At 51.0% G+C, this 102,747-nt stretch carries 93 protein-coding genes, 7 tRNA genes and 2 pseudogenes; 67 read left to right on the top strand and 35 right to left on the bottom strand.

The window, feature by feature from the left end; translation table 11 throughout:
• Positions 1-50: 50 nt before the first annotated feature.
• The 4 genes from WBL83_RS14630 to WBL83_RS14615 form a co-directional block, all read right to left on the bottom strand.
• Positions 51-126 (bottom strand) — tRNA-Lys (locus WBL83_RS14630).
• 3 nt (positions 127-129) lie between these two features.
• A tRNA-Val gene (locus WBL83_RS14625) sits at positions 130-205 on the bottom strand.
• 33 nt (positions 206-238) lie between these two features.
• Positions 239-314 (bottom strand) — tRNA-Val (locus tag WBL83_RS14620).
• A 61-nt stretch (positions 315-375) separates the two neighbouring features.
• A tRNA-Val gene (locus WBL83_RS14615) sits at positions 376-451 on the bottom strand.
• A 259-nt stretch (positions 452-710) separates the two neighbouring features.
• Between WBL83_RS14615 and gltX the strand changes: the two genes are divergently transcribed.
• Positions 711-2,126, top strand: coding sequence for a glutamate--tRNA ligase (gene gltX / locus WBL83_RS14610; RefSeq protein WP_424589827.1), 1,416 nt, complete (start codon positions 711-713; stop codon positions 2,124-2,126).
• Between the two features lie 62 nt (positions 2,127-2,188).
• Here the strand turns inward: gltX and WBL83_RS14605 are convergent, their stop codons facing one another.
• Positions 2,189-2,542, bottom strand: a complete 354-nt coding sequence (locus WBL83_RS14605; RefSeq protein ID WP_424589826.1) for a YfeC-like transcriptional regulator — start codon at positions 2,540-2,542, stop codon at positions 2,189-2,191.
• Between the two features lie 222 nt (positions 2,543-2,764).
• Between WBL83_RS14605 and WBL83_RS14600 the strand changes: the two genes are divergently transcribed.
• From WBL83_RS14600 to WBL83_RS14585, 4 genes are all read left to right on the top strand, one after another.
• Positions 2,765-2,840: transfer RNA gene (locus tag WBL83_RS14600), tRNA-Ala, on the top strand.
• A 46-nt stretch (positions 2,841-2,886) separates the two neighbouring features.
• Positions 2,887-2,962, top strand: a tRNA-Ala gene (locus tag WBL83_RS14595).
• Positions 2,963-3,258: 296 nt separating this feature from the next.
• Positions 3,259-5,451, top strand: coding sequence for an EAL domain-containing protein (locus WBL83_RS14590; protein ID WP_424589825.1), 2,193 nt, complete (start codon positions 3,259-3,261; stop codon positions 5,449-5,451).
• A 41-nt stretch (positions 5,452-5,492) separates the two neighbouring features.
• Complete coding sequence (locus WBL83_RS14585) at positions 5,493-7,133, top strand: diguanylate cyclase (protein WP_424589824.1); 1,641 nt, start codon at positions 5,493-5,495, stop codon at positions 7,131-7,133.
• Positions 7,134-7,177: 44 nt separating this feature from the next.
• On the opposite strand, the gene WBL83_RS14580 is transcribed toward WBL83_RS14585, so the two are convergent.
• Positions 7,178-8,365, bottom strand: coding sequence for a NupC/NupG family nucleoside CNT transporter (locus tag WBL83_RS14580; protein WP_424589823.1), 1,188 nt, complete (start codon positions 8,363-8,365; stop codon positions 7,178-7,180).
• 278 nt (positions 8,366-8,643) lie between these two features.
• On the opposite strand from WBL83_RS14580, the gene WBL83_RS14575 reads away from it, so the two are divergent.
• Together WBL83_RS14575 and WBL83_RS14570 are read left to right on the top strand one after the other, a co-directional pair.
• Positions 8,644-8,739: a hypothetical protein gene (locus WBL83_RS14575; RefSeq protein ID WP_424589822.1), complete on the top strand. Its 96-nt coding sequence runs from the start codon at positions 8,644-8,646 to the stop codon at positions 8,737-8,739.
• The gene (locus WBL83_RS14570; RefSeq protein WP_424589821.1) at positions 8,714-9,952 is read left to right on the top strand and encodes an Nramp family divalent metal transporter; all 1,239 of its coding nucleotides are present in this window, start codon (positions 8,714-8,716) and stop codon (positions 9,950-9,952) included. Before WBL83_RS14575 ends, WBL83_RS14570 begins: the two co-directional genes overlap by 26 nt.
• 5 nt (positions 9,953-9,957) lie before the next feature.
• Here the strand turns inward: WBL83_RS14570 and WBL83_RS14565 are convergent, their stop codons facing one another.
• From WBL83_RS14565 to mgrA, 8 genes are all read right to left on the bottom strand, one after another.
• Complete coding sequence (locus WBL83_RS14565; RefSeq protein ID WP_424589820.1) at positions 9,958-10,689, bottom strand: fimbria/pilus periplasmic chaperone; 732 nt, start codon at positions 10,687-10,689, stop codon at positions 9,958-9,960.
• An 11-nt stretch (positions 10,690-10,700) separates the two neighbouring features.
• Complete coding sequence (locus tag WBL83_RS14560; protein ID WP_424589831.1) at positions 10,701-11,429, bottom strand: CfaE/CblD family pilus tip adhesin; 729 nt, start codon at positions 11,427-11,429, stop codon at positions 10,701-10,703.
• A gap of 32 nt (positions 11,430-11,461) precedes the next feature.
• Positions 11,462-11,800, bottom strand: a complete 339-nt coding sequence (locus tag WBL83_RS14555) for a hypothetical protein (RefSeq protein ID WP_424589819.1) — start codon at positions 11,798-11,800, stop codon at positions 11,462-11,464.
• A gap of 1 nt (position 11,801) precedes the next feature.
• The gene (locus WBL83_RS14550) at positions 11,802-14,501 is read right to left on the bottom strand and encodes a TcfC E-set like domain-containing protein (RefSeq protein ID WP_424589818.1); all 2,700 of its coding nucleotides are present in this window, start codon (positions 14,499-14,501) and stop codon (positions 11,802-11,804) included.
• 81 nt (positions 14,502-14,582) lie between these two features.
• Complete coding sequence (locus WBL83_RS14545; RefSeq protein ID WP_424589817.1) at positions 14,583-15,077, bottom strand: CS1 type fimbrial major subunit; 495 nt, start codon at positions 15,075-15,077, stop codon at positions 14,583-14,585.
• 94 nt (positions 15,078-15,171) lie between these two features.
• Positions 15,172-15,915 (bottom strand): pilus assembly protein PapD, encoded by a 744-nt coding sequence (locus WBL83_RS14540; RefSeq protein ID WP_424589816.1) that lies wholly within the window; start codon positions 15,913-15,915, stop codon positions 15,172-15,174.
• 408 nt (positions 15,916-16,323) lie between these two features.
• A complete protein-coding gene (locus tag WBL83_RS14535; protein WP_424589815.1) occupies positions 16,324-16,674 on the bottom strand; it encodes a DUF2502 domain-containing protein in 351 nt (116 codons plus the stop codon).
• Positions 16,675-16,826: 152 nt separating this feature from the next.
• Complete coding sequence (gene mgrA, locus WBL83_RS14530) at positions 16,827-17,816, bottom strand: L-glyceraldehyde 3-phosphate reductase (protein ID WP_424589814.1); 990 nt, start codon at positions 17,814-17,816, stop codon at positions 16,827-16,829.
• A 182-nt stretch (positions 17,817-17,998) separates the two neighbouring features.
• Here mgrA and WBL83_RS14525 point away from each other — a divergent pair, with 182 nt between their 5' ends.
• The gene (locus WBL83_RS14525) at positions 17,999-19,651 is read left to right on the top strand and encodes an alpha-keto acid decarboxylase family protein (RefSeq protein WP_424589813.1); all 1,653 of its coding nucleotides are present in this window, start codon (positions 17,999-18,001) and stop codon (positions 19,649-19,651) included.
• Between the two features lie 125 nt (positions 19,652-19,776).
• Here WBL83_RS14525 and WBL83_RS14520 read toward each other — a convergent pair whose 3' ends face one another.
• Positions 19,777-21,012, bottom strand: coding sequence for an ion channel protein (locus WBL83_RS14520; protein ID WP_424589812.1), 1,236 nt, complete (start codon positions 21,010-21,012; stop codon positions 19,777-19,779).
• Positions 21,013-21,232: 220 nt separating this feature from the next.
• On the opposite strand from WBL83_RS14520, the gene glk reads away from it, so the two are divergent.
• The gene (gene glk, locus WBL83_RS14515; protein ID WP_424589811.1) at positions 21,233-22,198 is read left to right on the top strand and encodes a glucokinase; all 966 of its coding nucleotides are present in this window, start codon (positions 21,233-21,235) and stop codon (positions 22,196-22,198) included.
• Between the two features lie 78 nt (positions 22,199-22,276).
• Here the strand turns inward: glk and WBL83_RS14510 are convergent, their stop codons facing one another.
• The 3 genes from WBL83_RS14510 to WBL83_RS14500 form a co-directional block, all read right to left on the bottom strand.
• On the bottom strand, positions 22,277-23,008 hold the full coding sequence (locus tag WBL83_RS14510; RefSeq protein WP_424589810.1) for a LytR/AlgR family response regulator transcription factor: 732 nt from the start codon (positions 23,006-23,008) through the stop codon (positions 22,277-22,279).
• Positions 23,005-24,711, bottom strand: a complete 1,707-nt coding sequence (locus WBL83_RS14505) for a LytS/YhcK type 5TM receptor domain-containing protein (protein WP_424589809.1) — start codon at positions 24,709-24,711, stop codon at positions 23,005-23,007. The genes WBL83_RS14510 and WBL83_RS14505 overlap by 4 nt, the downstream gene beginning before the upstream one ends.
• Positions 24,712-25,133: 422 nt before the next feature.
• Complete coding sequence (locus tag WBL83_RS14500; RefSeq protein ID WP_424589808.1) at positions 25,134-26,375, bottom strand: DUF1479 domain-containing protein; 1,242 nt, start codon at positions 26,373-26,375, stop codon at positions 25,134-25,136.
• A gap of 297 nt (positions 26,376-26,672) precedes the next feature.
• Between WBL83_RS14500 and alaC the strand changes: the two genes are divergently transcribed.
• Complete coding sequence (alaC, locus tag WBL83_RS14495; RefSeq protein WP_424589807.1) at positions 26,673-27,911, top strand: alanine transaminase; 1,239 nt, start codon at positions 26,673-26,675, stop codon at positions 27,909-27,911.
• 42 nt (positions 27,912-27,953) lie between these two features.
• Here the strand turns inward: alaC and ypdK are convergent, their stop codons facing one another.
• Together ypdK and WBL83_RS14485 are read right to left on the bottom strand one after the other, a co-directional pair.
• Positions 27,954-28,028, bottom strand: coding sequence for a membrane protein YpdK (gene ypdK / locus WBL83_RS14490; RefSeq protein ID WP_124024336.1), 75 nt, complete (start codon positions 28,026-28,028; stop codon positions 27,954-27,956).
• 288 nt (positions 28,029-28,316) lie between these two features.
• On the bottom strand, positions 28,317-28,520 hold the full coding sequence (locus WBL83_RS14485; RefSeq protein WP_424589806.1) for a hypothetical protein: 204 nt from the start codon (positions 28,518-28,520) through the stop codon (positions 28,317-28,319).
• A 315-nt stretch (positions 28,521-28,835) separates the two neighbouring features.
• Between WBL83_RS14485 and WBL83_RS14480 the strand changes: the two genes are divergently transcribed.
• The 3 genes from WBL83_RS14480 (at position 28,836) to WBL83_RS14470 (ending at position 31,463) form a co-directional block, all read left to right on the top strand.
• Positions 28,836-30,335 carry an MDR family MFS transporter gene (locus WBL83_RS14480; protein WP_424589805.1) on the top strand — a complete coding sequence of 500 codons (1,500 nt, stop codon included), beginning with the start codon at positions 28,836-28,838 and terminating at the stop codon, positions 30,333-30,335.
• A 156-nt stretch (positions 30,336-30,491) separates the two neighbouring features.
• A complete protein-coding gene (locus tag WBL83_RS14475) occupies positions 30,492-30,998 on the top strand; it encodes a hypothetical protein (protein WP_424589804.1) in 507 nt (168 codons plus the stop codon).
• Positions 30,999-31,010: 12 nt separating this feature from the next.
• On the top strand, positions 31,011-31,463 hold the full coding sequence (locus tag WBL83_RS14470; protein WP_424589803.1) for a DUF421 domain-containing protein: 453 nt from the start codon (positions 31,011-31,013) through the stop codon (positions 31,461-31,463).
• A gap of 204 nt (positions 31,464-31,667) precedes the next feature.
• Here the strand turns inward: WBL83_RS14470 and WBL83_RS14465 are convergent, their stop codons facing one another.
• Both WBL83_RS14465 and WBL83_RS14460 read right to left on the bottom strand, forming a co-directional pair.
• Positions 31,668-32,561 carry a LysR family transcriptional regulator gene (locus tag WBL83_RS14465; RefSeq protein ID WP_424589802.1) on the bottom strand — a complete coding sequence of 298 codons (894 nt, stop codon included), beginning with the start codon at positions 32,559-32,561 and terminating at the stop codon, positions 31,668-31,670.
• A gap of 23 nt (positions 32,562-32,584) precedes the next feature.
• Positions 32,585-33,457 carry a MipA/OmpV family protein gene (locus WBL83_RS14460; protein ID WP_424589801.1) on the bottom strand — a complete coding sequence of 291 codons (873 nt, stop codon included), beginning with the start codon at positions 33,455-33,457 and terminating at the stop codon, positions 32,585-32,587.
• A 250-nt stretch (positions 33,458-33,707) separates the two neighbouring features.
• On the opposite strand from WBL83_RS14460, the gene nlpA reads away from it, so the two are divergent.
• Entirely contained in the window at positions 33,708-34,526 is an 819-nt protein-coding gene (nlpA, locus tag WBL83_RS14455) for a lipoprotein NlpA (protein ID WP_424589800.1), read from the top strand.
• Positions 34,527-34,601: 75 nt separating this feature from the next.
• On the opposite strand, the gene hpaX is transcribed toward nlpA, so the two are convergent.
• Positions 34,602-35,990 carry a 4-hydroxyphenylacetate permease gene (gene hpaX, locus WBL83_RS14450; RefSeq protein ID WP_424589799.1) on the bottom strand — a complete coding sequence of 463 codons (1,389 nt, stop codon included), beginning with the start codon at positions 35,988-35,990 and terminating at the stop codon, positions 34,602-34,604.
• Positions 35,991-36,289: 299 nt separating this feature from the next.
• Between hpaX and WBL83_RS14445 the strand changes: the two genes are divergently transcribed.
• The 13 genes from WBL83_RS14445 to catA all read left to right on the top strand — a co-directional run bounded on the left by WBL83_RS14445 (position 36,290) and on the right by catA (position 47,842).
• Positions 36,290-36,763, top strand: coding sequence for a MarR family winged helix-turn-helix transcriptional regulator (locus WBL83_RS14445; RefSeq protein WP_424589798.1), 474 nt, complete (start codon positions 36,290-36,292; stop codon positions 36,761-36,763).
• A 331-nt stretch (positions 36,764-37,094) separates the two neighbouring features.
• Positions 37,095-38,210, top strand: coding sequence for an amidase (locus WBL83_RS14440; RefSeq protein ID WP_424589830.1), 1,116 nt, complete (start codon positions 37,095-37,097; stop codon positions 38,208-38,210).
• A gap of 58 nt (positions 38,211-38,268) precedes the next feature.
• Positions 38,269-39,396: an acyl-CoA dehydrogenase family protein gene (locus WBL83_RS14435; RefSeq protein WP_424589797.1), complete on the top strand. Its 1,128-nt coding sequence runs from the start codon at positions 38,269-38,271 to the stop codon at positions 39,394-39,396.
• Positions 39,397-39,416: 20 nt separating this feature from the next.
• Entirely contained in the window at positions 39,417-39,776 is a 360-nt protein-coding gene (locus WBL83_RS14430) for an IacB protein (RefSeq protein ID WP_424589796.1), read from the top strand.
• An 8-nt stretch (positions 39,777-39,784) separates the two neighbouring features.
• Positions 39,785-40,300, top strand: coding sequence for a nuclear transport factor 2 family protein (locus WBL83_RS14425; RefSeq protein WP_424589795.1), 516 nt, complete (start codon positions 39,785-39,787; stop codon positions 40,298-40,300).
• Positions 40,301-40,328: 28 nt separating this feature from the next.
• Positions 40,329-41,639: an aromatic ring-hydroxylating oxygenase subunit alpha gene (locus tag WBL83_RS14420; RefSeq protein ID WP_424589794.1), complete on the top strand. Its 1,311-nt coding sequence runs from the start codon at positions 40,329-40,331 to the stop codon at positions 41,637-41,639.
• Complete coding sequence (locus tag WBL83_RS14415) at positions 41,640-42,122, top strand: aromatic-ring-hydroxylating dioxygenase subunit beta (protein ID WP_424589793.1); 483 nt, start codon at positions 41,640-41,642, stop codon at positions 42,120-42,122.
• A gap of 10 nt (positions 42,123-42,132) precedes the next feature.
• Positions 42,133-42,873, top strand: a complete 741-nt coding sequence (locus WBL83_RS14410; RefSeq protein ID WP_424589792.1) for an SDR family NAD(P)-dependent oxidoreductase — start codon at positions 42,133-42,135, stop codon at positions 42,871-42,873.
• A 9-nt stretch (positions 42,874-42,882) separates the two neighbouring features.
• On the top strand, positions 42,883-43,815 hold the full coding sequence (locus WBL83_RS14405; protein ID WP_424589791.1) for a PDR/VanB family oxidoreductase: 933 nt from the start codon (positions 42,883-42,885) through the stop codon (positions 43,813-43,815).
• Between the two features lie 10 nt (positions 43,816-43,825).
• Positions 43,826-44,320 (top strand): flavin reductase, encoded by a 495-nt coding sequence (locus WBL83_RS14400; protein ID WP_424589790.1) that lies wholly within the window; start codon positions 43,826-43,828, stop codon positions 44,318-44,320.
• A 44-nt stretch (positions 44,321-44,364) separates the two neighbouring features.
• Positions 44,365-45,714 carry an MFS transporter gene (locus WBL83_RS14395; RefSeq protein ID WP_424589789.1) on the top strand — a complete coding sequence of 450 codons (1,350 nt, stop codon included), beginning with the start codon at positions 44,365-44,367 and terminating at the stop codon, positions 45,712-45,714.
• Positions 45,698-46,813, top strand: coding sequence for a muconate/chloromuconate family cycloisomerase (locus tag WBL83_RS14390; RefSeq protein WP_424589788.1), 1,116 nt, complete (start codon positions 45,698-45,700; stop codon positions 46,811-46,813). Before WBL83_RS14395 ends, WBL83_RS14390 begins: the two co-directional genes overlap by 17 nt.
• Before the next feature lie 102 nt (positions 46,814-46,915).
• On the top strand, positions 46,916-47,842 hold the full coding sequence (gene catA / locus WBL83_RS14385) for a catechol 1,2-dioxygenase (RefSeq protein ID WP_424589787.1): 927 nt from the start codon (positions 46,916-46,918) through the stop codon (positions 47,840-47,842).
• 104 nt (positions 47,843-47,946) lie between these two features.
• Here catA and WBL83_RS14380 read toward each other — a convergent pair whose 3' ends face one another.
• The gene (locus WBL83_RS14380) at positions 47,947-48,486 is read right to left on the bottom strand and encodes a DUF2058 domain-containing protein (RefSeq protein ID WP_424589786.1); all 540 of its coding nucleotides are present in this window, start codon (positions 48,484-48,486) and stop codon (positions 47,947-47,949) included.
• Between the two features lie 275 nt (positions 48,487-48,761).
• Here WBL83_RS14380 and WBL83_RS14375 point away from each other — a divergent pair, with 275 nt between their 5' ends.
• Entirely contained in the window at positions 48,762-49,007 is a 246-nt protein-coding gene (locus WBL83_RS14375) for a hypothetical protein (RefSeq protein ID WP_424589829.1), read from the top strand.
• Between the two features lie 66 nt (positions 49,008-49,073).
• Here WBL83_RS14375 and WBL83_RS14370 read toward each other — a convergent pair whose 3' ends face one another.
• Positions 49,074-49,958, bottom strand: coding sequence for a LysR family transcriptional regulator (locus WBL83_RS14370; RefSeq protein ID WP_424589785.1), 885 nt, complete (start codon positions 49,956-49,958; stop codon positions 49,074-49,076).
• Between the two features lie 168 nt (positions 49,959-50,126).
• Between WBL83_RS14370 and WBL83_RS14365 the strand changes: the two genes are divergently transcribed.
• From WBL83_RS14365 to WBL83_RS14325, 9 genes are all read left to right on the top strand, one after another.
• Positions 50,127-51,500: an MFS transporter gene (locus WBL83_RS14365; protein WP_424589784.1), complete on the top strand. Its 1,374-nt coding sequence runs from the start codon at positions 50,127-50,129 to the stop codon at positions 51,498-51,500.
• Positions 51,497-51,952 carry a type II 3-dehydroquinate dehydratase gene (locus WBL83_RS14360; protein WP_424589783.1) on the top strand — a complete coding sequence of 152 codons (456 nt, stop codon included), beginning with the start codon at positions 51,497-51,499 and terminating at the stop codon, positions 51,950-51,952. Before WBL83_RS14365 ends, WBL83_RS14360 begins: the two co-directional genes overlap by 4 nt.
• Before the next feature lie 836 nt (positions 51,953-52,788).
• Positions 52,789-53,997: a PD-(D/E)XK nuclease family protein gene (locus WBL83_RS14355; RefSeq protein ID WP_424589782.1), complete on the top strand. Its 1,209-nt coding sequence runs from the start codon at positions 52,789-52,791 to the stop codon at positions 53,995-53,997.
• Between the two features lie 100 nt (positions 53,998-54,097).
• Entirely contained in the window at positions 54,098-56,539 is a 2,442-nt protein-coding gene (hsdR, locus tag WBL83_RS14350; protein ID WP_424589781.1) for an EcoAI/FtnUII family type I restriction enzme subunit R, read from the top strand.
• A 71-nt stretch (positions 56,540-56,610) separates the two neighbouring features.
• The gene (locus WBL83_RS14345; protein WP_424589780.1) at positions 56,611-58,083 is read left to right on the top strand and encodes an N-6 DNA methylase; all 1,473 of its coding nucleotides are present in this window, start codon (positions 56,611-56,613) and stop codon (positions 58,081-58,083) included.
• Positions 58,083-59,843 carry a restriction endonuclease subunit S gene (locus WBL83_RS14340; RefSeq protein WP_424589779.1) on the top strand — a complete coding sequence of 587 codons (1,761 nt, stop codon included), beginning with the start codon at positions 58,083-58,085 and terminating at the stop codon, positions 59,841-59,843. Before WBL83_RS14345 ends, WBL83_RS14340 begins: the two co-directional genes overlap by 1 nt.
• A 10-nt stretch (positions 59,844-59,853) precedes the next feature.
• Positions 59,854-60,963 (top strand): nuclease, encoded by a 1,110-nt coding sequence (locus tag WBL83_RS14335; RefSeq protein ID WP_424589778.1) that lies wholly within the window; start codon positions 59,854-59,856, stop codon positions 60,961-60,963.
• An 11-nt stretch (positions 60,964-60,974) separates the two neighbouring features.
• Positions 60,975-61,937 (top strand): hypothetical protein, encoded by a 963-nt coding sequence (locus WBL83_RS14330; protein WP_424589777.1) that lies wholly within the window; start codon positions 60,975-60,977, stop codon positions 61,935-61,937.
• Between the two features lie 111 nt (positions 61,938-62,048).
• Complete coding sequence (locus tag WBL83_RS14325) at positions 62,049-62,504, top strand: hypothetical protein (RefSeq protein WP_424589776.1); 456 nt, start codon at positions 62,049-62,051, stop codon at positions 62,502-62,504.
• 403 nt (positions 62,505-62,907) lie between these two features.
• Here the strand turns inward: WBL83_RS14325 and WBL83_RS14320 are convergent, their stop codons facing one another.
• From WBL83_RS14320 to WBL83_RS14295, 6 genes are all read right to left on the bottom strand, one after another.
• Entirely contained in the window at positions 62,908-65,655 is a 2,748-nt protein-coding gene (locus WBL83_RS14320) for a DUF927 domain-containing protein (RefSeq protein WP_424589775.1), read from the bottom strand.
• 117 nt (positions 65,656-65,772) lie between these two features.
• A complete protein-coding gene (locus WBL83_RS14315; protein ID WP_094948409.1) occupies positions 65,773-65,973 on the bottom strand; it encodes a helix-turn-helix transcriptional regulator in 201 nt (66 codons plus the stop codon).
• A 108-nt stretch (positions 65,974-66,081) separates the two neighbouring features.
• A complete protein-coding gene (locus tag WBL83_RS14310; protein WP_154159327.1) occupies positions 66,082-66,951 on the bottom strand; it encodes a hypothetical protein in 870 nt (289 codons plus the stop codon).
• Positions 66,952-67,042: 91 nt separating this feature from the next.
• Positions 67,043-68,320, bottom strand: a complete 1,278-nt coding sequence (locus WBL83_RS14305) for a tyrosine-type recombinase/integrase (protein WP_424589774.1) — start codon at positions 68,318-68,320, stop codon at positions 67,043-67,045.
• Between the two features lie 185 nt (positions 68,321-68,505).
• Positions 68,506-68,580: transfer RNA gene (locus WBL83_RS14300), tRNA-Arg, on the bottom strand.
• A gap of 105 nt (positions 68,581-68,685) precedes the next feature.
• Positions 68,686-69,651 carry a formate/nitrite transporter family protein gene (locus WBL83_RS14295; protein WP_424589773.1) on the bottom strand — a complete coding sequence of 322 codons (966 nt, stop codon included), beginning with the start codon at positions 69,649-69,651 and terminating at the stop codon, positions 68,686-68,688.
• Positions 69,652-69,857: 206 nt separating this feature from the next.
• Between WBL83_RS14295 and ccmA the strand changes: the two genes are divergently transcribed.
• The 10 genes and pseudogenes from ccmA to mlaA all read left to right on the top strand — a co-directional run bounded on the left by ccmA (position 69,858) and on the right by mlaA (position 76,981).
• Positions 69,858-70,466: a cytochrome c biogenesis heme-transporting ATPase CcmA gene (ccmA, locus tag WBL83_RS14290; protein WP_424589772.1), complete on the top strand. Its 609-nt coding sequence runs from the start codon at positions 69,858-69,860 to the stop codon at positions 70,464-70,466.
• The gene (gene ccmB, locus WBL83_RS14285) at positions 70,463-71,122 is read left to right on the top strand and encodes a heme exporter protein CcmB (RefSeq protein WP_424589771.1); all 660 of its coding nucleotides are present in this window, start codon (positions 70,463-70,465) and stop codon (positions 71,120-71,122) included. The genes ccmA and ccmB overlap by 4 nt, the downstream gene beginning before the upstream one ends.
• A gap of 82 nt (positions 71,123-71,204) precedes the next feature.
• Positions 71,205-71,942 (top strand): heme ABC transporter permease, encoded by a 738-nt coding sequence (locus WBL83_RS14280; protein ID WP_424589770.1) that lies wholly within the window; start codon positions 71,205-71,207, stop codon positions 71,940-71,942.
• Positions 71,939-72,151, top strand: coding sequence for a heme exporter protein CcmD (gene ccmD / locus WBL83_RS14275; protein WP_424589769.1), 213 nt, complete (start codon positions 71,939-71,941; stop codon positions 72,149-72,151). Before WBL83_RS14280 ends, ccmD begins: the two co-directional genes overlap by 4 nt.
• Entirely contained in the window at positions 72,148-72,627 is a 480-nt protein-coding gene (gene ccmE, locus WBL83_RS14270; RefSeq protein ID WP_424589768.1) for a cytochrome c maturation protein CcmE, read from the top strand. Before ccmD ends, ccmE begins: the two co-directional genes overlap by 4 nt.
• Positions 72,624-74,576, top strand: coding sequence for a heme lyase CcmF/NrfE family subunit (locus WBL83_RS14265; protein ID WP_424589767.1), 1,953 nt, complete (start codon positions 72,624-72,626; stop codon positions 74,574-74,576). The genes ccmE and WBL83_RS14265 overlap by 4 nt, the downstream gene beginning before the upstream one ends.
• Entirely contained in the window at positions 74,573-75,130 is a 558-nt protein-coding gene (gene dsbE / locus WBL83_RS14260; RefSeq protein ID WP_424589766.1) for a thiol:disulfide interchange protein DsbE, read from the top strand. Before WBL83_RS14265 ends, dsbE begins: the two co-directional genes overlap by 4 nt.
• Positions 75,127-75,520: pseudogene (locus WBL83_RS14255) on the top strand (cytochrome c-type biogenesis protein); the annotation flags it as partial. The gene dsbE and the pseudogene WBL83_RS14255, both read left to right, overlap by 4 nt.
• A 119-nt stretch (positions 75,521-75,639) precedes the next feature.
• Positions 75,640-76,209 (top strand): annotated as a pseudogene (locus WBL83_RS14250) (tetratricopeptide repeat protein); the annotation flags it as partial.
• A gap of 13 nt (positions 76,210-76,222) precedes the next feature.
• Positions 76,223-76,981, top strand: coding sequence for a phospholipid-binding lipoprotein MlaA (gene mlaA / locus WBL83_RS14245; protein WP_424589765.1), 759 nt, complete (start codon positions 76,223-76,225; stop codon positions 76,979-76,981).
• A gap of 68 nt (positions 76,982-77,049) precedes the next feature.
• On the opposite strand, the gene fadL is transcribed toward mlaA, so the two are convergent.
• The gene (gene fadL, locus WBL83_RS14240; protein ID WP_424589764.1) at positions 77,050-78,372 is read right to left on the bottom strand and encodes a long-chain fatty acid transporter FadL; all 1,323 of its coding nucleotides are present in this window, start codon (positions 78,370-78,372) and stop codon (positions 77,050-77,052) included.
• A gap of 374 nt (positions 78,373-78,746) precedes the next feature.
• On the opposite strand from fadL, the gene WBL83_RS14235 reads away from it, so the two are divergent.
• The 4 genes from WBL83_RS14235 (at position 78,747) to sixA (ending at position 83,458) form a co-directional block, all read left to right on the top strand.
• Positions 78,747-79,031: a YfcZ/YiiS family protein gene (locus WBL83_RS14235; RefSeq protein WP_424589763.1), complete on the top strand. Its 285-nt coding sequence runs from the start codon at positions 78,747-78,749 to the stop codon at positions 79,029-79,031.
• Between the two features lie 282 nt (positions 79,032-79,313).
• Positions 79,314-80,624 (top strand): acetyl-CoA C-acyltransferase FadI, encoded by a 1,311-nt coding sequence (gene fadI, locus WBL83_RS14230; RefSeq protein WP_424589762.1) that lies wholly within the window; start codon positions 79,314-79,316, stop codon positions 80,622-80,624.
• Positions 80,624-82,744: a fatty acid oxidation complex subunit alpha FadJ gene (fadJ, locus tag WBL83_RS14225; RefSeq protein ID WP_424589761.1), complete on the top strand. Its 2,121-nt coding sequence runs from the start codon at positions 80,624-80,626 to the stop codon at positions 82,742-82,744. Before fadI ends, fadJ begins: the two co-directional genes overlap by 1 nt.
• A gap of 225 nt (positions 82,745-82,969) precedes the next feature.
• Positions 82,970-83,458 (top strand): phosphohistidine phosphatase SixA, encoded by a 489-nt coding sequence (sixA, locus tag WBL83_RS14220; protein ID WP_424589760.1) that lies wholly within the window; start codon positions 82,970-82,972, stop codon positions 83,456-83,458.
• A gap of 116 nt (positions 83,459-83,574) precedes the next feature.
• Here sixA and smrB read toward each other — a convergent pair whose 3' ends face one another.
• Positions 83,575-84,126: an endonuclease SmrB gene (gene smrB, locus WBL83_RS14215; protein ID WP_183270051.1), complete on the bottom strand. Its 552-nt coding sequence runs from the start codon at positions 84,124-84,126 to the stop codon at positions 83,575-83,577.
• A gap of 171 nt (positions 84,127-84,297) precedes the next feature.
• Between smrB and prmB the strand changes: the two genes are divergently transcribed.
• The 6 genes from prmB (at position 84,298) to WBL83_RS14185 (ending at position 88,907) form a co-directional block, all read left to right on the top strand.
• A complete protein-coding gene (prmB, locus tag WBL83_RS14210; RefSeq protein WP_424589759.1) occupies positions 84,298-85,230 on the top strand; it encodes a 50S ribosomal protein L3 N(5)-glutamine methyltransferase in 933 nt (310 codons plus the stop codon).
• Between the two features lie 79 nt (positions 85,231-85,309).
• Positions 85,310-86,395, top strand: coding sequence for a chorismate synthase (gene aroC, locus WBL83_RS14205; protein ID WP_424589758.1), 1,086 nt, complete (start codon positions 85,310-85,312; stop codon positions 86,393-86,395).
• Positions 86,396-86,399: 4 nt separating this feature from the next.
• Positions 86,400-87,224 (top strand): penicillin-insensitive murein endopeptidase, encoded by an 825-nt coding sequence (gene mepA / locus WBL83_RS14200; protein ID WP_424589757.1) that lies wholly within the window; start codon positions 86,400-86,402, stop codon positions 87,222-87,224.
• 11 nt (positions 87,225-87,235) lie between these two features.
• Positions 87,236-88,033 carry a sulfite exporter TauE/SafE family protein gene (locus WBL83_RS14195; protein WP_424589756.1) on the top strand — a complete coding sequence of 266 codons (798 nt, stop codon included), beginning with the start codon at positions 87,236-87,238 and terminating at the stop codon, positions 88,031-88,033.
• A gap of 16 nt (positions 88,034-88,049) precedes the next feature.
• Entirely contained in the window at positions 88,050-88,604 is a 555-nt protein-coding gene (locus WBL83_RS14190) for an elongation factor P hydroxylase (RefSeq protein WP_424589828.1), read from the top strand.
• 27 nt (positions 88,605-88,631) lie between these two features.
• On the top strand, positions 88,632-88,907 hold the full coding sequence (locus WBL83_RS14185; protein WP_424589755.1) for a YfcL family protein: 276 nt from the start codon (positions 88,632-88,634) through the stop codon (positions 88,905-88,907).
• A 246-nt stretch (positions 88,908-89,153) separates the two neighbouring features.
• Here the strand turns inward: WBL83_RS14185 and mnmC are convergent, their stop codons facing one another.
• Positions 89,154-91,154 carry a bifunctional tRNA (5-methylaminomethyl-2-thiouridine)(34)-methyltransferase MnmD/FAD-dependent 5-carboxymethylaminomethyl-2-thiouridine(34) oxidoreductase MnmC gene (gene mnmC / locus WBL83_RS14180; RefSeq protein WP_424589754.1) on the bottom strand — a complete coding sequence of 667 codons (2,001 nt, stop codon included), beginning with the start codon at positions 91,152-91,154 and terminating at the stop codon, positions 89,154-89,156.
• 157 nt (positions 91,155-91,311) lie between these two features.
• Here mnmC and fabB point away from each other — a divergent pair, with 157 nt between their 5' ends.
• Positions 91,312-92,529, top strand: a complete 1,218-nt coding sequence (gene fabB / locus WBL83_RS14175) for a beta-ketoacyl-ACP synthase I (RefSeq protein WP_424589753.1) — start codon at positions 91,312-91,314, stop codon at positions 92,527-92,529.
• Positions 92,530-92,876: 347 nt separating this feature from the next.
• Complete coding sequence (locus WBL83_RS14170) at positions 92,877-94,058, top strand: MFS transporter (RefSeq protein WP_424589752.1); 1,182 nt, start codon at positions 92,877-92,879, stop codon at positions 94,056-94,058.
• Positions 94,059-94,089: 31 nt separating this feature from the next.
• Here WBL83_RS14170 and flk read toward each other — a convergent pair whose 3' ends face one another.
• Positions 94,090-95,094: a flagella biosynthesis regulator Flk gene (flk, locus tag WBL83_RS14165; protein ID WP_424589751.1), complete on the bottom strand. Its 1,005-nt coding sequence runs from the start codon at positions 95,092-95,094 to the stop codon at positions 94,090-94,092.
• Positions 95,095-95,197: 103 nt separating this feature from the next.
• Here flk and pdxB point away from each other — a divergent pair, with 103 nt between their 5' ends.
• The 8 genes from pdxB (at position 95,198) to cvpA (ending at position 102,725) form a co-directional block, all read left to right on the top strand.
• A complete protein-coding gene (gene pdxB, locus WBL83_RS14160) occupies positions 95,198-96,334 on the top strand; it encodes a 4-phosphoerythronate dehydrogenase PdxB (protein ID WP_424589750.1) in 1,137 nt (378 codons plus the stop codon).
• A gap of 71 nt (positions 96,335-96,405) precedes the next feature.
• Positions 96,406-97,419, top strand: coding sequence for an aspartate-semialdehyde dehydrogenase (locus tag WBL83_RS14155; RefSeq protein WP_424589749.1), 1,014 nt, complete (start codon positions 96,406-96,408; stop codon positions 97,417-97,419).
• Positions 97,419-98,252, top strand: coding sequence for a tRNA pseudouridine(38-40) synthase TruA (gene truA / locus WBL83_RS14150; RefSeq protein ID WP_424589748.1), 834 nt, complete (start codon positions 97,419-97,421; stop codon positions 98,250-98,252). Before WBL83_RS14155 ends, truA begins: the two co-directional genes overlap by 1 nt.
• A gap of 24 nt (positions 98,253-98,276) precedes the next feature.
• Positions 98,277-98,936: a DedA family protein gene (locus WBL83_RS14145; protein ID WP_424589747.1), complete on the top strand. Its 660-nt coding sequence runs from the start codon at positions 98,277-98,279 to the stop codon at positions 98,934-98,936.
• A gap of 138 nt (positions 98,937-99,074) precedes the next feature.
• Positions 99,075-99,995, top strand: a complete 921-nt coding sequence (gene accD, locus WBL83_RS14140; RefSeq protein WP_424589746.1) for an acetyl-CoA carboxylase, carboxyltransferase subunit beta — start codon at positions 99,075-99,077, stop codon at positions 99,993-99,995.
• Between the two features lie 68 nt (positions 99,996-100,063).
• The gene (folC, locus tag WBL83_RS14135; protein ID WP_424589745.1) at positions 100,064-101,332 is read left to right on the top strand and encodes a bifunctional tetrahydrofolate synthase/dihydrofolate synthase; all 1,269 of its coding nucleotides are present in this window, start codon (positions 100,064-100,066) and stop codon (positions 101,330-101,332) included.
• The gene (dedD, locus tag WBL83_RS14130) at positions 101,322-102,050 is read left to right on the top strand and encodes a cell division protein DedD (RefSeq protein ID WP_424589744.1); all 729 of its coding nucleotides are present in this window, start codon (positions 101,322-101,324) and stop codon (positions 102,048-102,050) included. The genes folC and dedD overlap by 11 nt, the downstream gene beginning before the upstream one ends.
• Before the next feature lie 189 nt (positions 102,051-102,239).
• A complete protein-coding gene (cvpA, locus tag WBL83_RS14125) occupies positions 102,240-102,725 on the top strand; it encodes a colicin V production protein (RefSeq protein ID WP_424589743.1) in 486 nt (161 codons plus the stop codon).
• Positions 102,726-102,747: the final 22 nt, after the last annotated feature.

Here is a 102,747-nt window from a genome sequence, read left to right as displayed (position 1 = left end):
TCAGTGTTGCAGAAACGAAAAAAGCGCCAAAAGGCGCTTTTTTCTGAATTTGGTGGGGCGTGCAGGATTCGAACCTGCGACCAATTGATTAAAAGTCAACTGCTCTACCAACTGAGCTAACGCCCCGAATGGTGGGTGATGACGGGCTCGAACCGCCGACCCCCTCCGTGTAAAGGAGGTGCTCTACCAACTGAGCTAATCACCCAAACTTCGGTACTGCTATTGTAAGAGTAGATAATGGTGGGTGATGACGGGCTCGAACCGCCGACCCCCTCCGTGTAAAGGAGGTGCTCTACCAACTGAGCTAATCACCCAAATCTTATCTCTTACTGTACTTCTCAATAACGACACACTGCGGAATCACTCACTAATGAATGGTGGGTGATGACGGGCTCGAACCGCCGACCCCCTCCGTGTAAAGGAGGTGCTCTACCAACTGAGCTAATCACCCCGCTGTGTGGAGTCGCATTATAGGGAGAGTTGAAAATGAGTCAACGCCTTTTCTAAAGATTTTGTCCGTTCGTCGTAAAAATAAACAATGCGATCGCGAAATATCCGTTGGTGATTGATTTGCCACCAGAATATGAGGATTGCTGACAACTAAAGGTATCTACATTGAGGAATCAGCACACAGTGGTAGAATGTTGCCCACTCTTTATTCCCTGGCATTTGCCGGTTCCCCGGTACTTTTGCGTAAATAAGGCCGTTTAATGAAAATCAAAACTCGCTTCGCGCCAAGCCCAACTGGTTATTTGCACGTTGGTGGTGCTCGTACTGCTCTTTATTCATGGCTCTTTGCTCGTAACCACGACGGCGAGTTTGTGCTGCGTATAGAAGACACTGATCTTGAGCGTTCAACTCCAGAAGCTATCGAAGCTATTATGGATGGCATGAATTGGTTAAGCCTTGAGTGGGACGAAGGTCCGTACTACCAGACCAAACGCTTTGATCGCTACAACGCGGTTATTGATGAAATGCTAGAAGCAGGTACAGCCTATAAATGCTACTGCTCTAAAGAACGCCTTGAAGCACTGCGTGAAGAACAAATGGCGAACGGTGACAAGCCACGTTATGACGGTCGCTGCCGTCACGGCCATGAACACCACGCTGCAGATGAACCTTGTGTGGTGCGTTTTGCTAACCCGCAAGAAGGTTCTGTTATTTTCGACGACCAGATCCGTGGTCCAATCGAATTTAGCAACCAGGAACTCGACGATCTGATCATTCGCCGTACCGATGGTTCCCCAACTTATAACTTCTGTGTCGTTGTCGATGACTGGGATATGGAAATCACCCACGTTGTTCGTGGCGAAGACCACATTAACAACACGCCTCGTCAGATCAACATCCTGAAAGCGTTGAATGCGCCAGTGCCGGTTTACGCGCACGTTTCGATGATCAATGGCGATGACGGTAAAAAACTGTCCAAACGTCACGGCGCGGTAAGCGTAATGCAGTATCGCGATGACGGTTATCTGCCAGAAGCGCTGCTGAACTACCTGGTACGTTTGGGCTGGTCACACGGCGATCAAGAGATCTTCACCCGTGAAGAGATGATCAAGCTTTTCACCCTGGATTCCGTCAGCAAATCTGCCAGCGCATTCAATACTGAAAAGCTGCAGTGGCTGAACCACCATTACATCAATCATCTGGCTCCTGAATATGTTGCCACGCATCTGCAATGGCACATCGAGCAGCAAAACATTGATACCCGTAATGGACCACAACTGGCTGAACTGGTGAAACTGCTTGGCGATCGTTGCAAAACTCTGAAAGAGATGGCGGAAACTTGCCGCTACTTCTATGAAGACTTCAGTGAGTTTGATGCCGATGCTGCGAAGAAACACCTGCGTCCTGTTGCGCGTCAACCACTCGAAGTGGTTCGCGACAAACTGGCAGCATTAACTGACTGGACGGCGGAAAACGTACATAACGCTATTCAGGCAACCGCTGATGAACTGGAAGTGGGTATGGGCAAAGTCGGTATGCCACTGCGCGTAGCGGTAACTGGGGCAGGGCAGTCACCGGGTCTGGATGTCACCGTTCACGCAATTGGTAAACAACGTTCTATTGCGCGTATCAACCAGGCGCTGGAATTTATTGCTCAGCGCGAAGCGCAACAGTAACGAACAGGTTATAAAGCGAAGTTGCAAAAAAGCCGGCTTATGCCGGCTTTTTAATAGTCGTTTTACTCATCACGAATGCCTAAACGTTTTAAAACTCCCGCAATACCTTCTCGCAGAAGCATTGCAGACATCTTTTCTTGCTCGGCAATCGACATCTGCTTCATCGCATTAAGCAGCAGGCCTTCCAAAGATGTGTCATTAACGTGGTAGCTGCTGTGTTTCTCAGAAACACGCCGGGCACTGTTAATAAAATCACGAACCCGTTCGTCCACATGAATCAGGCGCGCTTTACCACCCTGAACACCCGGTTTTTGCGTGGTGAGCCAACTTTCTTTGCGTACCCATTTGTTGATTGTTTGGCGACTATAACCGGTAATTATCGCCAGCTCTTCTGGGGTCATACGTTCCTTGAGCACAGTTTTTTCCTTAAATCCAAAAGGGTTATTAGTGATTCATCTTAGAGGATCATTTTACTGGAAACTGTGACAAGATTAACTAGAGCATGATCAGATGCAACTCGCTTTGGCCGCATTGTTTGCTTTTTCGACGATTAATCGCAGAACAAGAATTTGCCGTTGACACTGTTGAATGGGTTTCATATGATGCCGCCCGTCGATACGACACGGATTTCACGGTATGGGGCTATAGCTCAGCTGGGAGAGCGCTTGCATGGCATGCAAGAGGTCAGCGGTTCGATCCCGCTTAGCTCCACCAAATCTTAACCAGCAAGATTTGAACCGTTTAAACCAAACCCATTCGTGGGGCTATAGCTCAGCTGGGAGAGCGCTTGCATGGCATGCAAGAGGTCAGCGGTTCGATCCCGCTTAGCTCCACCAAAATTTAAAACCCTCGCCTGATGGCGGGGGTTTTTTCTTTTTAACAACCGAATATCCTCAATCACCCAAAATAATAACCCTATTGCGTTATCTACTCATATCTATTAACAATAAATTGAATGCGATTTATTCTCGATATGAATATATCAAACTGTTTCTCTTTGTAGGAATCTATAAAAATTTAACAATATTAAATGGATGAAATATTGTGCAAACTTGATTTGCGCAATAAATAAACGTATTATTCATCACCGAAAAACACTGCTCATCCGTAGCGGAATAATGGCTCCAGGCTTATGACTTTCCAAAAACTGTTAAAAAAATCTGTCACTGCCCTGGTTTTAAGCCTCCTGTTTATACCTCTTTCTCGTTACATTTCACCGGCTACCATTATTGAAGGTAAACAGATTTATCTCGCTTACCTGCCGATAAGTTTCATGATTGCCATGGTATTTATCTATGGCCGCGTGGCTGTTATTCCGCTAATAATAGCGTCAACCGTGACCTATTCATTCTGTCTGAATATATCCTGGCTTTCATTAATAATATTTGTCTTTTGCCTGATATTCACTATAACCGTCTGTAGCATGGTAGCCCGTTATTATCTTGGGACTCGTTGGCGCTTTGGGTTGGTTGATAAAGGCATCGGTGTCAGGATGTTTTGGTTGGGGTTTGCGGTACCCTTTATTATTAAATTACTGATGTATATCTCCGGGCATCATATTCATTTTCCTGCCCGGGTTGCGGCCTATTTTGGTGATAATTCGCTGATTTTCATGGTAGTGGATTTTCAAAGCCTGGTGGCCGCTTCGCTTATTTTCACCCCGTTGTTCTATTACCCGTTAAGGATGCTCCTGAACCCGAATTATGCTCGGGCATTCTGGCTTCGTTGTGTGATGCGTGACTTTGTGGGTCCACGTCGTTATTACACTTATGGCTGGGTATTTTGTCTGGTAACGATGCTGTGGGTGCTGTGCTCCACCTGGTGGTTGCTGGAGGTTTCAGGCTATCTGGTGCCCGTCATCTTCCTGCTCTTTACACTTGGGATCCGTCATTTTGGCCCACGGTTAATGGGGTTGATGTGGGCGATTTCTGCATGGTTACTGCTGACCTATAACGACGGTTTTCTTTACGGCGTAAATAACGAATTTGCTCTCTCCTTTATCCTCTCGGTATTTATCACTTTTAACGTCTGTATGGTGTATATGACGACGGTGTTAAAGAAAAACGACTGGATGAAGCGCATTTATCATTCCCAGGCGCTGACCGATCCCTTAACTCAGTTACCGAATATCCGTGCGCTGGAACATCATGTGCAATGTTATCCTAAAGGAACCTTGTGTTGCCTGCGGATGGCTAATCTGGAGTTCTTAAGCCGCCATTACGGCATAATGATGCGTATTCAGTGCAAGCGTATTATCACAAGCCAACTGAAACCTTTCTTGCAGCCAGGCGAAGAGGTATTTCAATTACCCGGTAGTGAGTTATTAATATTCTTACATGGCCAGGATACGGCAGCCCGCCTGGGTCATATGGTCGATATACTCAATAGCAAGCAAATAAAATGGCATAACACTATGCTAGAAATTGAGTACAGTGCGTCTTACAGCGTTATCGATAATGACCTCGTTGAATTACATCGTACCTTAGGTCAATTAAGTTACCTCTCTGAACAGGCGTGCGCTACGCGACGTGTGCTGAGTCTGGACACCCGAATTGAAGATGTTTCTGACCAGACAACAGAGCGAGTTTTACTCCTGCAAAAAATTAAACGCGCGCTGAATGAAGAACAATCCTTCGTGCTCTATGCTCAACCCATTGTCGATGCGCAAGGAAAGGGCTATCACGAAATATTAAGTCGCATAGTATTAGATGGCGAATTAATTACCCCGGATATATTTATTCCCGTTATCACTGAATTTAACCTCAGCACTCGCTTCGACATGCTGATCATGAAGAAACTGGTGATATTCCTGCAGCAGCATCCTGAGGATGGACAGCAGTCACGCTTCTCCGTCAATCTCATGCCATTGACGCTCATGCAAAAAGATATCGCGCAGAAAATTGTTTCCTTGTTTACTGAATATCAGGTGCCTACCCGCAGTGTGATTATTGAAGTGACTGAGGAACAGGCATTTTCAGAATCAGAAATCTCAATGCAGAACATCACATTACTGCGTGAAAGTGGCTTTAAAATTGCGATTGATGATTTTGGTACCGGCTATGCGAACTACGAAAGGCTCAAACGGCTTCAGGCGGACATTATTAAGATTGATGGCTGTTTCATCAAAGACATCTTCTCGGACTCGCTTGACCCTCTGATTGTAAAATCTATCTGTGATATGGCCCATGCGAAGCAATTGAGCGTCGTTGCTGAGTTTGTCGAAACGGAAGAGCAGCGGACACTTCTACATGAACTGGGCGTACAGTTCTTGCAAGGTTATCTGATTGGCAAACCCGAGCCTCTTAATACAGTCCATACTTTTTAGGGTAGCAGTATGTTGCGAGCATATGAAAACAGGACTTTATTGTGAGTACTTCAAGAGCGAGTCGATTTCGTTTGCCGTTGAGCAACACGCTGCGTGTTATTCACCTGTGCTTCATTTTTGTTTTTGCCCTCACCGCAGTCCTGTTCTGGCAGCAAGGGCAGCTATTTAGTCAGGGTTATCGCACCAGCCAGCTAAGTCATCTTGAAAGCGTGATTGCGCGCATTGAAAGCCGGGCGCAGTACAAGATTGATAACCTTCGCTATTTAAAAAGAATATTTATTGAAGCCATGGATGATCCGATCTTCCCCGGCAGCCCGGTTACGCCATGGGAAGTGAATGAAAATTCGATTCAAAAGCCGCTGTGGATAGGCGAGTTGCCCTTGCCCGATAGTGTCACTGAGGATGACGAATTACCGGATCAGGAGTCACTGGAGGTGCGCCAGCAACTCAATGGGTTGCGTAAAATCCAGGGGCTTTTCCCGCTGGCAACCGGATCCCATGAACTGTTTGCCGATTTGTATTACATCTCTCGCGAAGGCGAATTTATTGCCTCTTTGTCCAAAGAGGTGAACTCGCTGCTGATCAATAGCTATAACCCGCACGAAAAGCTGGGCAGTTTTGTGCTGGCGTCCCCGCTGTTAAATCCCAAACGAACGGCTTTCTGGACGCGACAAAATATTGCTAACAGCGATGAGACGCTGATCAACGCCTCTATTCCTGTCGACTTTGGGGGGGAATGGATTGGCTTGCTGGGTATTGCATTTGATAGCCAGTCAGTTCAGAAATTCCTCTCATCTTCGTTACCGGAAGACACCCAAAGCGCCTACCGACTGTATGACGCGCAGTTAAAACCTCTGACAAAATCTGTGGGTGCGGAAAATAACGTTCAATTAAGCGTGAAGCAGAAAGAAACCATTCTCAAAATGTTGGCGGATAATCCTCGTGGTAGCTTCCGTTCCGGATTGGTCTATGTCACGTTTGGCCAGCTGAGAGGGACTCACTCGGTGCTGGTGAGTACCCAGACCGTGAGCCAGGGGCTGCATGAAGATTTTGGGCGATTCAGTCTACTTCTCGTCACGATGTTTTTGATTTTCTCGCTTTCCCTGTTAGGCGCCTACCGCATTATTTGCCGACTGGTGCGTAATATGGGCAATTTACAGCGTGAAATGCAGCATCATGCGCTTCACGACGATTTGACGGGCGTGCTGAACAGGCGAGGCTTCTTCGACAAAACATCTCAGCTAAGCCCATCGTATGTGGACTACACGCTCGTGCTGTTGGATCTCGACCACTTCAAAAAGGTCAACGACGTCTACGGGCACCAGGTGGGTGACAACGTGCTGATCCACGCCACCCGACAGATCCAGCGTGCCATCCGTAAGCAAGATATTCTCGGACGCATAGGCGGCGAGGAGTTTTGTATTTATCTGCCTGACTCTGATCTTAACGCGGGGGTAAGTGTTGCGACACGCATCAAATGGGAGCTTGAATCATCCACGCTCATTCTTGAAGACGGGTCGCAATTACCTGTCACCGCATCGCTGGGCGTGGCGTCATACAGCGAGCATCCTGAATACATGCTTGAGCAAATCCAGTCTCTTGCGGATATGCGGATGTACCGGGCGAAAGCGCGTGGCAGAAACCAGGTGTGTTGGCGGGATGATGAGACCGTTCAGGCATAAAAAAACCGAGGCAAAAGCCTCGGTTTTTGTTTGTCACGCGAGTATTACAAGAACAGGCCTGCAATAGAAGCAGACAAAATGCTCACAAGCGTAGCGCCGTAAACCAGTTTCAGGCCGAAGCGAGAAACCACGTTACCTTGCTCTTCGTTCAGGCCTTTAATCGCACCAGCGATAATCCCGATAGAAGAGAAGTTGGCAAACGACACCAGGAACACAGACAGGATACCTTCCGCTCGTGGGGAAAGCGTACCCGCCAGTTTTTGCAGATCCAGCATCGCAACGAATTCGTTCGATACCAGTTTGGTTGCCATGATACTGCCCACTTGCAAGGCTTCATGAGACGGAACACCCATAATCCAGGCAATCGGATAGAAGATGTAACCCAGAATGCCCTGGAAGGAGATACCGAAGATGGCTGCAAACAGTGCGTTCAGTGCGGCGATCAGGGCGATAAAGCCAATCAGCATCGCTGCAACGATAATCGCAACTTTAAAACCTGCCAGAATATATTCACCGAGCATTTCGAAGAAGCTTTGCCCTTCGTGAAGGTTAGACATCTGGATATTTTCTTCGCTCTCATCAACGCGGTATGGGTTGATAAGAGACAGTACGATAAAGGTACTGAACATGTTCAACACCAGCGCGGCAACCACATATTTTGGCTCGAGCATGGTCATGTAAGCACCGACAATCGACATGGACACAGTAGACATGGCCGTAGCGGACATGGTGTACATGCGGTTGCGCGACATCTTGCCGAGAATATCCTTATAAGCGATAAAGTTTTCTGACTGTCCCAAAATCAGCGAGCTTACGGCGTTAAAGGATTCCAGTTTACCCATACCATTCACTTTAGACAGAAGGGTACCGATAAAGCGGATAACGATCGGCAGAACACGGATGTGCTGCAAAATACCAATCAGAGCAGAGATAAAGACGATTGGGCAGAGAACTTTCAGGAAGAAGAAGGCGAGTCCTTCGTCATTCATCTTACCGAATACAAAGTTTGTCCCTTCATTAGCGAATGACAGGAGTTTCTCAAACATTTCTGAGAAACCTCTTACAAAGCCCAGACCCACTTCTGAGTTCAGGAAGAACCAGGCGAGCAAGAGTTCAATCACTAAGAGTTGAACGATAAAGCGAATACGGATCTGCTTACGATTGCTACTCAGCAACAACGCGAGTAACGCAACCACGGCAAGCGCTAAAACAAAATGCAGAACGCGGGACATATTTGCTCCAAATATTATGAGGCAGGTTTAATTTCGTTGCACATTCTATGAAACAAGCAATAAGAAAACGAGAGCAATCGCACACTATAGTGATGACATGTGACGAAACTCAAAATTAGTGATCAACCATACATTTCTGCTATGTTAAGTAAAGAAGGTAAAAGTTGCGTCAATGCACATATCTGAATGATAGTTGTTGTCGCAAATGTAGTTTGTGTACGGGCGTCAATATCCCTCATCGTTTCCAGCTATCAAAGAAATCAGTTTATCTCTTTTAAATGAATTTGATAATCATTCTCACTTTTGCTAGCTTGAAACATAGCAAAGGCTATATCTCAGAGGCAGATGATGACAAACAGTCGCGTCGAAAATAGTGGTACTCGCACAGCGCGAAGGTTACGCCTGGCGTTAATGGGTCCGGCATTTATCGCTGCCATCGGTTATATCGATCCTGGCAACTTCGCAACCAACATCCAGGCAGGCGCAAGCTTTGGCTATAAATTGCTATGGGTGGTGGTCTGGGCGAACTTCATGGCGATGCTGATTCAAATCCTGTCGGCCAAACTTGGCATCGCGACCGGTAAAAACCTTGCCGAACAGATTCGTGACCATTATCCGCGCCCGGTCGTCTGGCTTTACTGGATACAAGCCGAAATCATTGCCATGGCTACCGACCTCGCCGAGTTCATTGGGGCGGCGATTGGTTTCAAACTGATACTTGGCGTTTCTTTATTACAGGGCGCGGTGCTAACGGGGATCGCGACCTTCCTGATTTTGATGCTGCAACGCCGTGGCCAGAAACCCCTTGAGAAAGTGATTGGCGGATTGCTGCTGTTTGTCGCAGCAGCCTATATCGTCGAGCTGATCTTCTCCCGGCCGAATCTGGTGGAGCTGGGGAAAGGGATGTTGATTCCTGACTTGCCAACCAGCGAAGCGGTATTCCTGGCCGCTGGCGTGCTCGGTGCAACCATTATGCCGCACGTTATCTATCTGCACTCATCGCTGACCCAGCATATGCATGATGGAAATCGGGCTGAACGGTATTCCGCGACGAAATGGGACGTGGCGATTGCGATGACTATTGCCGGGTTCGTAAACCTCGCGATGATGGCAACCGCCGCCGCCGCGTTTCACTTTACAGGCCACACTGGGGTTGCCGACCTCGACGAAGCATACCTGACGCTGCAACCCTTACTCAGCCATTCGGCGGCCACTATCTTTGGTTTAAGCCTCGTGGCGGCGGGATTGTCGTCCACAGTGGTGGGGACGTTAGCCGGGCAGGTGGTGATGCAGGGCTTCGTGCGCTTCTATATTCCGTTATGGGTTCGCCGCTCCGTGACCATGGCACCTTCATTTATCGTGATTCTGATGGGGCTTGATCCAACACGGATTCTGGTTATGAGCCAGGTATTGCTCAGCTTCGGGATAGCGCTGGCACTGGTTCCGCTACTGATTTTCACCAGCAATGACAAACTGATGGGCGAGCTCGTCAATACACGTCTGGTTAAAATGACCGGGTGGGTGATTGTCGCCATCGTGGTGGCACTGAATTTGTGGCTGTTGATTGGCACAGTTCTGGGGCTGTAGTTTTTTTACAGCCCGGAGCCTTCAACCGTCACCGTCTTACGGGAAATGGGGTCGATGTACTCCAGTTTGATATTTTGCAACGACGAGCCTTTGATATCTGCCGCGCTAATATCCAGTTTTTCATTGGCATACAGGTTTTTATTGATATTGGTCCACTGGCAATGATTGTTATCGCTACAGTCACCGACACGCGTGATAACAGCGTGAATATTGCCCTCGTTGTAAACGGTCTGTGCTGAAGAGTCTATTTTGAGTTTTACCTGCGGGTGCTCTGGCGGCACATTGACCACCACCCCCCAACTCATTTCAATGCCGACCGCGGTGCTGACATCATCATCGCCCGCCGGTACGGTGAGATCCGGTGTTGAGCCAGGCACAGAATTCAGCCACACCCGGTAAGAAACTTCCTGTGGCAGCGGTTTGATATTCACAATACGCAACGGCTGAATGGCTCCTGCGGGGAGGGCAAAGCGCGCCGGCGTCACCACCAGGCTGTCGATACTTCCCATCTTCACTTTCACTTCTGTTTCTTGCGGCGTGGCGGGATGCTCAACACGCCGGACTTCCGCCACCATATAGCGAGTTTCCGTGCTTTTGGAGATCACCTGCACCACGCCGCTGCCTTGCTGATTCAGCATTACGCGCATCGGGAACACCGTCACGTTTGCCTGTGCCGGAATGAGGCTGTTCAGGCAAAGCAGTAACAAGGTGCTCAGGGTTACATTTGTTGTCTTCATTGACCTAATCCTCACATCTGAGTCGTCAAAAAGAGCTTCAGACTGCCGGTATAATTCCCAGCTTGCTTACTGGAAATAGCAAACTCAGGAGTGGTAAAGCGTAGCCGGGAAGGGACACAAACGACTGGTTGTGGGATCCCCGGTAGATATACCGCTCTCAGTGGTACCTGCTGAATATTACGGATGACGTAATCCTGCATATTGGCCATCGTGCTGTACGCTTGCGTTGTGGGGTCGAGGATTTCAAGACGGTAGTCAATGCGATGACTGTTGTTCGACTGACCGCTGTTATAAACAGAAAACATTTCTGGCTCACGGTCCGCAAGACCGAAGGTCTGGTCCTTTGCATTGAGCGTAAATGTACTACTGTTGGCGTTATAACCATCATAAAGGCACATATCCAGCGTCGCCGTTCCGCTCAGCATAGTCTGGTTGCCGGTTGTGCCAGGCAGCGGGCGCAGGTTTAAATCCACATGAGGGGTGGCGGTGCCAAATGCGGGCAGGTAGATTTGCTGATTGTTATTGTCTGAGACGTTCAGGGTGATATGTGCGTTCCAGTTAGCCAGGAATTTAGAAGGATCCCATTGCCTTAAATTGACTTTTAATTCAGCCTGCCAGACTCCACCGACCGGGAACTTACTTAACTCATTTTGGGAGATATAAAATGTCGCTTTTGTTTCGTTTGGATTATCACCGAAATAGGCGGCGGAATAAACGTGTAATGGACCATAGCCGCCAATTTTATGGGAGCCTGTGACGTTAATCGTCGTGGTTAACCCACTTCTTTTTCTTTAAATGTTAACGGGATAGATGTTTCTCCCCAACTGGACCATACCCCGTTCGTGTTGCATTGCCCGTTTTGCGGATTTGTGGATGAAAGGCAAACCCAAATATTTCGGCCCCATAAAGGTGGATTTTCGGTGTCGTAGCCTCCTGATTCATCTTTCCAGATACTCACCTGGGATGGGACGGCGCTTTTATCGAACTCGGCGTTAATGGTGGTATCCCGTCCAGCAGGTGCCACGCTGTCTGCCTTCACCTTCGGACAGACCAAAAGCAACAGCAGGCTCATTGCCAGGCAGATAAAGAAAGTACGAACAAAGTTCTGCATATTAATCTCGTGTAGTAGACAGAGCCAGGTCTTGTGCCGGAGCCTGAATGCGCAATTTTTCGGGAAGCTGCGCAGGGGTAATTGGCGTGCAGTGCGTTTCCCCCACGAAGCGCACGACATCGCGCTTCGACTCCAGCTTCACCGGGCACTGATACAGCCCGCTCTCACTCTGTAGATAAAGATCTTTGGGCTGAGAAGTCAGTTCAGCGCTAAAGCCGCCATCCTCTGAGGAAATAAATGAACGGCTGTTCAGCAAGTGAGCTCCGGTCATCGGTTTACCGCTATCGGAAAGTAGCGTGCCAATATAAGTGTAGTGAGATTCCATTTTAACCTCGCGAACTTTCATTTTTCCGGGCAGCAGGAACACGGACTGGTTGCCTGCACCACTGGTGATGCTGGCCATACTGCTGCGTCCGGCGTCACTGTTTTCAATCACTGAGACGTTTCCTGGTTCAAAACCGGACACAGGGAAGAGCGCTTTGCTTCCCTGGCTCATAGCGGCTGAACCCCCGCCATCAACGGCGACATTGACCAGGGCATTATTATCGGCATCGTTGTCTTCACCCTGTTTCACTTCCACCGCCACGGCCGCACCCGGTGCACTTGTACCTGAAGGCCCCCAGAAGAAGCCCGAGCGTGACGCCGCCATCGATGAACTATAGCTGCCACTTAATGCAGCCTGATGGGTCTGTTGGGTACGATCATAGCTGTCAGACAGCGTCACTGAAGCATCGCCATACTGCCCGTTAAGACGGCCGTGAACATCGGCATTCATATTGGTACTGTTGTTTCCGCCGACGCTAACGCCGAGCTGACGATCGTTGTTGGCTCCCCACTCCCAGTCCTGGCTGGCGCTGTAGTTAAAATCAGCGGAACCTTGTTGACTGCCTTCATAATCCGTACTCACGGAAGTATGGCTGGAACGTCCATTTTCATTGGCCGGGGTGCTCCGTGTGAGCGTAAACCCGGCGTAAATACCGTTATCATTATTGCCTGCGTCATCACCGGTACGGCGATAGCCACCCAGACGGGTGCTAAGGTTTAAGCCGCTCCAGCTAAACGTGCGGTTGAGCGTCAGTTGTACGGTACGGGAGGACGAATTGGCCTGGGTCGCGTTCGCCATATTGTCTTCAAACGATCGTGAGGAGTCATAATTATCGTTGGTCAGGCTGGTGTTGGTATTTTTTGTATAGCCCAGCGAAACAGACCATTTCTTAATCGGTACCGCCAGGGTTGCATTCAGTGTTTCATAGCAGCCAATATCGGCATAATCAGTGCGACTCCCGTCGGTCTGGCATTCATTACCGTAAGCCGCATTATGGTAAACGCTGAGTGAAAAACCGTCGTTATAGCTCAGTTGCTCGGCATCACCATGCGTTCCGTCACTGCCGGTCAGCATGTTGGCCTGAACATCCAACACACCATCTAATAGTTTGTTATCAAAACCGTGCGTCCATTCAACACCCCCTTCTTCAAAGTGCTGATCGTCGATTTTGGCAACGCCCGCAGTCAGAGTGGTTGAACTGCCAAGCGGCAGCCTGAAACCTGCCTGCATCGCCGTGGCTGACTGCATTGTCTGATGAGTGTCAGAAGACGGGATATCATCGGCGACCCTTCCGCCCTGAACAAACCATTGCATATGCCCGTCACCGATCCCGCCTGTTTTGGTAAACGGCTGAACTTCGGTGCGAACCAAATTGTTATCTTCATAAATTTTGAGCGTGATGCCATAGCTGCCCGACGGGAAATTGCCAGTATCCAGCGTATTAGAGCCACTGTTCAGGTAAAAGGTGCCCAGCAGTTGATTACCACGGTAGGCGTCTACGCGTGATTTTCGCGACAGCAGGACCACTATCGGTGAGCCTTTGCTGGCCTCTTCTTTGTTGAGATAGCTCAATGAGCTCCCGGCACGAATACCGTCAATGGCACCGAGCGGCAGCATAGAAAAACTAATATTCCCACCTAGATTGCTGGAGAGATCTCGCGAGTCCATGCGTCCGGCCTGTACATAGTGGCGCTGGCCTAAACTCTGGCGGTAATAGAGATCGTCAATATTGACGCTTTGCTCACTGGTGTCATCTTCACGGTAAGCATTCAGCGACCAGTCAAAGCCGACATACCCGTTGGTTAGCACGCCCAGCGCACCCGCGCCCTGTAAAGAGAGGCTGCTGTAATCTTGTTGCGCGATAATATTCAGGTTTTGCTGGTGGATAAACGCATTTTCGCTCTGGCGTGTAGGGGTATAATACAGGGCGTGTTTATCGCCTTCGGGCAATAGTTTTTTATCCACGAACACGCTGATTTTTGAATCATTCTCGTCGTAAATAATCGCCAGTTTATCGGTGTCAATATAGCCGCAACCCGCCGCATTATTGTTACTGCTACAGGCCAGATTCCCGTTACGGGGTAGGGGGTGAGAAATTTCTTCGACCAGTTGTTGATATTGCTGGCTCTCTTTTTTAATGGGTAAATTCAGTGCGTTTAAAACGTCCATAGGTTTCAAAAACTGGACGGTATCAAGCGTGACTTTTACTTCAAATAATCCGGCTGACTGGCCGAGTAAATTAACATCGATCCACAGATTTTGCCCGTTCACCAGCTCTTCAAAACCGGCAGGTACGGTAGAATCGGCAAACGCCATCGTGCCAAAAAGGGCGAGATGAATGCCCAGACAGCATGCGAATGCTTTCCATAAATTCATATCGGACACCTTTTTAGAAAAAAAACCTGCCACCCTGCTGATGCAGGGCGCAGGTTTCGTCGGGAGTAATTAAGCGAAAACTTATTCAGTGTCCTGCGCGAGGATCAATGAAACCATGCCGGTGTAGTTACCAGAGTTCAGTGGTGATGTAGTAGCGGGTAAAATTTCCAGTGGCAGGGTAACAGACCCCTGATTCACTTCACCGGTAGGGAACAGTTCTGAAGCCGCTAAAGTAACTGGAGCGGGAGTAATGGCTTGTGATCCCAGTTTCACTGCCAATGTTTGTGAACCGGTACCGGTGGTATTGGTCAGAACAGGTGTGGATGCGAGGCTGGCTTTAATATCTTTGCCTGCATCGTTTGACCAAATCTTGGTATCCAGCGTCGTCGGAGACAGGCCTACGCCCGGGGTATACTGCATATCCACACTAGTGGGTAACGGCTGGCCGTCTGACAATGTCATATCCAGAGTTGAATCCACGGTGGCATTAACCGTAATATCTTTCTCAACAGCAAAAGCATTCACAGCAACACCAAAAGCGATAGCAGCAATAACAGATTTCGTAACAGCGTTCATAATTAATATCCTATAGATAAAGTTTACTTGCACGATCAATATGCGGGAGGGTTTAAAACGAATGTGATAAATAAAATTACCGGTGGTTTTTTATTTAGGACACTATGAATTCCTTTTCTGCCGAACTCTTATCTACCCAGTTACGGTATTCCACTTTAATAACTCCGTGCGATCCCGTTGGGATAGAAGAAGGTAAGGTGAAAGATTGTTGTGGATAGATTTTTTTAGTGATCGGTGTCCATTTACATCCGGCATCATTATTTTGATCCGGACATAATCCTATGCGGGATAATTCAATATGGATGGTCCCGGTATTATTGATACGCCTTTGCTGCGCATCAAATGTGAAGTTTATTTCTGGTTTCAGAGGTGGCACGAAGACCAGTGCACCCCAGCTAATATTCACCCCCACTTTGTTATTCACACTGGTGGTGTCGGGTGCCTGTTCGTTATCCAGACTGGAAATCGGGCTGAAATAGACGCGGTAGACTTGCTCCATTACCGGTGTCTGCATATTAACGAGTCGCGTGATTCGTGTTGTGCCGGCGGCTAATGCAAATTTTTCCGGGGTAATAACCAAATTTTTGCTATCCCCCTGAGCGACATCTATCTCTTTCTCTTGTTTTGTTCCAGGATTATCAATTTTCTTAATGGTTGCTTTGATATATTCAGTTTGTTTAGAACTCGATATTGTTTTAATTTGCCCGCTGCCTTGTGGGTTCATTTTTACCGACATTGGGTAAACGGTGATACTGGCAAATGCGGAACAGGCAAATAAAGTGCTGCTAACAGCAAGGATAATATGCTTAGCAATAATTTTTTTTCTCATGCGGGTCATCGAATAATTCTCTTTAATAGATTTAAGTCATTCCTTGCCAGCCAGATAAATAATGTTGTCCGTTTCAATGAGAAGAATCATACATATGATAATCGGATATGAATAGGTGGTAATCATAACCATGGCAGATGTATTAGACTGTTTTTTGCTGTGTTTAACGCATAATTAACAATTGAATTATTTTCTGAATGAATGAATTATAAGGTTTTTTATTCATGAATAATGCTGATGTATATTAATTGTTAATTGATATTTTATATAATAAGAATGCCTTAATAATATATTCCATATATTTGCATCGCAGTTAATAAAGCCAATACATAACCCGGTAGTCCCTGTTTTTAAGTAAAAAAAACCGCCTGCTGATGCCAGCAGACGGCTTTATGAAATCTCAAATCTGACCTTCAATTAATGACGGTGACCACCGCCGTGACCATGACCGCCGCGACCCGGGCCGCGATGATCGTCACGATCGTTCCAGCCCGCACGGTAGCCTTTTTCAAAGCTGCTACGGCCACGGTCTTTATACCAGCCACGGTGATAGCCGTTGTCATGACGGCGCCAGCGGTTTTCGCGCCATTCATAGTGATTATGCCAGTAATCGCGGTCGCGCCAACCGCCACCATCCCAGTAATTACCGCGGTAATCCTGATCGCCAATTTGAAGCTTCACAGACGGCAGCAGGGTGATTTCGCCCGCATTCGCCACTAGTGGCGCAGCGGCCAGTAATGCAATTGCAAGAATCAGTGACCTGAACATACTCTCTCCTAATACACGGTAACCGCCAGGCGGCTTGTTAGTGCAATATTAAGATGTGGTAAAGAAGTGTTTCTTCGGCACAACTCCTAAATCTCAGGAAAGAGCACTTTTTGCTAATTTTGTTCATTAACAGAACAGGTCAGTGTTAGCGGTTACACTAAGATTTCTTCGATCTCTGCAAGCTCGGCGGCGCTGAAATGACGATTCGCTAACATGCCGACGGCATCATCAATCTGGGCTGTCTTACTTGCGCCAATCAATACTGATGTAACCCGATCACCACGCAGTACCCATGCCAGTGCCATCTGGGAAAGCTTCTGCCCACGACGTTGCGCTATTGCATTCAATTTACGCACTTTTTCCAGCTTTTCTGCGGTGAGTTGGTCAGCATTAAGGAATTTGCTACCGCTGGCTGCGCGGGAATCAGCAGGGATACCGTCGAGATAACGGTCAGTCAACTGGCCGCCCGCCAGCGGTGAAAACGCGATACTACCAACGCCTTTTTCTTGCAGCACGTCCAGTAAACCGCCTTCAACCCAACGCTCAAACATGGAATAACGCGGCTGGTGGATAAGGCATGGCGTACCCAAATCATTCAGAATATCAATGGCTTTAGCCGCCAGTTCTGCCGGATAATTTGAAATGCCGACATATAACGCTTTGCCCTGGCGCACAACGGTATCTAGCGCACGCATGGTTTCTTCAAGCGGGGTTTCCGGGTCTGGACGGTGATGATAAAAGATATCGACATACTCAAGCCCCATGCGTTTCAGGCTCTGATCAAGGCTTGAAATCAGATACTTACGAGAACCCCAGTCACCGTAAGGCCCATCCCACATGGTGTATCCCGCTTTTGACGAAATAATCAGTTCATCACGATATGGAAGGAAATCTTCACGCAGGATGCGGCCAAAGTTTTCTTCAGCCGAACCTGGAGGCGGCCCGTAGTTATTCGCCAAATCCAGATGGGTAATACCGCAATCAAAAGCACGGTGTAATAACTGGCGACTGTTGGCCAGAAGCGTGGCGTCACCAAAGTTATGCCACAGACCCAGCGAAATCGCCGGGAGTTTTAAACCGCTGCGTCCACAACGACGATATTCCATTGATTCATAACGTGCAGAATTTGCCTGATAGACCATGTTGGTTCCTTCGTCAGTAAAAATACCCAAGTTAGTGTATACGTTTTCACAAAGTATCTGGCTATCAGACTACACCCCAGTTAAGTGTAAATCCCTCTTTCCACTACCTTAATCTCGCGCTTCCTCGACAGCGATCACATATGCCCAATACTCACACTAAGCCCTCTGAGAAGGAATGCGTCATGACTTACCGTGTAGCGGACTATATTCTGGACCGATTCACTGAAGCCGGGATCAACCATCTATTTGGTGTCCCAGGTGACTACAACTTACAGTTTCTTGATAGCGTGATTGAAAACCCGACGCTCGCCTGGGTCGGATGTGCTAACGAACTCAACGCCGCTTACGCCGCCGATGGCTATGCACGGTGTAACGGTGCGGCCGCACTGCTAACCACCTTTGGCGTTGGCGAGTTAAGCGCGATTAATGGCATCGCCGGAAGTTATGCCGAATATCTACCGGTTATTCATATCGTGGGGGCTCCGTGTCTTGGGGCGCAACGGCGCGGTGAACTGCTCCATCACACACTGGGCGACGGGGATTTTGGCCATTTCGCAAGAATGGCGCAGGAGGTGACGGTGGCTCAGGCTTCGCTCACCGCAGAAAATGCCTGTTATGAAATCGACCGCGTGTTACAGCAGGCGCTCACTCAGCGCCGACCGGGCTATTTACTCCTCCCCAGCGATGTCTCTCAGGCTCCCGCTACTCGTCCGACTCAACCTCTTTTCGCCGCTCCATTAGCTTGCGCCCCGGTATTACTGGCTGAATTCCGCGCCTGTGCTCAGGAGCGTTTGGCGGAAAGCCGCAGCGTTGCGTTACTGGCTGATTTTCTGGCGCTGCGTTTTGGGCAACAAAAAGCGCTGCAACAATGGATGGATGACACGCCGATGCCTCATGCCACATTGTTGATGGGTAAAGGCTTATTCGATGAAGGCCAGCAGGGATTTGTCGGCACGTACAGCGCCTCCGCCAGTGATGAAATGGTGAAACAGGCGATTGAACAAGCCGGGCTGGTTATTTGCGTCGGGGTTAAATTTACCGACACGCTGACCGCTGGATTTACTCAGCATTTCACCTTACAACAGACAATCGACATCCAGCCTAATGCCACGCGCATTGGCGATCGCTGGTTTAGCGGGATTGCGATGGCGCAAGCGGTTGAGGTACTGCATCAACTGTGTAAACACCAGGTTTCCGGTTGGCCTGTTCCGCAACAAAAACCACCGGCGTTGCCTGCCGCGACCAGTGGAAAACTGGACCAGCATGCGTTCTGGCATTCGATACAAAACTTCCTGCAAGCCGGTGACATCGTTCTTGCCGACCAGGGAACCGCCGCATTTGGTGCCGCAACCCTGACCTTACCGGCGGGGGTGACGTTTATCGCCCAGCCGCTGTGGGGCTCCATTGGTTTTACGCTACCCGCCGCGTTTGGTGCGCAAACCGCCTGTCCAAACCGACGTGTGGTGTTGCTGGTCGGGGATGGTTCGGCACAACTCACCATTCAGGAAATCGGTTCGATGATGCGTGACCAGCAGCGTCCGGTGATTTTCTTGCTCAATAACGACGGTTACACCGTTGAGCGGGCGATTCATGGTGCGGAGCAGCGCTATAACGACATTGCAGCGTGGAACTGGACGCAAATCCCGCAGGCGATGAATGTTCACAATCCGGCGCAGTGCTGGCGGGTGACAGAAACGGTGCAGCTGGAAGAGGTGATGCAGAAGGTGGCAAAAGCAGAACGACTGTCGCTTGTGGAAGTCGTTCTGCCGAAACAGGATATCCCTGAATTGTTGCAGGCCATCACGGCATCGCTGGCTAAACGCAATGCCGGTTAGGTGGTGAATTAATGGTGGATGACGCTGCGCTTATCCCCCCTACAACACCCATCCGACAAAACTACAACACCCACTCCGTAGGTCGGATAAGCGCAGCGTCATCCGACAAAACTGGCAATGTAAGATTAAACTTTAGGTTTATCTGCCATCATCACCGGTTTACCAGCCAGCAGCAGCCATGCGGGTAACATCACGATACAGAGCAATGGCAGCAATTTGAGATCCGGCACCACCGCCATCGCCATAAACAGGCTGAGCCAGCCGTCACGGGTAACAACCAACACCAGGCCAAGGATGGCGCAAGACAGCGTAATTGCCGCCGGAACCGCTTCGACATGCTGATGAAGCATCATCCCCAACGCCACACCGACAAACACCACCGGGAATATCCGTCCGCCACGGAAGCCACAGGCGGAGGCAATCACCAGTGCGGCCAGTTTGACTATCGCAAACATCAGTAACGTCGCCACGGAATAATGCTGTGCGACCGCCAGTTGACGCATTTCATCCAGCCCTTTGAACAGCGTGACTTCACCGCCAATCAGCCCTAATACGCCTAACAGAAAACCGCCCGTGCCAAGAATCAACACCGGATGCTTGAGTTGATGAATCATGCGATGCGCACGCGGCAGGCACCAGACGGCAACCATCCCCAGGGCAATGGCGATCGTCGCCACCACGGCACCACTAAACACATCTACCAGACGGAATTGCGAATATTCTAACGTGGGAAATGAGAAATCAGGCTGGAAGAACAAATCGGTAGTCATCGCTCCGGCCGCTGCGGCCATCAGTGGGGCGAAAAGCTTGTCCCACAAAGGTACATCGTTGCTGCCGTTCAGCATTTGCGAAAACACCAGCGCCGCTGCGACCGGCGTTCCAAATAGCGCGCCGATGGTGCCAGCTGCGGCGAGGATCGTCCAGTCGAGTGCCGCGACCTTAGGCAATAAGCGTGCACCAATCGCCACTGCCAGCGCAATATTCACCGACATAATAGGATGTTCCGGCCCAAGGCTGACTCCGCCCGCAAGACCCAGCACCAGAGCAACAATCAATCCGGGCAGCACCGTCACCGGCACAGGGGAGCCAATCAATGGTTCGGTCGCCGGATCGGGGCCGGCATGTCCTGGCATATAACGCACCACCAGCCCTACCGCGATACCAGTGAAGGTCAGCATCAAAAGAATCCACATCGGAGAATTCATATTGAGATCGAAATGTGCGGGGAGGGTGATCCAAAGATATTTCTGCAAAACGGCGGCGACTTTCATCACCACAATCAATAACAGACTGGAACACACCCCAATAACTAACGCTGGGATTGAAAGAACCAACATGGTCCTGGCTCGCGGATGGAGCATAAATTTTCCTTACTCTAAATTTTTGTAGCGCAAATCGCCGCGGCAAACAGTCTGCCTGAATTGTTTTAAGCGTCTGTGCAATAAGGGCTGAAACGCTCAAGCTAATCTGTGACGAACATCTATAATCCCAAGGCACTTATCATCTGGTCGTTGTTGTTTAGGCTAGCTAATTTTACAGTGATGCCAGATCTTATTTTGACTTTAGCGGAGCAGTGAAAGAATGACAAAATTTGCTTTGGTGGGAGATGTCGGCGGCACCAATGCGCGTCTGGCACTGTGCAACGTAGAAAATGGTGACATCACCCAGGCAAAAACCTATTCAGGCCTCGATTTCCCGAGCCTGGAAGCGGTCGTGGTGCATTATCTTAAAGAGCACAATGTCAACGTGACTGATGGTTGTATCGCCATTGCATGCCCGATTACCGGTGACTGGGTGGCGATGACCAACCACACCTGGGCCTTCTCCACCGCCGAAATGAAAAAGAATCTCGGCTTTGACCATCTGGAAATCATCAACGACTTTACCGCCGTTTCGATGGCGATTCCGATGATCAAAGAAGAACATCTGATTAAGTTTGGCGGCGGCGAGCCGGTTGAAGGCAAACCGGTTGCGGTTTACGGTGCTGGCACCGGCCTTGGAGTGGCGCACCTGGTTCACGTGGATAAACGTTGGGTCAGTCTGCCGGGTGAAGGCGGACACGTGGATTTTGCCCCCAACAGCGAAGAAGAGGGGATTATCCTCGAAGAGCTGCGTACGGAAATCGGCCACGTTTCTGCAGAGCGCGTGCTCTCAGGCCCAGGTTTAGTGAATTTGTATCGCGCGATTGTTAAATCAGACGGGCGTGAGCCAGAAAACTACAAGCCGAAAGACATAACCGAAAAGGCTGTGGAAGACACTTGCACCGATTGTCGTCGTGCATTGTCACTGTTCTGCGTCATCCTCGGACGTTTTGGTGGCAACCTCGCGTTGAACCTCGGAACGTTTGGCGGTGTGTATATTGCGGGCGGCATCGTGCCACGTTTCCTTGAGTTCTTTAAATCCTCCGGTTTCCGCGGCGGCTTTGAAGATAAAGGGCGCTTTAAAGAGTACGTGCACAATATTCCGGTGTACCTGATTGTTCATGACCAACCCGGTTTGCTGGGCGCGGGGGCGCATTTGCGTCAAACATTGGGGCAGGTTCTGTAAAATACCCTTCCTACTTCGAGCAGCATCGCACCCTGGCCGCCGCGATGCTGCTCGAATTATTTTGGGTCTCGACGGGTGCTACAGGCGCATCAACGCCCGAAACTCTTTCACTTTGCTGCGACTCACCGGCACCTGAAAATCCAAATCCCGCAGACGCAAAATATAAGTATTGTTAAACCACGGCTCTATCTCGCGGATTTTACTCAGGTTAACGCAATACGAGCGATGGCAACGGAAAAAATGGCTTTCCGGCAGGCGGTTGCAAAACTCAGTGATATTCATCGACATCACATACGCTTCACGCCGGGTATAAACAAAAGTCATCTTCTCATGCGCTTCGGCGTAATAAATATCGTTAATGTCCGTAACGATAATCCGCTCATCCTTAACCAGATTGATGGTCAACGCTTCACGCCCGACGGTATTGGCCGCTGCGGGGCCGTGTTGTTGCTGGTACGCCGCTTCCAGTTTTTGCAGCATCCCAATAATGCGTGACTCTTGATACGGCTTCAGAATGTAGTCGAACGCTTCTAGCTCAAACGCTTCTACCGCATGCTCTTTCCATGCGGTGATAAATACAATAAACGGCTTATGAGCAAACTTGCTGATGTTTTGCGCCAGTAAAACACCGTCTAACGAAGGAATGTTGATATCAAGAAAAATGGCATCAACTTCATGATGTTGCAGATAACGCAGCACATCCATACCGTCGTCAAAGGTGCCAACCACTTCCATCTGGCTGTGCTCTTTGATAAGCCAGTTAAGCTCCTGCTGTGCCAGGACTTCATCTTCCACGATGAGAACTTTCATGCATTTCCTCCTTGTTGCGACAGTAATGGTGGAACGGAACTGGCTGCGTGAGGCACGTAAAACGCAATCTCAGTGCCTGGCTCAAGGCGACGGATAATCAAACCTTCTCCGTAAAGTAACTTTACCCGGTGATGCACATTCAGCAGGCCAATTTTATTGCCTGGCATTTCGTTAGCTTCCACACGTTCAATGACCTGCGGATCAATACCATTGCCAGTGTCCCTCACGGCAATACGCACGCGGTTACCGCTCTCTTCAACGCTGATGGTGACCACGCCTTTGCCTTTACATGGCTGGATCCCGTGAACAATCGCATTCTCCACCAGCGGCTGAATCAGCAGACTGGGGATCAGGCAATTCACTTCTTCATCAATGTTATAAATCACCGTCAGTTTGTCGCCAAAACGCGCCTGCTCAATGGCGATGTAATCCTTAATCTGATACAGCTCTTTTCTGATATCTATCTGCTCATCGTCTTTCAATTCAATGTTATAGCGAAGATAGCGGGACAAGTTATAAATCAGCTGGCGAGCGGTATCGGGATTCATTCGAATAGAGGAAGAAATCGCATTCAGCGCATTGAACAGAAAATGCGGGTTTATCTTGCTTTGTAAGGCGCGTAACTCGGCTTTATTGGCCATCTCACGCAACTGTTCCGCACGGGAAACTTCCAGTTGGGTCGAGATAATTTGCGACAGCCCGACGGCCATTTCCTGCAACGTCGAGGTTATCTGGTGAGCGTGACGGTAATAGATTTTCAGCGTGCCGGTGACGACACCTTTTTCCCACAGCGGGATAATAATCAGCGAGTGAATTTCCGGGGTGCGATAGGCTTCATCATTATTTCTGATGATTATCTTCCCTTCACGCAGCGAAAGCTGGGTTCGGGGGCTAATCCCCACATCGTTCTGCTTATAGTTATTTTCCCCAACGCCCACATAAGCCAGCACTTTATCGATATCGGTAATCGCCACCGCATCGGCGTTAATATCATTGCGAATAATGTCGCAAACCTGGCGCAGTGATTCGCTGTTCACATTACGGAACAGCGGCAGGGTTTTGTTGGCGATATCCAGCGCCAGTTTAGCCTGACGTGCAGCGCTCGCCTCTTTTTCACCTTCCACGCTGCGAACCAGCACAACGATCAGACCGAGTGAAACCGTACCGAGGATCATCGGGATACCGATTTTCGACACGATATCTATGCCCATCTCAACGGAAGGAGCCCACAGCACCACCAGAATCATGGTCATGGTTTCACACAACATGGCGCCAAAAATCCCGACACGCCAGTGCTGCTCTTTGGGGACTTTGCGGTTTATGAGGCCGGAGATAATCCCCGCGACGATACTGGTTATCAGGCAAGGAACGGCGGTAATGCCATCAATATCAATTAAATAGCGGTGAAGCCCGGCAATAACCCCGGTAATGATCCCCACCCATGGGCCAAACAAAATACCGCCTGCCATCACGGCGATAATGCGCACATTCACCAGCGAGCCTTCAACATGCACGCCAGACCAGGTGCTGAATAAAGCAAACATCGAGAAAATAGCGGTGACCGCTAATAGCTCTTTGGGCGTATGGGCGTTTTTATGCAGTAGTTCGCGGAACAGACGGATGCGGATCAAGAAGAACAGGCAAATAAGCATTAGCGCCGCCCGATCAAATACCGCCAGCAGCATGTCAAAAATTTCGTGCACGGGTGACTCGTGTGACAAAGAATGGAAGGGTAATGATAAGGAAATATCTGAGTGGTTACCAGAAACGTGGTTTTTGGGCTTAGGTCGCCCTCATCCCTGCCTTCTCCCCCAGGAGAAGGAGAAAACCGCACAATCCCCTCTCCCTGGGGAGAGGGAGAAAACCGCACAATCCCTTCTCCCTGGGGAGAAGGAGAAAACCGCACAATCCCTTGTCCCTGGGGAGAAGGAGAAAACCGCATAATCCCCTTTTCCTGGGGAGAAGGAGAAAACCGTACAATCCCTTCTCCCTGGGGAGAAGGAGACAACCGCACAATCCCCTCTCCCTGGGGAGAAGGAGAAAACCGTACAATCCCTTCTCCCTGAGGAGAAGGAGAAAACCGCACAATCCCCTCTCCCTGGGGAGAGGGTCAGGGTGAGGGGGGTTACTTCCCGCCCAACTGTTCGCGACCCGCCGGAGTTAAATCGTCCGGTGTTGCGCGCCCTGAGAAATCGGTCTCGAAATCATCGGCAGCAAAATCAGGCGGTGATTTCCCTTCAACAAAGGATGACCACTGGCGCTCAAGATAGGCGGCGTTTTTCTCACACCATGGTGCAGCGGCGATATACATCACGTTGCTGTCGAACTCACCCTGATGTTCATTTTCAACCGCATGAATCACGTCGCAGTGCCAGAAAACGGTATCGCCAGCTTCCATATTCGGAATTGAGGAAATCCCAGTTAATAAAAGGGGATGCCACTGTTCGTTAATGGAAAGTGCCCGCCCAGGTTTTGCTTCGCACAGCGACTCTTCCGGCACGTCGTCCTGTAAGGCACGCAGTAAAATATAGGCCATCGCGTTTGCCACCGGCAGCAAGGTCAACGTGCCGCCATGCTTACGCTGAGGGCTAAGCGCCGTCCAGCCCTGGAAAGTGCGGAACATGGAGCAAACTGCCGGGGACGGGAATTCTCGTACTTCTGTACGACCTTCCGCGGCAAACGGGTTGTACTGTTGCCACTCACCGGAAAACACATGACGGTAAACATGGCGGAAATTCTCATCCAGCCAGCGTTCCACTGAGCCACCATCCACATGCGGAGACAGGCCTAAAGAGTTAGAACGAGGCGGGCGGCGACGAGTCCGGTCGGCATAACTCACCACGCGATCCGGGTCGAAATGCTGCTTACCGTTGCTCTCGGTTTCCCATAAATTATTCAGGAAAACCTGCACCGCTTTCATGCGTGCATGTTGGCGAGCCTCAACCTGCGGCTTCGACCAGTAAATTCCATAAATTTGCGGCTTACTTGCGGCAAGTGTGCCGAAGTAGTTATCTTCTGCCGCGTTCTTCAGTTTTTCGACGAAGTTATTACGCTCCAGATAATTCCCGACTTCTTCATTCCACGCTTCAGCCTGATTCTGCGGGAACACCCCTTTGACGGTGCAGCAACCGCGCTGGCGGATCAGCGCCTTTTGTTGCTCGCTGACACGATGATTCACAATGTCATCGGCGTTTATTTGTGGCACCGGGTTTTCACCACGATCCATTTCAGCGCGAATCTCTGCAATCTGGCGCTGCATGTCGCCTTCGAGTTGTTCGAATACGGCTTTGTAGTCCGGTAATTCCTGGCGAAGTTTTTGTTTTATCTCACGGATAGCACGCGGTAAGTCGTCAATTTGTAGGGTCATGGTAGGGCTCCACGTCATCTAAAGTTATCCGTCATCCTTCGAGCCGCAGGGGTGTTGGTTGCAACTCGAATGCTAACGGATATGTGTATTAATGTTGCGACATGGTTAATATAGTACGGGTGCGTCAAATAAAACAGGGATTAGCTTCAAATGAAACACCCCCTTTTATAACGCCGTAAAAATATTTCGCTATCCCTCTCGACAGATCAATTTTATTCGGGCTATTTTCTAAGCAAGCCACATCATGTGGCAGCGTCGCTCGGACGGTCCGGGCGCTCACGTTAATCTGAGGAATTTATGGCTGACTCCAGTCCAAAACGTCGTTTTTCGCGTATCGATCGTCTCCCGCCGTATGTGTTTAATATCACCGCTGAACTGAAAATGGCGGCCCGTCGCCGTGGCGAAGATATTATCGATTTCAGTATGGGCAACCCTGATGGCCCGACTCCACCGCACATCGTCGAAAAACTCTGCACGGTCGCCCAGCGCGAAGACACGCACGGTTACTCCACCTCGCGCGGTATTCCGCGTTTACGTCGCGCTATTTCTCGATGGTACAAAGACCGCTACGACGTTGAAATTGACCCGGAAAGCGAAGCGATTGTTACCATTGGCTCGAAAGAGGGCCTGGCGCACCTGATGCTGGCAACACTTGATCACGGCGACACGGTGCTGGTGCCAAATCCAAGTTATCCGATTCATATTTACGGTGCGGTGATTGCCGGGGCGCAAGTGCGTTCAGTGCCGCTGGTGGAAGGGGTGGATTTCTTTGCCGAGCTGGAACGTGCGATTCGCGAAAGCTATCCAAAACCGAAAATGATGATCCTCGGCTTCCCATCGAACCCTACAGCGCAGTGCGTAGAACTGGAATTTTTCGAGCGCGTGGTGGCACTGGCCAAACGTTACGATGTGCTGGTGGTGCATGATTTGGCCTACGCCGATATCGTTTATGACGGCTGGAAAGCCCCGTCCATAATGGAAGTCCCGGGCGCGCGTGATGTCGCCGTTGAATTCTTTACCCTGTCCAAAAGTTACAACATGGCGGGATGGCGTATCGGGTTTATGGTGGGCAACAAAGAGTTAGTAAGCGCGCTGGCGAGAATCAAAAGCTACCACGACTACGGCACCTTTACACCGCTGCAAGTCGCGGCAATTGCGGCACTCGAGGGTGATCAACAGTGTGTTCGTGATATTGCTGAACAGTATAAACGCCGCCGTGATGTGTTAGTCAAAGGCTTGCATGAAGCGGGCTGGATGGTGGAATGCCCGAAAGCGTCGATGTATGTGTGGGCGAAAATCCCTGAGCAATACGCGGCTATGGGGTCACTGGAGTTCGCCAAGAAACTGCTTCAGGATGCGAAAGTCTGTGTTTCGCCAGGTGTGGGCTTCGGTGATTATGGCGATACCCATATGCGCTTTGCCTTAATTGAAAACCGTGACCGTATTCGCCAGGCGGTTCGGGGTATTAAAGCGATGTTCCGCGCTGACGGTTTATTACCGGGTAATCAGAAAACCTCTTCCGATAGCGGTGAATAAAACGAAAACAGGAGCCAAATGGCTCCTGTTTCATAATTCTGTTTACTCGACCATCATGAAAAACGTACCGACCCAGACCAACAAAATGAACGACAACCCCATCATGAAATATTTCACGTTACATTGCTCCGCGCGTTCGTCCGCGCAATTTGCTAAATAGTTGCCGAAACGGTGATTCAGCGGCGCTAATGTACTCTTCCTGCACGGCGGAATACAAGAGGCGGAAAAAGGTAGTCACAATCATTTTTCAAACTTTACAATTCCAGGCTCAGTTAAAGAATAAACCGTTTGAATTGAAAAGAATTTTTGTATGGACGACGTGTCTGTTGCGAAGATGAAAAGGGGTTGTGGTTCGGGACGTTTATTGCGTAAAAACAGGCCCGGACGAGCCTGTTAACGTGGAGATTATTTGGTGGCGTTGGTGGCGTTTTCCATCGCCTGCTTCATCGCGGCGTTATTGATTGAGTTCTGACGATTCTGCTCGGCAAGATAACAAGTATCTTTGCTTATTCCTTGTGCCTGGCATTCTGCCTGACGCTGTGCCGCAGTACTGCAACCCGCCAGTGTGACAACCATACCCGCTACCATCATTAACATTATTTTTTTCATTGCTGTTTAACCTAAAATGTTGAAGAAATCGCCGAAGCGAAACGCCGTTTCTGGCGCGGGCATAATCCATTATTTTTGATGTGGGTAAATTAGGAAAATGCTTAATCATTGATGCGGTAAATGTATTAATTTCAGCAAATCGCTCGCTAAACGGCTGGAGAATGGCCAGTGCAGAGATGCGGCAAGGGGCGAATACACGATTTCGGATTTATTACTCCCTTTTTCAGGGGGCGTTTTGTGCGTCATCCATTGACCGCACAAAACTATTCACCCTACATTAATTACCATATTAATTAATTCGAGCTGATCGGTTCTATGACTACCACAGATTCGTCCCAGACAGGAACACAACACCAGGCGACCTCGATTCGCTTGCTGTTCTCCGCGCTGATGTTGGTCATGCTGCTTGCCGCGCTCGACCAGACTATTGTCTCCACCGCCTTGCCGACCATCGTCAGTGAGCTGGGTGGCCTGGAAAAACTCTCCTGGGTCGTCACCGCCTATCTGCTTTCTTCAACCATCGTGGTGCCGCTGTACGGTAAATTTGGTGATTTGCTGGGGCGAAAAATTGTCCTGCAAACCGCTATCGTGGTGTTCCTGCTCGGCTCGGCATTATGCGGTGTTGCGCAGAATATGACGCAGCTGATTCTGATGCGTGCTTTGCAAGGGTTGGGCGGCGGCGGTCTGATGGTGGTCACCATGGCGGCGGTGGGGGATGTTATCCCGCCTGCGGATCGCGGCAAATATCAGGGCTTGTTTGGCGGCGTCTTTGGCCTTGCCACCGTAATTGGCCCGTTGATTGGCGGTTTTTTAGTTGAGCATTTCTCGTGGCGCTGGATTTTCTATATCAACCTGCCGCTCGGGGTTTTCGCGCTGCTGGTGATTGGTGCGGTGCTTAAACCGCAAACGGCGCGTATCCGCCACCAAATCGACTTTCTCGGCGCGGGTTATCTCGCCGCATCGCTAACCTGCTTAATTCTGTTTACCAGCCAGGGCGGCACCGTGATGGCGTGGTCAGACCCGCAGCTGTGGTGTATTTTTGCCTTCTTTGTGGTGACGCTTGGCGGCTTTATCTATGAAGAGCGACTGGCGTTTGAGCCTGTCATTCCGCTGGGCTTGTTCCGGGACCGCACCTTCTTATTGAGCTGCCTGATAGGTTTTATTATCGGCATGTCGTTGTTTGGGTCGATGACCTTCTTGCCGCTGTATTTGCAGGTCGTGAAGTCATCTACGCCAACCGAAGCGGGCATCCAGCTACTGCCGTTGATGGGCGGGCTGATGCTGACCTCGATTATCAGTGGCCGCATCATCAGCAAAATAGGGCGCTATCGCATCTTCCCGATACTCGGCACCTTTGTGACGTTTATCGCCATGCTGTTGCTTGGCACACTCAAAATCGACTCACCTATTCACACGTTGTATCTCTACATCGCGTTGTTAGGCTTTGGCCTCGGTATGGTGATGCAGGTTTTGGTGCTGGCAGTGCAAAATAGCGTGGAGCAAAAACTGATAGGCGTGGCGACTTCCAGCGCCACACTGTTCCGCCAGATTGGTGGCTCGATAGGCGTGGCGGCATTTGGCGCGATCTTCACTAATGTGCTGCAAAGTAAACTCACCGAACTGATCCCGCCAGGCACTGAGTTGCCGCGTCAACTGGGGGCGAAAGCGGTGCATGAACTTCCGGTAGCGCTGCAAAATGATTATCTGCAAGCGTTTGGTTCGGCATTACATTCGGTGTATCTGATTTCTGCGGGAGTGGTGGTGTTCGCATTTTTACTGTCTTTGCTGATGAAGGATGTGCCGCTACGAAAATAATACCCTTCATACTCGAATTATTTTGGCTATACCGCACGATAAAGAACCGAGACTGCACTGTGGCGGGCGTTGCGGCTGTTGACTAGACTTGAAAACAGCCACTTAGCGTTATCACTCGTTGAGTGGCGACACTCTCCTCACTGGCTGAAAGAAAAAATGAAAACAACGCCCGCCGATAAATCTTCACCTGTGGTCGAAAAACCGTTCTGGCTGAACTTTGAGTTCCAGCTCAGACGTGTCGGTTTTATTGTGCTGCTGCTGATTGTGGTGGCGGCTCTGGTCGGGCTATTTTCACGTGGCTATCTCAGCGAAGCGACCCGCACCACCGACGACCGTTCTCTCACTCTCCATTACGAAAAATTCAATCGCCTGATGAGCGATATGGACATGAAAATAATCTCGGTTCTGCCTGAAGGGAAACGGAACCGTATTGTTCTTGGCGGTGATTTTATGGAAGGGTTTCGCATTGATACCTTGCAGCCGCAGCCGGATAAAATGTACAGCCTGAATGGGGAGGTGATTCTCGAATATCCCCCGTCCGCGGCAGGGGAGAAGCAAACATTATGGTTAAGTCTCACGCCGATGAAATTTGGGTCGATTAACAGCACGATTGCGATTGATAACGGCCCGCAAATCACTTTCCAACAATTCATTTATCCCTAAGGTGACCCGACAATGGATATGGTTTTAAGGGCGCTCGCCATTTACTTGATTTTGATGGTGGTGTTCAAAATTGCTGGCCGCCGAACTCTGTTGCAGATGACCTCATTTGATTTGATCTTGCTATTAATTATTAGCGAGGCGACTCAACAGGCGCTATTAGGTAATGACTTCTCTGTTACCGGAGCCATGCTGACCATCGTCACGTTGATTGTGGTGGATATGCTGTTTGGTTTGATTAAAAAATATTTCCCCGGTGCCGATGATTTTCTTGATAACACGCCGGTGATTTTGGTCGAAAACGGCTACCTGTTTCAGGACAAAATGAAAAAGGTCGATGTGTCCTGCGATGATATTTTGCTTACCGCCCGTATTGATCACGGGATCACTAAGCTTGCTGAAATCAAATTCGCCATTCTTGAGCGCAACGGGCATATCTCGATTATCCCGGAATCGAAGTCTTCCTAATATTCACCGCATTCATAATGGCTATTCAATGTTGAAATTGCCCATCAGGTGAGTCAGTTCCTGAAACAGAAAACCTGCAATAATCAGGATGATTTGCACAAAATCACTGAGGCACTGGAAACGGTGAAAATCGTCGGGTGGATGACGCAAAGGGTTTGTAGGGTGGATAAGCGAAGCGTCATCCACCATTTTGAAGCGAATTTTTTACTCTGAATAACGCAACGCATCAATCAGCAACGCGAACGCGGGAGGATGCTGCTTTCTGCTTGGGTAATAAAGGTAGTAGCCTGGGAAAGTCGGGCACCAGTCTGCAAGAACCTGCACCAGTTTCCCGGATTTCAACTCGTCCTGAACCATATCATCAGGGACGCAAGCCAGTCCAAATCCACACAGAACCGCATCAATCCTTTCGGAAAGCAGATTGAAAGTCAGCTGCCCTTCGACGCGAACGCGTAGTGGCTTACCCTTTTTTTCAAACTCCCAGTGATACAACCCGCCAGCGGTGGGCAAACGCATATTAATACAACGATGGTTCTGTAATTCATGGGGCGTTTGCGGGATACCGTACGACTGCAAATATTCCGGTGAACCGATAACCAGCATGCGCATATCCGGCCCGATCCTCACCGCTACCATATCTTTATCAACACTTTCACCGAGGCGAATACCAGCATCGAAGCGGCCCTCGACAATGTTAACAAAGCCATTATCGACCACCAGCTCGACATTAATGTCCGGATACTGCTTAAGAAATGGTTTGAGCCTGGGCCACAGCAGTTTACGTGACGAATGTTCCCCAGCAGAAAGCCTGATATTGCCTGACGCGCCGCTATTTAATTGCAGAATGCTTTCCAGTTCGCTCTCAAGTTCCGCGAGGCGAGGCTCGAGGCTTGCGATAATCCTCTCACCGGTTTCAGTTGGCGCCACACTGCGGGTGGTGCGGGTCAGCAGCCGGACGTTTAACCGTTCTTCCAGGGCTTTCACCGCGTGACTTAATGCGGATTGTGACACGCCCAGTTTGCCCGCAGCTTTGGTGAAACTCCGCTCCCTGGCAACGACGAGGAAGATTTGGAGTTCATTGAAGTTTTCTTTAAGCAAAGCGGTTCCTTGAGCGAGTGATGCTACCAAATATAGCCAACGGCAATAAGTCCATACAGCTCCCCGCTGTGCTGAACGATAGGGCTGTCTGCGATATCTTTGTCATAAAATTCGTAGTTGGCGGCAAACATCCCCACCCATTTTGAATTAAAACGATAAGTAGAAATGACTGCGGCCATCGGTGAGAAGGTGGTTCCGGTATCCCATTGCGGACGATTCGCTGTGGCTTCGCTTTGCGAAACGCCACCGAAGTAATAGTTCGCCATTTTATCGCTGCGAATCATTAATCCCATGCCTGGCATCACCAGCAGCGGCCCTTTAATGATCGGGAAATCAGCCCACAACAGTAATTCCTGACCATTGCTGCGACCGGTCACATCCGAACTAAAGCGCGCCGTCAGCAGCGCATAAGGAGTAATCAGCGTGCCGCCAGCACCCGCTTCAAACTGCGATTTGCGTTTGTGCATCCCATCGAAGGCATCTTCATCATCAGGATCAAGGTTACCAAAGCGATATCGGCCGTACGCGTAGGCCGCGAAGGTATCGTCAACGTGAAAGTAATAACGAGCGCGATCGCCGAGATACATAAACTGATCGCCAAAATAGAGCCCACCGGGGACGACATACGTTTCATCTTTTTGCGCTTCATAGCGGGCGGTGCCGTGAATTACCGTGCCGCCTAACACCAGGCCTTTAGGGATGGGGCTTGCGTCGTTATCCTCAGAGAACAACTGCAAGGAGCCGAGATCGACATCGGCATGCGCGGATGCACTGAGCAACATAAGCGAGCAAAGTGCGGAGGCAAAATAGCGGTAAAGTCTCATCAGATATCCCAAAATAGGTGAGCGCGTCGGGTCGTATTTTTCTTGCCACAATGTCCGTCCCGTTCTCATCATTGCTGATGAATTCATTGAGTTAATGACGGTTCTTCTTCCTGGCGAGCTACTTGCATAGTTTAGCTTAACGGCTAAAGACATAACGAAATTATTTATACTGGAATCAATGCACTGGAGTCGGTTCAAAAAGTGGGGTGCTTCGTTATATTGTTTTGTTCTTGTTGATAGCTTTTTGGTTTTTAAACCCGCCACAACCCTGCTGCTATAGTCATTTGATTCGCCCTGAGGCGTTATTTAACAAGGACAAAAAGTGAAGCTGACGATACCTCATATACGGACTGGGGCCGTGTTATTGCTGGCGGGATTATTGCTGGCAGGTTGCGACCAAAAAAACAGTGATGCGAAACATATCAAAGTTGGCGTGATTAACGGTGCCGAACAGGATGTGGCTGAAGTCGCGAAAAAGGTCGCCAAAGAGAAATATGGTCTGGATGTTGAGCTGGTGGGATTCAGCGGTTCATTACTGCCAAACGATGCCACCAACCACGGGGAGCTGGATGCGAACGTCTTCCAGCATCGGCCTTTCCTGGAGCAGGACAACAAAGCGCACAACTACCATCTGGTGACTGTGGGCAATACTTTTGTCTTCCCGATGGCCGGATATTCAAAAAAAATCAAAAACGTTTCTGAGCTTAAAGATGGCGCGACCATCGCCATTCCAAACGATCCAACCAATCTGGGCCGTGCGCTTTTGCTGCTGCAAAAAGAGAAACTCATTACCCTGAAAGAGGGGACAGGGCTGCTACCAACGTCTCTGGATATTACGAATAACCCACGCCATCTGAAGATTATGGAGCTGGAAGGGGCGCAATTACCGCGCGTGCTGGACGACCAGAAAGTTGATGTGGCAATCATCAGCACCACCTATATTCAGCAAACTGGCTTATCGCCGGTGCATGACAGCGTGTTTATCGAAGATAAAAACTCGCCATATGTGAATATTCTGGTGTCGCGTGAAGACAATAAAGACGCGGAAAATGTGAAAGAGTTTTTACAATCCTATCAGTCGCCTGAAGTGGCGAAAGCCGCTGAAAAAATCTTTAACGGCGGTGCGGTTGCGGGCTGGTAAAGACTTTCCTGAATCGACAAAAAGCCCGGTACTGCTTGAGGCAGACCGGGCTTTTTTATTGCCTGATTTAAGCGATTAAATACTGTTTCTCTGCGCCATTTTTTTCATTGGAATCAATGAAATGATGAAAGCACCCAACACCAGGAAACCTGCCACCATATAGATCCCGGCATTGAAATTACCGGTGACATCTTTCATCCAGCCCATTAACAGTGGCCCCAATGCCGCACCTGTCATGCCGGTGGCGTTGATCACTGCAATCCCCAACGCGCGGGCTTGCAGAGAGATGGATTGGTCAGGCGTGGTCCAGAAAATCACCATCGCGGCAAAAGCACCCGCTGAGGCCATCACGATCCCACTAAATTGCAGCATCGGGTTGCTGCTTGAGGCCGTTAAAATCCAGCCTGCGGCGGCAAACAGATACGGCAACAGGGTGTGAATTTTACGTTCATTAAAGCGGTCGGAACGCTTACTCCACCAAATCATCCCGACAATGGTACAAATTTGCGGGATGGCACTGAGCAAGCCGATGGTGATGTTATTACTTTCCTGATTAAAACTGCGCAGGATAAGTGGCGTCCAGACGCTCAATGCACTTAAGGTGTTAGTCAGGCAGAAATAGGCCACCGTATAAAGCATTATGACCGGCGTAAATAACTCCCGCAGCATGCTGCGATTCGACGTCGGGCCGAGGTTTGCACTCTGTTGCGACTTCTGATTATTCAGTCTGTCCGCTTCCATCATCTCGTTGAGACAGGCTTTATCGTCGGCGGTCAGCCATTTGGCTTTTGCCGGTGAATCATCCAGCCAGAACCACACCACCAGCCCTAATAACACTGACGGGAAGCCTTCGAGCAGGAACAGCCATTGCCAACCTTTAAGACTGAGCAGGCCATCCATATTGAGAATATAACCGGAAGCGAGTGAACCTAATGCCATCGTGACGGGCATGGCAATCATAAATAACGCATTTGCCCGAGCGCGATATTGCGTGGGGAACCAGTAAGTTAAATAGAGCAATAAACCCGGTAAGAATCCGGCTTCCGCAATCCCTACCAGCATACGCAAAACGTAAAGACTTCCAGGGCCGGTGGCAAACATCGTCGCGGTAGACGCAATCCCCCAGACCACCATCAAAACGGCAATCCAGCGCCGGGCGCCGACAATACTCAGCATGATGTTACTTGGCACACCGCAGATAACATACATCACATAAAACAACGTGGTCGCAAGGCCAAACATGGTGCTGGTCAGCCCCAGATCTTTGCCCATGGTTAAACCGGCAAAGCCAATATTAATGCGGTCCAGATACGAAAAAACAAACAGCACAAACAAGAAGATGATCAACCGACGAAACAGCTTTTTGATCACCGCCTGTTGCCGGGGATCGAGCGCGACTTCGTTTGACGATGGCGGGGCCAAAACCTCGGAGCGAGCCTGTTCCAGAGAAGAGTTTTCGTTCATTAAGAACTCCACGTTATCTTTATTAGTATGATGTTTTCGGTGTTGTCATGGATGGAGTGCTGCCGATCCCAGACAACGCAAACACGTGCGCTAACGTATAGGAAAGAGGAGGAATGGATGTCAATGCAGTGTTTGATAAATGATACGTAATTGTTGGCCGTGTGGCATTTTTGAATCATTAAGTGTGCGGTAATCGCCCAAAAACCGGGATCTCTCCATGGCAGTACCCGAAGCGCTATAGCGGCCAGGGTTTAGCAGGTATAATCGCTAAATCTAAGACTTTTTCGGTAAGGAACTTCATGAATAGCCTCAAAAAAACACCGGATGATCAGCCTGCGGATACCGCTTTTCATCGTGAAGAGTTCCCGTTTTACTGGATAGTCAACGTCTACGCCCGCTATACCCAAATCATGGAAATCACGCTAAAAAAGGCGCAGCTGGACGTGTCCGGGTTCCGCGTTTTAATGGTTACACATCAGTATGGCAAGGCCAGCATTTCGCAAATCTCCGAATACGCGATGGTAAAAATGCCTACCGTGACCAAGATTGTTGGCCGTCTGCGTGATGAAGGTCTGGTCAGCACCGCCAGCAGCGAACAAGATGCCCGGGTAACCGAAGTGATGTTGACCGCCGTTGGGCAGGAAAAAGTAGAAGAAGCTTACCGTCTGGCAGGCAAAGTTTTTGAGAAAGGTTTTAAGGGAATGAGCGTCTCGCAGGTGGAAAAAATGAACCTGTCGCTGGGAAAAGTTCTCGATAACCTTAACGAACTCTGAACGATTCAACCGAATGACAAATTTGTGACCGCGTTAAACCTTTCATCTAACACGCTGTAAAATAAAGCCTTTTTATCCATTTGTCGTCCTGATCTCTCAAGACGACTTTTTGGGCTTTTGCCGTTTTTTTCCTTATCAATTCATCAGCATAAATTAAAATCCATTTGTTAATTTCGGTTAACGACGTGTTAACTGCTCGTAAAATTTACGTGAAATATTACTTGAATTTTCATCTAAATATTCCATGATTGACTTATCTTCACTCAGAACAAAAAAGCAGCAATGACTGCTTGAGTAATGTGATTCACATTATCTGATTAAGGTGTTAATGATGAAGTCTATTTGTGAGAGCAATGGTTACGTTGAGCAGTTTGTCCTCGGTGAGGGTGAACTCCGCTTTGCAGTAAAAGACACGCTGGATATTGCCGGTTACCGCACTCAGGCTGGGTGTCCGGCGCTCGCGGCAGCCCCGATTGCCCGGCATCATGCAAGCGTTGTTGAGACGTTACTCGACAAGCGTTGCGTGCTGACCGGCAAAACCACACTGCATGAATTAGCATTCGGCGTGACGGGGATTAACACCTGGAGTGGAACGCCGGTGAATCCGCGCTTCCCGACGCTTATCCCTGGCGGCTCATCAAGCGGATCCGCAGCGGTAGTGGCATCGGGTGAGGTCGATTTTTCTCTGGGCACCGATACCGGCGGCTCGGTACGTATGCCTGCCGCCTGCTGCGGGATCCTCGGATTGAAACCAGGTTACGGGGTTATCAGCCGTAAAGGGGTTTTACCGGCGCAAAGCTCGCTGGATTGCGTAGGCATTTTCGCCCGTCACGCCACCGTGCTGCGCCAGGTGGCTACACATCTTTCGATTCCCGTTGGCGAGCCAGTCAGCGCCTTGCCGGAAGTGACCTTTGTCGCGGCGGCGCTGCCGCAAATCGACGCACTCATCCTCAAACAACTGGAGCAACGGGGCGTTCGCCCACGTCATTCCACACTGCCCATGCTTGCCGAGGCGCACCGCGCGGGTCTGACTATCATCAGCCACGAAAACTGGCAGGCATTTAACTCATTGCTAAACAGTGACGAGGTTTCGCCCGATGTGGCGAGCCGCATCCGCGCGGGCAAGGATGTCAGTCCTGCCGCACTTGCTGATGCCGAACGCATTCGAAGCCAGTTCACCGCCCAAGTGGATGCGTTACTCGAACATTCCCCTTTACTGGCGCTGGCAACCTTGCCGGAGCTCCCACCCACGCTACAAGAAGCCGCCGATCCGCTCAGTGTGGTCAACCTGACTCGCCTGGTGCGGCCTTTCAACCTCAGTGGGCACCCGGCGCTGACGCTGCCTGTAGGTGAGTTGCAGGGTCGCCCGGTTGCCTTGCAACTGGTGGCGGGCAAAGGGCGCGAAGGCTTGTTGATTCAGGCCGCCGAGTGGTTACAGCTTTTGTAGGGTGGAAAAGCGTTAGCAACCTCCACCCATTGCACCCCCCTTACTTTGGGAGTTCGCCATGTCTGTCGTAAACGTCCGTGAAGAGCTTGTTCCGCTACTGAGTGAAGTGACGACACGTAGCGCCGATTTTGAGCATCAACGCCATATCTCTGAAGACATCATTGCTCGTTTTAAGCAGGTGGGCGTTTACCGCGCGCTGGTGCCGAAAATCTACGGTGGCGACGAATGTTCGCCCGCCCAGTTTTGCGAACTCATTGAGCAGATTGCGACAGCAGATGGCTCGGCGGGATGGGTGGCAAGTTTTGGCATGAGCCCGTTTTATCTCGGCGCGTTGCCGCCTGACACACTGAAAGAGTTATACCGCGACGGGCCTGATGTGGTGTTTGCCGGTGGTATTTATCCGACGCACAAAGCGATGCAGGCCGACGGCGGTTATCGCGTCAGCGGACGCTGGAGTTTTGCCAGCGGCAGCATGGGGGCATCGGTATTTGGCGTGGGTATCCAGCCTGACGAAGAAAAAGCCTTGCCGCGGATGGCGGTCTTGCCACGCGAATATGTGCAGATCGATCCGGTGTGGAACACGGTGGGGCTTGCGGGCACCGGCAGCCACGACCTTGTGGTCAGCGATGCGTTTGTCCCGCAGGAGTGGACCTTTATTCGCGGTGGCGCACTGAATCTGGAAGGGGCGTTGTATCGCTATCCGGTGCTGTCTCTGGCCACGCAAGTGCTGTCAGTGGTGGCACTCGGTGTGGCGCGGGCGGCACTCAATGAAATCTATCTTATCGCGCACCGCCAGCAGTCGGTGACTGGCGCGCCAAAACTTGCCGAAAGACCGCAGGCACAGATGCAAATTGCCCGTTGCGAAGCGGATCTGCGCTCGGCACGCGCCTGGTTCTACGAGGCGATTGACGAGGTCTGGCAGTGTCTGTTGGCGGGCGATGCGCCGAATCAGGAACAGATTAACGCCTTGCGCCTGTCTTCCACACACGTTACTCGCGTGGCGGCAGAAGTGGCCCGCCAGGCGCTGGCGCTCAATGGCATGGGCGGCGTCACGATGACCAGCCCGTTACAGCGTTACGTGCGCGACACCATGGTGATTACCCAACATGCCTTTATGGGCGACCTCTCATACATCAACGCCGGTACGGTCTTTTTCGGTGGCAAACCGCTACCGGGTTACCTGTGATTTTTTAAAAGGAGCAACAGATGAGCCAGACAAACAAATTACGCGTGCTGTTTTGCATCGGGGTAAATCAGAACTTTTTCGATGCCAGCCCAGTTGAAGCCAAACAGGTGTGGGGCGCTTTTGGCGTGATGATGAAAGGGGTTGATGAGACCCCTGGTATTCGGGTTATCGGCAACATGGATGACGACCAGTTGATGGTCGGCCCGTCCACTACCGCGCCATGGACGACTTACATCCTGGCAGATGCGGACGCGCTGGAAAACGTTGCGGCGGTGTGCAACTTGTTCCGCACCACGCCTGTGGGCGACAGCGGCAGCAAATTGTGGAAGTACTGCAAAATCGAAGCGCGTGTTGGGCGCGAGCTGATTATTCAGGGCTAACGGAGTCGATGATGAATCCACAGGACGCGCTGCGTTTGCAGCAACTCGAAGACCAGCAAGCGGCACGGGTTTGCATCAGCAACTACATGTGGCTGTGCGACAGGCTCGATAGCGCCGCAACGGTTCAGGCCATCGGTGAGCTGTTTACGGCGGATGCTTGCTGGGAGGGTGTCGGCGAACCTTACGCCGCGCGACTGGGGAGATATCTGGGACGCGAGGCGATTGTGGCGATGATGGCAGGCTATGTGCGCACCCCAACGCATTTCGCCATGAACGCCCATTTTCTTTGCTCTGAAGCTCTCAGCCAGCAGGGCGACGGCAAGCTCACTGGCCGCTGGCTGATGCTGCAAACCTCTGCGTTTACTGCCGGAGGGGCGCATCTCAACGCGGCGGAAATTAACGTGGAATTTTGCCGCGAAGCAAGCGGTATGCGTATCCACCATTTCACCACCCGCAACCTGTTCAGCCGGCCAGTCGACCACTGGCATGCAGCGGATGAACTCCCGGTGCCGGATAAAAAATAGACAGCCGAATACGTGCAGGAGATTGGACATGCAGTGTGACAACATCATCAACATAAAAAACATTGATACCACGGCGCCAGCAGTGCCTGACCGTGCGGAAATTGCGGCCCTGGTTCAGCACGACCGGGTGCATACCTCGCTGTATAACTCCGACGAACTCTTCCAGCTCGAGCTGGATCGTATCTTCTCTAAAACCTGGGTTTGGGTGGCGCATGCCAGCGAAATCCCGGAAACCGGCAGTTTTAAAACCACAGAGATCGGCACTCAGCCGGTGATCGTGGTGCGTGACCGCAAAGGCACGGTGCACACCTTACTGAACCGTTGTCGTCACCGCGCAGCCACCGTATGTGAGCATCGCACCGGGAAAACCAACAGCTTTGTTTGCCCGTATCACGGTTGGGGTTACGCGCTGGACGGCAGTTTACGCGGCGTGCCGCACCCGGAAAGCTATGCCGACCAACTGGAAAAGGGCGAGCTAGGGCTGGTGTCGCTGCGTACGGAACAGTACGCCGGAATGATTTTTGCCACCTTCAATGACCAGGTTGAACCGCTGGAAGATTTCCTCGGCCCCGCCAAAAAGTGGATGGATCTGTTTATGAAACAGGGCGCGGGCTTCCCGATTAAAACCGGGCCTGCCCATCGTTTCCGCTTCCCGGGCAACTGGAAAATCCAGCTGGAAAATACCACTGACGGCTATCACTTCCCGGTGGTGCATCGCTCATTCCTCAGCTCTGTCGATAAGCAGACGGAAGAGATGCTCAATTTCGTTGATGGCAGCGGCTACGTCGAAGATTTGGGTCATGGCCACAGCGTGATGGTGATGATCCCGGAGCTTGTGGATCTCGATGCCAATCTGGATGCGCCGATCCCCGAGCGTTTTAGCGATCTCGCCGATGCGCTGCGCCAGGATCACGACGAACAGCAGGTACGCCGCATTGTGCGTGCGGTCGGCGGTTCCGGCTTTAACCTCAATATCTTCCCGAACATTGCCTGCTCGATGGCCTTTTTCCGCGTCCTGCAGCCAATTTCTGTCAATGAAACTGAAATTCATCACGCGGTGATCATGATGGATGGCGGCCCGGAAATTGCCAACCAGGCAAGATTGCGTCTGCATGAACACTTCCAGGGGCCGATGGGCTTTGGCACGCCGGACGACTCCGAAGCCTGGGAGCGTGTACAGCGTGGCGCGACCTCGGGTAATGACCTGTGGATCATGCTCAATCGCGGGCTGGCAGGGGAATATCGTACCGATGAGGGTTTGCGCAGCGATGTCAGTGCTGAAACCGGCATGCGCGCGGCTTACCAGATGTGGAAAAAACTGATGACGGAGGCGGAATAAATGACCACGCCAGATTCTGTACTGATTGCAGCAATGTCTCTGATTAACCTGGAAGGCGATCTCCTCGACCAGGGCGAATTTAACGCCTGGCTGGAGTTATGGCAGCGCGACGGGCTGTATGTGGTACCCATCGATCCACAGGAAACCGATTTCAAAAACACCCTGAACTACGCCTGCGACGATCATGAAATGCGAGCCCGCCGCGTGAAACGCCTGTATAGCGGCGAGTCTATCTCTACGACGCCACGCGCCAGAACGCTGCGCACACTCTCGCGTTTTCGCCTGCTCGAATCTCAGGACGACCTGATTGTGGTGCGCGGGGCGCAATCGCTTTGGGAACACCGCAAAGGCCACAGCCGCCACTACGCCGCAGATATCACCTGGCACCTGAAACCGCAAGGCAACACGTTGCTTATCAAACAAAAAGTGATCCGCCTGATCAACAGCGATGATGTGCTGCACAGCATCGGTTACATCCTCTGAGGAGTCAGCTATGACACAAACCGTATTAGTCACCGGTGCTGCGGCTGGCCTTGGCAATGTCATCGCCAGATACCTTCTGGAGCAAGGTTTCCAGCTGGTGCTGTCGGACGTGAGCCGCGAACGCGCACAACAGGCGGCCGACAGCCTTGATAACGGCCAGGGCAAAGTGCTCGCGGTAGGGCTGGATATTCGCCAGCCGCAGGATTTTGCACACGCACTCTCGGCAGCAGTTGAACGCTTCGGAAGCCTGGAAGTGCTGGTTAATAACGCCGCGCTGACGCTGGCAACGCCGGTGATGGACATCACCGTCGAGGAGTTTGACCGGGTAATTTCCACTAATTTGCGCGGCACATTTGTCGGTTGCCAGACGCTGGGACGCTACTTCGCTAAGCAGGGTTACGGTCGCATCATCAACCTCGCGTCACTGGCCGGGCAAAATGGCGGCACCGCATCCGGTGCGCATTACGCGGCATCGAAAGGCGGCATTTTGACGCTGACCAAAATCTTTGCCCGCGAGTTGAGTCAATCCGGCGTCACCGTCAATGCGATTGCCCCAGGACCGATGGATTTGCCTTCGGTCCACGCCATCGTACCGGAAGAAAAAATGGCTGGGCTACTGCAGATGATCCCAGTGGGCAAGCTAGGTGAGGCTGAGTTTGTCGCTCAGGCCGTGGCGTTGTTGGCGTCTGAACAGGCATCGTTTGTCACCGGAGCAACCTGGGACATCAACGGTGGTCTGTTTATGCGTTAAGGAGTTCCTATGCTGACTTTGCAAATTATCCGCCGCGAGTTGCAGGGCGAAGTGACGCTACTGACGCTTGCCCATGCTGATGGCATCGAGCTTCCTGCGTTTAGCGCCGGTGCGCATATTGACCTGCATCTGACCGAAGATCTGGTGCGCCCGTACTCGCTGTGCGGCGACCCGCAGGACAAGCACCACTACCAGTTGGGCATTCTTAAAGACAGCCGTTCTCAGGGCGGATCGCTGGCGGCGCATGCCTTGCGCGAAGGTGACAACGTGCAGGTCAGTGCGCCACGCAATCTATTTGCGCTGGACACTCGCGGCGCTCACAGCTTGTTGATTGGCGGCGGGATTGGCATCACGCCGATGCTGGCGATGGCCGCCGAACTGCATGCCGCGGGGCGCTCGTTTTCCCTGCATTACTCGAGCCGTTCACGCTCGGGGGCGGCGTTTGTCGCGCAGCTGGAAAATGCGCCGTACGCCGAACGCGTCCAGCTCCATTTTAGTGATGAGCAGCGTTTAAACCTCGCGTCGGTGCTCAGCGATGTGCCACCGAACACCCATGTTTACGTCTGTGGCCCGACCCGCTTAATGGATGCGGTCACCGATCTGGCGACAAGCCTGAACTACTCGCCGGAACAGATTCATCAGGAGTGTTTTAGCGCCGACGTCCAGATTCAAGGCCACGCGTTTGAAGTGGTGGCAGCCACCAGTGGTATCACCGTTCAGGTGCTTGAAAATCAAAGCATCGTCGAGGCGTTGGCGCTGGCGGGGCTGAAAGTGTGCGTCTCCTGTAAACAGGGGATTTGCGGTAGTTGCCTGACGGATGTGCTGGAAGGCGAGCCGGATCATCGCGACAGCTATCTGACCGATGAAGAGAAAGCCGATGGCGATCAAATCCTGTTGTGCTGTTCCCGCGCGAAAGGCGCCCGTTTGATTATCGATTTGTAAGGAGTATCTCATGACACTGCAAAATGAATTTCGTAATGCGATGGCGCAACTGGGCAGCGCGGTCTCTGTGATCACCACCGATGGCCCGGCGGGAAAGTTTGGCTTTACCGCGTCCGCCGTGTGCAGCGTGACCGATCAGCCGCCAACACTGCTGGTGTGTATGAACCGTCACTCGTTTGCAAATGACCACTTCAAACAGAACGGCACCTTATGCGTCAACGTACTCTCCAGTGAACATCAGGATTTGTCGGGGGTTTTCGCCAATGCCAGCCTGCGTTCAGAACAACGCTTTCTGCATGACAACTGGCAGGTGATGTCCAGTGGCGCGCCCGTTCTCAGCTCATCGGTCGCAAGCTTCGATTGCATCATTGATACCTGCCACGAAGTCGGGAGCCATACGGTGTTTTATTGCCAGGTGCAGGCGATTCGTGTCAGCGAACAGCCTCGCGGCCTGGTCTATTTCAATCGTCGTTACCACCGGATTGGCGACGATGTTGAAGTGTAGCCACCCACGGCTTAGCGCGTCTTTTATCCAGGAGGTAACGCTTTATGAGTGATATCGCAGAAGAGAGTGGCCCGCACGATCCTCAGCAAATGCGCAAGCTAGTGCTGGCGTCGGTGCTCGGTAACGCACTGGAATGGTACGACTTTTTCCTCTACGGGACGGCAGCCGCGCTGGTATTTGGCCCGCTGTTCTTCCCGGTTGGCGGCGATCCTTTACAAGGCACGCTGTTAGCCTTTTCAGGCTTTGCGGTCGGTTTTCTTGCTCGTCCGTTAGGCGGAATTGTGTTTGGGCATCTGGGTGACCGATACAGCCGCAAGATGACGCTGGTCATGACGCTGTCATTAATGGGTGCCACCACCTTTGTGATTGGCCTGCTGCCGGTTTATTCCCAGATTGGCATTTGGGCACCGATATCGTTAATCACACTGCGCTTTTTACAGGGCGTGGCATCAGGCGGTGAGTGGGGCGGTGGCGTGTTGATGTTAAGTGAAAACGCACCCACTTCACGCCGTGGCTTCTTCACCGCATGGAGCCAGATGGGCGTTTCCGGTGGCTTTGTGTTATCGGCGTTTGCGTTTTATCTGGTGCAGAAACTGCCGGAATCATCTTTTATGAGCTGGGGCTGGCGTGTGCCGTTCCTGCTCAGTTTACTGATATTTCTGGTCGGGGTTTATATCCGTAAAAACATCCGCGAAAGCCAGGTATTTCAACAGGCAAAACCGCAAGACCAACACGAAAAACTGCCGTTGCTGATTCTGATGAAAGAGCATCCGAAAGCGCTGTTGCAGGCTATCGCTCTGCGTTTGCCAGAGAACGGCGCGTCCTACATCTTTTTCACCTTCTCGGTGGTGTACGCCAGACACATCGGCATCAGCACCGGCGACATCATCAGCGCGGTGACTCTCGCCATGGTGGTGGAGCTTTTCTCGATTCTGTTCTGGGGCGCGTTGTCTGACCGCATCGGCCTGAAACCGGTGTATTACATCGGCGTGATTGGCCTGATGGTGATGGCATTTCCGTTCTTCTGGCTGCTCTCGACCGGTGACTATTACTGGATAATGGTCGCGATGATCCTCGGTTTACCGGTGTGCCATGGGGCGATGATCGGCACGCAGCCGTGCATCATGAGTGACCTTTTCCCGGTGCGAGTACGTTACTCAGGCCTGGCGCTGGGGCACGAAGTGGGCTCGATATTCTCAGGTGGATTAGGACCGATGCTGGCGGTGGCGCTGTTGATGCAATTTGATGCTTACTGGCCGGTTTCATTATTGCTGATGGGCTACGCGCTGCTGGCGTTGATTGCGCTGTGGAGCTTGCCGTCACGAAAATCATCTTCAAGCCAGGCTGTGATGCCGGGTTTAGCCAACGGAGTCGTTAATGAATCTCGCCATTGAATCCATCACATGCTGGCTGGTGGATATTCCCACTATTCGCCCACACAAACTTTCCATGGCCACCATGGGATGCCAGACACTGACCATCATCCGCATTACCTGCGCGCAGGGCGTTATCGGATGGGGTGAGGCGACCACCATCGGCGGTCTGAGTTACGGGGCGGAAAGCCCGGAGGCGATTAAATCCGCCATTGAATGTTATCTGGCGCCGTTGTTGTGCGGCAAAACCTTTAACGGCGTTGCGGCACTCGCGGAAACCATGAACGCCAGCGTGAAGGGAAACACCTTTGCAAAATCGGCGCTGGAAACCGCGTTTCTTGATGCGCAGGGGAAAGTGCTCGGATTGCCGGTCAGTGCCTTGCTGGGCGGCGCGTTAAGCGAGAGTCTGCCGGTACTGTGGACACTGGCGAGTGGCGATACCGAAAGAGATATCGAAGAGGGAAAACGCCTGCTCGAACAAGGGCGACACAATACCTTCAAACTCAAGATTGGCGCACGTCCGCTGGAGGTAGATATTCGCCACGCGCTGGCCATCAAATCCGCTCTTGGCCGGGATGTCAGTATCCGTGTTGACGTCAATCAAGCCTGGGATTTGAGCCGCGCAATCAAAGGTATGGCGCAGCTTCAAGAAGGCGGCATCGATCTGATTGAACAGCCGACCCCAATGTGGGACAGGCAGGCGTTAATCACCCTGAGCCAGCGATTTTCCGTGCCAGTCCTCGCCGATGAATCTGTGGCGACCAGTCACGATGGTTATGCCCTGGCGAGTGGCGGATTCACCGGTGCGTTTGCACTGAAAATTGCCAAAGCAGGCGGGCCTGCGCAAGCACTGAAACTGGCGCACGTGGCGCAGGCGGCAGGAATTGGGCTGTATGGCGGCACGATGCTGGAAGGAACTCTGGGCAGCGTCGCCTCATTGCACGCCTGGTCGACCGTCAAAATGCAGTGGGGAACCGAAATGTTCGGTCCTTTATTGCTTAAGGACGACATTGTGGTGAACCCGCTGGAATTTAGTCACGGGCAGGTCAAATTACCGCAAGGGCCAGGGCTGGGAATAGAAATTGACGAAGAGAAATTAAGTTTTTACGCCAGAAAATAAAAAGGTAATAAGCGGTTTTTGTAGTGTGGATCCGCGTCGCGATATCCACCCATGACGTCTGTATTTAATAAATATAACTTACCCTACAGTGAGGAATGTACAATGACAGTTAATCCGGCAAAAACATCTGAATTAGAAAAATTACTTGCGGTGAGCAGTGGACTGGTTTCTGCTCAGGGCAATGAACGTTTTAAAGCAATTATGCATCAATTGCTCGGCGATCTTTGCCAGACAATTAAGACATTCGATATTACCGATGAAGAGTTCTGGCTGGCGGTGAATTATCTGAATGAATTAGGTGAACGTAAAGAGTCGGCATTATTAGCCGCGGGTTTAGGCCTTGAGCATTATCTGGATATGCGTGCCGATGAAAAAGAGGCCGCTGCTGGTAATGAAGTGGGTACTCCGCGCACCATCGAAGGCCCGCTGTATGTGGCGAATGCGCCATTAAGTCAGAGCTATGCGCGTATGGACGACGGCACTGAGCAAGCTGAAATCATGTGGTTACACGGCCAGGTAACGGACGCCAACGGCAAGCCCGTTTCGAATGCGATTGTCGATATCTGGCATGCGAACACGCTGGGTGGATATTCCTTCTTTGACCAGTCGCAAAGCCAGTATAACTTGCGCCGCCGCATTCAGACTGACGCGGAAGGTCGCTATGCGGTGCGCAGTATCGTGCCCTGCGGTTACGGTTGCCCGCCAGATGGTCCAACGCAAAAACTGCTCACCGAACTCGGTCGCCATGGTAATCGCCCGGCGCATATCCACTTCTTTGTCTCAGCACCGGGTTATAAGCATCTGACCACGCAGATCAACCTCAATGGCGATGCCTATTTATGGGATGACTTTGCTTTTGCCACCCGGGAGGAGTTGATTGCCGATCCGCTTAAAATTACTGATGCCCGTATTGCGGAGCAGCGTAAAATTAACCAGCCGCATACCGAAGTGAATTTCGATTTCACGCTGGTGGCGGCGAGCGATAATAATGAAGAGACGAAAATTAAACGACTGCGTGTCATGGAATAAGCATTTTCATTAATCATGAATATCGGGGTGACGTTAATCTGTTGCCCCGAAAAGGTATGGCCGGAATATTCCGGCTACACCACACATCACTTGTGATAATTTAATTACCACATCAAATCATCAGGAACCACAAAGTCAGCATACGGATCTTCTTCGTCCTGCGCTTCCTGACTCAGTGCACTGTTCAATACAATATAGCTCGCATCACGCTGTGCAATTTTATCTGCCACACTGGCAGGGATAATAGCGTATTCGCCTTCCGGATTATTATCACTAACCAGACGCGCAATAGCGAGACGGCCATTGGTTAATTGAGTTTGAGTGGTTTTATCCACATAGACTTTTTTAATTAAATTATTGTCTGTGAAGTTATAACCAATATCACCTTTTGAAATAACTATTCTGTTCATTTCAATAAGTTGCTTTATCTGCGCTTTAAATTCTTTAGATAAAGCGGCTTGCTTTTGTTGCTCGCTTAACTGCTTATCGCGTTCAATTTGCGCTTTTTTATTTTCTTCTACCGCTTCTCTTGCCTCACGCGCCTGCACGCGGGATTTCTTAGCGGTTCTTTGTACTTTTGCGACTTTTTTACTGCTGACTAAGCCAGCTTTAAGCATCTGCTCTTGCAATGTGAGTTTTGTCATCTTCGTGTCTAAAACCAATGAAAAATGTTGAGGGGATTATACCTTTAATTTTCGAGGCTGTGCCACGTTGCAGCAAAGGGACTCGCATCCAGCTGATAACCATCGCTATCTAAATCTAATGCGGGTTTGCTATGGGATTGATGACCCATCAGCAAATGGTTATAGAAAAAATCGAATAATCACTTATGTGAAAATCACCCAAATGCATTATTTTTCGTGACCGTGATCACACTTACGATGCCATGTTCCTTGTGAACACAACGTGACACAACCAGATAAGGTGGTCAGAAATGAAATACTATTTTGCTACTTTGTTGTTATCTGTACTTGCCGCACCTTGTTATTCACAAACTGTGGAGACCGAGAGTAATCTACCTGGCCCTAAAAGGACCAACACAACGGAGTACCAGTTACAACACGCCCAGTCATTCGGACCGGGAGTATTGGAGCTTGATACTGAGTGTTACAGCCTACCTAAACCGGAGCATCAGCCAGGCGTAAATTGCGTCCCTGATTATTAAATTCGGTCTTCCCCCAGTCATCTCATGGCTGGGGTTTAGTTCCTGTTTTTTTTCATCTCAGAAACCTTATCCCCAACCGTGGGCTTCATTGATAAAGTGCAGCACTGCGCTTGAACGCTCATCAATCCTTGAAATCAACAACAGCTCACTCACCATTTCTGGTTGATCCAGCGGCACAATCCTAATCCCAGGCATAGTTAAGTGGGTGATGGTTTCTGGCACGATGCTCAGTCCGATACCAGCTGCGACCAGGCCGGGAATACTCATCAGCGACGGGACGTGCATGATGTTCTCTGGGTGCAACTGGTTTTGTCGGCACGCCTGAAGGGTGTGTGAGGTCAAACCGATGCCCGCACCGTCTTGCAAAAACACGAATTTCTCATGGCGCAGCGTCGACAGGTCACCGGTAAAACTATCCGCCAGTTCGTGGTTATCCGGGATCAGCAACACCAGCCTGGATTTGCTGAATTGATGAGTGCGCAGACGGTCAGGCAGGTGATCTTTAAACACCCTGGCAAAGGCCAGGTCGAGTTTGTGGTCGAGCAACATTTCGAACTGCGCGCTGATTCCCGCATCCACCAGCGAGACTTTGACGTCGGGGAAGGTGCTGAAGTAGTGCCGCAGTAATTGCGGCAGGTTGGCCTCGAATAACGCCGAGTGATAGCCGATGTTTATCTCGCCCACCTCTCCACGCCGGGCACGCCGTGCCGCCGCCACCGCAAGCTTACCGGACTCGATGGATTGCCGCGCATGGGGCAAAAACGCCTCGCCCGCCGCAGTCAACACCACTCCCCGGTTTTCCCGCCGAAACAGCGCCAGCCCTAGCTCAGATTCAAGAGTACGCATCAACTGACTCAGTGCGGGTTGCGCAATGCCCAGCTGTTCGGCCGCCCGGCTGAAATGCTGCAAATCTGCGGCGACAACGAAGGCTTTCAAATGACGTAGTTCCATAATCCTCAGTGATAAGTTGAGCTTATCTATTTATCGTAATTTTGATAATTATTCTGCAGAGGGGATGCGCTAATGTCTACTGACTTCGACGTTTCCTGCGTGCACCTGTGCCGGAGCGGAGTGGTATGGATATCCTGCAACCATAATAATTAAAGGACCACTACCTCAATGAATACAACAACTCACGCGAGTCATGACCTACGCATGCCCCGCAAAGCGGTCACCGCCGCGACCATTGGTACTGCCCTGGAATGGTTTGACTTCACGCTGTATGGCGCGGTGTCAGCAACCATTCTGCCAAAATTGTTTTTCCCGGCGATGGAACCGACCGCCGGTTTGCTCGCCTCGCTTGCTACCTTCGGTGTGGGTCTGGCCGCTCGCCCCGTGGGCGCAATCACCTGTGGTTATCTCGGTGACAAATTGGGTCGTCGCAACCTGATGTTGGCAACCGTGACACTGATGGGTCTGGCGTCGGTACTGATGGGCTTGTTACCGACCTATGCTCAGGTCGGTATTTGGGCACCCATATTGCTGGTTATCCTGCGAATTATTCAAGGCTTCGCGCTGGGCGGTGAGTCCACCGGCGCACAACTGATGGCGCTGGAGCACGCCTCTCCAGACCGACGCGGGCGTTATTCCGGCTTGCTCGGCCTGTGTTCACCACTCAGTCAGATACTGGCTAATGGCGTGTTGATGGGGCTGGCCGCGACCCTCTCAACCGCGCAATTCGAAAGCTTCGGCTGGCGCATTCCCTTCGTCATGAGTTTCGTACTGGTGGTGGTCGCCATCTTTATCCGGCTTAAAGTCGACGAAACCCCTGCCTTTGTCGCCCTGAAAAAGACGCCGATCAAGCAGGAAAAAAGCCCGCTCAAGACCGCGGTAGGCAGCCACTACAAAACCATCCTGCGCCTGATGTTCTTCTTCTGCTCGCCAGCAGCACTGTTCTATCTGATTGTGATTTTCTCTCTCAGCTACCTGACCAAACACCTCGGCTTTAGCCAGTCGACAGGCTTTATGTCACTGATGGTGGCAAACATGTGCGCGATTTTTGGTGCGCTGGCCGGAGGGTATTTATCCGATCGTTGGGGGCGCAAAAAAGCCCTGGCATTTGGTTCGTGCATGACCCTGCTGATCCTGTTCGTCTACTTCCCGATCCTCAACACTTTAAACGTTGCGGCGATCATGGCCGTCATGGGGTTGTTCCTCGGCTTCACTCAGTTTCAGAGCGGCATCCAGCCTGTGGCCTTCGCCGAAGCGTTCCCAACCCAGGTGCGTTATTCGGGTTCCGCACTGGCTTATACCGGCGCAAACCTGGTGATCGGTGGGCCGATGCCGATGATCGCCGTGTGGCTGATGAGCCAGTCGAACAACTCGCCATGGCCTCTGGTGACGCTGTGCGCTGCTATCAACCTGATCTCGCTTGCCATGATCCTTATTGGCCCAGAAACCCGTGGCATCGACCTGAATACCGTCGCAGCACCTGATCCGCAAGCTAATGCTGCTTCAGCTCTCTTTTCAAATAACACAATAGGACGACCATGAACCGCACCGTCTTCATCCTTAACGGCCCAAACCTGAACCTGTTGGGCCGTCGTGAGCCGCACATTTACGGACACACTACGCTCGAGCAGATACGTCAACGCAGCGAACGGCTGGCCGGGGAACTTGACCTGGTATGCGATTTTCGCCAGACCAACCACGAGGGCGTGATGGTCGACTGGATTCAGGAGGCATTCGAGCAGGGCGCCGCGGTAATCATCAACCCGGCCGGCTTCTCGTTTCATTCGATTCCGGTGCTCGATGCCCTAAAGATGCTCGACACGCCGCTGATTGAGCTGCATCTGTCGAACATCCATGCGCGGGATGAACTGCATCGACACTCAATCATGTCTGGCGTGGTCAATGCCGTGATTTGTGGTATGGGAGCCGACGGTTATTCATTGGCAATTCGCGCCGTTGATGATTTGCTTCGCAGCCAGGCGGCTAACAACTGATCCTTTTTCGACGGTTGCTTGCATGGCGGTCCACAGGTGTATAAGCGGCAGCGTTATGCGCCATTAGCTCCGGTCATTGCAGGTGAAAGTGTCGGAAGACGCTACGCTTTTCCGACCTACAAAATGGACTCGTAGGGTGGATAAGCGGCAGCGTCATCCACCATTAGCACCATATTGTCGGAAGACGCTACGCTTTTCCGACCTGGAAAAATGGACTCGTAGGGTGGATAAGCGTCAGCGTCATCCACCATTAGCTCCAGTCATTGCAGGTGAAAGTGTCGGAAGACGCTACGCTTTTCCGACCTGGAAAAAATGGACTCGTAGGGTGGATAAGCGACGGCGTCATCCACCATTAGCTCCAGTCATTGCAGGTGAAAGTGTCGGAAGACGCTTCGCTTTTCCGACCTGGAAAAAATGGACTCGTAGGGTGGATAAGCGCCAGCGTCATCCACCATTAGCACCATATTGTCGGAAGACGCTTCGCTTTTCCGACCTGGAAAAATGGATGTGAGAAGACGTTGAAATACGGAAATATAGCTATGTAGGCTGATTTATTGGGGTTTTATAGATTTGAGTAAATGGAAGGTTGTATTTAAATGGTTCCCTGCAGGAATCGAATAACTGTCTAATTTTATGATATTGATGGTTTTATTTTTGTCTGGAATATTTGGTACCAGCAAAAATACCATCAAGGGCCGTCAGAATGATGGTTTTGGACAAAGCAGGAATGTAATCCAGGAATGGCAATACATCATATGGCCGACACTATGCCGTATGAGGCATTGAACTGTTAATATGGCCGTTTTGAGCATGAAGGCTGCGTGTGATGGAGTGATATGACTAGTAATCATTGGCTGGACCAAATGACAGAGTGGCTCATCGAAGCCCGACATTCGCACCAAAATCTCAACAAAAAAGATTCTGTTGAGTTTAATGTCTTCCGATATATCACTGCTGACGAAAATGGTCTTTCACGCATCCTGGCTGACTTGCTCGACGTGCGCGGTGTTCATGGTCAGCAAGCGCTCTTTCTAAGCACCTTTCTGGATTTGATTGAGCAAAGTTTATGGGATGCAACATCTTGTCGGTTTGTTGAGTGTGAACAGCAGACTGATGCCCTGGGCACTAAACGTCGAATTGATATCGTCGTACAAGGGGAACGATGGACTCTTGGTATAGAGAACAAACCCAGTGCCGCCGATCAACCCAATCAGGTTTTGGACTATCTCCACGAGCTAAGGAAGCGCCGCAGTGGATTAAACGAAACGCTGCTGATTTACCTGACACCCGAAGGGAGCAGACCAAGTCTGTTTAGTATTGATAAGCACCAATGTGACGCTGCGCTTCAGTCTGGTGAGCTTGTCCTCCTGTCGTATCAAAGGCTCGTCGTTTGGCTTGAGGGGCTGTGCAAAAATGATGATATACCTTACCGCTTGCGAGTCTTTCTATTCGATTTGCAGCGTTTTATTTCGGTGAATGTGCTGAATTGCAGGGAGGGGAAGGTTGTGGATGTTTTGCTAGACAAAATCTTTACTGACGAATCAACGCTGGATACCACGTTAAGTCTACTAAGCCTTAAAAATAGCATTTATCAAAAACTGACGAAAAAAGCGACTGCAGATTTGATACCACCAGCAGGCTGGGAGGTATGTAGAAAATTATATCCAGATTACGGGATTGGATTGCGCCCTCCAGAGGCTATTGGCTGGCACTACTGTATCGAACCTGGCAAAAGGAGTTATGAGGATTGGAGTTACGGTATTAAGCTGGATGATGCTTCGAATGCTACCGAATCAGCCTTGCTGGCTGCGCAACAACTCAGAATAGATTTCCCAACAGGGGCGAAAGCGAGTGCCTGGTGGCCATGGTGGCGTAGCTTTAATGGATATTTGTCGCATGACCTTGACCCCATTGAATACAGGGATTGGCTTTCGAATAATCGTGCATGGCTTGAAATGAACAATGGTGAGTTCTCCAGGCGCTGTGTGGATTTGTTCATTCGGTTACATGAGTCGGTTAGCAGTAGAATTGCTTCTAACGAATAATGGTTTTCCAGTCGTTGCCCAAAACCTCGTTTCAGGTCATTACGTAACGCACTAATCTGTGTAAAATCAGAGCTAACCCAATATCGTGGAGTGCTCTGCTATGGCTGGCGTAAACAAGGCTCATTTAACTGAAACGGACATCATTACCAAATTCATCCTGCCAGCGGTTAAAGATGCTGGCTGGGACATGATGTTGCAAGTCCGTCAGGAAGTGAAACTCCGCGATGGTAAGATTGTGGTTCGTGGCAAACTGGCCTCGCGTATCAAAGTTAAGTCTGCTGACATTGTGCTCTACCACAAGCCGAATTTGCCGCTGGCGGTGATAGAAGCCAAAGCCAATCAGCACGCCATCAGCAAAGGAATGCAGCAGGGTCTGGACTACGCCAGTCTGCTTGATGTTCCCTTTGTGTTTGCGACCAACGGCGACGGTTTTGTTTTCCACGATAAAACCAACCCGCAGCAGCTTGAATCAGAAATCACTCTCAGTGATTTTCCAACCCCTGAACAACTCTGGCAGAAATACTGTGTCTGGAAAGGCTTTACTCAGGAACAACTGCCCGTTATCAGCCAGGATTATTACGATGACGCCAGCGGGAAATCCCCTCGTTATTATCAGATGCAGGCGATCAACCGAACGGTAGATGCTGTATCTGCAGGAAAGAATCGCATTCTGCTGGTAATGGCAACCGGGACGGGGAAAACCTACACCGCATTCCAGATAATCTGGCGGTTGTGGAAAGCGAAAAACAAAAAACGCATTCTGTTTCTCGCTGACCGAAATATTCTGGTCGATCAGACCAAGCGCAATGACTTCAAGCCATTTGGTTCAGCGATGACCAAAGTTACCGGGCGCACCGTTGACCCCGCTTATGAAGTACACCTGGCGCTGTACCAGGCGATCACCGGGCCGGAGGAACATCAAAAAGCCTATAAGCAGGTTGCTCCCGATTTCTTTGATCTCATAGTCATCGACGAATGCCACCGTGGCAGCGCCTCTGAAGATTCTGCCTGGCGGGAGATCCTGGAATATTTTGGCAGCGCCACCCAGATAGGCCTGACGGCAACGCCGAAAGAAACCGAAGAAGTCTCCAGCACCGATTACTTTGGTGAGCCGGTTTATACCTATTCCCTGAAAGAAGGCATTGAAGATGGCTTCTTAGCCCCGTACAAAGTGGTGCGCGTCGATATCGACGTTGATGTACAGGGCTGGCGACCGGTTAAGGGTCAGTTAGATAAATACGGCGAAGAGATTGAAGACCGAATCTACAACCTGAAAGATTTTGACCGCACGATGGTGATTGATGAACGTACCATGCTGGTAGCGCAGACCATTACCGACTATTTGAAACGTACCAACCCGATGGATAAAACCATCGTCTTCTGCAACGATATTGACCACGCCGCTCGGATGCGCCAGGCGCTGGTGGTACTCAACCCAGAACAGGTGCTGAAGAACGAAAAATACGTGATGAAAATCACAGGCGATGACGATATTGGCAAGGCGCAGCTGGATAACTTCATTGACCCCAAAAAAGCTTACCCGGTTATCGCGACAACCTCTGAGCTGATGAGTACCGGCGTCGATGCGCAAACCTGTAAATTGGTGGTGTTAGACCAGAACATTCAGTCAATGACCAAGTTCAAACAAATCATCGGGCGCGGCACGCGTATCAACGAAAAGCACGGCAAGCTGTGGTTCACCATTCTCGACTTCAAAAAAGCGACAGAGCTGTTTGCCGACCCACGTTTTGACGGCTTGCCAGAAAAAGTGCTGGTGGTAAAACCTGACGACATTTCGGACCCGGCGTCTGATTTTAATGACCAACTCGATGCGGAAGATAACGCAGATGGTGATGTTAGCGTCGTCAATGAAGCGCGGGAAGAGGGAGCCGAATACAAGGTGAACCGAGACAAGTTCGCCGGAAACGGTGAATTCCACGACGATGACGAAAACAAAGTCCGTAAATTCTATGTGAATGGTGTGGACGTTAAAGTGTTGGCGAAGCGCGTTCAATACTACGATGCCGACGGTAAACTGGTGACCGAATCCTTCCAGGATTACACCCGCAAAACGATGCTCAAAGACAGTGATTATGCGTCTCTGGATAGCTTCGTGCGCAAATGGCAGGAAGCTCCTCGCAAGCAGGTCATCATTGAAGAGTTGGAGCAACTGGGAATTCTGTGGGATGTGCTGGCCGAAGAAGTGGGCAAAGATCTTGATCCGTTTGATCTGCTCTGCCACGTAGTGTACGGTCAGCCGCCATTGACGCGCCATGAGCGTGCCGCCAACGTGCGTAAGCGCAATTACTTCACAAAATATGCGGAACCCGCGCAGCAGGTCCTTAACACGTTGCTGGATAAATACGCCGATGAAGGCGTGCGGGAAATCGAAGATGTTCAGGTGTTGAAGCTGAAACCCTTTGATTCGCTGGGGCGTCCGATTGAAATCATCAAAACACGCTTTGGTGACAAACAGGCCTATGAGCAGGCTGTGAATGAACTGGAAAACGAAATCTACCAGTTCCCACCACGTTCAGCCTGATAACCCAAAAACACTATGCCACTGGTCGCCCTTGCGCCGGTGGCATCCTTTTTTAAGAATGGAATAACAACATGTCGATTAGCTCAGTGATTAAATCCCTTCAGGACATCATGCGCAAAGATGCAGGTGTGGACGGCGATGCCCAGCGTCTGGGGCAGCTTTCGTGGCTGCTGTTTCTGAAGATTTTTGATACTCAGGAAGAAGAGCTGGAGCTGGAACAGGATAACTACAGCCTGCCAATCCCGGAACGCTATCTGTGGCGTACCTGGGCGGCGAACAGCGAAGGGATTACCGGCGATGCGCTGCTGGAATTCATTAACGACGACCTGTTCCCAAAACTGAAGAACATGATTGCGCCAATCGACACTAACCCGCGTGGTTATGTGGTCAAACAGGCTTTCAGCGATGCCTACAACTACATGAAAAACGGCACCTTGCTGCGTCAGGTAATCAACAAACTCAACGAAATCGATTTCAGCAGCAGCCAGGAACGCCATCTGTTTGGCGATATCTACGAGCAGATCCTGCGCGACCTCCAAAGCGCTGGTAACGCTGGTGAGTTCTATACCCCGCGTGCGGTAACACGCTTTATGGTTAATCGTATTGATCCGAAACTGGGCGAGTCGATTATGGATCCAGCCTGTGGAACCGGCGGTTTCCTCGCCTGTGCATTCGATCATGTGAAAGAGCATTACGTCAACACCACCGAAGACCATAAAACGCTGCAACAGCAGATCTATGGCGTGGAGAAAAAGCAGCTGCCGCACCTGCTTTGTACCACCAATATGCTGCTGCACGGCATTGAAGTGCCGGTGCAAATCCGTCACGACAACACGCTGAATAAGCCGCTGTCCTCCTGGGATGAACAGCTGGACGTGATCATCACCAACCCACCGTTTGGCGGCACCGAAGAAGACGGTATTGAGAAAAACTTCCCGGCAGAGATGCAGACCCGTGAAACCGCCGATCTGTTCCTGCAACTGATTATCGAAGTGTTGGCAGACAAAGGCCGCGCGGCGGTGGTATTGCCAGACGGCACGCTGTTTGGTGAAGGTGTAAAAACCAAAATCAAAAAGCTACTCACCGAAGAATGTAACCTGCACACCATCGTGCGGTTACCGAACGGCGTGTTTAACCCCTATACCGGTATCAAAACCAACATTCTGTTCTTCACCAAAGGCCAGCCGACTAAAGAAGTCTGGTTCTATGAACATCCGTACCCGGATGGTGTGAAGAACTACAGCAAAACCAAACCAATGAAGTTTGAAGAATTCCAGACCGAAATCGACTGGTGGGGTAACGAAGCCGACGGTTTTGCCAGCCGCGAAGAGAACAACCAGGCGTGGAAAGTCAGCATCACCGAGATCATTGCCCGCAACTTCAACCTCGATATCAAAAACCCGTACCAGGGTGAAACCGTCAGCCACGATCCGGATGAGCTACTGGTGCAGTATCAAACGCAGCAGGCAGAAATCAGCGAATTGCGTAACCAGCTACGCGAAATCCTCGGTGCTGCACTAGCGGGCAACAAGGGGGCGAACTGATGACCGTTGAGAAGTTAATCACAGACCATATCGATATCTGGTCCTCTGCCCTGCAAACTCGCTCCACCGCCGGGCGTGGCAGTAACGGTAAAATCGACCTCTATGGCATCAAGAAACTGCGTGAGCTGATTCTGGAACTGGCGGTGCGTGGCAAACTTGTGCCGCAAGACTCGAATGATGAACCGGCGTCAGAGTTACTGAAGCGTATTGCGGCTGAAAAAGCCGAGCTGGTAAAACAGGGAAAGATTAAAAAGCAGAAGCCTTTGCCGGAGATTAGCGAAGATGAGAAGCCGTTTGAATTGCCGGTTGGGTGGGAGTGTGCTCGCTTAGGTAACACTGTTGCAATTATTCGCGGAATTACTTTTCCTGCGAATGAAAAACATAGAGAACCGTCAGAAGGAAAAATAGCTTGCCTACGGACAGCTAATATTCAAGATAATATTGAATGGGATGATTTACTTTATGTCAGTAAATCATTTGTTAAACGTTCAGAACAATTCGCTGAAAAAGGCGATATTGTTATGTCAATGGCTAATAGCCGAGAGCTAGTTGGAAAGGTTGCATACATATATGATATTCCTACTGGCGAAGCAACATTTGGTGGTTTTTTAAGTGTTATTAGACCATATGGAGTTAATGCTAGCTATTTGATGTCTGTATTACGTTCTCCTAATATAAAATCTATCCTTATTGATAGTTCAAGTCAGACAACAAATATTGCTAACATTTCTCTCGAAAAGTTAAATCCCCTTGTTATTTCAGTTCCTCCTATTGGTGAGCAGAATCGAATCGTTTCTAAATTAGAAGAGTTAATGTCCCTCTGCGACCAACTGGAACAGCAATCCCTGACCAGTCTGGATGCCCATCAGCAACTGGTGGAAACCCTGCTGGCAACGCTGACCGACAGCCAAAATGCCGAAGAACTCGCCGAAAACTGGGCGCGAATCAGCCAGCATTTCGACGCGCTGTTTACCACCGAAGCTAGCATTGACGCCCTTAAACAAACCATTCTGCAACTGGCAGTAATGGGTAAACTGGTCCCGCAAGATCCTAACGACGAACCTGCTTCTGAGTTGCTTAAACGTATTGAGCAGGAAAAAGCGCAACTGGTGAAAGAAGGTAAAATTAAAAAACATCCTCCGGTTGAACCTTTGGGAGAACCTGCCTTATTACCCCGTTCGTGGTTAAATATTGTTGTTCAGGATTTTGCTGACATAAGGTTGGGAAGTACTCCTGATAGATCTGAAAAGAAATATTGGAATGGAGATATCCCTTGGGTTAGCTCTGGCGAAGTTGCCAATGAGGTTATTTTAGATACAAAAGAAAAAATCACACCTGAGGGTTTTAAAAACTCGAGCACAAGTATGATTCCAACTGGTAGCTTACTTATGGCAATTATTGGGCAAGGAAAAACGAGAGGACAGACGGCAATTTTAGGTATTGATGCATGCACCAATCAAAATGTTGCTGCTTTTGTTTTTAACCAAGTGCTTGTCGAACCTGAATATGTTTGGATCTGGGCGAAAAGTAAGTATTTGTCCCATAGAGGAGATGGCCACGGTGGAGCACAACCCGCACTAAACGGGAAGAAAGTCAGAAGCTTTATCTTTCCTCTGGCTCCAATCAAAGAACAGCAGCGAATCGTTAGCGAAGTGAAGCGACTTAATGATATTTGTGACACCCTTCAATCCCGCCTGCAATCCGCCCAGCAAACCCAACTCCACCTGGCGGATGCGCTCACCGACGCAGCATTAAACTAAGGATCAGACGATGCCGGTTCATCATGCTATCTGGCGGGTGGGGGAGAACCCTCAGCCGCTGACCATCAGTAAACTGGTCAGTGAGCAGTTGCTCGAGAAGATGATCTTAAATGACCCAACCATCCTCTCTGACCAGTGGATGATTATTGGTCATCAGGAAAATACGCTCGACAAAGGGCGCATCGACCTGCTGGCTATCGCGCCGGATGCCTCTCTAATTCTGATTGAGCTTAAACGCGACCGCACACCGCGTGAAGTGGTCGCTCAGGCGCTGGATTACGCTTCGTGGGTCGATGATTTAACGGCAGACCGTCTCTCACAGATTTATGAGAAATTCTCCGGTGGCGGCAATCTGGGTGACGCGTTTAAGCAACGTTTCAATACTGAGCTGGAAGAAGAGTCCATCAACCAGTCGCATCAAATCATCATTGTGGCAGCGGAGCTGGATCCGTCGACTGAACGCATCGTGGACTATCTGAGCAAGAACGGCATCTCGATTAACGTACTGTTCTTTAAGGTGTTCCAGCACGGCGAAGAACAGTTCCTAAGCCGTGCCTGGCTTATTGACCCAAGCGAAACGCAAACCAACGCCGTACAAGCCACCGCAGGGGCCAGTGCCAAAACCAAGGAGCCCTGGAATGGTGAGTTCTATGTCTCGTTTGGTGATCCGCAAAGTCGAGTCTGGGAAGAAGCGCGTCGCTACGGGTTTATCAGTGCGGGTGGCGGAAGCTGGTACAGCCAGACCTTAAAGCAGCTCCAGCCGGGTGACCGAATTTGGGCAAAAATCCCGGCAACGGGTTACGTCGGCGTCGGGATTGTGCAGAGCGCCGTTGAGCCTGCCAGTAGCTTCACCATCAACACTGACGACGGTGAAAAGCTGGCGATGGATGTGCTGAAATTTGGTGCCGGATATCGCAACAACGCCGACGATCCCGACAAATCAGAATATTTTGTCCCTGTGAAATGGCTGGAAACGCGCAGCGAACAGGAGGCGGTCAATGAGATTGGTTTCTTTGGTAATCAGAATACGGTCTGCAAACCGACCACACCAAAATGGCGGCACACAGTCGATAAGCTAAAGCGTATTTTTTTACGCTGGGACACTGAACGGGCAGAATAAGAGAGGCTGGAATGATGTCTGTTAGCGATAAAGTATTGAAACTCGCCTTCCAAGGGGAATGGGATGCTCTTTTACCCATTCTTCGTGATTATCCTCATCTGGTAAATCACCCTAGTGAACCTAAAGGTTATACACCGCTACATCAGGCTGCATGGCATGGGGCGAATTTGTCGGTTATTGGAGAACTGTTATCTCTTGGCGCTGACCGAAGTGCGACAACAAATGCTAAGCGGCAGACTGCTTATGACATCGTGGTTGAAAAGCACAAACGGCCTGATCTGCAATATCTTCTGTTTCCGCAAAAATTGACCATCGCACAAATTTTCAGAAAAGTGGTTTCCACTGAGCGGCAATTGTTCACGGATTATGATGGCAACCAAATTTTGGTCGATAAAATGATTGCGGCTTCAGGTGTTGAGCAATGCCCTGATGACCTTAACGAACTGGATACCAGACTAAGTCACCTCTTTTTTGCGTTGACGGGGAAAGCAATATCCACTGTCGATTCTGTTCGTTTTTCCGTTTCTAGTAGTTTTACGTTTGAGATTGAACCGGATTTTTTCAGGCTAATATTTTTCCCGCTGGTACATAAAGTTGCGGCAAAAAAGATTAGCTATCTGGAAAGTGATTGGGCCGTTGTATCCGACTTATTTGATCCTGCTCCGACGCAATGGGGATCGAGAGGTGACTTGTTCTTGTGGCTGGAGATGCGACAGGCTTTATGTCAGGTCAGTATCCCTGAAGATAAAGATGAATTAGCGAATATTATTTCGGCAGCATTTCAGTCACTGACGGGGAAGTCGTTAATCAATCGGGTGGGCGGCAACGACTTTTACGTTGAGCGATTCAGTCGTGGTGGCGGATCTTCGGGTTATGTTGCTTCCCTGTTTTGGCTTAATGAGTTCATCCCACAATTGCAACAGCGGTTAACTTGGCTGCAAACTGTTTGGTCGATTTCTCCACGTTCCTTATGAAGCTTTTTTTAGTAATCATTGGGCGTTGTTTTGCTATTTTTCACGGGATTATTTCATCGCTTCAAATTTGATGTGTTCGCTTAAATTGTTTTAAACAGATCAGGGGGAAATATGACTACAGCAGAATTAGGGCAGTTAATGGTATTGCAGAAACTAACGAGCCTTGGTGCCAGTAATGCCATCGTCCAGAAAGAGGGCAACAGGTCATCCATCACATTTGATGCCCCAAACGGTAAAACGTATAACGTTACCACCAGAGCGAAAACGTCAGGGACCTGGCAAACCTCAACAAACTATGCTGCCCAGTGTACCCTTGATAAAAATGACAATGAGTTTTGGGTATTTATCGATCTTGGTCGAGAACCGAATACTTTCTATGTCACGCCGCTATCCTGGATCAGGAATGATATTTATACGGCATATATGGGTTATCTGGAGAAACACGGTGGACACCGTGCGCAAAATGATGAGTCGACTCATCATGCTATTTCAGTAAAACGTATTGCTGGCTGGGAAGATGCGTGGAGAGAAATGGGCTTGAGTGAGTCTGTAAATGATTCAGCATAACCAGCCTCACCTGAAAGATTACGGGGGCAGTCATCAGCCACTCGTATGATGAAATCTGTGTGGTCATTTTTCATATCCACCATATCGACTCTGATTTTTACTGATAACAAGCAGGTTGTGTTGGTTACGTTGGTTTAGTTGGTTCACTGTCCGCCAGACATTGCCAACACTGGATTTTTCTGAACCAACATTGGTGATGTTGTGATGGTTCAGAGAGACTTTCTGTTGGTTCACTGCCTATCAGGGTGAATGTTAATATTACCAATTGTTGGTTTAATACGGGTATTTGTTGGTTCAGCGCTGGTTCAACATGCGAATTAAAATTCTTATAAAACAATGAGCATTGCATATTGAACAGACTGAGCTAACTGAACCAACACCCTTTTTACGTATGTGAAAAATGCTATTCCTCAGATGCGGCGTAGTCTTCTGTCTGGAAGGTCAGGACGTAAACGTTAATCTGCCTTCCGTCGATACGAGGCGATTTGCGCTGGTAACCTCGCCCGCTCGTAGGAGGGGTCAACATCCCGGAATTTTTCAGAACTTCAGCGAATTGCTTCGGGTTAAAGTTCCGGGCGATTTCATTTTCAAATGTGCCCCGGAAGGTGTAGTAGATTGTCGGATCGTTTTCGTGCTTCCCTTTCTGACGATACCCCGCCAGATCCTTAATCGGCATATCGGCTGAGCTATAGGGGAACGGTGCAAATCGGCTGAATCCATAGGAATTTAAAAACGCCTCGCACTGTTCAATTATTTGCTGGTGTTCTTTGTTGCCGGTGCCAAACTCGCGTAGCCACGCGTTGTAACTGTGCTGTATTGCATCACGGCAGGCCTGTGCATCCCATCCTGTGACCGCTTCACTCAGCTGTAACGCTGCCTCCAGAATGGCAAATCGTGCGGCCACACGATGCACCTGCTCGCCATAGTCGGCAGGAATAAGATTGCGCCAGTGTGCTTCACACTTACGCACGGTATCAATCGCCTGTTGCGAGTGGTCCGTCAGCCATTTTATCCACGTCCTTCCAGCGGAGCCGTGATGGTGCTGGTATGCTTCTTTGAGTGCGTCAGCATGTTGCTTGCCGTTCGTGTATTCGTGAAAGCGCTCAGCTTTACTGAGCGGTATATTCAGTAGGCGAACGAGTTGTCCCGCTTTGGTTTTACGCCCCGCACTGGCTATGAATGTTTCTAAATCCATTTCACCTGTACTGATAGCCACGGTTCGCCAGCGTTTTAAATCGCGGTTGCCGCCTTCCTTCGCACCCTGCAATTTCCCTACACCGTTAAATAGCGCATAGGCAGACTGCGATACGCTCACCGGGTCAGCTCCCTGTCCCACTTCATCCAGAGGCATTAATCCGTCATTGTGGGCGGCAGCTTCGTTTGCCAGCCCTAGCGCCGTGCCGTACCACGTCAGGCGTAATAAATCCGGATCGCCGTATAAGCTGCTCGCCACATTCGCGGTGGTGGTTTTGCCTGCGCTCGACTGCTCATAAAAGTGAATGCCGAACCCATCCGCGCCCGTCAGGCCGATTAATGCCGCGGCTAGGGCGGCAGCGACGCCGGTCATCATTGAATAGTTGCCGTATGCTAGACGCGCCACACTTCCACGCCAACTCTCAGTTGTGCCCTGTACGGCATAACCTGCACTTGCGGAGCTGCGACCGCTGAATAAAACAGGCCTGGCAGGTGTGCCGATGATTTCTCCGTCGGGCATGATATATGCCCCGCACTGCCAGCCAGTGGCATAGGTAACACGCCATAGCTCATGTGAGCTGTTGCGCTGTAACCAGTCGGCCAGAATTGCCCTCATATTGCTTTTAGCAGTGACTTTAACCCCGCCTGCTTTCAAAGCGCGCCAGCCTTCTCGCTCTCCAATATCCGCCAGGGGAATGGCAGCGGTCGTCGGTACGTCTAAGCCAAAGGCCAGCCAGCGTAATATCAGATACTGGTCTTTATCGTCGCGTCCGGAGCCGATCACGTCCATTGCTGACGCCAGCCAGTTTTCGTTATTGATAATATTGCCGCTTTCTTTGTCCACTTTTGGCACAATCCAGTACACACCATACTCCCGGCTCTCGATACGCGGTTTTAACGGGTCTATTTCTGGAGGGCTAGATTTACCTCCCTCAATGGCCTGCGACTTTGGTTTCACGCTTTCCCCCTGTATCTGGTATATCGAATAGGTAAACATGCTGGTGGCCTCAGTTAACCCGTATTGCTGGTGGTGATCATTCCAATCGGCTTTATGCTCGCCCGGAGGAAGAGCCACCCATCCCGCTACCACGTGCGCCGCTTTATCTGCGGCTTCTTTCCCGGTGTTAGATTGGTTGTCGAGGTAGTCGTTATCAGCGGCAATAATTATTTGTGCCTGTGGGTACTGCTGACGCATATGGATGGCGACGTGTAACAGGTTCCCAGCATCGACTGCACACACAGTCAGCGCATCCGGTCGCATCAAGTTAACGGATAAAGCAGTTGCCAGCCCTTCGGCAAGGATCACTTCCTGCGGTTGCTCTGGTGCGTTAATGGCGTGGAATGCTCCGCGTTTGACTGAATCCACTACAAGGCGCTTTTCCCCGCTCGAGGTAATGGTTTGTGCGGCAGTGACCGCTCCGGTGTTGTCCACCAGCGGTAGTAAGATCGCGCCATTAGTGAGAAGTGGATAGGTGAGGCCGTTCAGCCCCTTTGATTTCAGATAGTCAGATTCGCCCTGTGTGACGTTCTCGCTCATCGCTGCATAGCGGCGAGCAAAGGCTAGGCGACGATGCTCTGTGTCCTGTGCGGCCTGCTCTTGTCGTGTCTGCTGCACTGTCTCAAGTAATGCCCGGCGCTCGATAGCAACGCTTGGATTCGTTTGCGTTGTCCGGTAATCAATACCCAGCACTTCCGCCACGAGTTGTGCGGCCTCTGTCGTGCCACAGTCATTCACCTTCTTAATCAGGTCAAGGCCATCGCCAGCGCCACATTGATTGCAGATATGCGCCCCGCGCTCGTTGTCGTCGAACCGGAAGCGATCTGTTCCCCCGCACGCGGGGCAGGCGGTATGCTTGAGCGGTGAACTAGGCACGTCTATATTCAGGCCAGCCAGAACGGATTGCCATTGCCCGGCAGCGGTATGAGTCACTTCGCGGATAAAGTCGATATTACGCATCGGATTCACCGCTCAAATGTTTGCTAATGATAATTAGCGGGTCACTTTTTTTAGCGTGAGTTTGGCCGCTGGCGGTTAAGCCAGAATTTTTTAATTTCATGGTTTTACTCCATGGGATTAGTTGTGTTTCTTAGCTTCCAGCCAGGCGCGGATCTCTGCTGCATCGTAAACAGTGACGCGTTCAGAGAGACGAATTGATTTTGGGAAATCAGGTTTGCTTGTTTCCCAGCGCCAGAGGGTGACTGTGCTAACTTTTAAAAAGTCAGCAGTAGCTCGTGGGCGAGCGTGTCCTGAGAGGGGATAGATCTGCGTAATCATAGGTTTCACCTGCCATGTTATGTCGCTTGTGTAATCAACATGGCAGATGGTAGATAACAGCCGGATAGAGTTAAATGCCTAGTAAGTTTACTCAGCAGTTGAGTAAGCTTACTCAGCAGTTTTTTCTGCTTTGATGATTTCGCTAAGTATTGTGGAAATTTTTCTCACCGATCTAAGTTTCATACCGCCATAATCATTTTTACGCGCCAGGGTGGCTTCTACCCATTTATTGAGTAGTAATTTTCCATTTTTGGTGCATTCATCCGGATAATGTTCACGAACTTTCATGGCAACCTGTTCAACTACTTGCCGGTTGTGTTCGTGTCTGTCTGTTTGTACTATTGAAACTGAACTTACAGGAATGGCCTTAATTTCACGTACCTTGCTTGTAAAATAACTATCCATTGGTTTGCCTGAGATAGCCGATGTCCATATTTTTTCGATATCGCTCCTCGTAATTAGGAGATCTTTTAACTCAAGGATGACGTCTTTCGTTCCTTGGTAAAAAAATAACGCGGAGATTATGTCATTTGGAATGTTTGCAGGGCTTAGCGTTTTATATCCGGTGCTGAATGATTTTGTTATAGTTATGCTGTTTTTTTCATCCACGGAACCATTAATTACAACCCATAAGTCACTGATGTTTCCATAAAATCGAAATTCATCAATTGATGCTATATAGCCCTTGTCATTTGCATCACCCAAATTACGTAGAAATTGAGAGCCATGAATTCCAAGTTCGTGCATGATATATTTAGATTTATTGTATTTTTCTATGTCTGCGCTATCTTTCTGCTCACGTAATTGAACAGAAAAAGAACCTTCCATATTTTCTGGCCTAAATGCTATCGATATAGCACCTATTTTATTCCAGTGAATTAAGTCTTCACATTCGCAATTGAGCAACTTAGCAGCTCTTTCGAATGAGCAGTATTCTAAAGGCGCAATTCTATTTTCTTTCCAAACGTTGCTATCCATCAAGTCACCTTCGTGCGCACCTGATGAAAACTGAAGCAGACAGCAGGTGTTACTGTTTTTCGCCTGTTCGGGCTAGCTTCAGTTTTTCTGGTTAACTGCCAACAACACGTAATTTCTTCATGTCGTATGGCGCAACATGTTTATCAGCGTTTGCTTCCAGATAGTCTGACCACCATTGCATCATTCGACGACGTTCCTGCATGTGCTGCGCCAAATGAACATACGCCGCCCGTACTTCGTTACGTTCCTGGTGGCTCATTTGCCGCTCTACAGCATCCCGTGACCATAACCCTGATTCAGTCAGTGCAGAGCAAGCCATTGCCCGGAAGCCATGTAGGCAAACGTCAGTTTGGGTATCATAGCCCATAGTACGGAGCGCTTTGTTAACCGTATTTTCGCTCATTGGTTTATAAGGGTTGCTATCACCAGGAAAAATTAACGTATATTCGCCACTGATGCTCTTGATCGATTTCAATGCTTCAATTGCTTGAGAGGACAGCGGTACAGAGTGTCCGCCGCCCATTTTTGCGCCACGTTCAGAGAATTTCACACCTTCAATTGCTTCCCGCTGCCCAGGGATTGTCCATGTTGCAGTTTCAAAATTTACCTCATCCCAGCGAGCATGACGAAGCTCACTCGAACGGACAAACGTGTGAAGCGAGAGTAACACAGCGAGCCTGGTAAGTGGTCTGCCTGTGTACGTTGCAGTTTTCGCCATCAATTCTGGCAGACGATCCAGAGGTAGAGCGGGGCGGTGTTTTGTTTTAGGACTCGTCAAAGCACCTTTCAGGTCGTGAGCTGGGTTGTACTCGACAATGCCACGCTGAACCGCATAGCGGAACACACTACTCATAGTGGTCTTTACTCTTCCAGTCGTAGCACCAATGCCTTGTTCGTTCATGCTGATAAGCAAAGGTAGCAGATCCCGTGTTTTTAAGGTGTCGATGGGCTTGCTACCGATGAGAGGAAATATGTGGTTTTCCATTTCCCTCAATATTTTATTACGGGTGATCTCTTTCCACTCTGGATGCCCCATCGTTCCACTGTGCCACTCACGAGCTATAGCTTCGAAAGTCGGTGATATTGGTTCTGTGCTTTCAGTTTTTTTTGCTTCACGTGGATCTTTGCCGTCGGCAAGAAGCTGTCTGGCTTCGTCTCTGCGTTTACGTGCTGTTGTCAGTGGAACATCTGGATAGACGCCCAACGCTAATGTCACCTGCTTACCAGCAAAGCGATAATTCATGCGCCAGTATTTACCACCCGTTTTTTTGACCAATAGATACAGACTGCCGCCATCGGTTATTTTGTAATCGGTGTCTCGTGGCTTGGCATTCTCGATCTGTTTTGGTGAAAGCTCGTTTATAGCCATAAGTGGCACACCTCAAGAGGTAATTGATGGTATCTGGATATCGAACTGAAGGATACCATCACTTATACCATCAGAGTGCTGTAATGTCATGAAGGTAATTGAAAGCTGTGTAAGCGAGGTTGCTGCTGAAAGGCTTGGTATTACTGGTGTTGTGAAGTGAACTGAAGTGGTATGAAATGGCTCAATGGTGTCCCCTGCAGGAATCGAACCTGCAACTAGCCCTTAGGAGGGGCTCGTTATATCCATTTAACTAAGAGGACTTAATACCCTTCATTCTTTAAATGGTGGGTATTGCGGGAGTAGTATACCCGCTTTTGACACCAGGTTAAGGGGTTAGCAGGCTGATTGCCTGAAACGTAACCGTTTTAAGCGCGACGCGCCCGCTTTTCTTCTTTATCTTCGCCTTTGCCATCTTCAACTTCCTGTTGGCGCTTCGCTTTCGCTTTTGCTTCGGCTTTCTTCTTATTGCTCATATCGTTACGGATTTGAGCGTGGCTGATTAGCGCGAAGATAAATGTCCCGCCGCAGATGTTGCCGGCAAGCGTCGGTAGGGCAAATGGCCAGAAGAAATCACTCCAGTGAATGGTGCCGTTAAACACCAGGTAGAGGATTTCGACCGAGCCCACCACGATGTGGGTTAAATCACCCAGTGCGACCAGCCACGTCATCATGATGATGACCACGATTTTGGCCGAACCTGCGGACGGAAACATCCACACCATGGTGGCGATTATCCAGCCGGAAATGATGGCGTTAGCGAACATTTCTCCTGGTGTATTGTGCATCACTTCCATGCCGATTTTGACGAATGCATCCCGGGTCTCTTCATCAAATATCGGCATATATTCAAAGGCATAAGCCGCAAGACCGGTGCCGATAATATTACCCAGCAGCACCACTCCCCATAAACGCAGCAAAAGCACGAAGTTGGCCACACTGGGTTTTTGCATCACCGGCAATACTGCGGTGACGGTGTTCTCGGTGAAAAGCTGTTGGCGCGCCATAATGACGATAATAAACCCGAAGGTGTAGCCGATGTTTTCCAGCAAAAAGCTGCCGGGTACGCCTTCCAGATTGACGTGAAATACCCCTTTTGCCAGCAGCGATGCGCCCATGGATAAACCCGCCGCAATCGCCGACCATAGCAACGCCATCGCGTCACGTTCCAACTCTTTTTCGCCGTCCTGGCGGATATGTTCGTGGATGGCCATGGCGCGTGATGGCAGGCGTTCTTCATCTACCTCTATCTGTTCCCCGTGTTCTTTCTCATCACTTTCTACTTCGATTTCATCGGTTGATTTGTTGATTTTGTCTTCTTTTAATTCATCCATTTTTCGCTTCACTCACGGGTTATCTGTTCCATTAAGCGTAGCGGTTTTTAGCAACGAACCGGGTGGCGTAAGCGAATTCGACTTAATTTTGATCCTGGCGGGGCGGATTACCTCTTTTGGAGTACCGTAACGGCGGTAGCCAACCTGGAGCAAAGCCTATGATGTGTTATGATTTTGCATCCCGAGACAAAGGAGTGACTCCCCAAATGCTTGATGCGATTAACCTGACCTGCATACGTGATGACCGCGTCTTGTTTAGCGAGTTGTCATTTAGCGTGCGTGCAGGGGAGATGGTGCAAATCGCCGGGAAAAATGGAGCCGGAAAAACGTCGCTATTGCGGATTTTGGCGGGGCTTGCCCAGGCAGAGGAAGGCGAGGTGAAGTGGCAAGGGGAAGAGTTATCCCGCGCACGTTATCAGTATCACCAGGATTTGTTGTGGCTTGGGCATCAACCGGGGATCAAAACGGTTCTGACTGCCTTTGAAAATCTCAGCTTTTATCATGCTGAAGGTGCGGAATCTCTACGTTGGCAAGCACTTACTGAAGTGGGTTTACTGGGTTTTGAAGATGTTCCGGTTAACCAACTTTCTGCCGGGCAACAACGGCGTGTGGCGCTGGCACGTTTGTGGTTAAGCGCGCATAAACTCTGGATCCTGGATGAGCCTTTCACCGCCATCGATGTCGCCGGTGTGGAAAAGCTCACGCGCCAGCTCCAGCACCATACCGAAAAGGGCGGAATGGTTATACTCACCACGCATCAGCCACTGGCGGTCGACAATGTGCGTCAGATTGATTTACAGGAGAAACGGGCATGATGCGCCGAATTTTCCTGCATGAACTGCGCGTGGTATTTCGCAAAGGTGCGGAAATCGCCAATCCGTTGTGGTTCTTCCTTATCGTTATCACTCTGTTTCCGTTGGGTATTGGCCCTGAGCCACAGTTGCTGGCGCGTATTGCGCCGGGCGTGATTTGGGTGGCAGCTTTACTGGCGTCGTTGTTGGCGATGGACAGATTGTTTCGTGATGACTTTCAGGACGGTTCGCTTGAGCAACTGATGTTGCTGCCCATCCCTTTGCCGATGGTGGTGTTAGCGAAAGTGACCGCTCACTGGGTGGTGACCGGTTTGCCGCTGCTGATCCTCTCGCCGCTGGCTGCGCTGCTGTTGGGTATGGATTTTTACGGCTGGCAAGTGATGGCGTTAACGCTGCTTATCGGAACGCCGACATTGAGTTTCCTGGGGGCGCCAGGGGTTGGGTTAACGGTGGGTTTGCGACGTAGCGGAGTGTTGCTGAGTCTGCTTGTTTTACCGTTGACGATTCCGCTGCTGATATTCGCGACTGCGGCAATGGATGCGGCCTCTATGCATCTTCCGGTGGATGGGTATCTGGCGATTTTAGGCGCACTGCTGGCAGGCAGCGCGACGTTAAGCCCGTTTGCTACGGCGGCGGCACTGCGCGTGAGCGTTCAATAATTAAAAATGTCGGATGGCGCTTTGCTTATCCGACCTACAAGTTCTAACCCGATTTTGGTCGATATTTCGTGAGCAAATAATTATGTGGAAATGGTTACATCAGCTCGCTAAACCCGAGCGCCTTTATCAGCTATGCGGTTATTTTGTGCCGTGGTGCGCCCTCATCAGTGCCGTGCTGCTGGTGGTCGGGTGTGTCTGGGGCTTTGGATTTGCGCCCGCGGATTATCAACAAGGCCAGAGCTATCGCATTATGTATCTACATGTCCCGGCGGCTATCTGGTCGATGGGGATTTATGGCTCGATGGCAATCGCTGCATTTATTGGCCTCGTCTGGCAAATGAAGATGTCAGATCTCGCGGTTGCGGCGATGGCGCCTGTAGGTGCGGTGTTTACGTTTATCGCACTCGTGACGGGTTCTGCATGGGGCAAACCGATGTGGGGAACCTGGTGGGTATGGGATGCTCGCCTGACTTCCGAACTGGTGCTGCTGTTTCTCTATATCGGCGTGATTGCGCTGTATAACGCCTTTGACGACCGCCGCCTGGCCGGGCGTGCCGCAGGGATCCTGGTGCTGGTGGGCGTGGTGAACTTACCGATTATTCACTACTCGGTCGAATGGTGGAACACCTTGCACCAGGGCTCGACCAATATGCAGCAAAGCATTGACCCTTCCATGCGTACGCCGTTGCGCTTCACCATTTTCGGTTTTCTGATGCTGTTTATCACCCTGACGTTAATGCGTTTGCGTAACCTGATTTTGCTTCAGGAGCAGCGCCGCCCGTGGGTTTTGGCACTGGTGAATAAAGGGAGAAACGCATGAAAAGCGCATTTGTAAACTGGAGTGATTTTTTTGCCATGGGAGGCTATGCGTTTTTCGTCTGGCTTGCTGTCGCAATGACGTTCATTCCGTTACTGATATTGGTGGTCCATACCCGCATACAGCGTCGCACTATTTTAAACTCTGTCAGCCGCCAACAAGCACGAGAAAAGCGTATTCATGCAGCACAACGCGCAGAGGGAATGGAATGAATCTTCGTCGTAAAAATCGGCTCTACCTGGCAATTGCGGTGCTGGTGGGATTGGGGTTGACCATCACCCTGGTGTTGTACGCGCTGCGCAGCAATATCGACCTGTTCTATACGCCGAGCGAAATCCTGTATGGCAAAGGTGAAAGCCATCAGTTACCCGAAGTCGGGCAGCGTCTGCGTGTGGGCGGCATGGTTCAGCCTGGCAGCGTAAAACGTGATAACCAGACGTTGAAAGTGACGTTCAAAATTTACGATGCCAGTGGCGTTATCGATGTCAGTTACGTTGGTATTTTGCCGGATCTGTTCCGTGAAGGGCAGGGAGTGGTAGCGCAAGGTGTCTTTGCCGCAGGAAACAAAGTTGAAGCAAAAGAAGTGCTGGCAAAGCATGACGAAAACTACACACCGCCGGAAGTCAAAGAAGCGATGGATAAAAATCACCAGCGCGCACCTCAGGCCTATAAGGATAACGCTTCATGATGCCTGAAATTGGCAGTTTTTTGCTGTGCCTGGCGCTTGGCTGGTCATTGTTACTTAGCGTTTATCCGCTGTGGGGCGTGAAACGCAATGACTCACGATTAATGGCATCAGCCCGTCCACTGGCCTGGGCGCTGTTTATCACGTTGTGTGCCAGTTTCTTAGTGCTGGTGAACGCGTTTGTGGTCAACGATTTTACCGTGCTATATGTCGCCAATAACTCCAATACCGAGTTGCCCGTCTGGTATCGCGTGGCCGCGACCTGGGGTGCGCACGAAGGCTCATTACTGCTGTGGGTGTTGTTGCTGAGTACCTGGACTTTTGCGGTGGCATTGTTCAGCCGCAGTATGCCGCAAGATGCGGTAGCGCGTGTTCTGGCCGTTATGGGGATGATTAATTTCGGCTTCCTGCTGTTTATCATTTTCACCTCGAATCCCTTTACCCGCACCTTGCCTGATTTCCCGATAGAAGGGCGCGATTTGAATCCCCTGTTGCAGGATATCGGGCTGATATTCCACCCGCCGTTGCTATACATGGGGTATGTCGGTTTCTCCGTGGCGTTTGCGTTTTCTATCGCGGCCTTAATGGCAGGGAAACTGGATTCTGCATGGGCGCGCTGGACGCGTCCGTGGACGTTAGCCGCGTGGTCATTTTTAACCATCGGCATTGTGTTAGGGTCGGCCTGGGCTTATTACGAGTTGGGCTGGGGCGGCTGGTGGTTCTGGGACCCGGTAGAGAACGCGTCGTTTATGCCGTGGCTTGCGGGAACGGCGCTGATTCACTCGCTTTCCGTAACTGAAAAACGTGGCAGCTTTAAAGCCTGGACCGTGTTGCTGGCAATCACCGCATTCTCGCTATGTTTGTTGGGCACCTTCCTTGTGCGCTCAGGGGTGTTGGTTTCGGTACACTCCTTTGCCTCCGATCCGGCGCGCGGGATGTTTATCCTCGCCTTCCTGGTCATCGTGATTGGCGGCTCGCTGCTGCTTTACGCGGTGAAAGGGAGCAAAGTCCGCTCCCGCGTGGGCAATAGTTTGTGGTCCCGGGAATCATTTTTGCTCGGCAATAACGTGCTGCTCATTGCCGCGATGTTAGTGGTATTGCTGGGGACGTTACTGCCGCTGGTGCACAAACAACTCGGGCTGGGCAGTATTTCCATTGGCGAACCCTTCTTTAACACCATGTTCACCGCACTGATGGCGCCCTTTGCCTTGCTGATGGGGATTGGCCCGCTGGTACGCTGGCGGCGCGATGAATCAAAAAAATTAGTCAAACGGCTGGCGATTGCGCTGGCAATCACCGTGGCGCTTTCACTGTTGCTGCCGTGGATAATGCAGGACCGCGTCGAAGCCATGACGGTAGTCGGTTTGCTGATGGCGATGTGGGTGTTTGTGCTGGCGCTAATGGAAGTCTATGAACGTGCGACCCATCGCCACGGCCTGGTCAAAGGGTTATGGAAATTACCGCGCAGCCATTGGGGCATGGTGTTCGGTCATTTGGGACTGGCCGTTACGGTTGTTGGCATCGCCTTTAGCCAGAATTACAGCATTGAACGCGACGTACGGATGAAAGCGGGCGACAGCATCGACATCCACCAGTACCACTTTGTCTTCCGCGATGTTCATGAGCTGACTGGTCCGAACTACCGTGGCGGCGTGGGTATTATCGACGTCACGCGCAATGGTAAGCCGGAAGCTACGCTGCATGCAGAAAAGCGTTTCTACAACAGTAACCGCGCGATGATGACCGAAGCCGCCATTGATGGCGGCGTAACGCGTGACCTTTACGCGGCACTCGGAGAAGAGTTAGACGACGGCAGTTGGGCAGTGCGCCTCTACTACAAACCGTTCGTGCGCTGGATTTGGATGGGCGGCATTCTGATGACCCTTGGTGGCCTGTTCTGTTTGTTTGACCCGCGATACAGAATGCGTAAAAACGAGCCGGAGGCTGCATGAAGCGCAAAATATTGTTTGTTCCTTTAGGGCTGTTTTTACTGCTGGCCGCGATGCTGTTATGGCAACTGGCGCGAAATGCGCAGGGCGATGACCCGAGCAACCTTGAGTCGGCGCTGGTTGGAAAGCCGGTCCCGGTGTTTCGTCTTGAGTCGCTGGAAAACCCCGGCAAGATTTATGACCAGGCGGTGCTCAACGACGGCAAACCGTTGTTACTCAACGTCTGGGCGACGTGGTGCCCAACCTGTCGCGCTGAGCATCAGTATCTTAACGGGCTGAAAGCGCAGGGCGTCCGCGTGGTTGGCATGAACTATAAAGACGATCGCCGCAAAGCGATTAACTGGCTCAATGAATTAGGTAATCCTTACGCGCTGAGTCTGTTTGATGGCAACGGGATGTTGGGTCTGGATCTCGGGGTCTACGGCGCACCGGAAACATTTCTGATCGATGGTAAAGGGATCATTCGCTACCGCCATGCGGGCGATCTAAACGATCGCGTCTGGCAGCAAGAGCTAAAACCGCTGTGGGATAAATATAACAAGGAGGCTGGCGCATGAAACGCGGATGGCTACTGATCGTCGCATTCCTGTTCTCCTTTAATGTTCTGGCGGCTATCGATACTTTCCAGTTCAAAGATGAGGCGCAGGAGCAGCAATTCCGTCAGTTGACTGAACAACTGCGCTGCCCGAAATGCCAGAACAATAGCATTGCTGATTCCAACGCAATGATTGCTTCTGACATGCGTCTGAAAGTCTATGAACTGCAGCAGCAGGGCAAAACGAAGCAACAAATCATCGATTATATGGTGGAAAGATACGGCAATTTCGTGACGTACGAACCGCCGATGACGCCTGCCACTCTCATCTTATGGGTGCTTCCTGTGCTGTTTATTCTGGGGGGCGCGTGCGTGATTGTGATGCGTAGCCGCAAACGGCGGGTGCATTTTACGGATGAACCGGAAACTGAAGCGCCGCCTGTTATTAGCAAAAAAGCCCACTTCTGGTTTTTCGCCCCAGGAGCGGTGTTGTTGATTGTAGTGAGCGTGGGTGTCTATCTGAAAACCTCGGACATCCAACAAGTGCGCGCCTGGAAAAAAGTCTCGGATCAGACTCCGCAGCTTTTACAGCGTGCATTAGATCCCCAAGCCAGACCGCTGGATATGCCAGAAATGGCCGCGTTGGGGCTGGGATTACGTACGCAATTGCAGTACGAACCTAACAATATTGAGGGCTGGATGATGCTCGGGCGTATTGGTATGGTTCTGAATAATGCAACAATCGCTACGCAAGCCTTTGCACATGCGTATAAACTGTCGCCCTCCAACAGTAATGTAAAGCTGGGCTATGCTGAAGTATTGACGCGCAGCGGAGATCCGCAGGATAACCAACTGGGTGGGAATCTGTTAAGAGAGCTCCTCAAAACGGACCATACGAATGTTCGTGTATTAAGCCTGCTGGCTTTTAACGCATTCGAACAACAACAGTACCGCGAAGCGATTGGTGCATGGCAAATCATGTTGCAAGTCCTACCAGCAAACGACCAGCGTCGGGCCGTGGTGCAAAGAAGCATCGAACAGGCAAAGGCCGCGCAAGCTGGCATGGACAACACCAAACCTGAGAGCGTAGAGCAAAAATAACAGGGAGAGACATATGAATTTCCGCCTGACCGGGATAGCACTTGCCGCTACCGTTTTAGTCGGCTGTGCGAGTTCGGCCGATACACAACCGCAAGGGCGTTCGGATCCATTAGAAGGGTTCAACCGCACGATGTACGACTTCAACTTTAATGTGTTGGACCCGTATGTGGTGCGCCCGGTTGCTGTGGTGTGGCGAGATTACATGCCGCAACCAGCGCGTAATGGGCTGAGCAACTTCACCAGTAACCTCGAAGAACCAGCGTCTATGGTGAACAACTTTATTCAGGGCGACCCGTATCAGGGGATGGTGCATTTCACCCGCTTCTTCCTGAATACCTTGTTGGGCATGGGCGGTTTCATTGATGTTGCTGGCATGGCCAATCCGAAGTTACAACGCCTTGAGCCAAACCGTTTTGGTACCACACTTGGGCATTATGGCGTTGGCTATGGTCCTTATGTGCAATTACCGGCGTACGGTAGCTTCACGATTCGTGAAGATGGCGGTGAGATGGTAGACAATTTGTATGCCCCACTGTCCTGGCTAACCTGGTGGATGTCGCTGGGCAAATGGACTCTTGAAGGTATCGAAACGCGTGCGCAGTTGTTGGATTCTGAAGGCTTGCTAAAACAATCTTCAGACCCGTACATTTTGGTGCGTGAAGCTTACTTCCAACGCCATGATTTCCTGGCAAACGGCGGGAAACTTTCTCCAGATGAGAACCCGAATGCCGAGTCTATTCAGGACGACCTGAAAGATATCGACTCTCAGTAAGTACTCGCTTTGCGAGACCAATAAAAAAGGCGAAACCACGGTTTCGCCTTTTTTGTCACTGTTAACTATTAGAATGCGTAGTTAAAGTTCATGCCGTACAGCCACGCTTTACCTTCAGAACGGAAGGTGTAAGGGCCTTCTTTGATTTCAACGTTCTGACCGTGCATATAGGAAACGCCCAGGTCTACAGACGCATCGTCGTTAAATGCGTAGGTGGTACCTGCACTGATCCAGAAGCGGTCCTGATCCGGGATAGAAATAGAACGGTGATCTGCTGGAACCGGGCTGTCATCGAACGCGATACCGGTGCGGAAGGTCCAGTTCTTATCCATAAAGTAAGTGGTACCGACCGCAATACGGTACGCATCTTTAAAGCTTTCATCTTTATAGAACAGCGTCTGGCCGTTGGTGCCGGTCGCTTTCAGCTCCTGGAACTGGCTCCAGCTGGTGTAAGTCAGGCTGTAGTGAATCGCCCACTGTGGATCAACTTTGTTATAACCGGACAGTTCCCACATTTCTGGCAAGTTCAGGGTCAGAGAACCTGGAACGGTTTGACCGCTGGTGCCTGCTGGTAAACCAAAGTTAGACAGGATCGGGTTATAAGCGGCTGGTAAGTTGCTCTTATAGTCGCCGTCGAAGTCGATTTTGATTTCTGAACGGTAAGTGAAGCCGTAGCGGTTGTCTTTATCGATTTCATAAAGGATACCGGCGTTCCAACCGTAGCCCCACTCGTCACCTTTCAGGTGCGCGATTTGGGTGTCGGATGGAATACGGGAAACTGGGCCTGCCAGTGAAGGAGGCAGTGCACCGGAACCTGCAACTAGCTGGCCAAGGTCGCCCGCGTAACGCTCGATTTTCGCTTTCGCATAGACAGCATCAAAGCCAAGACCGAAGCTCCAGTTGCTGTTCAAACGGTATGCGCCGCTCAGGTTCAGGTTCAACGTTTCCAGGTCGGTTTTGCCGCCCATGGAACCTGCTGTGTAATCGTCTGTGAATTCTGTTGCTAAACCGTAGTTAGATGTAACAGAAGCACCCCAGCCAAATTGTTCATTGATAGGTGCAACAAAGTGGAGGTTTGGAACCCAGGCGGTCGGTGCGATGTTATCAGCATCAGTGCTACGGCCTGTTGGAGACGTACCGGAAATATTAACGTCCGGATCAACAAATACTGCGCCGCCAGAGAAAGAAGGGCGGTCAAACATCATAATTGTTGCAGGGTTACGGCTTGCAGAGCCCGCATTATCTGCGACTGCACCTTCCCCAGAGTAAGCTCGGCCAAGGCCAGAGGAAGAGAACTCGTTTAATTGAAAGCCGGCTGAGTACGCCTGCGATGAGACTATTGCCACTGCAACCGCGAGGGCTGACTTTGTAAACAGGTTTTTCTGGCTCATGACCAAAACCTCATAATGGATTTATTTTTATACAAACAATGTTACACACCGTAACAGGAGCGCGAATAGTAGGGGCTGATCTGTTACAGAGAAATCAGACCAGTGGCGAGAGTATAGGTCTGACCAGATGGGATGTTGCAAGTTTGTATCTAAGAATTTTCAAATTTGATCACCGAAACGAGATCTGCCTGGCAAAATCGGGTTTGGCGTCACTACGCAAAATGGGTGAATCTTGTTTTAGATCATTTTTAAGTGTGATTTGGGTCACTTGCGGATTTTGACAAGATTAACGACTGGAGTCGCTTCAACAGGGAGCGTAAAATAAGCAGGAATTGTTTAATCCTGTTCATGCGAAATACAGAGGAAATCATAAAATGAGTAAAAACAGTGCTGATGAAACCCCGGTTTGCTGCTGTATTGATGTCGGTTCCATCATTGATAACACCGACTGCACAGCAACCTACAGCCGTGTGTTCGCGACCAAAGCAGAAGCTGACGAAACCCTGGCAGCGCTGAGTGCAAAAGCGCGTGAAGTTGAAAACGAACCTTGCCAGATCGTTCCGACGTTTACCGAAGAAGCTGAAGGCGTTCGTCTGGATATTGATTTCATCTTCAGCTGCCAGGCTGAGACCATGATCTTCCAGCTGGGCCTGCGTTAATTGTAAAAATGTCGGATGGCGCAAGCTTATCCGACCTGCAAGTGCCAACTGTAGGGTGGATAGGCGAAAGCGTCATCCACCTTCTTTCACTTTACTATCCTTCCCTAAAGCGTGTCCCCCCTCCCAATTCTTTCGTCCCCTAGTTGGCTGAATGTAACTTTTTGGTTAAAACTGTGATCAGGTCAGACCACTATTGGTCTTTTACAATTTTATTCCCAGGAATATGAAGTTACGGCATCGCCGCTATCGATTCATGGACTAAGGGAAGAACAGGGGAGCGTTATGAGTCAGGCACTTCCGTTGGTGACCCGTCAGGGTGACCGCATCGCCATTGTCAGTGGTTTACGCACACCTTTTGCGCGCCAGGCTACGGCATTTCACGGTATACCTGCCGTCGATCTCGGTAACATGGTGGTCAGCGAATTACTGGCCCGCAGCGAAATTCCCCCAGAAGTCATTGAACAATTAGTTTTCGGCCAGGTTGTCCAGATGCCGGAAGCCCCTAATATTGCCCGTGAAATTGTCCTCGGCACCGGGATGAGCGTGCACACCGACGCCTACAGCGTCAGCCGTGCCTGTGCGACCAGTTTCCAGGCCGTGGCGAATGTCGCCGAAAGTTTAATGGCGGGTACGATTCGCGCTGGGATTGCCGGCGGCGCTGACTCCTCATCCGTATTGCCCATTGGTGTGAGTAAAAAGCTCGGGCGCGTACTGGTTGATGCGAATAAAGCCCGTACCCTTGGGCAAAAGCTAAAACTCTTCTCTCGTTTACGCCCTCGTGATTTATTGCCGGTGCCGCCAGCGGTTGCGGAATACTCGACCGGTTTGCGGATGGGGGATACTGCCGAACAAATGGCGAAAACCCACGGTATCACGCGTGAACAACAAGATGCTCTGGCGCATCGCTCCCATACCAAAGCAGCAATTGCCTGGCAAGAAGGCAAACTGAGAGATGAGGTGATGACCGCCTTTATCCCTCCTTATCGCCAGCCTTTCGCCGAAGATAATAACGTTCGCCAGAACTCGTCGATTGTCGATTATGCGAAGCTGCGCCCTGCGTTTGACCGAAAACATGGCACTGTGACTGCCGCTAACAGCACACCGTTAACCGATGGTGCTGCTGCGGTTATTCTGATGACAGAGTCCCGCGCGAAAGAGTTGGGTTTGAAGCCACTGGGATACCTGCGCAGTTACGCGTTCACCGCGGTTGATGTCTGGCAAGACATGTTGCTTGGCCCCGCCTGGGCGACACCACTGGCGCTTGAAAGAGCAGGCATCACATTGAATGACCTGACCCTATTCGATATGCACGAAGCGTTTGCCGCGCAAACATTGGCTAACCTGAAAATGCTCGCCAGCGAACGTTTTGCGCGTGATGTGCTGGGCCGCGCCCATGCCACTGGCGAAGTAGACGACTCGAAATTCAACGTGTCAGGCGGCTCTATTGCTTACGGTCATCCGTTTGCCGCCACTGGTGCGCGAATGATCACCCAAACACTGCATGAATTACGTCGTCGAGGTGGTGGATTTGGTTTAGTGACCGCCTGCGCGGCGGGTGGACTGGGTGCTGCTATGGTTCTGGAGGCCGAATAATGGAACAGACTTCTGCTTTCAATTTACATATCCGCCTCGACAATATCGCGGTGGTGACTATCGATGTGCCGGGCGAAAAGATGAATACGCTGAAAGCCTCTTTCGGCCCGGAAGTGCATAACATCATTAAGCAAATTCGCGATAACTCCGCGCTGCAAGGGGTTATCTTTATTTCTGGCAAACCGGACAATTTCGTTGCGGGTGCCGATATCAACATGATCGCGAACTGCCAGACCGCACTTGAGGCGCAAAATCTTGCGCATCAGGGCCAGCAAATCATGGCTGAAATTGCGTCATTACCGATTCCGGTCGTCGCCGCTATCCACGGGGCGTGTCTGGGTGGCGGGCTGGAACTGGCGCTGGCTTGCCATGCGCGAATCTGCACCGATGATGAAAAAACCAAACTCGGCTTGCCTGAAGTACAACTGGGTTTACTGCCGGGCTCCGGTGGGACACAGCGTTTGCCACGTTTGATTGGCGTCAGCCATGCGCTGGATATGATCCTGACTGGCAAACAATTACGCCCGCGCCAGGCATTAAAGCTGGGGCTGGTAGATGAAGTGGTACCGCATTCCATTTTATTGGCCGCAGCCATTGAGCGGGTGGCAAAAGGCCGTCAGCCATCGCGAATGCTGCCGGTTCGGGAACGTATTCTGGCGGGCCCGCTTGGCCGTTCTTTACTGTTTAGCATCGTTAGTAAGAAAACCGGGCAGAAAACGCGCGGTAATTATCCTGCCACCCAGCGCATTATCGATGTCATGAACGTGGGTCTGGGGCAGGGGAGTTTTAGCGGTTACGAAGCAGAGGCAAAAGCCTTCGGTGAACTGGCGATGACCCCACAATCCGCCGCTTTACGGGGGTTATTCTTTGCCAGTACCGAGCTTAAAAAAGAACATGGTGCCGACGCGCAACCTCGCCCAATAAATGCAGTGGGCGTGTTGGGTGGCGGATTGATGGGCGGCGGTATTGCGTTTGTTACGGCGTCTAAAGGCAAGTTGCCGGTACGAATTAAAGATATTAACAACGATGGCATTAACCATGCGCTGAAATACAGCTGGGACTTGCTGGATAAAAAAGTGCGCCGCCGCCATATGAAAGCGGCAGAACGCCAGCGTGAAATGGCACGTATCTCCGGTGGGACCGATTATCATGGTTTCCATAACCGCGACATCGTGGTGGAGGCTGTTTTTGAAGATCTGGCACTCAAGCAAAACATGGTTGCTGAGATTGAACAGAATGCGGCACCTCATACCATTTTTGCCTCGAACACCTCTTCGCTGCCGATAGCGGATATTGCGGCAAATGCCGCACGTCCTGAACAAGTCATCGGTCTGCATTACTTCAGCCCGGTTGATAAAATGCCGTTGGTTGAGGTCATCCCGCACGCGGGAACCAGTGCGGAAACCATTTCCACCACCGTTGCTCTGGCTAAAAAACAGGGCAAAACGCCGATTGTGGTGGGCGACAGCGCAGGCTTTTACGTCAACCGAATTCTGGCTCCTTATGTTAACGAAGCGATGCGTTGTCTGATGGAAGGGGAGCCTGTCGATAAAATTGATAATGCGCTGGTGTCGTTTGGTTTTCCGGTCGGACCAATCCAACTTTTGGATGAGGTGGGAATCGATGTGGGGACTAAAATTAGTCCTATACTGCAGAATGCTTACGGCGATCGTTTTGCCGCACCGCAAAATATTGCAGCAATATTGAATGATGATCGCAAAGGTAGAAAAAATGGGCGGGGTTTCTATCTTTATCCAGGGAAAGGGAGTAGAAGCAAAAAGCAGGTTGACCCTGCAATCTATAAGCTGTTGGGCGTTACGCCAAAAGGGCAGCTTGCTGAAAATGAGATAGCACAACGCTGTGTGATGATGATGCTCAATGAGGCGGCTCGCTGTCTTGATGAGGGCGTCGTACGCAGTGCACGCGATGGAGACATCGGCGGCGTGTTCGGTATAGGTTTCCCACCGTTCCTTGGTGGCCCGTTCCGTTATATGGATTCACGGGGCGTGGATGAAGTCGTCGCGCAATTGCAACGCCTGGCCAGTCAGTACGGGGAGCGTTTTGCTCCTTGCGACAGACTTTTACAAATGGTGGAAGAAAAGCAAAATTTTTGGGGATAGTGAACCCCGAAGATGAAACTGTAGTCAAAGAAACATGAGTTTATGACTCGGTGAATGGATGCTGGTCGGTCATTGTATAACCAGTGATTGACTATACTTGCACCATTGAGGTAAAAAACAGCGTTTCATTCGATGTACGGATAAGGCACAATGCCCGGCTGCTGAATTTCTCCTCGCAAGTTTCAGGGGAATTCAAGCATTCCTGGTTAACAAAAGCGGTGCAATATGCAAGTTTTTATCATGCGTCACGGCGACGCAGCACTCGATGCCGCCAGCGACTCGGTACGTCCACTCACCCAGTGTGGTTGTGATGAATCCCGAGTTATGGCGACTTGGTTGAAAGGTCAAGTAGCGGATATCGAACGTGTTCTGGTGAGCCCTTACCTGCGAGCCGAACAAACCCTGGATGTTGTGCGGGAAGCACTGATTCTTCCAGGTAAAGAAGACATTCTGCCGGAATTGACGCCGTGCGGCGATGTAGGTCTGGTGGGTGATTACCTGCAAGCACTGGCAACGGAAGGCGTTGAATCGGCATTGGTGATTTCCCACTTGCCGTTGGTCGGTTACCTGGTATCTGAGCTCTGTCCACAAGAGACACCTCCGATGTTCAGTACCTCAGCGATTGCCAATGTCACCCTTGATCCTGAAACCGGGAAAGGGGTGTTCAACTGGCAGATGAGTCCGTGTAATCTGAAGGTAGCCAAAGCTATCTGAAAGCCGTAAGCATGAAAAAGAGCCGCGAAATGCGGCTCTTATTATTTGTGCGTTTATCCACCCGACAAAATCAAAATCGTAGGTCGGATAAGCGTAGCGTCATCCGACATAAAATCTTAAGGCAATTCCGGCGGCAACCACTCTTCAATTTCTATCAACACCAACAGGGCTGAATCACCGCCATACTCTTTTGGCGCCTGATGAAATGCCATCACATGAGGGTGTTGCGCTAACCATAGTGGCGTTTGCTGCTTCAAAATGTGTTTACCGTGTCCGTGCATTACGCTTGCACAAAACACATGCTCACGGCGGCAGGCCGCGATCAACGCCCCTAATTCCTGTTTTGCTTGCAGCTGAGTCAGGCCATGCAAATCGAGGAACAGTTCTGGCGAATAATCTCCCCGACGAATCTTTTTAAGCTCAAAATGGCTGACGTCCTCGCGTACATAACGCGTCGGACCTTCCGTCGCCAGCCGTGGCTGGAATTCGTCGGAAAAATAATGGCTGGCGTCGGCTTGCTCTTGTAACAGCCGTTTCACCGGGACTTCCTGCACTTTTTTGCGCATCGGACGATGCACAATAGTGTCCTGAGTCAGTTTTTTCGTGCCGCTCATCAAATCACGGAAAAGGTTCTGATCATCAACGCTGAGCGGAGTTTTCTTTTTCATCTCTTTCTCGTCTCGCATTCGTTTTGTCGCCAGTTTACCTGGTTTGACGTCCATCACTAAATAAAACGCAACTTTCCCCGCAGTGACAGTAATTGAAATGCTGATTTGTCGCGGTCTTCATGGCAAACTAATCGATTATTGAATTAGCGCGAACGGCCTGCGGAGGGCAACGTGGATAAAATTTTCGTCGATGAGGCAGTGAATGAACTGCACACCATTCAGGATATGCTGCGCTGGGCAGTGAGTCGTTTTAGCGCCGCCAACATCTGGTATGGTCACGGCACAGATAACCCGTGGGACGAAGCCGTTCAGTTAGTGCTGCCAAGCCTCTATCTGCCGCTGGATATTCCTGAAGATATGCGCACTGCGCGTCTGACGCCAAGCGAGCGCCATCGTATCGTTGAGCGCGTGATTCGCCGTGTCAACGAGCGTATCCCGGTTGCTTACCTGACCAACAAAGCCTGGTTCTGCGGCCACGAATTTTATGTCGATGAGCGCGTACTGGTGCCGCGTTCGCCAATTGGTGAGCTTATCACCAACCGTTTTGCGGGCCTGTTTGATAACGAACCGCTGCATATTCTTGATATGTGTACCGGCAGCGGCTGTATTGCTATCGCCTGTGCTTACGAATTCCAGAATGCAGAAGTCGATGCAGTCGATATATCTCTTGATGCGCTGGCGGTTGCTGAGCAAAACATTGCTGAGCACGGTCTGGAAAATCAGGTCACGCCAATTCGTTCTGACCTGTTCCGCGACCTGCCAAAAGTGCAGTACGACATTATCGTGACCAATCCTCCGTATGTGGATGCGGAAGATATGTCTGACTTGCCGGGCGAGTTCAAGTTCGAGCCTGAGTTAGGTCTGGCTGCGGGTACCGACGGCCTGAAACTGGCGCGTCGTATTTTGGCGTGTGCCCCGGATTACCTCGCCGATGGCGGTGTCCTGATTTGTGAAGTCGGGAACAGCATGGTACATCTGATGGACCAGTACCCGGATGTGCCGTTCACCTGGCTTGAGTTCGACAACGGCGGTGACGGCGTGTTTATGCTGACCAAAGCGCAATTGATCGACGCGCGTGAACACTTCAGCATCTATAAAGATTGATCTGTGCAGGCGGGCCTTTAGACCCGTCTTCTTTTGCTCACAACACAACGAAAACGACAACGGTAAGGAGCCGTGACAGATGGCAGGTAACTCTATTGGACAAGTATTTCGCGTAACGACCTTTGGTGAATCTCACGGTGTGGCGTTGGGTTGTATCGTTGATGGTGTGCCGCCAGGCATTCCGCTGACCGAAGCCGATTTACAACACGATCTCGACCGCCGCCGTCCAGGCACTTCTCGCTATACCACGCAACGTCGTGAACCCGATCAGGTGAAGATTCTTTCTGGCGTCTTTGAAGGAGTCACAACCGGCACCAGTATTGGTTTGTTGATTGAAAACACCGATCAACGCTCGCAAGATTACAGCGCCATCAAAGATGTGTTCCGTCCTGGTCACGCTGATTACACCTACGAACAAAAATATGGCCTGCGCGATTACCGTGGCGGTGGCCGTTCTTCTGCGCGTGAAACGGCAATGCGCGTGGCTGCAGGCGCTATCGCTAAAAAATATCTGGCGCATAAATATGGCATCACCATTCGTGGTTGCCTGACGCAGATGGGTGATGTGCCACTGGAAATTAAAGACTGGGAGCAAGTTGAGCAGAACCCTTTCTTCTGCCCGGATCCCGATAAAATCGAAACACTCGACGAACTAATGCGCGCGCTGAAAAAAGAGGGCGACTCCATCGGCGCGAAAGTGACGGTTGTGGCTGATAACGTGCCACCGGGCCTGGGCGAGCCGGTATTCGACCGTCTGGATGCTGACATTGCCCATGCGCTGATGAGCATCAATGCGGTGAAAGGTGTGGAAATTGGTGAAGGTTTTGGCGTGGTTAACCTGCGTGGTAGCCAGAACCGTGACGAAATTACCAAAGAAGGCTTCCAGAGCAATCACGCTGGCGGCATTCTGGGTGGCATCAGCAGCGGCCAGCAAATTGTGGCGAATATGGCGCTGAAGCCGACTTCCAGCATCATGGTTCCGGGTCGTACTATCAATCGCGAAGGCGAAGAAGTTGAGATGGTAACGCGTGGTCGTCACGATCCTTGCGTGGGTATTCGTGCCGTACCGATTGCCGAAGCTATGTTAGCGATTGTATTGATGGATCATATGCTACGTCAGCGTGCGCAAAATGCTGACGTGAATTTCCCTTTGCCGCGCTGGTAATGCCATGAAAAAAAACCTCGTGGGACTGCTGGTATTGCTTGCCAGTGCCACTACTTTTGCCGCCACGCCGTGGCAGAAAATTAGTCATCCGATTGCGGGTAGCCCGCAATCCATCGGTGCCTTTTCTAACGGTTGTATCGTTGGTGCCCACGAGTTACCGCTCAATGACCCTCGCTATCAGGTGATGCGACAGGATCAACGCCGCTATTTCGGGCATCCGGATTTAGTGTCGTTTATCCAACGACTGAGTAATCAGTCGACACAACTGGGCCTTGGCACGTTGCTGATTGGTGATATGGGAATGGCGGCGGGCGGGCGTTTTAGCTCCGGTCATGCCAGCCACCAAAGTGGCCTTGATGTGGACATTTTCCTGCAACTTCCCAAAACGCGCTGGACGTCAGCTCAACTACTCAAACCGCAAGCGCTGGATTTAGTCGCCAGTGATAATCAGCATGTGGTGCCGCGTTTGTGGCAGCCTGAAATCAGCAGTGTGATTAAGCTTGCGGCAAAAGATAACGATGTGACGCGCATCTTCGTCAATCCGGCGATTAAACAGCAACTGTGTCTGGATGCCGGTGCCGATCGAGACTGGTTGCGCAAAGTGCGGCCGTGGTTTGCTCACCGGGCGCATATGCACGTTCGCCTGCGTTGTCCGGCAGACAGCCTTGAGTGTGAAGATCAACCGCTACCGCCGCCTGGTGACGGTTGTGGTGCAGAACTGCAAAGTTGGTTTGCGCCGCCAGCTCCTGGCAGCACACCACCGAAGAAAAAAACACCTCCCCCTTTACCCGCCTCTTGTCAGGCTTTGCTGGATGAGCACGTTCTCTAACGGATAAGTTAATGGAATGGTTTATGGTTTCCCCCACCATGTTGGTGGTGCTGTTTTTTGTTGCCATGTTCGCGGGGTTCATTGATTCACTGGCGGGTGGGGGTGGTTTGATTACCGTCCCCGTGCTGTTAGCGACGGGAATGTCACCGGCGCATGCACTGGCAACCAATAAACTCCAGGCGTGCGGCGGTTCAGTTTCCTCCTCCCTCTATTTTATTCGCCGCAAAGTAGTGAGTCTGAAGGATCAGAAACTCAATATTCTGATGACCTTCATCGGCTCCACAACAGGTGCGTTGCTGGTTCAGCATGTGAAATCAGACGTGTTGCGGCAAATCTTGCCGATCCTGGTGATTGGTATCGGTTTGTACTTTTTATTGATGCCAAAACTGGGTGAAGAGGACAGACAGCGCCGTTTATACGGCCTGCCATTTGCGCTGATCGCGGGTGGCTGCGTCGGTTTCTACGACGGTTTCTTTGGCCCGGGTGCAGGGTCTTTTTATGCGCTGGCCTTTGTCACGCTCTGCGGTTTTAATCTTGCCAAATCCACGGCTCACGCCAAAGTGCTAAACGCGACGTCCAATTTGGGCGGCCTGCTGTTGTTTATCATCGGTGGGAAAGTGATTTGGGGAACCGGTTTTGTGATGATGGCAGGGCAGTTTTTAGGGGCGCGCATGGGATCGCGTCTGGTTTTGAGTAAAGGGCAAAAACTGATCCGTCCGATGATTGTTATTGTCTCGGCGGTGATGAGTGCCAAACTCTTATTTGATAGCCATGGACCGGAGATCCTCCATTGGTTGGGGGTAGCTTAAGATGACAACAGCAATGATGACAAAAAATACAGAACACCATTATCAGGAACTTATCGACATTTTCGATAACTGCTTTAAAGACGAATTTAATACACGTCTGATTAAAGGCGACGACGAACCGATTTATCTTCCAGCAGATGAGGAAATTCCTTATCACCGCGTCGTGTTTGCTCACGGCTATTACGCCAGCGGAATGCACGAGATTTCTCACTGGCTGATCGCGGGTAAAGCGCGCCGTGAACAGGTGGATTTTGGTTACTGGTATTGCCCGGACGGGCGTGATGCCGAAACACAAAGCAAATTCGAGGATGTGGAAGTGAAACCGCAGGCGCAGGAATGGTTACTGTGCGTGGCGGCAAACTTCCCCTTCAATGTGAGTTGCGACAACCTGAGCGGCGATGTGGACCCGGACCGGATCGCATTCCAGCGTCGGGTGCATGCGCAGGTGATGATTTACCTGCAAGAGGGTATCCCTGAGCGCACGGCAAAGTTAATTGAAGCGTTGCGGGCATTTTATAAAACGCCGCCGCTGGCAGCGGAGCAGTTTCCGTGGCCGGAAGATTTAAACTAATTACCTGCACAAAAATGAGGAAGTACGATGATCGCGGAATTTGAGACACGCATTCTGGCGCTAATTGATGAGATGGTTGAGACAGCCAGTGATGATGAACTGTTTGCCAGCGGTTATCTGCGTGGCCACCTGACTCTGGCGGTAGCGGACCTGGAACATGGTGAAGACCACAGCCCGGACGCGCTGCACACAGCGGTGTCAAATAGCCTGGAGAAAGCTATCCAGGCGGGTGAGCTTTCACCGCGTGACCAGTCCTTAGTGCTGGGAATGTGGGACAATTTGTACCAGCAGGCGAAGTTTTAAGCTATTCCCCCTCACCCTAACCCTCTCCCCAGGGAGAGGGAACTATTCGGTGCTCTCCGTCTCCTGTGAGAGAGGGGACTATTCGGTGCTCTCCCTCTCCTGTGAGAGAGGGGGACTATTCGGTGCTCTCCCTCTCCTGTGATAGAGGGAACTATTCGGTGTTCTCCCTCTCCTGTGAGAGAGGGAACTATTCGATGTTCTCCCTCTCCTGGGGGAGAGGGCCGGGGTGAGGGCGTTAAGATCCCATTACTTAACTTCTCTACCTCTCAACAACTTCCGCACCCAAAATCGATTCGGATTTAACGCCGCGAGTGTTTCATTATCCATGGGAACCGGTTCATCACTCATTTGCGCTGCCAGAATTTCTGCGGCCAGTGGCGCACTGCAAAGCCCTCTTGAACCGAGCGACGCCAGCATAAACAGATTTGGGTAAACCGGCGCGGTTTGGGCATTTTCGCGGCTTTCAGCGAGCGTTTTATATGCTTCAAGCGTGGCGTCGTAGTCCGGAACCGAGCCAATCATTGGCATATGATCGCGTGAGGCACAGCGCACGCCGCAACGTGCTTCTCCGGCGGAAACATCCACTTCTTGCACCCACGGCGCTTCCGGCAGGCAGTTAATTAAACGCTGACGATTATGCTGTTGATCTTCATCGTTATAGCGCATATCTACCACGCCGCGATGATAGCTTGCACCGATGCAATGTTGCTGATTATTCGGGTTTTGTGGTGTCAGATAACCGTCGTAACACAACACCTGGCGTAACGCCGAAAGTGTTGGGGTCGTCGGGATATGGCTGACCTGTCCGCCCACGGCGTTAATCGGCATTTTCTCGGTTTGCGAGAATTGATTGATTTTGTAGCCGTTGGCTAACACCACGGCGGCATGTTGCTGAGGTGCCTGGTCTGTAAACGACAACTGCCATGTCTCAGGAGCCTGAGTCAGATTTTCCACGCGATGTTGATAATGTGTTTTTAACCCCATCTTCTCGCCGAGTGTGAGCGCTGCCGCGGTGAGTTGAGCCGGGCATAACCAGCCACCGAGTGGGTAAGTGACGCCGCCGAAACCGATCTCCACGCCACATTGTTGCGTCACCGCTTGTGCATCAACGGCATGTGCCAATGCATCCGGTAATTCGAGGCTCAGCATTTGCTCAATCTTATGCTGACTTTTTTCATCCCAACCTAACTGCGTCACGCCACACCAGTCATGATCAAATTCCACTGGCAGTGAGTCATACAAGCGACGCGCAAAGGTAAACGCAGCACTGAAGAAGGTAGCCAGCGCGGCGTCGTGGGTATTCAGCAACGGATAAAGCGCGCCCTGACGATTACCTGACGCACCTTGTGCCGGGGCTTCATCTTCGCAGTACAGAGTGACCTGCCATCCACGACGCAGAAGCGCCAGTGAGAGCAGGGCGCTGGCAACGCCACCACCAATAATCGCCACCTCTTTGCCTTGTGCGGCAGGGCGGGCGTACCACGGCGTACGCGCCTCGGTATCAAGATGATGTTCCATCTTCCCTGTCAGCATTTCCCGTTTGCGACCAAATCCTTTGGTTTTGGTCATCGTGAAACCGGCTTCAATCAGGCCACGACGGACAAATCCAGCGCAGGTAAAGGTTGCCAGCGTGCCACCAGGGCGAGCCAGTCTGGCCATCGCGTTAAATAATTGCGGCGTCCACATGTCGGGGTTTTTTGACGGTGCAAAGCCATCAAGGAACCAGGCATCAATCTGATTATTTAAGGTGTCATCTAATTGCGGTATCAGTTCGTTAATATCGCCAAACCACAGATCTAAAGTGATGCGCCCGCCATCGAGCAAAAGACGATGACACCCGGCGACAGGCAGCGGCCATTGTTGCTGTAATTGTTCAGCAAAAGGTGCCAGTTCAGGCCAGTGCGCATGCGCGGCATGTAAATCTTCCGCCGTGAGCGGGAATTTTTCAAAACTAATAAAATGCAGGCGCTGGAGGGTGGCTTGTGGCTGTTTTTGGGCGAAAACATCAAAAGCTTCCCATAAAGTCAGGAAGTTAAGACCGGTGCCAAATCCGCTTTCACCGACGATAAACAGTGAGCGATCATGGGTCTCAAAACGTTCGGATAGATGGTTTCCTCCAAGAAAGACATAACGAGTTTCCTCCAGTCCATTATCATTAGAGAAGTAGACATCGTCGAAGTCTCGGGATACAGGTGTACCTTCTTCGTTAAAGCCCAGATTGGCCGGTTGTATTGGGGCGTGTTTCACGTAAGTTACTCGTCTGGCAGGCAGTGAAAGGATAGTAACGATGTGTGCGAAGCGGCGCAAATTTCAGGCCGATTTGTCTGATCGGACTTGTTCGGCGTACAAGTGTACGCTATTGTGCCTGTCGAAATCCTAAATCGTGTAGTGGAAGAGGTATTGAATGAAACGTGCAGTGATTACTGGTCTGGGCATTGTTTCCAGCATCGGTAACAACCAGCAGGAAGTCCTGGCATCTCTGCGTGAAGGTCGCTCGGGGATCACTTTCTCTCAAGAATTCAAAGATTCTGGAATGCGCAGCCACGTGTGGGGTAACGTTAAACTGGACACCACCGGCCTGATTGACCGTAAAGTTGTCCGTTTCATGAACGATGCCTCTGTCTACGCTTACCTTTCAATGCAGCAAGCTATTGAAGATGCTGGTTTGAAAGAAGAAGTTTATCAAAGCAACCCGCGTGTTGGCCTGATTGCGGGTTCCGGTGGTTCTTCTAAATCTCAGGTGTTCGGTGCAGACGCAATGCGTAGCCCGCGCGGCCTGAAAGCGGTAGGTCCATATGTTGTGACCAAAGCGATGGGTTCTGCGGTTTCCGCATGCCTCGCAACGCCGTTCAAAATTCACGGTGTGAACTACTCCATCAGCTCCGCATGTGCGACTTCTGCGCACTGTATCGGCAACGCTGTTGAGCAGATCCAGTTGGGCAAACAGGACATCGTATTTGCTGGCGGCGGCGAAGAGCTGTGCTGGGAAATGGCCTGTGAGTTCGATGCAATGGGCGCACTGTCTACCAAATACAACGAAGACCCGACTAAAGCGTCCCGTACTTACGATGCAAACCGTGATGGTTTCATCATTGCAGGCGGCGGCGGTATGGTTGTGGTTGAAGAACTGGAGCACGCTCTGGCTCGCGGCGCACACATCTACGCTGAAATCGTTGGCTACGGCGCAACGTCCGATGGCGCAGACATGGTTGCTCCATCTGGTGAAGGCGCTGTACGTTGCATGAAGATGGCAATGCATGGTGTTGATACGCCGATTGACTACCTGAACACCCACGGGACTTCTACGCCGGTTGGCGATGTGAAAGAACTGGGCGCAATCAAGGAAGTATTCGGTAATAACTCGCCATCAATGTCCGCAACCAAAGCGATGACTGGCCACTCTCTGGGTGCCGCAGGCGTTCAGGAAGCTATCTACTCTCTGCTGATGCTCGAGCACGGTTTCATCGCGCCAAGCATTAACATCGAAGAGCTGGATGAGCAGGCTGCTGGTCTGAACATCGTGACTGAAACTACCGAGCGCGAACTGAACACTGTTATGTCTAACAGCTTCGGTTTCGGTGGGACTAACGCCACACTGGTGATGCGTAAGCTTAAAGCTTAATACCCATCATACTTCAAGCTGCATGTGTGTTGGTTTTCCTCGCTCACCCCAGTCACTTACTTAAGTAAGTTTCTGGGGATTTGCTGCGTCGCCGCCTTCATGCAACTCGAATTTTTTTGGGTATAAGATAGTGATTATGTGTAACGGGGTGCCTATGGCGCCCCGTTTTTTTGCTGTTTACAATTATTGACAGAATGAATGACTGAAGGCACTATCTCGCCATAACATTATCAGTTTGATAATGCGTAAGCGTTCAACGTCAACCAACGCACCCTTAATCTGAACGTTCAGAGGGAAAGGGCGTGGTGGTATCCTCGCCTTACTCTGCAATAAATGGAGTAAGCAGTATGTCTGCATTGATTGATTCTCAGCTAAAAAATACCCAATCAGAAAATAAGTCTTTATTTAATATCACCTTTGCGGTGTTTCTTACGTATATGACGGTTGGCTTGCCGCTGCCCGTTATCCCACTCTTTGTGCATAACCAACTTGGCTTTGGCAACACCATGGTAGGGATTGCGGTCGGCATTCAATTCCTCGCCACGGTTTTAACCCGTGGTTATGCCGGGCGCCTTGCTGATCAGCAAGGGGCGAAGCGTTCTACTTTGCAGGGGATGTGCGCCTGCGCCTTCGCCGGTGTGGCTTATCTGCTGGCCGCATTGTTGCCGGTTGATGCGATGGCAAAATTCGGTTTGCTGGTGGTCGGTCGTTTGATTTTGGGATTTGGTGAAAGCCAGCTGCTGACTGGCAACCTCACCTGGGGCATGGGCTTAGTTGGCCCGGCGCGTTCCGGCAAAGTCATGTCCTGGAATGGGATGGCGATCTATGGTGCATTAGCTGCTGGCGCACCGCTGGGTTTGCTCTTGAACAGCCACTGGGGTTTTGTCGCGCTCGGAGTATCGACCATCGTGCTGCCCCTGGTTGCCTGGGCGTTCAATGGCCGTGTGCGCTCTGTCCCAGCCCACAAAGGTGAGCGTCCTTCACTGCTTACCGTGATTGGGCTTATCTGGAAACCTGGTCTGGGTCTGGCGTTGCAGGGCGTGGGTTTTGCGGTGATTGGGACGTTTGTTTCGCTCTACTTTGCAACTAAAGGCTGGGCCTGGGCTGGTTTCACGCTCACCGCTTTTGGTGGCGCATTTGTCCTGATGCGTGTGCTTTTCGGTTGGATGCCTGACCGTTTTGGCGGCGTGCGAGTGGCACTGGTTTCGCTGGCAATAGAAACTGTCGGACTGGTGTTGCTATGGCAAGCACCGGGTGCGAGCATTGCGTTGATTGGTGCGGCACTCACGGGTTGCGGCTGTTCGCTGATCTTCCCGGCGCTCGGGGTGGAAGTGGTGAAACGCGTGCCTGCACAAGTGCGCGGTACGGCACTTGGCGGCTATGCAGCGTTTCAGGATATCTCTTACGGTGTCGCGGGGCCGTTGACCGGGTTGCTGGCAACGTCGATGGGTTATCCCTCGGTATTTCTGGCAGGCGCGATTTCTGCGGTGCTCGGCATCGTGGTGACGCTAATCGCTTTTCGCAAGTAACTCTTGCCACCCTTTGCAGGGTGGCAAACTTCTAGATAACCATCCACAGCAAAATCATCACTACAACCAGCGCGATAAGTGCCATTCCTGGACGGGCACTGATCAGCTTTATCGGTTCGATAAACGGTGCCCAGATTGGGCTGGCGACTGGCTGAACAGAATGAACCTCAAGCGCTGCTGGCTGGCGTTCTGCTCGCCTCAAAAACACCTGATTCAAAATATCCTGCACTTGCGCGGTGGTCAGTAACGTCTGCGGCGTTGCCTGAAAACGCTGCTGGGAATAATCGGTAATTTCTTTCCATTCAGCGGGTTCAAGCGGCTGTTTAAGCGCAGCCTGGAGGGTATGCAACGTTGGCGTATGCTGTTGGCTTAATGTCTGACGTGCCTGAAGCCATGTCGTCAGCAAAGTGAAGTGTTTTGCTGGGATCAGATCGCCGGTTTTTACACCGGAAAGCTCAAGCATCGACTGCCAGATTAACTTCCCGGACTCGCCCGTCGCAGCAGTCAGTTTGGCAACCTGTTTATTTAAAGAGTTATGCTCAGCCGGAAGCAGCGGACGATCGGTCGCCGGACGCTGTTGCGGCTGCGGGATTGCCAGCTGGTTGTTTTGTAATAACGTCAGGACGCTTTTTAATTGTTCAGGCGTCAGTTGGCTCAGAGCAGTCTGACCAAATTGCTGGCGAATATAGTCGCTCACCGCCTGGCGATTATTACCTTGCGGCAAAAGCTCGCTGAGCTGCTGAACGACCTGGCGCGTGGCGTGAGTCGTCTGGGCATTACTCAGACGCTGATTGAGATTTTGTTCAGCTGCGGGGAAGTGACGCGACAATAAAGGCGTTTCACTTTTTAGCCCAAGATCATGCTTGAGTCCCGCCCACACTTCTGCACTCTGTTGCTGACTGAGTGCAACAAGGCGCGTGACCAGACGTTCCAGAACGGTACGTTGCTGAGTGGAAAGCGGAAGTTCGCCGGCCGCTGAAGGTGTGGAGGGCGGTTCCCCCGGAGGGCGTGCTGTCACCCCCTGAATGGGTTGCATAGTCTAAAATCCTTTATCGATCCCCGGCTCAAGTATGCCAGGCCGCCAGATTATGGCACACTATCGGGCTTATTCTCGACGATTAACAGACAGGTAGCGTAACGTGAAAATCCTCGTTGACGAAAATATGCCCTATGCACGTGAATTGTTTAGTCGCGTGGGCGATGTAACTGCAGTGCCAGGTCGTCCGATCCCAGTGTCCGAACTGGCGGATGCCGATGCGTTAATGGTGCGTTCAGTCACCAAAGTGAATGCTGATTTACTCGATGGTAAGGGGATTAAGTTTGTCGGTACGGCAACGGCGGGGACTGACCACGTTGACGAACACTACCTGCAACAAGCTGGCATCGCTTTTTCAGCTGCCCCCGGATGTAACGCTATCGCTGTTGTCGAATACGTCTTTTCTTCACTGTTAATGTTAGCTGAACGTGATGGCTTCAACCTGACTGACCGCACGGTGGGCATTATTGGTGTTGGCAACGTCGGTTCACGCTTACAGGCGCGTCTCGAAGCTTTCGGCGTGCGTACGCTGCTATGCGATCCTCCTCGCGCAGAAAGTGGCGACGAAGGTGATTTCCAGCCGCTGGAAACGCTGGTGAGTGAAGCGGATGTGCTGACATTCCACACGCCGCTGTTCAAAGACGGCCCGTACAAGTCACGGCATCTTGCTGACGAAAAGCTGATCTCAAGTCTCAAGCCAGGCGCGATTCTGATCAACGCCTGCCGTGGTCCGGTAGTCGATAACGCCGCGTTGCTGAAATGCCTTGAGAATGGCCAGAAGCTGAGCGTGGTGCTGGATGTGTGGGAGCCGGAGCCTGAGCTCAATGTGGCGCTGCTCGATAAAGTGGATATTGGCACTGCACACATCGCAGGTTACACGCTGGAAGGCAAAGCGCGTGGCACCACGCAAGTGTTTGAAGCATTCAGTGAGTTTATTGGTCAGAAACAACAAGTGGCATTAGACACGCTGCTGCCCGCTCCTGAATTTGGCCGCATTACCCTGCATGGTCCGCTTGATCAGCCGACACTCAAAAGACTGGTTCATCTGGTGTATGATGTGCGCCGCGATGATGCCCCACTGCGGAAAGTGGCGGGGATCCCAGGAGAGTTTGATAAGTTACGTAAAAACTACCTGGAACGCCGTGAATGGTCATCATTATATATTCAGTGTGATGATGAAACTGCGGCACAAACACTGCAAAAACTCGGTTTTAGCGCGGTTTATACCCCCGCTCGTTAACCCTAATCTTTTGTCCCACCGGGTCAGATATCCGGTGGGATGCTGTTTTATTAAGTCTGGAGTAAACCAACATGTCTGAAGGCTGGAATATTGCCGTCTTAGGTGCCACGGGTGCCGTAGGCGCAGCTGTGATTGAACTGCTTGCCGAACGCCAGTTCCCGGTTGGTGAATTGTATGCCCTGGCGCGTAGTGAAAGCGCAGGTGAAAACATTCGTTATGAAGGCAAAACCGTGATGGTTCAGGATGCTGAATCATTTGACTGGACTCAGGTTCAGCTCGCGTTCTTCGTTGCAGGTGTGGAAGCGTCCGCTCGTTTCGCCGAAGAAGCCACCAACGCCGGTTGCCTGGTGATTGACTCCAGCGGCCTGTTCGCCATGGAACATGATGTGCCGTTGGTCGTGCCTGACGTCAATCCTTTTGTGCTGGGCGAATACCGTAATCGCAACCTGGTTGCGGTTGCGGATAGCCTGACCAGCCAGCTTCTGACCGCTCTGAAGCCATTGATTGAACAAGGTGGTTTGTCGCGTATCCAGGTGACCAATTTACTGGCGGCTTCAGGTCGCGGCAAAAGTGCTGTCGATGCGCTGGCCGGGCAGAGCGCTCGTTTACTGAACGGTTTACCAATCGAAGAACAAGATCTGTTTGGTCGCCAGCTGGCGTTCAACATGCTGCCATTAGTGCCAGACGCAGAAGGCAGCGTTCCAGTAGAACGTCGCCTGGTGAATGAAGTGCGTAAAGTGCTGCAGGACGAAGGTGTGTTGATTTCTGCGAGCATGATTCAGGCTCCGGTGTTTTACGGTCACGCGCAGATGGTGAACTTCGAAGCGATGCGCCCGCTGGCCGCAGAAGAAGCGCGTGATGCGTTTGGCCAGTTTGAAGATATTGAACTGTCTGAAGAAGGCCAGTTCCCGACTCAGGTTTCTGATGCTTCCGGCAGCGCTCATCTTTCCATCGGTTGTATCCACAATGATTACGGGATGCCGGAGCAGATCCAATTCTGGTCTGTTGCCGATAACGTCCGTTTCGGTGGCGCGTTGATGGCGGTGAAGACAGCCGAAAAATTAGTGCAGGAGTACATGTACTAATGTCCGACGAGTTGCCTACGCTCCCAGTCACAGAAACAGGCCCACTGCGTAAGATTGCACTCGGCATTGAATACGACGGCAGCAAATATTACGGCTGGCAGCGCCAGAACGAAGTCCGCAGCGTGCAGGAGAAGCTTGAAAAAGCGCTCTCTAAAGTGGCTAACGAGCCCATTAGCGTTTTCTGTGCCGGGCGCACAGATGCTGGCGTTCACGCCACCGGCCAGGTTGTGCATTTCGAAACCCGTATGGATCGTAAAGACGCCGCATGGACTTTGGGTGTAAATGCGAATTTACCTGGAGACATCGCGGTGCGTTGGGTTAAAGCTGTGCCGGACGATTTTCATGCCCGGTTCAGTGCCACGGCGCGTCGCTATCGTTATGTCATCTATAACGAGCGGCTGCGTCCCGCTGTGATGGGGCAGGGGGTGACGCACTTCTATCACCCGCTGGATGCCGACCGTATGCACCGTGCCGCGCAGTGTTTGCTGGGTGAGAACGACTTTACTTCGTTCCGCGCGGTGCAGTGCCAGTCGCGTACCCCGTGGCGCAACCTGATGCATATCACCGTCAACCGTTACGGCTCGTACGTTGTGGTAGATATCAAAGCGAACGCCTTTGTGCATCATATGGTGCGCAATATTGTGGGCAGTTTGATGGAAATCGGCTGTGGTAATCAGGACGAAAACTGGATGGCCCAATTGCTGGCGGCAAAAGATCGCAAGCTGGCGGCGGCTACCGGTAAAGCAGAAGGCTTGTACTTAGTCTGCGTTGATTATCCTGAACATTTTGCGTTACCTAAACCCACGATGGGTCCACTTTTTTTAGCTGACTGACTCCAGTCGAAAAGGTAGATAACTATGGAATTTATCCGCTTTGTCATTGATTTTATTCTGCACATTGATGTGCATTTAGCGGAGCTGGTGGCGCAGTATGGTATCTGGGTTTATGCCATTCTGTTTATCATTTTATTCTGCGAAACCGGTCTGGTGGTGACGCCGTTCTTGCCTGGGGATTCATTGCTGTTTGTTGCTGGTGCGCTAGCCGCATTGCCAACCAACGATTTGAACGTGCATACCATGGTTATCTTAATGGTCATTGCGGCTATCGTGGGCGACGCCGTAAACTACACAATCGGGCGGTTATTTGGTGAAAAACTCTTCAGCAACCCGGACTCAAAAATCTTCCGCCGCAGTTATCTTGATAAAACACACGCTTTTTACGAGCGTCATGGCGGAAAAACGATTATCCTCGCGCGCTTCGTCCCGATTGTGCGAACCTTCGCACCGTTTGTCGCAGGGATGGGGCACATGTCCTATCGCCATTTTGCGATGTACAACGTAGCGGGTGCGTTGCTGTGGGTTTTGTTGTTTACCTACGCAGGTTACCTGTTTGGCGATTTGCCCATTGTGCAGGAAAACCTGAAATTGCTGATTGTAGCGATTATCGTGCTGTCGATTTTGCCGGGTGTAATTGAAATTATTCGCCATAAGCGTGCAGCCAAACGCCTGCAAAAGTAATCCCATCGCGCGGTTCGACCACTTTTTTATCCAAAGTCGCGGGCCGTTATGTTTTAATGAGCACCATTTATGGTCTGGGGCAGGTCACACTGCCACAGAAAAACTGGCATCGACCAGGTTCAAGCAGAAAGGTCATCAATGAGCTGGATTGAACGAATTCTCAATAAGAGCAATATTACCCCTACCCGTAAGGCGAGTATCCCTGAAGGGGTGTGGACTAAATGCGACAGCTGTGGCCAGGTCCTGTACCGTGCAGAACTGGAACGCAATCTTGAAGTCTGCCCAAAATGCGATCACCACATGCGTATGTCCGCGCGCGATCGCTTGCACAGCCTGTTAGATGAAGGTTCGCTGTTTGAGTTGGGTAGTGAACTTGAGCCAAAAGATATCCTCAAGTTTAAAGACTCTAAAAAATACAAAGACCGTCTGGCATCTGCCCAGAAAGAAACTGGCGAGAAAGATGCGCTGGTGGTCATGAAAGGCACGCTCTATAACATGCCAGTGGTTGCGGTGGCGTTTGAGTTTGCCTTTATGGGCGGTTCTATGGGTTCTGTTGTGGGTGCGCGTTTTGTTCGTGCCGTTGAACAGGCTCTGGAAGATAACTGTCCGATGATCTGCTTCTCCGCTTCGGGTGGCGCACGTATGCAAGAAGCGCTGATGTCGCTGATGCAGATGGCTAAAACCAGTGCTGCGCTGGCAAAAATGCAAGAACGCGGTCTGCCGTATATTTCGGTTCTGACTGACCCAACCATGGGTGGTGTTTCTGCAAGCTTTGCGATGCTGGGCGATCTCAACATTGCTGAGCCAAAAGCGTTGATCGGCTTTGCAGGCCCGCGTGTTATCGAACAAACCGTTCGTGAAAAACTGCCGCCGGGCTTCCAGCGCAGTGAGTTCCTGATTGAAAAAGGGGCGATCGACATGATCGTTCGTCGTCCAGAAATGCGCCTGAAACTGGCAAGCGTTCTGGCGAAACTGACAAATCAGCCAGCGCCAAATCCGGAAGCACCGCGTGAACCGATAGTGGTTCCGCCAGCACCGGAAGAAGGTCACGAGGCCTGATAGTCAACAAAGGCAGGGCCGCTCGCGGAACTGCCTTTTTTCTTGAACCGTAGCGTAGAGCGGGCATCATGGAAAAAACTCAAACACCTCAAGCCACGTCGCCCCTGGCCACGTGGCTTTGTTATCTGGAAAACCTCCATTCTAAAACCATCGAGCTTGGCCTCGACCGCGTTAAAAAAGTGGCCGCTACGCTTGATATCCTGAAACCTGCGCCGACGGTGTTTACAGTCGCCGGGACAAACGGCAAAGGCACCACCTGTCGCACGCTGGAAAGAGTCCTGATGGCAGCGGGTTATAGCGTTGGCGTCTACAGTTCACCTCATCTGGTGCGCTATACCGAACGTGTGCGCGTTCAAAGCGAAGAGCTGCACGAGGCTTACCATACGGCGGCATTTGCCGAGATTGAAGCCGCACGCGGCGAAACCTCACTCACCTATTTCGAATACAGTACCCTGTCGGCGTTATTGCTGTTTAAGCAACTGGCGGTGGATGTGGTGATTCTCGAAGTCGGTCTTGGCGGACGGCTGGATGCGACTAATATCGTCGATGCCGATGTGGCGGTGGTCACCAGTATTGCGCTTGATCACACCGACTGGCTGGGGCCAGACCGTGAAAGCATCGGGCGTGAAAAAGCCGGTGTCTTCCGTGGTGGCAAGCCTGCCGTAGTTGGCGAGCCGGATATGCCGCTGACTATCGCCGATGTGGCAGTTGAAAAGGGCGCTCATTTGCTGCGTCGCGGTATCGACTGGTCTTACAGCGTTGAAGAGAATAGCTGGCGCTTTAAAGACGCTCAGGGCGAATTGAGTGGGCTGCCGTTGCCACTGGTGCCGCAGCCGAATGCGGCAACGGCGCTGGCAGCATTACGTGCAAGCGAGCTGAATGTCAGCAATGGCGCTATCATTCAAGGGATTAAAGAGGCGACATTACCAGGGCGATTCCAGGTTATTTCCGATGCACCATTGGTTATTCTGGATGTGGCGCACAATCCTCATGCGGCGGCTTATCTTGCCGGGCGGCTGGCAGAGTTGCCAAAACGTGGCCGCGTGCTGGCAGTCATCGGTATGCTGCACGATAAAGACATTGCCGGTACGCTGGCATGTTTGTCCCCTCAAGTCGATAACTGGTATTGTGCTCCGTTAGAAGGGCCGCGCGGTGCAACGGCTGAGCAGTTGACTGAACATCTCGGTCAGGGTGAAGTCTACGACACGGTGGCTGAGGCCTGGTATGCTGCAATGAAGGCAGCAACAGAAAATGATACCGTGCTGGTGTGTGGTTCATTTCATACAGTAGCCCACGTAATGGAAGCGCTGGACGCGGAGAATGCAGGTGGCGAGTAAGTTTCAAAATCGATTAGTCGGAACCATTATTCTGGTCGCACTGGGGGTCATTATCCTGCCAGGGCTGCTTGATGGTCAGAAAAAGCATTATCAGGATGAGTTTGCCGCTATCCCTCTGGTTCCAAAACCGGGTGATACCGATGAACCAGATATGCTGCCTGCGGCGACTCAGGCGCTGCCTTCACAGCCACCGGAAGGTGCGGCTGAAGAAGTGCGTGCTGGGACAGCGGCGGCACCCGGGCTGGATATCGCTTCGCTTCCAGGAGATAGCGGTGCGGGTATTGATGAAGTTCCTGTGACCCGCGACCAACCTAAACCGAAGCCGGTGGTGGAGAAACCAAAACCTAAGCCGGTAGAAAAACCGCAGAGCAAGACTGACGCTTCTCAAACTGAAGAACGTCTGGCGATGATGAACGAAGAGCCGCCAGTCGCAGAAAAACCTGCGAAGCAAGAAACTGCTGAGAAGGCGCCGACGGGGCAAGCCTATATCGTCCAGCTCGGTGCGTTGAAAAATGCCGACAAAGTTAATGAAATTGTTGGTAAACTGCGCGGTGCCGGGTTCAAGGTATACACAATACCGTCGACACCTGTACAGGGTAAAGTGACCCGTATTTTGGTGGGGCCGGATGCCTCAAAAGACAAACTTAAGTCCTCTTTAGGCGAGCTGAGTTCGCTTTCCGGGCTAAACGGAGTAGTGATGAATTATACGGCGCGATAGCTTTCCTGACACACCGGTGAAAGCACCCGCGAAGCCCGGCAACAGGGCAAATTCTTAATGGCGTTGAGCATTTTTTCAACGCCATTATTTATTTACGCGAGGGAAGGAAATCCCTACGCAAACGTTTTCTTTTTCTGTTAGAATGCGCCCCGAACTGGACGTCAGGGCGATTTGTCGTGAGATTTGTTCATGGTCTGGATAGATTACGCCATTATTGCAGTTATCGGCTTTTCGGCTCTGATTAGTGTTATTCGTGGGTTTGTGCGTGAAGCGTTATCGCTTGTAACCTGGGGTTTTGCTTTCTTTGTCGCCAGTCATTACTACACTTACCTGTCAGTCTGGTTCACTGGCTTTGAAGACGAACTGGTACGAAACGGAATAGCTATTGCGATACTGTTTATCGCGACACTCATCGTCGGTGCGATAGTCAATTATGTGATTAGCGCACTGGTTGAGAAAACCGGCCTGTCGGGTACAGACAGGGTGTTGGGGATCTGTTTCGGTGCTTTACGTGGAGCGCTGATCGTCGCCGCCATTCTGTTCTTTCTTGATACGTTTACTGGTTTTTCAAAGAGTGACGACTGGCAAAAGTCGCAGCTTATCCCGCAATTCAGTTTCATCATCAGATGGTTCTTTGACTATCTGCAAAGCTCGTCAAGTTTCTTACCCCGGTAATCGTATCGGGGGGTTGTGGCTT

This window comes from Buttiauxella sp., assembly GCF_049686335.1.
In the GTDB taxonomy this organism is placed as follows: domain Bacteria; phylum Pseudomonadota; class Gammaproteobacteria; order Enterobacterales; family Enterobacteriaceae; genus Buttiauxella.
This window is presented reverse-complemented; position numbering and strand designations above follow the sequence as displayed.

Excerpts from the sequence above, each read along its gene's own strand:
- gltX (WP_424589827.1), top strand. The coding sequence starts at position 711 with ATGAAAATCAAAACTCGCTTCGCGCCAAGCCCAACTGGTTATTTGCAC.
- WBL83_RS14590 (WP_424589825.1), top strand. The coding sequence starts at position 3,259 with ATGACTTTCCAAAAACTGTTAAAAAAATCTGTCACTGCCCTGGTTTTA.
- WBL83_RS14580 (WP_424589823.1), bottom strand. The coding sequence starts at position 8,365 with ATGTCCCGCGTTCTGCATTTTGTTTTAGCGCTTGCCGTGGTTGCGTTA.
- WBL83_RS14575 (WP_424589822.1), top strand. The coding sequence starts at position 8,644 with ATGAATTTGATAATCATTCTCACTTTTGCTAGCTTGAAACATAGCAAA.
- WBL83_RS14570 (WP_424589821.1), top strand. The coding sequence starts at position 8,714 with ATGACAAACAGTCGCGTCGAAAATAGTGGTACTCGCACAGCGCGAAGG.
- WBL83_RS14565 (WP_424589820.1), bottom strand. The coding sequence starts at position 10,689 with ATGAAGACAACAAATGTAACCCTGAGCACCTTGTTACTGCTTTGCCTG.
- WBL83_RS14555 (WP_424589819.1), bottom strand. The coding sequence starts at position 11,800 with ATGCAGAACTTTGTTCGTACTTTCTTTATCTGCCTGGCAATGAGCCTG.
- WBL83_RS14550 (WP_424589818.1), bottom strand. The coding sequence starts at position 14,501 with ATGAATTTATGGAAAGCATTCGCATGCTGTCTGGGCATTCATCTCGCC.
- WBL83_RS14545 (WP_424589817.1), bottom strand. The coding sequence starts at position 15,077 with ATGAACGCTGTTACGAAATCTGTTATTGCTGCTATCGCTTTTGGTGTT.
- WBL83_RS14540 (WP_424589816.1), bottom strand. The coding sequence starts at position 15,915 with ATGACCCGCATGAGAAAAAAAATTATTGCTAAGCATATTATCCTTGCT.
- WBL83_RS14535 (WP_424589815.1), bottom strand. The coding sequence starts at position 16,674 with ATGTTCAGGTCACTGATTCTTGCAATTGCATTACTGGCCGCTGCGCCA.
- mgrA (WP_424589814.1), bottom strand. The coding sequence starts at position 17,816 with ATGGTCTATCAGGCAAATTCTGCACGTTATGAATCAATGGAATATCGT.
- WBL83_RS14525 (WP_424589813.1), top strand. The coding sequence starts at position 17,999 with ATGACTTACCGTGTAGCGGACTATATTCTGGACCGATTCACTGAAGCC.
- WBL83_RS14520 (WP_424589812.1), bottom strand. The coding sequence starts at position 21,012 with ATGCTCCATCCGCGAGCCAGGACCATGTTGGTTCTTTCAATCCCAGCG.
- glk (WP_424589811.1), top strand. The coding sequence starts at position 21,233 with ATGACAAAATTTGCTTTGGTGGGAGATGTCGGCGGCACCAATGCGCGT.
- WBL83_RS14510 (WP_424589810.1), bottom strand. The coding sequence starts at position 23,008 with ATGAAAGTTCTCATCGTGGAAGATGAAGTCCTGGCACAGCAGGAGCTT.
- WBL83_RS14500 (WP_424589808.1), bottom strand. The coding sequence starts at position 26,375 with ATGACCCTACAAATTGACGACTTACCGCGTGCTATCCGTGAGATAAAA.
- alaC (WP_424589807.1), top strand. The coding sequence starts at position 26,673 with ATGGCTGACTCCAGTCCAAAACGTCGTTTTTCGCGTATCGATCGTCTC.
- WBL83_RS14485 (WP_424589806.1), bottom strand. The coding sequence starts at position 28,520 with ATGAAAAAAATAATGTTAATGATGGTAGCGGGTATGGTTGTCACACTG.
- WBL83_RS14480 (WP_424589805.1), top strand. The coding sequence starts at position 28,836 with ATGACTACCACAGATTCGTCCCAGACAGGAACACAACACCAGGCGACC.
- WBL83_RS14475 (WP_424589804.1), top strand. The coding sequence starts at position 30,492 with ATGAAAACAACGCCCGCCGATAAATCTTCACCTGTGGTCGAAAAACCG.
- WBL83_RS14470 (WP_424589803.1), top strand. The coding sequence starts at position 31,011 with ATGGATATGGTTTTAAGGGCGCTCGCCATTTACTTGATTTTGATGGTG.
- WBL83_RS14460 (WP_424589801.1), bottom strand. The coding sequence starts at position 33,457 with ATGATGAGAACGGGACGGACATTGTGGCAAGAAAAATACGACCCGACG.
- hpaX (WP_424589799.1), bottom strand. The coding sequence starts at position 35,990 with ATGAACGAAAACTCTTCTCTGGAACAGGCTCGCTCCGAGGTTTTGGCC.
- WBL83_RS14445 (WP_424589798.1), top strand. The coding sequence starts at position 36,290 with ATGAATAGCCTCAAAAAAACACCGGATGATCAGCCTGCGGATACCGCT.
- WBL83_RS14440 (WP_424589830.1), top strand. The coding sequence starts at position 37,095 with ATGAAGTCTATTTGTGAGAGCAATGGTTACGTTGAGCAGTTTGTCCTC.
- WBL83_RS14435 (WP_424589797.1), top strand. The coding sequence starts at position 38,269 with ATGTCTGTCGTAAACGTCCGTGAAGAGCTTGTTCCGCTACTGAGTGAA.
- WBL83_RS14430 (WP_424589796.1), top strand. The coding sequence starts at position 39,417 with ATGAGCCAGACAAACAAATTACGCGTGCTGTTTTGCATCGGGGTAAAT.
- WBL83_RS14425 (WP_424589795.1), top strand. The coding sequence starts at position 39,785 with ATGATGAATCCACAGGACGCGCTGCGTTTGCAGCAACTCGAAGACCAG.
- WBL83_RS14420 (WP_424589794.1), top strand. The coding sequence starts at position 40,329 with ATGCAGTGTGACAACATCATCAACATAAAAAACATTGATACCACGGCG.
- WBL83_RS14415 (WP_424589793.1), top strand. The coding sequence starts at position 41,640 with ATGACCACGCCAGATTCTGTACTGATTGCAGCAATGTCTCTGATTAAC.
- WBL83_RS14410 (WP_424589792.1), top strand. The coding sequence starts at position 42,133 with ATGACACAAACCGTATTAGTCACCGGTGCTGCGGCTGGCCTTGGCAAT.
- WBL83_RS14405 (WP_424589791.1), top strand. The coding sequence starts at position 42,883 with ATGCTGACTTTGCAAATTATCCGCCGCGAGTTGCAGGGCGAAGTGACG.
- WBL83_RS14400 (WP_424589790.1), top strand. The coding sequence starts at position 43,826 with ATGACACTGCAAAATGAATTTCGTAATGCGATGGCGCAACTGGGCAGC.
- WBL83_RS14395 (WP_424589789.1), top strand. The coding sequence starts at position 44,365 with ATGAGTGATATCGCAGAAGAGAGTGGCCCGCACGATCCTCAGCAAATG.
- WBL83_RS14390 (WP_424589788.1), top strand. The coding sequence starts at position 45,698 with ATGAATCTCGCCATTGAATCCATCACATGCTGGCTGGTGGATATTCCC.
- catA (WP_424589787.1), top strand. The coding sequence starts at position 46,916 with ATGACAGTTAATCCGGCAAAAACATCTGAATTAGAAAAATTACTTGCG.
- WBL83_RS14380 (WP_424589786.1), bottom strand. The coding sequence starts at position 48,486 with ATGACAAAACTCACATTGCAAGAGCAGATGCTTAAAGCTGGCTTAGTC.
- WBL83_RS14370 (WP_424589785.1), bottom strand. The coding sequence starts at position 49,958 with ATGGAACTACGTCATTTGAAAGCCTTCGTTGTCGCCGCAGATTTGCAG.
- WBL83_RS14365 (WP_424589784.1), top strand. The coding sequence starts at position 50,127 with ATGAATACAACAACTCACGCGAGTCATGACCTACGCATGCCCCGCAAA.
- WBL83_RS14360 (WP_424589783.1), top strand. The coding sequence starts at position 51,497 with ATGAACCGCACCGTCTTCATCCTTAACGGCCCAAACCTGAACCTGTTG.
- WBL83_RS14355 (WP_424589782.1), top strand. The coding sequence starts at position 52,789 with ATGACTAGTAATCATTGGCTGGACCAAATGACAGAGTGGCTCATCGAA.
- hsdR (WP_424589781.1), top strand. The coding sequence starts at position 54,098 with ATGGCTGGCGTAAACAAGGCTCATTTAACTGAAACGGACATCATTACC.
- WBL83_RS14345 (WP_424589780.1), top strand. The coding sequence starts at position 56,611 with ATGTCGATTAGCTCAGTGATTAAATCCCTTCAGGACATCATGCGCAAA.
- WBL83_RS14340 (WP_424589779.1), top strand. The coding sequence starts at position 58,083 with ATGACCGTTGAGAAGTTAATCACAGACCATATCGATATCTGGTCCTCT.
- WBL83_RS14335 (WP_424589778.1), top strand. The coding sequence starts at position 59,854 with ATGCCGGTTCATCATGCTATCTGGCGGGTGGGGGAGAACCCTCAGCCG.
- WBL83_RS14330 (WP_424589777.1), top strand. The coding sequence starts at position 60,975 with ATGATGTCTGTTAGCGATAAAGTATTGAAACTCGCCTTCCAAGGGGAA.
- WBL83_RS14325 (WP_424589776.1), top strand. The coding sequence starts at position 62,049 with ATGACTACAGCAGAATTAGGGCAGTTAATGGTATTGCAGAAACTAACG.
- WBL83_RS14320 (WP_424589775.1), bottom strand. The coding sequence starts at position 65,655 with ATGCGTAATATCGACTTTATCCGCGAAGTGACTCATACCGCTGCCGGG.
- WBL83_RS14315 (WP_094948409.1), bottom strand. The coding sequence starts at position 65,973 with ATGATTACGCAGATCTATCCCCTCTCAGGACACGCTCGCCCACGAGCT.
- WBL83_RS14310 (WP_154159327.1), bottom strand. The coding sequence starts at position 66,951 with ATGGATAGCAACGTTTGGAAAGAAAATAGAATTGCGCCTTTAGAATAC.
- WBL83_RS14305 (WP_424589774.1), bottom strand. The coding sequence starts at position 68,320 with ATGGCTATAAACGAGCTTTCACCAAAACAGATCGAGAATGCCAAGCCA.
- WBL83_RS14295 (WP_424589773.1), bottom strand. The coding sequence starts at position 69,651 with ATGGATGAATTAAAAGAAGACAAAATCAACAAATCAACCGATGAAATC.
- ccmA (WP_424589772.1), top strand. The coding sequence starts at position 69,858 with ATGCTTGATGCGATTAACCTGACCTGCATACGTGATGACCGCGTCTTG.
- ccmB (WP_424589771.1), top strand. The coding sequence starts at position 70,463 with ATGATGCGCCGAATTTTCCTGCATGAACTGCGCGTGGTATTTCGCAAA.
- WBL83_RS14280 (WP_424589770.1), top strand. The coding sequence starts at position 71,205 with ATGTGGAAATGGTTACATCAGCTCGCTAAACCCGAGCGCCTTTATCAG.
- ccmD (WP_424589769.1), top strand. The coding sequence starts at position 71,939 with ATGAAAAGCGCATTTGTAAACTGGAGTGATTTTTTTGCCATGGGAGGC.
- ccmE (WP_424589768.1), top strand. The coding sequence starts at position 72,148 with ATGAATCTTCGTCGTAAAAATCGGCTCTACCTGGCAATTGCGGTGCTG.
- WBL83_RS14265 (WP_424589767.1), top strand. The coding sequence starts at position 72,624 with ATGATGCCTGAAATTGGCAGTTTTTTGCTGTGCCTGGCGCTTGGCTGG.
- dsbE (WP_424589766.1), top strand. The coding sequence starts at position 74,573 with ATGAAGCGCAAAATATTGTTTGTTCCTTTAGGGCTGTTTTTACTGCTG.
- mlaA (WP_424589765.1), top strand. The coding sequence starts at position 76,223 with ATGAATTTCCGCCTGACCGGGATAGCACTTGCCGCTACCGTTTTAGTC.
- fadL (WP_424589764.1), bottom strand. The coding sequence starts at position 78,372 with ATGAGCCAGAAAAACCTGTTTACAAAGTCAGCCCTCGCGGTTGCAGTG.
- WBL83_RS14235 (WP_424589763.1), top strand. The coding sequence starts at position 78,747 with ATGAGTAAAAACAGTGCTGATGAAACCCCGGTTTGCTGCTGTATTGAT.
- fadI (WP_424589762.1), top strand. The coding sequence starts at position 79,314 with ATGAGTCAGGCACTTCCGTTGGTGACCCGTCAGGGTGACCGCATCGCC.
- fadJ (WP_424589761.1), top strand. The coding sequence starts at position 80,624 with ATGGAACAGACTTCTGCTTTCAATTTACATATCCGCCTCGACAATATC.
- sixA (WP_424589760.1), top strand. The coding sequence starts at position 82,970 with ATGCAAGTTTTTATCATGCGTCACGGCGACGCAGCACTCGATGCCGCC.
- smrB (WP_183270051.1), bottom strand. The coding sequence starts at position 84,126 with ATGAAAAAGAAAACTCCGCTCAGCGTTGATGATCAGAACCTTTTCCGT.
- aroC (WP_424589758.1), top strand. The coding sequence starts at position 85,310 with ATGGCAGGTAACTCTATTGGACAAGTATTTCGCGTAACGACCTTTGGT.
- mepA (WP_424589757.1), top strand. The coding sequence starts at position 86,400 with ATGAAAAAAAACCTCGTGGGACTGCTGGTATTGCTTGCCAGTGCCACT.
- WBL83_RS14195 (WP_424589756.1), top strand. The coding sequence starts at position 87,236 with ATGGAATGGTTTATGGTTTCCCCCACCATGTTGGTGGTGCTGTTTTTT.
- WBL83_RS14190 (WP_424589828.1), top strand. The coding sequence starts at position 88,050 with ATGACAAAAAATACAGAACACCATTATCAGGAACTTATCGACATTTTC.
- WBL83_RS14185 (WP_424589755.1), top strand. The coding sequence starts at position 88,632 with ATGATCGCGGAATTTGAGACACGCATTCTGGCGCTAATTGATGAGATG.
- fabB (WP_424589753.1), top strand. The coding sequence starts at position 91,312 with ATGAAACGTGCAGTGATTACTGGTCTGGGCATTGTTTCCAGCATCGGT.
- WBL83_RS14170 (WP_424589752.1), top strand. The coding sequence starts at position 92,877 with ATGTCTGCATTGATTGATTCTCAGCTAAAAAATACCCAATCAGAAAAT.
- flk (WP_424589751.1), bottom strand. The coding sequence starts at position 95,094 with ATGCAACCCATTCAGGGGGTGACAGCACGCCCTCCGGGGGAACCGCCC.
- WBL83_RS14155 (WP_424589749.1), top strand. The coding sequence starts at position 96,406 with ATGTCTGAAGGCTGGAATATTGCCGTCTTAGGTGCCACGGGTGCCGTA.
- truA (WP_424589748.1), top strand. The coding sequence starts at position 97,419 with ATGTCCGACGAGTTGCCTACGCTCCCAGTCACAGAAACAGGCCCACTG.
- WBL83_RS14145 (WP_424589747.1), top strand. The coding sequence starts at position 98,277 with ATGGAATTTATCCGCTTTGTCATTGATTTTATTCTGCACATTGATGTG.
- accD (WP_424589746.1), top strand. The coding sequence starts at position 99,075 with ATGAGCTGGATTGAACGAATTCTCAATAAGAGCAATATTACCCCTACC.
- folC (WP_424589745.1), top strand. The coding sequence starts at position 100,064 with ATGGAAAAAACTCAAACACCTCAAGCCACGTCGCCCCTGGCCACGTGG.
- cvpA (WP_424589743.1), top strand. The coding sequence starts at position 102,240 with ATGGTCTGGATAGATTACGCCATTATTGCAGTTATCGGCTTTTCGGCT.